We start from the raw sequence: 115,343 nt of genomic DNA, 5'->3' as shown, positions 1-115,343 counted from the left end.
GCGCTTCCAGGCGGTTGGCCGGATCCATCTGATAAGTTTTTCGGTCGCCGAACTGCGGCGTGCTGTCAGCCGCGTCGCGGAACGGACCGTAAAATTCACTTGAATATTTCACTGCATAAGACATGATCGGAATATTTGTGAACCCTTCTTTGTCAAGCGCTTTTCTGATTACTGTGACGAAACCGTCCATCATATTTGAAGGAGCGATGATGTCAGCGCCTGCTTTAGCCTGGCTGACGGCTGTCTGAGCCAGCAGTTCAAGCGACTCGTCATTGAGGATTTCTCCGTCTCTCACGACGCCGCAATGGCCGTGGTCCGTGTATTCACAGAGACATGTATCAGCGATGGTGATCATTTCAGGATAATGCTTTTTAATTTCAGCAATCCCTTTTTGCACAATGCCGTGATCGTGAAAAGCCTGGGTTCCGCAGGCGTCTTTTTCTTCAGGCACGCCGAAAACGATGACCGATTTAATGCCGAGTGATATCAGCTCAGCCATCTCATCCTTCAATAAATCAAGGGATACATGGTAAACCCCCGGCATGGAAGGAACTTCTTTTTTTCCTTCAAGCCCTTCAACGACAAATAGAGGGTAAATAAAATCTGAAGGGTGAAGACGTGTTTCTCTTACTAAATCTCTCATCGCAGCGTTCGCGCGCAAACGGCGGTGTCTGTTAAATGTTTGATTCATCATTATCTATCCTTTCCCGACATGCTGCACATGACGTCCAGCATGCCTTCAATCGTATAAGTGTCCGGCACATGGGATGAGATCCCGTATTCCAATAGCGCTTTCTCTGTTAAAGGGCCGATGCTGATATAGCTCGCACCGCTGTTTTCCCACGCTTTTTCTCCGTTTCCGACTGCATGCATAAACGTATGCACCGCCGATGAACTGGTAAACGTAATAAAATCAAAATGAGAGCGGGATGCAGCCTGTCTCAGCTCGTCCATGCCTTTTTCATCCTGAATGGTATTGTATAACACCCATTCCCTTATTTGATAGCCAAGCGGCTCAAGCTCCGCTTTTATGACATCGCGTGATAAATTGCCCTTTATCACTGAAATGGGTTCGGCAGCTGATGCGTGCCGTTTTAATGTATCAGCCAGACATTCGGCCACATACTCGTCAGGCATCGCATCCGTCCCGGCTCCCCGCTCTTTCAAAGCGCGTGCAGTCTTTTCACCGACAGCTGCGATTTTTTTCCGTCCAGAAAGCGCAAGACCGTGCCGATCAAGGTAGGAAAAAAAGAACCGGACACCGTTTACGCTTGTAAACACAAGCCATCCCGGCTCAGAAAGGTCTTCCCGGAGACTTTCCGCGCATTCATCCGGGAGCGCTTCCTGAAAAGCAATCAGCGAAGCGGAAACAGCCGTTCCGCCGAGCGCCTCCACCTTTTTTCGAAACGGAGCGGCCTGTCTTTTGTTCCGGGTGACAAGCACGGTCTTTCCTTGTAAAGGAAGGTCATTTGCCATCCTGATCGAGCTCCTGTTTCACACTGTCGATTAAGGCTTTGGCTCCTTTTTCAGACATCATCGCCGCACAGCGTTTCCCGATTTCTTCCGGATCATGTCCCGCCGCTGTTTCTTTATAAATCGTCTTTCCGTCCGGAGACGCAACCAGACCGACCAGCTCAACTTCAGCCCTGTCATTGACGGACGCATACCCGGCAATCGGCACCTGGCAGCCGCCTTCCATCGCGTGTAAGAAAGCCCGTTCGGCTGCCACCGTGCGCTGCGTATACTCATCGGTGAATTGCGCAAACAGCTTCAAAAGCTCCTCATCCGACTCTCTGCATTCAATGGCAAGAGCGCCTTGGCCGACCGCAGGCAGACAGCGGTCCGGTTCGAGGAATTCAGATACGACATCATCTTTCCAGCCCATTCTTGAAAGACCCGCAGCAGCTAAAATAATCGCATCGTAATCCTCCGTCTCAAGCTTTTGAAGTCTCGTATCTATGTTTCCTCTGATCCACTTAATAGTAAGATCAGGACGCTCAGCAAGAATCTGGGCGCTTCTTCTTAAACTGCTGGTGCCGATAATGCCGCCTTCTTTTATGTCGTCCAGCTTTTGATGCCCTTTCGAAATCAGCGCATCACGCGGATCCTCACGTTTCGGTATGCAGCCGATGACAAGACCCTCAGGCAAAACAGCGGGCATGTCTTTCATGCTGTGGACCGCCATATCAATCTCCTGATGCAGCAGCGCCTGTTCAATCTCTTTGACAAACAAACCTTTGCCGCCCACTTTTGACAGTGTGACATCGAGGATGCGGTCGCCTTTTGTGACAATCTCCCGGATTTCAAAGTTATAGGAAGGATTCAATTCCTTCAGTTTGTTAATCACCCATTTTGTCTGGGTCATAGCCAGCTTGCTCCGTCTGGAACCTACCTTAATCGTTCTCATTTTCTTTCCTCCCGAATCTGTTTGGGCGCGTGACGTTAACTGAACCAATGGAATTGCGACAGGCTTCCGAGCAGGAAGTAATTAATCATCAGCACGAGAAAACATGCTGAATTCCATAACGCCGCCACTTTTCCCTGCAGTTCCTTAATCATTCTGATATATAAATAGTAGCTGTATAAAAGCAGCACAATAAACGAGCCGAGCACTTTTGAATCAAACCAGTACAGCGTTTCCAGAGACACATACGCCCAGATCACGCCTAATATCAGGCTTAACAGCAGCATCGGGACCCCGATAACATTTAAAACGTAAGCCATATAATCAAGTTTTGACAAATCTTCAATTCTCAACAGCCATTTTCCCCATTTTTTCTTCTTTAATAAAGAATATTGAAACTGATAAAGAAGCGAAAAGACAAAAGAAAGGGAAAATGCGCCGTATGAGAGAATCGCCATTGTAATATGAATGACCAAAAGCTCTGAGACCAGCTGGCCGGAAAAGGCGGCCGAATGCTGATCCGTCGGTGAAAATGTATGGATCGCAATCATCGAGAAACCGATGACATTCGTGAAAAACACGATAAAATCAACCCGCAGGATCTGCGTGACAACAAGTGAGAGCGTGACAAGCACCCACGCATAAAAGTAAAGGGCCTCTGTAATATTTAAGACCGGAAATCTGCCCGTCTGCCACATAAAGTAAGAAAGATAGACGGTTTGCAGAGTCCAGACAATAGAAAGCAACCAGAAGGCCATTTTCCCAGCCTTCCGGTTGTGTTGAAGAAAATCTATAAAGTAAAAAAGGACGCTTATTGCGTAAATCACAATTGTCGCTTCATTAAGCCTTGCCATTGCTGTATCAATCATACAGCGCTCACTCACTTACAAGCGGACGCAAGCCCGTTTTTGTTTCTGCCTTTTGAAGCGAATGAACCGTCTGGCGGTTATCCAGGCTTTTGTCCAGCTGACGGCCGGCTTCATCCTCAATATCGAAAATCTGCATAAACAGCTTCAGTTTTTCCTCAGAATCCGCTTCAGCCGCAAGCTCTTTCGCTTTCAGAATCGGATCGCGCAGCATTTGGTTAATGATGCTCTTCGTATGTTTGCTGAGAAGCTTTTTCTCTCTTACCGTCAGATGAGGCAGCTTGCGCTCAATGCTCTGCATCGTATCGGACTGGATAGACAGCGCCTTTTCACGAAGCGCCGAAATGACCGGCACAACGCCGAGCGTATTAAGCCACTGCTTAAACTCAACAATTGCCGCTTCAATGAACAGCTCGACTTTTTCAGCGGTTTCACGGCGTTCTTGTAAGTTGGCTTCAACGATTCCTTCAAGGTCGTCAATATCGTACAGAAAAACACCTTCAAGATCGTTCAGCGCAGGGTCAAGGTCTCTCGGAACAGCGATATCCACCATAAATAACGGGCGGCCCTTCCGCTGTCTGCCCGCTCTCTCCATCATATCTTTAGACACGACAAAATCACTTGCGCCTGTCGAGCTGATTAAAATATCAGCTTCAGCAAGTGCATGTTCAAGCTGGTTTAAGCTGCGCGCTTCTCCGGAAAAACGGTCAGCAAGTTCTTTTGCCTTTAAAAACGTTCTGTTGATAACCGTTACTTTTCCTATGCCCTGGCCGTGCAGGTTTTCTGCGGCAAGCTCGCCCATTTTTCCCGCACCGAGAATCAAAATGTGCTTATTTGACAGAGAGCCGAAGATTTTTTTCGCGAGTTCAACGGCCGCGTAACTGACGGATACGGCATTGGCGCCGATATCGGTTTCAGCATGCGTGCGTTTACCGACGGTCACCGCCTGTTTAAACAGCTCATTGAAAATGGTGCCGATTGTCTTTTCTGTCTGCGCCGTTTTAAAGCTCGAGCGGACCTGGCCGAGGATTTGCGTTTCTCCGATGACCATGGAATCCAAACCGCAGGCCACTCGGAATAAATGCTCAATCGCCGCGTCGCTCTCATAAAATTTCAGAAACGGAGACAGCTCTTCTTTCGGCAGAGAAAACCATTCGGATAAAAATGTCTTTATATAATAACGGCCGGTATGAAGCTGGTCGACCACCGCATATATTTCAGTGCGGTTGCAGGTTGACACGATAATGTTTTCAAGAACGCTTTTTTCTTCTTTTAAACGGAGCATCGCTTCTGCAAGCTCATCCGGCTGAAAACTTATTTTTTCGCGTATTTCAATAGGGGCGGATTTATAATCTACTCCCACAACAAGAATATGCATAGCCTTTCATGCACCCCCGTATATCACAAATTATTTATAATCATTCTAACATAGAATTTATTATTTATAATAATTATAACATAGTTTCTTCGTGAAAATGTGAACAGATTTCAAACATGTTATGCTATAGTATAAAAAGCTTCGTTTCCTCTGTAATCATCATACTAAAAATCCTTTACTGCGGGTAGGTGACAGGATGAAAAAAACATCAATTTTATTACCAGGACTTCTGCTTGCCGCTTCCTTATTCGCTTGGCTTCAGAGCGGACAGGTTCACCTGTTTGCAAATCAGGGAGAATGGCCGGTGCTCCTTATGCTTTTGGGCGGCGTACTCTTGTATCAGGGCAAAAAGGAAACTGCGGGATCTCACGTCCTAATCGGCATGCTTCTGTTCGGTATAGGTTTGCATTTTTTCGCCAAACCTGAGCTCTCATGGTGGCCGGGAGATTTTGAAATGCTGCTCTTTGTATTCGGGTTCTCCTTATTTGCGGCTGCCAGAAAAGAATATGTATACGAAGCGGCTGTCATGATTGGTTTTTCCCTCTTTTTATACTTCTTTAAACAAATTACGGCGTGGCTGGAGTCCGTCCACATTCCGACCGAACATTTCAAAACATACTGGCCGTATGTTTTCATCGGAATCAGCCTTTTATTATTGTTTATCAAGCGGAACAAAACTATACGATAAAACCCAAAACGCACTGCGTTTTGGGTTTTTCATTACCGGCTGATCATTTTTTTAATGGCTCCCCACGCCTCATCTTTGCCTTTTTTTGTTTCAGAGGAAAATAAAATCAGCTCATCTTCAGGGTCCATATCAAGCGTCTGCTTGACAACCTTTAAGTGCTTGTCCCATTTTCCTTTTGGAATTTTATCCGCTTTTGTTGCAATGACGATGACGGGAATGCCGTAATACTTCAGGAATTCATACATGTTCACGTCTTCAGCAGACGGCGCGTGTCTGAGGTCGACAATCTGCACGCAGGCTTTCAGCTCTTCACGGGTCGTCATATAAGTTTCAATCATTCTCCCCCATGCTTCCCGCTCGCTTTTAGAAACTTTCGCAAACCCGTACCCGGGAACGTCGACAAAATGCAATTCATCATTGATGATGTAAAAGTTTAAGGTTTGTGTTTTCCCCGGTTTTGATGACGTTCTGGCCAGGTTTTTCCGATTGATTAGTGAATTGATAAAAGATGATTTTCCTACATTCGATCTTCCCGCCAGCGCGATTTCCGGAAGCCCCCCATTAGGGTACTGCTCAGGTTTGACCGCACTGATCACGATTTCTGACTTTGTGACTTTCATTTCTTCTCTCCTACTAAGGCATGTTCCAAAACGTCATCGAGATGAGACACAAATATAAATTTCAGCCCTTCTCTGACGCTTTCAGGAATATCCTCTATATCTTTTTCGTTATCTTTAGGCGCAATAATCGTGGTCAGGCCCGCTCTGTGCGCGCCGAGCGCCTTTTCTTTCAGTCCGCCGATCGGAAGCACGCGGCCCCGCAGCGTGATTTCCCCGGTCATACCGACTTCGCGTTTTACCGCACGGTCCGTTAATGCCGATACGAGCGCAGTAGCCATCGTAATTCCCGCAGAAGGGCCGTCTTTAGGCACCGCTCCTTCAGGGACATGGATATGAATGTCATACTTCTCATGGAATTTCGGGTCGATACCGAGCTGCTCCGTTTTCGAGCGGACATAACTGAAAGCGGCCTGCGCGGATTCCCGCATGACATCTCCGAGCTTCCCGGTCAGAATCAGCTTTCCTTTTCCCGGTGACAGTGACACTTCGATTGAAAGCGTATCTCCGCCGACCGTCGTGTACGCCAGACCCGTGACAACTCCGACTTGATCCTCGGTTTCCGCCTGTCCGTATCTGAACATCCGTTTTCCGAGATAGTCGGGCAGATTTTTCTCTGTAACGGTAATGCGTTTTCTCTCTTCAGAAACAATGGCCTTTGCAGCCTTTCGGCAAATGGCGGCAATCTGGCGTTCAAGCGTTCTCACGCCGGCTTCCCTCGTATAGTAGCGGATGATATCGGTAATGGCCTGATCCCGAATCTGCAGGCTGCTCTTTGTGAGCCCGTGCTCTTTAATCTGTTTCGGAAGCAGGTGGTCCTTTACGATCTCCAGCTTTTCATTCTCAGTATAGCCTGACAGGCTGATAATCTCCATTCTGTCTCTGAGAGGGCCCGGTATGGAACCAAGGTTATTCGCAGTCGCGATAAAAAGCACTTTCGATAAATCGAACGTCTCTTCAATATAGTGGTCGCTGAATGTGCTGTTTTGTTCCGGATCCAGCACCTCAAGCATCGCCGAAGACGGATCGCCTCTGAAATCAGATGACATTTTATCAATCTCATCGAGGAGAAAGACCGGATTTTGTTTGCCGGCTTTTTTCATTCCCTGGATAATCCGGCCCGGCATCGCTCCGACGTATGTACGCCGGTGGCCGCGGATTTCAGATTCATCGCGCACTCCGCCCAGTGAAATTCTCACAAAACGGCGTCCCATGCTCGTACTGATTGATTTTGCAAGAGATGTTTTTCCGACTCCCGGTGGTCCGGCCAGACAAAGAATCGGCCCTTTCAGCGTTTTCGTCAGCTGTTTCACGGCCAGATACTCCAGTATCCGTTCTTTCACTTTCTCTAAACCGTGATGCTCTTTGTCTAAGATTTCTCCGGCTTTTTTAATATCCAGTTTATCTTCTGTTTCGTCCGACCACGGCAGGGCGATGAGCCAGTCAATATAGTTGCGGATAACAGAGCTTTCCGCTGAGCTTGACGGCACTTTTTCGTAACGGCTCAATTCCTTAAGCGCCGTTTCTTTGACACGCTCAGGCATGCCCGCTTCTTCTATCTTTTCCGTGAGCGACTGAACTTCGCCGGTTTTGCCTTCTTTGTCGCCAAGTTCCTTTTGGATGGCTTTCATCTGTTCACGCAAGTAGTATTCTTTTTGGGTGCGCTCCATCGAACGTTTGACGCGCTGGCCGATTTTTTTCTCAATCTCCAGCACTTCTTTTTCATTATTAATCGAACGGATGACCTTATTCAGACGTTCTTTAATATCCGCCGTCTCTAAAATGTCCTGCTTGTCCTTTAATTTCAGCGGGAGATGAGAAGCGACGATGTCCGCCATTCTGCCGGGCTCTTCAATATCAGTCACAGCCGCATACGTTTCTGCGGAGATTTTTTTTGAAATTTTTATGTACTGGTCAAAATGGTCCAGCAGCGTCCGCATAAGCGCCTCATCTTCTACGTCTTTCGAATCGTCCTCATGCATCAGCTGTATATCGACCGAAGTATAATCTTCTAGTTCGGTGTATTCAAGGATTTGCGCCCGCTGAATACCTTCTACAAGCACTCTGATCGTACCGTTGGGCAGCTTCAGCATCTGTTTGATTTTTGTATAAGTGCCGACGGTGAAAATGTCGTCTTCACCCGGTTCGTCTATCGAAATATCCTGCTGAGTGGCTAAAAAAATCATATGATCATGCATCATTGCCTGTTCAAGAGCCTGAACCGACTTGTCCCGGCCTACATCTAAATGTAAAACCATCGTCGGGTATACCAATAAACCTCTTAAAGGGAGGAGCGGGATGCTGCGTTTTGTATCTTCTGCCATATGACTGACACCTCCGTGACTTTAGTATGAACCATTATAATACAACTTTTTCATCGTTGTACAATTCCGGGATCGGGCTTTAATCGGCTTACCGCCTGCCCAGTATATAAAACAGTCTCTTCGTAGTATACCCTTTCTTTCTGTTCTGAAAAAGGAAAAGATGTCCTCCATAAAAAAACCCCATTATAAAAATGGGGTTTATACGGATTCTTTATTCATTTGGATATCAAACGGTTTTTGTTCTGAAGGTGGATCAACCAATATGACGTCAAGTACTTCCTGGAACGTTTTTACCGCTTTAATGGTGATTCCGTCTATTCGTTTCAGAATGGACTGCTGATTTTCGTAAGGGATAATGACGGTTTTAGCTCCAGCCTGTTTTGCGGCTTTAATTTTCGGAATGACGCCGCCGATCGGTTTGACAAGGCCCGTCAGGCTGATCTCTCCCGTCATCGCCACCGTATGGTCGATAGGGATGCGGTGAATCGCGGAAAAAATCCCCGCGGCCATCGCGATACCCGCTGACGGTCCGTCAATCGGGCCTCCGCCCGGAAAATTGACATGAATGTCATAGTCCGAAGGTTTGATGCCCATTGTGCGAAGAACCGTCAGAACATTTTCCACCGATCCCTTCGCCATGCTTTTGCGGCGGATCGACTTCGATTGGCTGCCGATGCTCTCTTCCTCTGCAATCCCCGTAATATTCAGGCTTCCTTTGTCCTGTGCAGGCGTGACATTCACTTCGATTTCCAGCAATGCGCCGCTGTTCGGCCCGTATACGGCAAGTCCGTTCACGATGCCGACTTGCGGTTCATCGGCGATTTTCTGCTCATTTTTAGGTGTGAGCTGACTTGAATGAACAACCCATTCTATATCTTCTGTCGTAATTTCGTTTCTGTCTTCGGTTACCGCCATACCGGCAGCAATCTGGATCATATTGACGGCTTCACGGCCGTTTCTCGTATATGCGGTCAGGACACCGAGAGCCTCATCAGAAATCTCTTTCTGAATTTTGTCGGCCGCTTTTTTCGCTACGGTCTTAAGCTCATCCTTTTCCAGCTCACGGAAAAACACTTCAAGACAGCGCGAACGGATGGCGGGCGGAATTTCAGTCGGCATTCTCGTCGTCGCTCCGATCAAGCGGAAATCCGCGGGAAGCCCGTTTTGAAAAATATCATGAATATGATTCGGGATTTGCGTATTTTCCTCACTGTAATACGCACTGTCTAAAAAGACTTTCCGATCTTCAAGCACCTTCAGCATTTTATTCATCTGAATCGGATGAAGCTCACCGATTTCATCAATAAATAGTACACCGCCGTGCGCATGAGTCACAGCCCCCTGCTTCGGCTGCGGAATGCCCGCCTGACCCATCGCTCCCGCTCCCTGATAAATCGGATCATGCACCGAACCGATAAGCGGATCGGCAATACCCCGTTCATCAAATCGCGCAGTCGTCGCATCAAGCTCAACAAAAACGGCCTGATTTTGAAATGGTGACTGTTTATGCTTTTTCGCTTCTTCCAATACCAGACGCGCCGCAGCCGTTTTGCCGACTCCGGGAGGCCCGTAAATGATCACGTGCTGCGGATTCGGACCGCAAAGCGCAGCTTTTAACGCTTTAATCCCATCCTCCTGGCCGACAATATCCTGAAAGCTTTTCGGCCGCACCTTTTCTGATAAAGGTTCTGACAAACTGATGGCGCGCATTTTGCGAAGCTGTTCCATTTCTTTTTTTGATTCTTTATCTATCGTCACTTTTTGTGTACGCTGGTTTTTGAGCAGATTCCAAAAATATAATCCGATGACTATCCCGAAAAACAGCTGTACAAATAATGCGATCCCTGTCCAACTCATGCTGGTCCCTCCTGAAAACGATTTATGTATCCAATTCATTCCTCTGTCCGCTAGTATCTCCCAGCAAAGCCCGGAATAAACATTTTCAGAAGGGTCAGGACAAGAAAAAAAACCTCCTGATCAATTCGAGTCAGGAGGTTTTGTCATGTTATGCTGATGTTTTATCTTGGCCGACAACTGTGCCGTCTTTTAATACAAGACGAGGCGCTTCACCGTCTGCGACTGTCGCTCCGGTAATGACACATTTTTCAATATCATCACGGGACGGCAGATCAAACATAACGTCAAGCATGATACCTTCAATGATAGAACGCAGGCCGCGTGCGCCTGTTTTACGCTCGATCGCTTTTTTCGCAATTTCAGATAATGCCTCGCCTTCAAATTCAAGCTCGACATCATCAAGTTCTAACATTTTCTTGTATTGTTTGACGAGTGCGTTTTTAGGTTTAGTCAGAATTTCAACCAGTGCCGTTTCATCAAGCTGCTCAAGGCTTGCAATAACAGGAAGACGGCCGATGAATTCAGGAATCAGACCGAAACGGAGCAAGTCTTCCGGAAGAACTTTAGAAAGCAGTTCTTCTTTTTCCAGGTCTGCCGCTTTATTATCTGAGCCGAAACCGATGACTTTTTGTCCGAGACGGCGTTTGATGATTTGTTCAATGCCGTCAAATGCACCGCCGCAAATGAACAGAATGTTCGTCGTATCGATCTGAATGAATTCCTGATGAGGATGTTTGCGTCCTCCTTGAGGCGGCACGCTTGCAACCGTTCCTTCAAGAATTTTCAGCAGCGCCTGCTGAACGCCTTCGCCTGATACGTCGCGTGTAATGGACGGGTTTTCAGATTTTCGCGCTACTTTATCGATTTCATCGATATAAATAATGCCTTTTTCTGCTTTTTCCACATCATAGTCTGCAGCCTGAATCAGCTTGAGGAGGATGTTTTCTACGTCCTCACCGACATATCCGGCTTCAGTCAGAGATGTAGCGTCCGCGATCGCAAACGGAACGTTCAGAATACGCGCAAGCGTCTGGGCGAGAAGTGTTTTCCCGCTTCCAGTCGGCCCGATTAATGAAATATTACTTTTAGAAAGCTCGACATCATCCACTTTACTGTTGGAGTTGATGCGTTTGTAATGGTTGTATACCGCAACCGCAAGTGATTTCTTCGCCTGATCCTGTCCGATGACATATTCATTCAGAATCTCACGGATTTCATGCGGCTTCGGAACGTCTTTAAATTCGACTTCTTCTTCTGTACCAAGCTCTTCCTCTACGATTTCTGTACAGAGCTCAATGCATTCGTCGCATATATATACACCCGGTCCTGCAACCAGCTTACGAACCTGATCTTGCGTTTTTCCGCAGAACGAGCATTTTAATTGTCCTTTTTCCTCGTTGAATTTAAACATTCTTTCACCCCTTAATCTTGTCTCACTTTTTCTTTTACCTGAAGGGCAAAAGAAAACGGTTCTTGCTACGATCGAGTATGTATTGCATTTTACCATACTTTCCAGTAAGACGGTAACAATGTGTTTCGCGCTTGCACATTCTATATGTATGACAAAAAACAGCCCGGCAATGACTATCTTGCCCCAAGAAAAAGAGTTATATCATAATTGTACAAAACAAGGCACGAAATAATCGCGCCCTGTTTCATTATGTCTATTATTATGAACCATATTAACGGTTTTCTACAAGAAAATCAATTGCTTTTCGAACTTTTAAATCTTCTTTCATCGCGTCAGTTGAACCGATTGCCTGCTTGATGTTTTCAACCGGCATGTTGTATGCTTCAGCCATTTTAGTGAGCTCAGCTTCAACTTCTTCGTCAGTCACTTCAAGGTTTTCAGCTTGAGCGATCGCTTCAAGAGTCAGGTTTGATTTTACGCGTTTTGCGGCATCTTCTTTCATTTGCTCTTTTAACGCGTTTTCATCTTGACCTGAGAATTGAGTGTAAAGCTCAAGGTTCATGCCTTGCATTTGCAGACGCTGTTCGAATTCTTTCAGCATGCGGTCAAGCTCAGTGTCGATCATCGCTTGAGGAACATCAGCTTCAGCATTTTCAGATGCTTTCAGCACAAGCTCTTCACGCAATTTAGCGTCAGCTTCGTTTTCTTTCGCTTCTTCAAGGCGTTTTTTTGTTTTCTCAGTTAATTCAGCAAGCGTTTCAACTTCTTCGTCAATGTCTTTTGCGAATTCGTCGTTAAGCTCAGGAAGCTCTTTCGCTTTGATTTCATGAATTTTCACTTTGAAGACAGCTGGTTTGCCTGCAAGATCTTCAGCGTGGTACTCTTCAGGGAATGTTACTTCAACATCCTTTTCAGCTCCTGCTTCAAGACCAGTCAGCTGCTCTTCGAAGCCCGGGATGAATGAACCTGATCCTACTTCAAGTGAGTAGTTCTCAGCTTTTCCGCCTTCAAATGCTTCTCCGTCAACAAAACCTTCGAAGTCAAGAACGACTGTATCGCCGTTTTCAACAGCGCCTTCTTCTTTTACGACAAGCTCAGCCTGACGCTCCTGAAGCGCTTTAAGTTCGTTTTGTACGTCTTCGTCAGTAACGGCAGTGTCATCTTTTTCGATTCCTAAGCCTTTGTAGTCGCCAAGTTTCACTTCCGGTTTTACAGTCACTTTTGCAGTGAAAATTAAGCTTTCGCCTTTTTCGATTTTTTCAACATCGATTTCAGGACGGTCTACAGGCTCAATGCCGGCTTCTTCAACCGCTTTAGGGTATTCTACAGGAAGTAAAATATCTAAAGCATCCTGGTAAAGAGCTTCAACGCCGAAACGCTGTTCGAATAAACCGCGTGGAACTTTCCCTTTGCGGAATCCAGGAATAGAAACCTGTTTTACTACTTTTTTAAATGCATCATCAAGAGCTGTTTTGAACGTTTCCGCATCAACTTCAACCGTTAATACGCCTTCGTTGCCTTCTTGTTTTTCCCATTTTACAGACATGTATTTCCCTCCAAAAATCTATTCAGGTTGTGTCGGTCTTCCATTCTAAAGCAATCCGCGGCTTTGTCAAAGAAAAAACCGCTTTGAATCAGAATCATTATGTAATGAACTGGCAGCCTGTCCAACCGTAATTCTCATTTCAGTTAAACCGCTATACATAAATACAACCACTATATTATAACATAACGCCTATCGCTTTCAACTATATGGCGTGATTTACAAATAAGAAATTTCTTCAATATCCTTAATCATCGTGCAGGCTTCTTCGAGTTCGCGGCTGTCAAACTCGTACATCATATGAAGTTCCTCCGGCTCAATGTCAATGCCGTGCATCTCGTAACCGACCTTATGAAGCGCCGCAGCCCATAAATCAGCGTTCAAAAGCTTCGGCATAAAAGGGTGCAGGACGTACAGATGCCTTCTCCACAGTTCCTCAACGGCGGCGTATAATGTAGGGTTTTCATTGCCCAGCGTTTCATCAAGCACCCGGAGAACGCGGTGCAAAATCGGCGCCGCATCAGGCTGAACGGTTTCACTCGGTATCGCGGTCATTGAATCGCCGAATTTTGTAATATGGACCGGTTTGCTGTAATCGTGCTCTGCCATCAGCGTCAAAATCATCGTCTTGATCAGCGGATGTGCGCCCGGATCTTGCAGAATCGTTTTTAACAGACCCGTGTATTTCGCAATATTGCGGTCTTTGAGAGAATGGATCAGGTTCATTTGTTCAGCGGGGCTGTTCAGCACTTTTTCCGCATCAAGAACGTCTTCATATTCCTCCTCCCACACCTCGTCCTGCTGATCGGGATCGGTCATTTTGCGGCTGAATTCGAGCAGCCGATAGAATTGCTCCGCACTTTCTGCGGGGAGCTGGTTTTCTTCCAGCACAGCTTCAATTGTGCTTTTGACTTCTTCATATTGTTTCAGCTGAATCAAAATGGTCATGTACACCTGCAGCACGGTAAAATAATGGCCGTACCCTTCGTTCAGCATTTTCTCACAAACTTGTTTTGCTTCTTCCAATTCCCCGAGCTCCAGAAAACAAATCGCCATGCCTAAATGGACGTCGGACTCGGTATCACCGTGGCTTACCGCCTCTGAAAACAGTTCGAGGGCCTCCTGGTACTGTTTATCCTTCATGGCGGCCATCCCTTTATCAACCAAGCGTTCTTTCAGACGGGGGAAAGGAATGATATCAGCTTTTTTCTTGTCATGCGTCATACTCTATTTCCTTTCAGGCGCTTATTTTGTTCAAGTGTATCAACACGCGTCATGAAACACAAGAAAGGATGACGCACATGGAAAAAAAAGCCGCCGGATAAATCCCGGGCGGCTTTTTTCAGGCTTGAAGCCAAGAACTTCTTTTCGATTCAAACTGCTGAATGTCGTCCTCCAGCAGGAGCGTTAATGAAATTTCGTCATAGCCGTTAATCAGCATTTCCTTCCAGTGCGGATCGACTTCAAATGAAATTTCTCTTCCTTCACTGTCATGGATGAGCTGGTTTTCCAAATCAACCGTCATGTGAAGAGACTGATTTTCATATTGACCGGCAAGTTTTTTCCATTGATCATACGGCATACGGATAGGAAGCATTCCGTTTTTAAAACAGTTTTGATGAAAAATATCGGCAAATGACGGAGCAATGATGATTTTGAATCCGTAATCATCCAGCGCCCAAGGAGCATGCTCACGGGATGATCCGCAGCCGAAATTCTCTCCGGCAATTAATATGGACGCGCCTTCATAGACTTTGCGGTTTAATTCAAATTCAGGATCAGGCTCACCGTTCTCAAGGTATCTCCAATCAAAAAACGCGAATCTGCCGTATCCGGTTCTTTCAATTCTTTTCAGAAACTGTTTCGGAATAATCTGGTCGGTGTCAACATTGATCCGGTTTAAGACGGCCGCTTTTCCGGTATGCGTTTTTAAAGGTTCCATCTTTTCGCACACTCCTTACACAACTGTTTTTTCTTGATAAAACTTTCTTACATCGACGAAATGCCCGTGAATGGCTGCCATTGCCGCCATTGCAGGACTGACAAGGTGTGTTCTCGCGCCTTTTCCCTGTCTGCCTTCGAAGTTGCGGTTGGAAGTGGAAGCGCATCGCTCCCCTTCAGGCACGACATCATTGTTCATACTGAGGCACATGCTGCAGCCTGATTCTCTCCATTCAAAGCCCGCTTCAAGAAACACATGGTGCAGCCCTTCTTCCTCCGCCTGCTGTTTCACGCTTTGAGAGCCCGGCACCACAATGGCTCTGACGCTGTCGGCGACTTTTCGGCCTTTGATCATATCAGCAGCCTGGCGAAGGTCGGTCATCCGCGAATTTGTACAGGAGCCGATAAACACATGCTCGACTTTAATATCTTCAACTTTTTGATTCGGTTCAATCCCCATGTATTCGTAGGCACGGATGGCTTCTTTTTTACCGTCTTCAGAATCAATGGTTTCCGGCGCAGGTATTTGGGCATCGACCGGAAGAACCATGCCTGGGTTGATGCCCCAAGTTACCATTGGAGAAATCTCGCTGCCGTCTAACACGATGGAATGATCGTATACGGCGCCCGGATCGGTTTTTAACGCTTCCCATTCTGCCGCGGCTTTTTCAAATTCCTCGCCTTTTGGCGCGTATTTACGGTTTTTACAGTATTCAATCGTCGTTTCATCAGGAGCGATCAGTCCCGCACGGGCTCCCGCTTCTATTGACATATTGCAGACCGTCATGCGTTCGTCCATAGACATGTTTCTGAATACTTCCCCGGTGTATTCAATGACATATCCGGTACCGAATCTCACCCCGTATTTTCCGATGACCGACAAGATGACATCCTTTGCGGTCACTCCTTTTTGGAGCGTTCCGTCAACGCGGATTTCAAGCGTTTTCGGCCGCTGCTGCCAGAGTGTCTGTGTGGAGAGAACATGCTCCACCTCACTTGTGCCGATACCGAAGGCAAGCGCCCCGAATGCGCCGTGAGTCGATGTATGACTGTCTCCGCAAACGATTGTTTTCCCCGGAAGTGTCAGACCAAGCTCAGGTCCGACTACGTGAACGATCCCCTGGTCTGCGCTGTGAAGATCCGCAAGACGGACGCCGAACTCCTCGCAATTTCTTTCAAGCGCGGTTACTTGGCGCTTTGCGACTTCATCTTTAATGTCAAAACGGTTGACGGTCGGAATATTGTGATCCATCGTCGCGAATGTATTCTGCGGCCGTCTGACTTTTCTTCCCTTCTGCCTTAATCCTTCAAACGCCTGAGGAGACGTCACCTCATGAATTAAGTGCAAATCAATATAGAGAAGGTCGGGTTTTCCTTCACCGCTTTTTACAACATGCCGATCCCAAATCTTTTCGATGATTGTTCGAGGCATCATCTTTGTTTCCTCCCTCTACCTATGAACTAAGACCGCTTTCTTTAAGCGTCATACTATAGATTTTGTATTCGCGCCGGCTATTGCGGCTTTTACTTTTTCAGTAATGTCATGCGTTCCGGCATATTGGCCGTCCCGGGCGATATCACGTGTACGGATGCCGTCTGCAAGCACCTTTGCGACCGCCTTTTCTACCGCCTGCGCTTCGTTTTCAAGCCCGAAAGATGTTCTCAAAAGCATCGCCGCTGATAAAATCGCCGCAAACGGATTGGCCATCCCTTTACCGGCAATGTCAGGCGCAGATCCATGCACCGGTTCAAACAAGTGAAGACCTGAACTTGATAGACTGGCTGACGGCAGCATGCCGAGCGAACCTGTCAGCATGGAGGCTTCATCACTTAAAATATCGCCGAACATGTTTTCAGTTACGATGACGTCAAACTGGTTCGGAGCATAGATGAGCTGCATCGCAGCATTATCGACAAGCATATGTTCAAGCGTCACATCAGGAAATTCTTTTGCGATTTCATCTGCCGTTTCACGCCACAGCCTGCTTGAGGAAAGCACATTCGCCTTATCAACTGACGTCACTTTTCCTTTTCTGCCGGCAGCCATTTTAAAGGCTTCTCTGACAACGCGTTCGATTTCTTCTTTCTTATAAAAGAGGGTATCGACCGCTTCTTTTTCTCCCGCTTCATTGACATACTGTCTGCTCGGCTCTCCGAAGTAAAGGCCGCCCGTCAGTTCCCTGACGATTACAAAGTCAACGCCGCTGATATATTCTTTTTTCAGGGGAGATGCCTCAGACAGGCTTTCAAATACGGTCACCGGACGCAGATTGGCAAACAGGCCGAGTTTTTTTCTGATGCCTAGCAGGCCTTTTTCCGGTCTGAGCTCCGGAGGATTTTGGTCCCATTTCGGTCCGCCGACTGCACCGAGCAGGATGGCGTCAGACCTCTCGCAAAGAGCCACCGTCTCCTCAGGAAGGGGGTTTTGATGGGCGTCAATAGCCGCTCCCCCGATCAGCCCGTTTTCAAATTCAAATTCATGTCCGAATTGTTCGGCAACGCTTTTCAATACAGCTGCCGCTGATTCCGCCACTTCCGGTCCGATTCCGTCACCGGGAAGCAAAGCAATACGTTTTTTCAAATCAAACGTTCTCCTTTCTATTACGAGCCGACCGCAGTCTGTCTCTTTAATCCGTCTATATTGCAATCCAGCACCAATTGCCGGTTCACAGCATTCAAATATGCTTTTGCAGAAGCTTCCAAAACATCATGCGCGATTCCCCGCCCTGATGATTCTTTTCCGTTCACGGTCACTCTGACATAAACTTGAGCCAGCGCGTCTTCACCTTTTCGGTTGGATTGAATGCGGTAATCCATCAGTTCAATATCTTTATTAATACAGCGACCGAGCGTGTTATAAACGGCTTCTATGCTGCCTGCCCCTGTTGCCGCCTCTTGCATCAGCTGTTCGTTTTCCTGATTTTTCAAAGAGACTGTTGCAGTGGGCACCTGAGACGTCCCGTAATGCACTTGCAGAGACAAAAATTCATAGCCGATTTTTTTGTCCGTCACTTTTTCTTCTAAAATAAGAGAAATCAAGTCATCATCGGTGATTTCTTTTTTCTTTTCGGTCAGTTCTTTAAACATCGTAAAATATTTATTGATTTCATCACTATCAAACTGGAATCCAAGCGTATTCAGGCGATCTTTGAACGCGTGGCGTCCGGAATGCTTTCCGAGCACGAGCGCATCCGCTGTCACACCGACAAGTTCCGGTGAAATAATTTCATATGTTGATTTTTCTTTCAGGAAACCGTCTTGGTGAATACCCGACTCATGGGCGAAAGCGTTATCTCCGACGATCGCTTTATTGCGGGGAACGGCCATGCCCGTCAGTTTGCTGACAAGATCACTCGTCCGCTTCAATTCATGAAGAGTGAGAGATGAATCAGCTTGATATGCGTCATTTCTGACATGAAGCGCAACGGCGATTTCTTCAAGCGCGGCGTTACCAGCTCTTTCTCCTATGCCGTTAATGGCGCATTCAATTTGATCAGCGCCGTTCTCAATTGCCGAAAGTGAGTTGGCAACCGCCATTCCGAGATCATCGTGGCAATGAGCTGAGAGCTTTACCCGGCTGATATTCGGAACGTGTTCCTTCATATATTTAAAGATGTTTCCGTATTCCGCCGGCGTCAGGTAGCCTACAGTGTCCGGCAGGTTGATGACGCTCGCGCCGGCATCAATCACTTCTTCTACGATTTCAGCCAAAAAAGGAAGTTCGGTGCGGCATGCGTCTTCTGCTGACCATTGAACGATCGGGAAGCGTTCTTTTGCATACTTCACCATTTCAACCGCTTTTTCCTTAACCTCTTCCCGCGTCATTTTCAGCTTATGCTTCAGATGAATGTCTGAGGTGGCGATAAAGATGTGAATCCGCGGGCTGGCCCCGTCTTTCAGCGCTTCCCAGGCTGCGTCGATGTCACCTTTGACAGAACGGGCAAGCCCTGTTACCGAACAATTTTTAATCGTTCTTGCGATTTCCTGCACGGCTAAAAAATCACCTCGGGATGAAGCGGGAAATCCCGCTTCAATAATGTCCACCCCGAGTCTTTCAAGCTGCTTGGCTATCGCCAGTTTCTCCCGCGCATTAAGGTTGACCCCGGGAGATTGTTCACCGTCACGAAGGGTCGTGTCGAAAACGTTAATTTTGCGCAACGGAGACCACCGCTTCCTTCTTTTTACCTTGTTTGACAAACGGCATCATTTCACGAAGCTGTCTGCCGACCTTTTCAATCTGATGCTCGTTTTCACTTGCATTGATCGCATTGAAGCGAGGACGGTTCACTTGGTTTTCCACGATCCATTCTTTTGCGAATGTACCGTTTTGAATATCCGTTAATACTTGTTTCATAGATTCTTTTACCTTCGCATCGACTACGCGCGGTCCTGATACAAAATCTCCCCATTGAGCCGTATCGGAGATAGAGTATCTCATGCCCGCCAAGCCTTCTTCATACATTAAGTCTACGATCAATTTCAGTTCGTGCAGACACTCGAAGTATGCGAGTTCAGGCTGGTATCCGGCTTCTGTCAGCGTTTCAAAACCTGCTTTGACAAGCGCTGTTAAACCTCCGCAGAGAACAGCCTGCTCACCGAACAGATCCGTTTCCGTTTCTTCCTTAAATGTTGTTTCAAGAACCCCGGCACGCGCCCCGCCGATTCCTTTTGCGTAAGCAAGAGCCGTGTCTTTCGCTTCGCCTGATACATCCTGATAGATGGCAAACAATGCCGGTACGCCTGCGCCTTGCTCATATGTTCTTCTGACAAGGTGTCCCGGTCCTTTAGGGGCGACAAGGAAGACATCTACATCAGCTGGAGGCACGATCTGATGGAAATGGACGTTAAATCCGTGTGCGAATACCAATGATTTGCCCGCCGTCAATTCATCTTTGATTTCAGCTTCATATACTTTTTGCTGCTGTTCATCCGGAAGAAGAACCATAATGATGTCAGCCTGGGCAGCCGCTTCTCTTACAGAAAATACTTGATGTCCGTCTTCTTGGGCCTGTGTAAATGATTTGCCTTGTCTGACGCCGACAATGACATCAATTCCGCTTTCTTTTAAGTTCAGCGCATGTGCGTGACCCTGTGAACCGTAACCGATAATCGCTACTTTTTTACCTGCCAATACGTTCTCTTTGATATCACCGTTATAATATACTTTTACCATTTTAATCTCTCCCTTTTTTGTGTTATACAATAGAAATTGTTTTATTGGATGACGCCTTTTGCTGGGTTCCCCTCGCAAAAGCCGTTGTGCCTGTTCTCGCGATTTCTTTAATGCCGTAAGGTTTGAGAAGCTCTATAAGGGCTTCGATTTTATCAGACTCGCCCGTGACCTGAACGACGATGCTGTCCTTTGAGACATCAACGACGGAAGCTCTGAACGGCTCAATGATTCCATTGATTTCCGTTCTGGTCGGCGGTGCAGAAACAACTTTAATCAGTGCAAGCTCACGCTGTACGATTGATTGGTTTGTAATATCCGTCACTTTCAGGACGTCAATTTGTTTGTTAAGCTGCTTTGTCAGCTGCTCAACGTCGTTTTCGCCTTCCACATGGACGACAAATGTAATCCTTGAAACACCGCTTGTTTCCGTATGGCCTACAGTAATGCTTTCGATATTATAGTGTCTTTTTGTAAACAGGCCGGTGATCCGGTTTAATACCCCCGAGCGGTTGACCACCGTTAATGTGATAATGCGTTTCAAGGTTTCACCCCCACCATTTCATGAAGTCCTTTACCCGGCGCAATCATCGGGAATACTTTTTCGCTTTTGGCGACCCGGACATCAATAACGGCCGGCTCTTTTGATGAAAGCGCCTTTTGCAGCTCTTTTTCCGCCTCTTCTTCTGATGTAATCCGGATGCCTTTAATGCCGTAGGCTTCTGACAATTTGACAAAGTCAGGCTGCGCTGAGAATTTGGATTCAGAGTAGCGTTCTTCATAGAAGATTTCCTGCCACTGTCTGACCATGCCCAGGCATCCATTGTTCAAAATAATCACTTTGACCGGAAGATTCAGCTGCCGGATGACATCTAACTCCTGCAGGGTCATCTGAAAACCGCCGTCTCCGAGGATGGCAACGACCGTGGCGTTACGATCAGCCAGCTGCGCTCCGATAGCCGCCGGAAGGCCGAAGCCCATTGTGCCGAGCCCTCCCGAGGTCACCCACTTATCAGCCTTTCGGAAAGGATAGAACTGAGCCGCCCACATCTGGTGCTGGCCGACATCCGTCGCCACAATCGCCTCTCCGTTTGTGAATTGGTGAATATACTCAATCAGCTTTTGGGGTTTTAAGCCCTCTTCACTGTCGTCTGTATACCAGAGCGGATATTCTTCTTTCCATTCGGAAAGCTGCTGTTTCCATTCATCTGACTGTCCCTGTTTTCCGTTTTGCTTCAATAGTTCCTGAAGGACGATTTTACTGTCGCCGACCACCGGGATCTGCGTTTCGATAATTTTTCCGATTTCAGCCGGATCAATATCGATGTGCGCCACTTTGGCCGATTTTGCAAAATGCTTCAGATTTCCTGTCACACGATCATCGAACCGAGCTCCGATGCTGATCAGCAAGTCACAGTGATAAAGCGCCATATTCGCTGTGTATGTGCCGTGCATTCCCGCCATCCCCAGAAAGAGAGGATGATCTGCCGGGAAACCGCCCAGACCGAGAAGCGTGTGGGCTACCGGTATTTGCTGCTGTTCGGCATAATTTTTTAAATCTTCTGAAGCTTTACCGTGCAAAACACCCGCTCCGGCTAAAATAACCGGCTTTTTCGCACTGCTGACAGCTTCTACGAGCTTTCGGATCTGCAGATAGTTAGGCTCTTTTACCAGCTGATAACCCGGAAGATTGATCTCATGATCATATCTGAATTCCCCTTCAAATGCTGCGACATCCTTCGGAATATCAATTAATACCGGACCCGGTCTTCCCGTCGTGGCGATATGGAAAGCCTCTTTGATCACACGGGGAAGATCTTCCGGACGGCGGACCTGATAGCTGTGTTTCGTAATCGGCATCGTAATTCCTAAAATGTCGGCTTCCTGGAAAGCGTCGCTGCCGATGACCGAAGTGGCCACCTGGCCTGTAAACACTACGAGCGGCAGTGAATCAATCATCGCGTCCGCAAGACCGGTCACTAAGTTTGTCGCTCCGGGTCCTGAAGTAGCGATGACAACCCCCGGCTTCCCTGAGACTCTCGCATACCCTTCGGCCGCATGAATCGCGCCTTGCTCGTGCCGGGGCAGGATGTGAACCAATCCTGATTGATAAAGCTTATCGTAAATCGGAAGAACGGCTCCCCCCGGATATCCGAAGATCATTTCGACTTTTTCTTTCTTTAATGATTCAATCAGCATCAGAGCCCCGTTCATTGTCTTTGTACAATCGGCAGACGTAGTATCCGCCTGTACATTTGTGCCCATTTTCAGTTCCTCCTTTTCAATGTTCCCTTCTAAAATCAAATTCATAAAACGCAGCGCCGGCTGACGCAAATAAAAAAGCCTTCCCACCCACATTCAGCCAAGCATTTCATGCGATAGCCAAAAGGGGCGAAAAGGCTTTGCTTTCCGCGGTACCACCCTTGTTTACGGTCATATGAAGACCGTCTCATGGATAAATTACTATCCGTTTTGATAACGAGTAAACGTTGCGTTCACTCGGCCGAGTCCTACTCTTCACATTTCAGACCGGCACTCTGAGGTGAGTTCACTTTGCTTTGTTTTTGCCGGCTCTCAGCGTTACCGGCTCTCTGTAAAAAACTTCTGCAAAGCTACTTATCCTCTTCTGCGCTTTTTATTATGGCAGCTCTTTTATTTAAAAAAAGAACCCTCATTTGTTTGTTTTTCAGTGTTTTATGATTTTTCTTTTTAGTGTGAATCATTTATTTATTTTTGTTTGAACTCATATTACGCCCGTTTGCAGACAGTGTCAACAGCATTTTTATAATTATTAGACAATTTAGATTAATCAATCTATTTTGTATACGCTTTCATTACTGGTACAAAGGGATCTGTAAATGTTAAAAGTTTTTATCATTTTTTTGTTAATCTCTCAAGATTACATGAAATTTTTCCGTTCTTATACGATTATGTCACATTTTATTACACAATTTTTCATGTTCTTTCCGGTCTGCTTGTCAGATATTCCGTTCAGATTGAACAGGCTCTTTATACAGACATACGCATACACTGTTCTTATCTCGTGAAGAAATGAGTGATGTCATGAATAAGATGTTATCAGGCATGCAAGGCCTGCCACCCGGATTTCCGCCTTTACCGGTTCTGCCGCCGCAGTCTTATTATCCTCCGGCACCGATGCATACAGCTCCGTTTCAGGGCGGCCCTTCTTTTCAGCAGGGATTTCCATCATCCGGATACGGACAGCAGACCCCGCAAAGCTCGCTGTCATTCGCCGGGCAGCAATTCGTCCCATACCCTTATACAAGCGGGTACTACGGTCAAACCTTCAGTGATGTCGGCGGAAGCCTCGGCGCAGGGTCCCATCCCGGCGCGCTCGGGGGCGGTTTCAGCGGCCATGCCGGAGGCTTCAGCGCTCCGAGCGGATTCAGATGATATAAAAACCGGTCTCCCACGGCCGGTTTTTTCTTACTTACAGTGTATAACAGTCATTCCATTGATTTATTTCCTGCTCCGTATCGTAATCAGCCTTTGAAACCTCAACAATGATTAAACCGCATTGAGTCATTAAAAATTGTTTCAGTTCCTCAAACAGCTCGTCTTTTCCGCAAAAGATCGTTTCTATCTTGTCATTTCTATATGCAAATGCGTACTTCAAAAGCTAATTCCTCCCGCTGTCTTTCTATCAAATATTAACAAAATTAAATAATAGAAATCAGATATTTTATCACTCAAGGGCGCCTTAAGTATCTTTATACATATATTTCTTACGGTAAATATTTCATTAAGTTTCATTTATATTAAAATTTCTTTACAATTTTCATTAAATACAGGACTTTTATTTCATAAAATAAAAAACAAATACAAAAAAACCTCAAACCCATTGTCAGGGCTTGAGGTTTTTTATTATACGTCCCAGGAGAGATTCGAACTCCCGACCGACGGCTTAGAAGGCCGTTGCTCTATCCGGCCTTTATCCTTTATATATCGCTATTCGTTTACATTCATGTATAACGGTCACTTTCCGAACTTTGACCGATTGACATAATTTCTATTATATTTGCTTACACTTTATAATTCAAGCATTCATATAGTAAAAAACAATCCTATTGAAAAGGCAATACAGTTGTACTTAAATCTGCTATATTAAAAGGTAAAGGTATTTATTTAAAGGAGTGATTCCATGAGAGATAACAAAGAATGTTGTCCCTATTGCAATGCTGATTTGAAAAGAGAACCTATTCCTAAAGAATCGCAGAAAGTATATGGATCTGCCCATTTCATACGAAAAATTGGTATCAATAGTATCGAAGGTGATCGGATTATTAAATGGAAATGTCCAGACTGTAATAAAGAATGGGATAGAGATTGATTATTTGTCCAACAAAAGCATAAATCAGATAAGGCTGGTTTTGATAATAAATAAAATCGATATTTCATTAATATAAAGGTGAACTTTTCCCCAATAAAAAATCTAAATCAGAACTAGGTTAGATGCAGGTTCAAAAATACATTCAGTTTACAAGTCAAAACAAAAGTAGAATGATAATTCATGAAAAGTCACATTGCGTGGAGAATCGGGTGTATACACCCATTTTTGTTAAAGGGAGTTTACTATCCAACGGCAACTTCTTCATTGTTTGCATCAACATTATTATCTATTTCTCTTCTGATTTTCAATTGAGTTACATGGTACCTTATATTGCGTAAGTGCTTTACAGATTGCATCATATTTAATTTAGAGAAAAATGGTAACCTTTCATGAAGCTCTCTATCACTAGAGTCAATAATTGCATAAACAACTTCAATCTCAGAAGGATCATAATGATCCTCACTAATGTATTCAACATAGCCCTCATTAATTTCTGATATTTTCTCTCTACTTGCTTTTCTAAAATCAACGTCTTGAAACAAACTCTCACTAGATACCCTACCTTGAGAAAACAAATGACTTAATGTTGAAGAGCTTTTCCAAGGTTTCACATGAATAAGATGTTTTTCATTACTCATTAAATCACATATTTCAATTTTACTTCCTTGGTACATAACATTTTTTGTATCGAGGGTAATCATATTTGTGACTTCTTGTCCAACTCTTAGATTATATTCCCCTTCTTTTTCCTCTTGTTTACAAGGAGGTAAGTCAATTGAAGAAGTTGGTATATTCCTAACATATTCTTCTACTGAAGTTGCAAAGTCATGATTTATCTTGAACCAAATTCCTACTGTTAGGACATATATTTCATCTTCATAAACTGTTTCAAATACTACACAGTCATATAGCTTCCATTTTGCTACTCTATTATCATTACTATTATCCCAAGTATAGACAGAGTGACATTTAAACTTTTCTAAATCAAATTCGTCAAATTTAGTGATGTAATCGAAATATTCTTCAATACTCAAGTCATTTATTTTATTACCATGCTCAGTAAATGAAAAACCTCCAATATCGTTCCAGTCAATAATTTCTGGTGGTGCTATATGCAATTTGTTCTCTTCTCGAACATTAATATTATCAATCAACTTCTGATCCAGTTCTCTCTTCAGAACGCTATCATTTACTATTTGTAAATTATCAACCCAGCTAAAATTCTCTCTATAACTATCACTGTTATACTTTTCTTTTAAAATGGTACATATTACTCCAAATTTCCTGAAGTCATCTTCAAAGTCATAACTGAACTGGACGGATTCTCTACCAGTAATTATTGTTCCAAAGTCCTCATTGGTCGGCTCGCCAGTAACCGATTTTAGAAAATCTTTAACAACATCGATTCCAAATGTATTAACATTTGTAGTTCTGCTGGTTTGTGTTCTTGAGTGTATTGTCATTTCACTTATAGTCGCTGTATCTATACTTCTCAATTTTTGAGGATCAACGCTGTTCAATACAACTTTTATTCCAAAATCCTTAACAATTGCCTCATCTTTCAATAAGTATCTTCCAAATCCAAAAGGGAATGCAAAAATACGATCATTACTTCTAACAAATAATATTGCTCTTGACGAGCTATTAAGTAACTCAGGCAAGTCACTATTTGAACCACTTTGCAATAGCTGTAACCATTGAGGGGAATTTTTTGAAGTGTATCCTACAACGATTATACCATTTAGGTTTAATTCTTCATTTAATTGATAATATTCTACTTCTATGTCTTCTCTGATTACATCTCTAAATTCATAGTATTCCTCTTTAATTAAATAACTTGTAATACTTAGCCTAGCCATCCTCTTCCCCTCCACAATACCTCAATATTCCGACTATTCTCATTATACCACAATCAGGAATTTTCCCCCTTAAGTTTCGACAGACAATTACAACTGCTTAAACTTAATACAATCACAAAGTAAGTCCAAAAAAGTAATCCGCCCTTCAAGAATGAAAACTGAAGCTATTTCATATTTAAACTTCCTTATACCTAAAGACGGAATTCCATTATGTCTCGATTTTTTGTGATGTGTGGCTTAAGCGACATAGGGTTCACCGCAAATGATCCACATGAAACTGTGGAAATTACGCCCCCATACCCTTCGAACTAAAAAAGACCCCATGGGAGTCCCTTATCAACAGACTGCATATGCTCTTTTATTAGTTTATCTAGTGTTGGTCTTGATAATCCTAGTTCCTTTGCTAACTGAGTCTTGGACACTTCTCGTTTCATATACCACTGATAATGCTTGCCGAAGTCTGGGATTGATACTTCTTTTCTTCCTTTATATTTCCCTTCGGCTTTGGCTATGGCAATACCTTCCCGCTGTCTCTCAAGCATATTTTCACGTTCAAAATCATTAATAGCACTAATCATCTTGAACATCAATCTACCTGTTGCAGTTGAGGATCAATATTCTCTTTAATCGATACTAATTGAACTCCTTTTGACTCTAATAGTTCGACTAGCTCTAACAAGTCTTTTGTGGATCGTGCTAATCTTGAGAAATCTGCAACATAGATTGTATCACCTTCTCTTGCAAAGTCTAACATCTCTTGTAGCTTTGGCCTGTCTGTATTTTTTGCTGAGACTTTCTCTTGATACTCCTTATCTATTTTGCATTTCTTTATTGCTTCAACTTGTCTTGCTTCGTTCTGTTCAACTGTTGATACTCTGATATACGCTATTGTTCATGTTCATCGTTCTTCCGTGCTTATCTGATGAATCAAAGATAGCATAATGTAAAATTAGGATCAATAACTTTATTTACATTATGTTAATCAATTATTTTATCAACTTCAAATTTACACCTCACTAATGTCCATCCGCTGTAAGCTTAAGGCACGCTCTAAATTTACAAATAGCTTATCGAAAACAACATAATAAAGGCAGCGGTATCTTTTCTTTGATATCACTTATAAGTCTACCCCTCTGCTATCGATATCATTATAGAACTTGAATAAGGTTTCACTGCAATTCTTATTACTTTACCATGCTAAATCATATTGATAATGTGAGTCGTGTCGGAAATTTACCGATTGTCAGTTTGTGAATGAGAGTGGTTTCTGTATCAAACCAAGACACCAACATACCCAATACCACAACTAGGCATGTATGCAACCATAAAAGACATCCAATTAATTTGGATGCCTTCTTATAACTATTTTACTTGTTCTTGTAGCACTTCTTTCAGCAATTCAATAGCACTTTCTTCACCTGGGTCATTTGTTCCCAGTTCACCTCGGAATGCTTTAGAGAGGATAGATTGCTTTAGTGCTTCAATATTCTCTTCTACGAGAATCATTTCTTTTTGTTTGCTTTCTAGTTCTCGATAATTATTAAGCCAGTTTGTAATTTCCATAACTTCTTCCTGCGAAGGTAAAGGAATCGGTAAAGAAGCCAGTTTTTGTGAGTTAATATTAGCTTGTCCAACCTGTTGGGTAACCATTGATAGAAGTATTTTGCGTCCTACATGGCTATTAATATAATGAGAAACGTAACTAGCTAAAAAATCTTTATAAAACAATCGAACTCTGATTAGATAAGATGCAAATGTAAATCTCTCTGAGACATCTTCTGTTATTACAGACGTTTTACCAACTAATTCATAACTATTTGTCCTATTAAATAATAAATCATTAGTTTGTAAATCATATTTTAAAACATCTTCATGATTGTTCGGGAGATACTTCAAGTTATTTAGTTCAAGATAACCATCAACAATATTCCCCATTCTTAATACTGGTGTTCCAGTTACGTCATCATTTGTTTTAGCAGATGTGCCATATGTAGATGCTTCAATTAGGTCATTTAAGCGCACCCACTTCCATTCTTTTGGCAATTTATATAGCTTTTCTAAAATACTTGAGTCTAATTGGTCTTTATACTTTGTTTTTGTTCCTTCTTTTAATAGATTTATTTGTTCAATCCATTCATTAGCCGTAGTTATATCGGCATTTTCCCCTCTCCACTTCCTCGTCAATTCCCCACGAAACGCCTTATCCAAAATAGCCGCTCGACGAAGTTCAAACGTTTCCTTCGCTTCCTCAATCAACTGCTTTGCTTCTTCAATTTTACTTAAAAGACGCTCCACTTTCTCAGCAATGCGTTTTTGTTCATTTAATGGCGGCAAGGGCATTTTAAAATAAGATAAATCATTTTTATTAAAACCCGACTGTGCAGAACGAGATATACCCATTAAAGGAATTTGAAAGTGTTCAGATTTCAATAGCCAAAATAAAAATTTCTTATCAACTTTTCCCTTTGGATAAACGACTTTTGCCAAAGCGACATTATAAGCACCACTTAGTCCTGTTAATATCCTTCCAATTGATGCACCATATCTTGCTATTAGAATATCTTCTTCTTTCATTTTTCTTAGCTTTTGAGTATTCGGGATATATGTCTTATATTTATCAGAAGAAAAGTCCCTAATTTGAACTAACCTAACGTATCCTTCTCTCTCTTCATCAACAAATTGGCTTTTTGGGGGCTGAGTGCCACCTTGTACATCAAATATGGAAGTGAATTTGAAATATACCCAGTTCTCAGGAACTTCATAAGTCTGCTCTTCCTTTGGAACTAAAGCTTCTTCTAACAACTCTTCAATGGTCTTTTTCTTCTTACTCACTTTGCGACCACCTCATCTTCTTCCACTGCTCGAAGTTCTTCTACTACTTCACTTAATAATTCCATCGCCTGCTGAAGTTTCACTATCGCTTCTTCTGCTGATGCAATTGGGTCTGGCAAGTTGTCGTATGAAGATAATGATTCATCTGCAATTAATCCTATATCTAAACTATCATCTTTTTTTGTGATATCTTCTCGTGTAAATACATTCCAACGCTCATCTTCTATTTTAGAACGGTCTTTAGCTACATATGCCTTCATGAAGTTTTCAAAATGAGCCATTGTTAGTTGATTACGTTTGCCAAATGAATTCATATTTGTCCGAAGATCATATACCCAGACATCTTTCGTGTTATCTTGGTCTGTTGTTCCTCTTGTAAAGAACAAGACATTTGTTTTTACACCTTGTGCGTAGAATATACCTGTTGGTAATCGTAAAATCGTGTGTAGATTACATTTGTTCATCAAGTCACGACGAATTTGTGCGCCAATACCGCTTTCGAACAACACGTTGTCGGGCAAGACAACCGCTGCTCTTGCATTTCCATCATCTTTTAAAGCGTTATAAATTAACTGCAAGAAATTCAACTGTTTGTTCGATGTTTCAAACGTTAAATCGTCACGGGATACCCGTTCCCCGCCTTTTTTTGTACCGAACGGCGGGTTTGTTAAAATAACATCAAAGTTCTTCATCCATTTCCCGTTACCCGATAAAGTATCGCCTTGTTCCAACCGTCCTTCGATATTATGAAGCAACGCATTCATGAGTGCCAGACGATGCGTATCTTTAACAAGTTCCATACCTACAAAAGCTTCTTTCTTTTGGAACTCGGCTTCTTGTGGTTCTATATCGAAGTAGTCATCTGTTTGATTCTTTAAATATTGGTCTGCAGCAATCATGAAACCGAATGTTCCAGCTGCAGGGTCAGCACACCGCTCACCAATTTTCGGGTCAATTAATTGAACCATCACATCAATTAATACACGAGGTGTGAAGTATTGCCCCGCTCCCGATTTCTTTTCACTGGCATTCTTCTCTAACAATCCTTCATAAAGATTGCCCAGTCCTTCTTCTTTTGCATTGTACCAATCAAGCGCATCAATCGATTTAATAATTTTCTCTAAGTTTTTCGGCTCAGCAATACTTGTAGAAGCATCACTGTATATTAGACGCAGCCGCTCATTTTCACTGCTTCCTAATTCAAGTAACAATCGCTGATAAAATGTCTTTAATCCCAAACCTTCTTTATCTAACAAATCATCCCAACGATATCCTTCTGGAATCACACCTTCTGTTTCTTGCTCCTTCATCATTTTGAGGAATAATAAGTAGGTTAACTCTGTTACATATTGCTGATAGGTAATCCCATCATCACGTAACACATTACATAAATTCCATAGTTTTTGAACGATTTCTTGGTTGTTCATTTATTTTCCTCCTGCTAACTCCGTGTATATTTTAATTTTGGATTCTCATTCAAACGTCATTAATGTGAAAATCAAAGGTAAAGTAACTTATCTATTATAACTTAAAAAGTGCCCCTATGAAGAGGCACATTGTTAACTAATATAAAGGTTCTCATTTATAGTGGTAACAACCGCATCAATATAGTCACCGAACTCCCGCTTCAGCAATTTATAGCCGCCCGGAGTTTTAAATGGTTCTTCCGAGAATGCCTCTTCTGCAGTTGGTGCTAATACAGGCACTTTAAGTAACTGTTTTTCAATTCTCTCTAACCACTTCTTCTGCCTTGGAGTCCAATCATGCAGTGAATACACTTTTTGCATCGCCTGTTTAATACGTGCTTCATGGGCAACTAGTGCTTCACCTAATGCAGCTTGGCGAATAAAGCTAATAATGTCTGCTGCAATGTCTTCATTTTTTGTCTGCTTCCAAGCTGTCTGCAAATGAGATTGCTTAAAGCCTTTCGTTTCTAGAATGGTAATAAGTTCTCGTAAATTCTGCCTTGTTAAATCTTTCGGTCGTGTGCAAATAAGATGAAGAGCGGGAATTTCATTAATATTTTCTTGGATAAAACGAACGAAACCTTCTAAATAATCTTCTGGTCTCTTGTTTCCTTCACCGTATCCCCGAACCACATCTGTTACTTCATCCTCTTTGTTGGAGATATATCGTTTCTCGCCTTTTACCCGATAGGCTTCCATATATTCAAATAACATGTTGTGCTGTTTTGCTTCTTGTGGCGTATACGTTTGAATTTCTTTCGCCCACTCATCCACATTTTTTCCATTCGACAATTCTTCAAACTTTTGTTTTCCTTCTTCATTCAGCCTTTGCTTGCGACGCTGAATTTTTGCTGCCAATTGGTCACGATAAAACGAAGCTTCATCTTCTACAGTAGCATTGGCAAGTGATTCATATAGTTCACCGATACTGTAATTTTGTTTCTTTACAACAGGTTTCATCTCTGTATAGCTTTGCAATTTATCGTAGATGCCCACTGCATCGTAAATGTTAAAATGTGTTTTTCCAATGTCGGGACAAAGACGGGTTGCACGTCCAAGCATTTGGTCATAAAGAATACGAGACTGTATACGCCGTAAGAATACTAGATTTGTTATTGGAGGAACGTCAATGCCTGTGGTGAGTAAATCAACCGTTACAACGACATTTGGCAGCCGCTCGTTCTTAAACCTTTTAATGGCATCTAATGGCTTATAGATATAGCCAGTAATTTTCATAATAGCATCATCTTCAATTTCATCGCCACGTTCTTTAAAGGCTTCCTTTAATAACCGAACAACTAAATCTGCGTGTTGGTCAGTGGCTGCAAAGATAAGAGTTTTCTCTTTTCCTGTCGGATCAATGTATTCAACCAGTTTGTTTAGAACCGCCCGATTAAAAGGTTCAGTAATTACCCGTTTATTAAACTGCTCAACCTCAAAATGAATGGTATCTTCCATTTTTTCTAGTTGAATCTCGCCTTTATCAACATCATACACTTCAACTTCTTCGTCTTTTTCAAGAGTAATGCCGACTTGTGAAAGTTCTGTCTTAAACAGATATGGTGGTTCATGGTCAACTAAGTAGCCATCCAGAACTGCTTCACTATAAGAATACTTAAAAATAGGCATACCAAAAATCTCTGTTGTATGAAGAGCTGGTGTTGCAGTAAGTCCTAAACATGCCGCATCAAAATAATCAATTACACGTCGATATTGGCTAATATAATCATTTTGGTCACGGAATTCCAATTCTTCCTCTGACATTTCTTTGTCACTTGTATAACCACGATGTGCTTCATCTACAATGATGAAATCATACTGCCCAACACTTGGAAGCTTTTCGTTATCGCTATAGAAAAGTCTTCTGACCATACCCTGCACCGTCGCAATTTGCACCTTCGTTTCAACTTCTGGAGACATGTCTTCTAAAGACTTTACATCGTATATATCAGCAAATGAGTAGCCTTCAATTTTTGTATCCTTAAGTGCATCCTCTGTCTGTTTTCCTAACGAATTACGGTCTACAAGGAAAAGAATACGACGACATTTTTTGGACTTAATTAAGCGATACATGAGGGCGATAGCTGTACGAGTTTTCCCAGTTCCCGTTGCCATCGCAATAAGCATTCTTCGTTGCCCTTCTTTTAATCCCTCTTCAGCGGAAAGTACCGCTCTTTGCTGATAATGACGCAAACCAAACTTCGTAATATCCTCTTCTTCTAACCGTTTATTTGCATCCTTATCATCTTGACTAAGAAGCAGCTGCAAGTCATCAGGTGAATGCCAGCCTTCTAATGGGCGAGCATGTTCTAACGGTTTGCGTGAATCCCAAAACCAGATGCCCGACTCTTCTTGAAGTTGTCTCAAGTATGGTCGGCCGTTCGTTGCGTATAAAAACGGCACTTTATATTCACCTGTTGTAGGTGTGATGACTTCATCTTCGACTTGTGCCACATTTTTTGCATACACTTTTGTTTGACTTTCTAATGCGCCAGGAATCGTTTTCTTTTTTGCCTTAGCTTCAATAAAGCCAACAAGCTTTAAGCCAATAAACAACGCATAGTCAACCCTGCCGCCATTGACCTTCCATTCAGCAATTGCCATGTTTCGATTTTTCTCTGGCAGCGTTCCGTTCTTTTGATGATTGAGTACAGTTGTGTCTACTTCCCACCCAACAGCACGTAGTTTTCCATCAATAATCGTACGTGTTTCAGCTTCAGTTAATTGCTGTCGACACATAAAGTTTTTGGATATCTTTTTACGCTCGATTTTTACCTCTTCTTGTTCCACTTCCGCCTGTCGACGAATTGCCTCTAATTCTTCTTCAAGCTTTTTGACTTTCTCCTCATATTCTCGCTGAAGTGTTTCTGTACTCTGTTCTACTTGTTCTTGAGGTTCTACATACTCTGGTGCTTGAAAATCCCAATCACTATATACCTCCATGAACCAAATGGACAAGCGGAACGCTAATTGCAACAAAGCCTTTGCTTCTTCTACTTTTCCATAATCCGCTTCATGCATCGCTACATTCCCTTTGCGACGAAGAGCCTCTAATATATCAATTAATTCAGGCTCAAGTAACCTTTCCCGACGCAAAGTGTTAATGCGATCCACTTGTATTGTACCATATGCCTCTTTAATATTTTCAGCGGCAAGAATAAATTTAGTTAGTGTTTCAGCGAACAATCGCAGTTTCATTACTGTTGTATGGGGGTCATGATATACATTTCTCTCAGCTGTCTCTCCCAAATTAGCAAGTACATCCCATTTCCCTTGAAAAAATGAAAAGTTGCCACTCATTGTTATCACCGGTTTTCCTAAAAGGTTGTTTGTGTCTATTATACTATAATCATGCAAAAATTAGGAATAATATGTATCGCTTTTTTTCTACTCTGCTCCTTAGTTTAGGTTCATTCTTTAACCAAGTGAATAAAAGACGGGTTTTATTAGTTATTGTTTAAATATCGAGGCTACGACATCAGATTTGATCGATAAAAAGAAGAGCCTCAATTAAGAGACTCCTACAAAGTTTGTGCCTTTTATTGAATAATTGCCGCATCCGCTCCATATATAGATTCTGCAAATGTAACCTCTTAACTCCCAAGTCATAGCCAGCAAAGATATCTTAAAGTTCTTGTTGCAAGTAGAAGAGTCTAATAAATACTTCCTCTCCTCAGTGGCAAATCCAATCTTCTGTTTCTTGTATTCCTGAAGCCTTTGCTTGTGACGTTTCTCAGCCTTTTTCATGATATTTACCTTGCGATTTAACACATAGCAGCTTCATTTTCATTTTCTTTTGGTCACAACAAAAAACCTCCTATATCGAAAGTGATATAAGCCAATAACAGGTGTAATTTCTTACGTGACTGTTATAGTAACCGTTTCACTAAACAATATAGGAGGCTGATTTGACGGCTTTTTCAGCCGGTTTTATTATACGTCCCAGGAGAGATTCGAACTCCCGACCGACGGCTTAGAAGGCCGTTGCTCTATCCGGCTGAGCTACTGGGACATGAAAATCAAATCGTTCTGCTGATCATTTTACCATGATGTCAGCGAATTGACAATATGGTCATCAGATAAAAAAGGCCAGCGTCATCAGTTTTCACTCTGATGTCACCAGCTCTTTTTCTGTACGTCCCAGGAGAGATTCGAACTCCCGACCGACGGCTTAGAAGGCCGTTGCTCTATCCAGCTGAGCTACTGGGACAGGTTTTGCTTTATGTATCAGCGACAAGATTTATTATATACAGGTTCATGTCATAAGTCAATATTTTTTTAGAAACTTTTGATGGGGAAGAAAGAAATCTTCCCCATCAAATGTTAAAAGCTGATTGTATTCCGCAAGTCCTTCAATTCCTGACCCGTTTCGTCGTAAAACGTCACAGTGCCTTCACTTTCTGTAAGAGTAAGAATGGCATAGCTCTTCACATTGCGGACTCTCGGAAGGCGAATGCTGCCAGGGTTAATCAAAAGCTTGCCCCGAAGCACTTCACTCCCGGCAATATGCGAGTGGCCGAAGCAGACGATATCCGCTCCAAGCTCTTCCGCCCGGTAAAAAACAGTTAAAAGTGACTGTTTAATGCCGTGAAGATGTCCGTGTACGGCCAGGATTTTCTTTGAACCGGCGTCCAGCAGGAGCTCCTCCTGAAACCCGCCGCCAAAGTCGCAATTGCCTTTCACCGTGTGATACGGCACAAGCGCCGGGTGTGCGGCATCAAGCTCTGAATCACCGCAATGAATCATCAGATCCGCTTCGGCTTCGTGCCGCTTCGAGATCGTCTCCAATTCGTCTTCGAGGCCGTGACTGTCACTTATTATCAGCACTTTCATTGCATTACGCTCCCCCTTACGCGTCAAGCAGCTTTGACAGTTTCTTGAGCGCTTCCGCCCTGTGGCTGATTTTGTTTTTCTCAGCGCTTGTCAGCTGAGCCATTGTTTTATCTTTATCCTTTACAATAAAAATGGGATCATAGCCGAACCCGTTATCTCCTTCGGGTTCTTCTGCTATATATCCTTCAACATGACCTTCAACCGTTTTTGTTTCCTGCCCCGGCATGCTGACGGCAAGGGCGCAGCGGAAACGGGCCGTACGCTGCTCTTTTTCGATGCCTTTTAATTCTGACAGCACCTTGTCCATATTCGCCTTATCATCTTTTGCTTCGCCGGCATAACGGGCTGAATAAACGCCCGGTCTGCCTCCAAGGTTGTCCACTGATAAACCGGAGTCGTCTGCAATGACCATTTTGTTGACGGCTTTTGCCACGGCTTCCGCTTTTAAGATGGCGTTTTCTTCAAAGGTGTGTCCGGTTTCCTCAATTTCTTCCGTAAATCCGATTTCCGCCAAAGAAGAGACGCTGTAGCCTTTCGGTTCGAGTATTTCCTTAAATTCTTTTACTTTTCCCGGATTGTGTGTCGCAATAATAGCTTCTTTCACGCTGATCAGGCCTCTCTTTCTTTATTTCAGTTCAGGCAATGTTTCTCCCAGCACTTCTTTTTGCTTTTGAATAAGCGTCTGGATTCCTTTTTCGGCAAGGCTTAACAGTCCGTTTAAATCTTCACGGGAGAATGTAGCTTCTTCGCCCGTCCCTTGAAGCTCTACAAAACGTCCGCTTCCCGTCATGATGATATTCATGTCGACTTCAGCCGTTGAATCCTCTTCATAATTCAGATCCAAAAGCAGACCTTCTTCTTTATCCATCCCGACAGAAATGGCCGCAAGATAATCTGTCACGGGAGAAGTTTTGATAACGCCGCTTTTTACGAGTTTTCCGGCCGCAATGGCCATTGCCAAGAAGGCGCCGGTAATGGAAGCCGTTCTTGTTCCGCCGTCCGCCTGAATGACGTCACAGTCGATCCAGATCGTCCGTTCGCCGAGCTTTTCCAAATCAACGACGGCCCGAAGCGCACGCCCGATCAGACGCTGGATTTCCATCGTTCTGCCGGAGACCTTTCCTTTTGAAGATTCTCTTATCGTTCTTTGATTCGTGGCGCGGGGAAGCATGCTGTATTCCGCTGTGATCCAGCCTTTTCCTCCGCCGCGCAAAAATGGCGGCACCCGGTCTTCCACAGATGCATTACAGATAACCTTTGTATTTCCCGCTGTAATTAAAACAGAGCCCTCCGGGTGAGTGATAAAATCCAAATCAAATGTGATAGGGCGCAGCTCATCGTGCTGTCTTCCGTCGTGTCTCATATTTTACCTCCGATTATATGTACATAAACCTTTTGTTCCGGATTGTGAATAAAGAAAGAGGCAGCCCGGAACGCTAACCTCTTTTTTACTAGTATATCAAAAATCACAAATTAAAAACTACCCGTATTCACTTGTGACGGTCTCGAAACGGGTTTTGAAAGGGATTCACCCTTTTCATTCACCAGTTCTGATTTTCCGTTTACTTTTATAGAAACACTTTTTATCGACGGCTGTTCTGTTAATGTGAGAACGATGCTGTCCAGCACGCCCGATGATACCATTTTTGTTTTTTCATCGGCGCTTCCGTAAATAGAGCTGTTAAAGTCAAGTGTAACCCGGCCGTCTTTTACTTCCGGTTTGCTGAGCAGCTTAACATCGTTATTAAAGTCCGTCAAAAGCCCGCTTGCTTTGCCCGGCCCGTCGGCGAGCTGTTCAACGGCAGCGGTGATGTCATTTGTTTCCGAATTGTCAATCCGCTTTGTGACAGGCACGTAATATTCGCTCGTCTCTGTTTCCGCCAGATAGTATACAGTCAGCGGATGGGTGTCTGTCAGATCATTCACTCCGGCGGTTTCAATATTAATTCCGTCTTTTCTGCTTAAGTCGCCCGTAATCGGCGTGCCGCCTACAGGCATTTCTTTCAGTTCATGCCCGTTCATTCTGATTTTGACTTTATCTATGGAGCTGAATTGGGTAAGCGTCCATGTAATCGATTGCAGGATTTTTTGTTCGTCTTCTTTTTTATAGTTTTTAAATTCCTTCGAAAAATCAGCGACGGCGGTACCATCTTTTTTAATGTCAACATTTACCGTCGTATCAACAGGAAGCACCGCTCTGAATCCGTTCGGCAGGATTTCTGAGACAGGCCCCCCCTGAACCAAATACTCAAGGGCCTGCTTTGCGGTTCCCTCACTGTTCGGAAGAGGCAGTGTCTGTGCTGCGACATAGCCGTTTTTATCAATCAGATACAGCTCTCTCATGACTGTATTGGCCGGCTGGTCGGCTTTAGACGTGCCGTTTTTTTCTGATTGCTTTGATTTTGCCTGTATCCCCGCTTCACCCTTTACATATGAAATATCTTGAGGCGGGTCAATTTCCCCGGCTGTTTTATCGGATTGAAACAAACCGCATCCTGATAATACAAAAGCCGAAGTAAGACATGTTGCAGCAATGACTGCAGGTCCTTTTTTCAGCATACTTTTCCCTCCTAAGGCTGTTTGTACTATGATGTATACGAGCCCTGTCCGGGAAATAGACCGGGATGCGCAAAAAAACCCGCCGTAAACAGCGGGTTTTTTGATTTATTTTCTGATCGGCTCTTGAAGGGAGATGCTCTCGACATGGCCGATTTCATGGCCGAACCAGTCTTCGGCAATTTTTGCGAAGCCGTTCCGTTCTCCCGTTGTAAGAAACTGATACTCCGGTGCATGATTCGATTGGTTTAACAAACCTTTATAAGACAAGATGGTACTCACTTCTCTCGCTGTCTCGTCACCGGAGGAAATGATTTTCACATGATCTCCCATATAGTCCTGAATCGGTTCTTTCAAAATCGGATAATGCGTGCATCCTAGAATCAGGGTATCAATTGCTGTACCTTTTAAAGGCTCAAGTGATGCTTCGACTGCTTCCTCCGCCGATTCCTGCAGAAACCGTCCGCTTTCCACAAACGGCACCAGCAGCGGACAAGCCGTGTTCTCGACTTGAAGGTCTGCATTTAAACCGAGCAGCGCCTGCTCATACGCTCTGCTTTTAATGGTATTTATCGTGCCGATGACGCCGATATGCTGGTTTTTCGTCACCTTTATCGCCGTTCTCGCACCCGGCTGAATGACGCCGACAACCGGAATATCCGTTTTGCGCTGAATATCCTCCAAGGCAATGGCCGTGGCCGTGTTACAAGCGATCACGAGCATTTTGATATGGTGGTTTTCCAGCAGGTAATCGGTCATTTCCCACGTGTATTGAAGAACTTCTTCTTCAGGACGCGGGCCGTACGGGCAGCGTTTTGTATCTCCCACATAGATGATATTTTCCTTCGGTAGCTGTCTCATGATTTCCTTAGCAACGGTTAACCCGCCAACCCCGGAATCAATGACTCCTATCGGCTGTTCCAACAAAATCGCCTCATTTTCTTTTCATTTCATGCTGCAGTTTCAATAATGATTTTTCGAAGACGGCTGTTTCTTCTTCGGAAAATGTCTCAAACATATCCCGCAAATATGCCTGCCTTTTTAAAATCACTTCCTGAATAATGCGCTCTCCTTCAGCGAGAAGATGAATTCTGACGACCCGTCTGTCAGCAGGGTCTTTCACCCGTTCGACAAGCTTATTTTTTTCCATGCGGTCTATCAGATCCGTCGTCGTGCTGCAAGCCAAATACATTTTGCCTGATAATTCGCCTATTGTCATATCCCCCAATTCATAAAGCCATTGAAGGCCTACGAATTGCGGCGGTGTAATTGCATATTGGTTAAGGATTTCTCGTCCTTTTTGTTTAATGATCGCAGCGATATGGCGGAGTGATTTTTCGATATCCGCAACATGCTCTACAGATTTTGATGTCATTTGTCCATCCCTCACTCAAGGATCTTTCTGGGCTATTCACGCTCCGTGTCTATTTTCCTTCTTTTTTTAAGAAAATGCAAGACTGACGGAGAAAAAGGAAAAGCCGGGATTTTCATCGCATGCCTATCACCCCGGGCGCCAACACAAATAACCGGCTCCTTCTCGTAAAGAAGGAAAACCGGCAAGAATCAGAGCTCTAGCTCACCCATTCTAAGAAGCTCGACAACAGCTTGCGAACGCCCTTTCACACCTAACTTCTGCATGGCATTTGAAATGTGATTCCGTACAGTTTTTTCACTGATAAATAGCTCGCTTGCAATTTCTTTTGTTGTCTTGTCTTGAACGAGCAATTCGAATACTTCTCTTTCTCTTTTGGTCAGCAGCGGCTTTGATTGAAAATCTTTCTCCTTCAAGTATTGTAACCCTCCTTGCTAAGGTGAGAGCGAATCTGAAACGAATGGGTTTATATAGTCAAGATATCATATGTAAAAGCCGCTTCGGAGGTGACGTCACTTAAAGAAATAGTTATCCGTTCAGGCGAGCAGAATGCCTTTCTCCCGCTCCGTCCAGCTGACCGCTTTGCCGCTTGTCTTTGATACTTGTACCATAACGACGGAACCGGTAAAGCACGGCAGGCCTGACTCGTTTTCTCCAAGGTAATGAAGGGTGACGGACGCATTTCCGACAGAACTTGCTTTGACATAAATCCGCAGATTTTCATACGGCATCACCTGACGCATATAGTCACACTGCTGGCTTGCGACGACTGTCATCGTTTCCGTATTTTGCGCTTCCATGCCGCGCTGCTTAAAGTAGGCGATCCGGGCTTCTTCAAAATAGATGAAAGGGGTTACATTATTCATATGGCCGAACATATCCGTTTCTGAAAAGCGAACCGATACTTCAGTAAAGAAAGAAAACGACTGTCTCCATTCTTCAAACGGGATGTCAATGTATTGCGGTTGTTTCATCACCTTCAGCTCCTTATAAAAAAACCTCTCCCGTGCGGAAGAGGCTCTTTTTCTTTATCTTATACTCTGTCGCTTCCGAAGAAATTGCGGAATGCTTGTAAGTTGGTATCTCTGTTCAAAGCAGCGATTGAAGTCGTGAGCGGAATGCCTTTCGGGCAGGATTGAACACAGTTTTGTGAATTCCCGCAATCTCCGAGACCGCCGTCTGTCATTAAAGCTTCTAAACGTTCTGACTTGTTCATCGCGCCCGTCGGATGGGCATTAAATAGACGCACTTGCGACATCGGGGCAGGCCCCATGAACTTCGATTTGCTGTTGACATTAGGGCAGGCTTCAAGGCAGACGCCGCAGGTCATGCATTTAGACAACTCATATGCCCACTGGCGGCGTTTTTCCGGCATTCTCGGCCCCGGTCCCAAGTCGTAAGTCCCGTCTATCGGCACCCATGCTTTCACTTTTTTCAGTGAATCAAACATTCTGCTGCGGTCAACCTGAAGGTCACGGACAACCGGGAATGTTTTCATCGGCTTCAGACGGATCGGCTGTTCCAGCTTATCAATCAGCGCCGTACATGACTGGCGCGGTCTGCCGTTGATGACCATGGAGCAGGCGCCGCACACTTCCTCAAGACAGTTCATGTCCCATGCGACAGGAGTTGTTTTCTCCCCTTTTGCATTCACGGGATTTCTGCGGATTTCCATCAGGGCGGAAATCACGTTCAGATTCGGGCGGTAATTGATTTCAAATTCTTCATCGTATGGCGCGCTTTCAGGCGTATCCTGACGTGTAATGATAAACCGTATCTTTTTCTCACTCATGATTATTTCGCCACCTTCTTCTTCGAGTAGTCGCGTTTACGGGGCGCAATCAGTGATACATCGACATCCTGATATTCAAATTCCGGAGCTTCAAACGGACCGGCATGTTTAGCCATTGTCGTTTTGAGCCACTCATCGTCATTTCTTTCAGGGAAATCCGGTTTATAGTGCGCTCCCCGGCTTTCATTTCGGTTGTATGCGCCGAGCGTGATGACTCTGGCAAGCTGAAGCATATTGGAGAACTGGCGGGTGAACATCGCCCCTTGGTTGCTCCATTTTGTCGTATCATTAATATTGATTTTCTTAAAGCGTTCCATCAGCTCTTGGATTTTATCATCCGTTTTCAAAAGCTTGTCATTGTGGCGGACCACCGTTACGTTGGCCGTCATCCATTCTCCGAGTTCACGGTGAAGCACGTAGGCATTTTCATCGCCGTCCATCTTCATGATGTCTGCCCATTTTTCTTCTTCTTTTTTCACATAGGAATCAAATAATGAAGAAGACAGATCTTCAGCCGATGTTTCAAGTCCGGAAACATATTTCACCGCATTCGGACCGGCAACCATTCCTCCGTAGATGGCGGAAAGCAAAGAGTTTGCCCCTAAACGGTTTCCTCCGTGCATTGAATAATCACATTCACCCGCCGCGAACAGTCCGCGGATGCTTGTCATCTGATCATAATCAACCCACAGGCCGCCCATTGAATAGTGAACGGCAGGGAAAATTTTCATCGGAAGCTTGCGCGGGTCATCACCCATGAATTTTTCATAGATTTCGATAATGCCGCCGAGCTTAACGTCAAGCTCTTTCGGATCTTTGTGCGAAAGATCGAGATACACCATGTTTTCTCCATTGATGCCGAGCTTCTGGTTCACGCACACGTCAAAGATTTCGCGTGTCGCAATATCCCGCGGCACAAGGTTTCCGTAAGCCGGATATTTTTCCTCAAGGAAGTACCAAGGTTTTCCGTCTTTATACGTCCAGACTCTTCCGCCCTCGCCGCGCGCCGATTCACTCATCAGACGGAGTTTATCGTCTCCGGGAATGGCAGTCGGGTGAATTTGAATAAATTCTCCGTTAGCGTAGTAAGCGCCCTGCTGATAAACGATTGATGCGGCAGATCCCGTGTTGATCATGCTGTTTGTTGATTTGCCGAATACGATTCCGGGTCCTCCCGTCGCCATAATAACGGCGTCAGAACGGAATGACTCGATTTGCATATTGGTCAGATTTTGGGCTACGATACCGCGGCACGTGCGCTCATCGTCAAGAACGGCGCCGAGGAATTCCCAGCCTTCGTATTTTGTGACGAGACCCGCCACTTCATATCTGCGCACCTGCTCGTCCAGTGCGTAAAGAAGCTGCTGACCTGTCGTCGCTCCCGCGTATGCGGTTCTGTGATGCTGTGTACCCCCGAAACGGCGGAAGTCCAAGAGCCCTTCCGGCGTTCTGTTAAACATAACCCCCATGCGGTCCAATAAGTGGATAATGGACGGCGCCGCTTCACACATCGCTTTTACAGGCGGCTGGTTTGCTAAAAAGTCGCCTCCGTAAACCGTGTCATCAAAATGCTCAAACGGAGAGTCTCCTTCCCCTTTTGTGTTGACAGCTCCGTTTATCCCGCCCTGCGCGCAGACCGAGTGAGAGCGTTTGACCGGAACGATGGAAAACAATTTAACGGCCGTGCCTGATTCCGCTGCTTTAATTGTCGCCATGAGGCCGGCAAGACCCCCGCCGACTACGATAATGCTTGATTGACTCATGATAGCCCCTCTCCCTCTAGTAATCTAGTTCTCTTACACAAACGCAAAAATCGCTTTTAGACCCACGTATGAAAGCGCTAAAAATATAATCAGCGTCACGTAAGTCGAAATTCTTTGAGAACGCGGCGTGACCGTGATCCCCCATGTGACCGCAAAAGACCATAAGCCGTTTGAAAAGTGAAAAATGACTGATAAAACGCCTACAATATAAAATCCGAGCATAAACGGCGAGCTCAGAATATTCGCCATCATATCGAAGTTGACTTCAGCGCCCATCTGTGCGGCAATCCGCGTCTGCCACACATGCCAGCTGACGAAAATAAGGGTGAGAATACCGGTGACACGCTGAAGCACAAACATCCAGTTTCTGAAATAGCTGTAGTGGCCAGCGTTGTTTTTCGCAGTAAATGCTATGTACACACCGTAAACCGCATGATAAATTAAAGGTAAGAAAATAATAAAAATTTCTAACGCATACCTGAACGGCAGACTGTCCATAAAGCCGGCCGCCTTGTTAAACGCATCCGCTCCCCTTGCGGCAAATTGGTTGACGACTAAATGCTGGATCAAAAAGATGCCGACCGGAATCACACCGAGCAAGGAATGCAATCTTCGAAAATAAAACTCTCTGTTCCCAGACATTACTTTACCCCCTGTTTGATTTAAGTGCGAAATGTGCTAAAATCTCTGCCCCCACTTCGTTTCAATTGTAAGCACTTTATTAAAATTTATTGACAATTTCATTTTACTCCTCCCTCAAAAGGGCGTCAAGAAAACGTGTACATAAATTATAATTTTCGGAATTGATTATTTGACGTGAAAATTTTATTTTCCTGCAATACCTTTCTCACTTTTTTTCACGTGTTTTATAGGATCATCCTGTAATCCTCCCCCCTGTTTAAGCTATAATAAACGAAGGAGAGAGGGGAATACATAATATGAAGAATAATTATGAAGCAGCTTTAGAACCTTTAACTGAACTCGGCGTCAGCGCATACGGCTACGAATTAATCCGGGAAATCGTGCTTCCGGATATCCTCGGCCCGGAGCATTCATCCATGATGTATTGGGCGGGGAAACGCCTCGCCCGCAAATTTCCTCTTCAATCATGGGAAGAAATCCCCGCCTTTTTTGAAAAAGCCGGCTGGGGAACTTTGACAAACACAGGATCAAAAAAGCAAGAGCTGGAATTTGAACTGGAAGGACCGCTCGTTTCCAGCAGGCTCAAACACCAGAAAGAGCCTTGTTTTCAGCTTGAAGCCGGTTTTATAGCCGAACAGATTCAATTGATGAACGATCAAATTGCAGAATCTTATGAACAGGTCAAAAAGAGAGCGGATAAAGTCGTCCTGACCGTGAAATGGGATATGAAGGACCCTGTATAATTGAAAAAAGGCGGTGACTTAAAAGTCCCGCCTTTTTGCCTGCCCGTTTATACGGCAGACGGCTGTTTAGAAAGCTCAAACGCATCATGAAGCGCTTCGACGGCTTTCACCATATCATTTTCACTGACAACCGCTGATACTTTTATTTCAGATGTGCTGACCATTTTGACTTGTACATTTTTTTCCGCCAGTACGGCAAACATGTCCGCGGCGACGCCGGGATTAGAGACCATGCCTGATCCGACAATGGATACTTTCGCCAGCTTTCTTTCAGTTTCAATTTTTTCATAGTCAAGCGCGTTTTTATATTCTTCAAGCACAGCGACCGTTTGCGCGGAATCTTCCGTTTTCACTGAGAAAGAAATGTCTGCTTCCCCATTGTCCGCTTGTGTCTGAATAATGATGTCAACGTTGATGTTTCGTTTCGCCAGCGCAGTGAAGATTGTTGAAAGTGTTGTCAGCCCGCTTGTCAGGCCAGTAACGGACACCCTTGTAATCTGGTCTTCAAATGCAATTCCTCTGACGATTAAATTCTGCTCCATTGATGATTCCTCCTCAATTAATGTTCCAGCTTCATGTTCCGTGCTTGACCGCACTTCCAAAGGCACTTGGTAGTTTTTCGCGAACTCAACCGCCCGCGGGTGCAGAACACCCGCTCCGAGATTTGCAAGCTCCAGCATTTCATCGTAAGAAATTCCCGCCAGTTTTCTCGCTGACCGGACGTACCGCGGATCTGTCGTAAACACGCCCGGAACATCCGTGTAAATGTCGCATTTATCCGCTTTTAAAGCTGCGGCAAGAGCGACCGCCGTCGTATCGGAACCGCCCCGTCCGAGCGTCGTGATGCCGCCGTTTTCCGTTACTCCCTGAAAACCGGCGACAACTGTAATCCTGCCTTCTGCAAGCTGCGCCTGAATTGCGGTGATATCAATATCCGTAATTCTCGCATTGCCGTGGACAGCCTCCGTGCGGACACCCGCCTGCCAGCCCGTATAAGAGACGGCGTCATATCCTTTTTCCTGAAGCGCCATGGCCAAAAGCGAAATCGTGACCTGCTCTCCCGTAGACAGAAGCATATCCATCTCGCGTCTGCTTGGCTCAGATGTCATTTCCGCCGCCAAATTAACGAGCGCGTCGGTTGATTTTCCCATTGCCGAAACGACGACTACGACGTCATGGCCTTTTTTCTTTTCAGCAATGGCGCGATTTGCGGCATTTTGAATTTTTTCGGCAGAGCCGACGGAAGTGCCTCCGAATTTTTGTACGATAAGACCCATACTAGACCACCCTTTACATTTTGGTTCGTGCGGGTGAGGAGAAAAGAGCGTTGTGTCCACAATAAAAAAAGCAATGAGAGGAATAGCTCTCATTGCTTTTTCATATCATTACGATTGATTATGAACAACGAGATAGCCCTCCAAGAAAATGAATTCTTGACAGCTTTACATTTATTTAATGCAAAGCCAGCAAAGCACACCGATGGGATGTGTTTCACTTCGGCGAACTCCCCTTTCAGCCTTTTTCGCAGAATCCATCATTCTCCAAAGGCATACTATTGAAGTTCGCACCTCTATCTTCACCATATAACACGATCTTATGAAATTAGTTCACATTCTAGCAGACTTTTCAGAAAAGCACAATACTATTTTTTCAATTTTTCAAACAGCAGCTGAGCGGCCGCAGCCGGCACACCGGCTTTTTTGATATCGTCAAGACTTGCTTCCTTCATCTTTTTGACAGAACCGAAATGCTTTAAGAGCATTTTTTTGCGTTTTTCGCCGATCCCCGGGATATCATCCAATACGGATTGAAAGGCGCTTTTTCCCCGGATCTGTCTGTGAAAGCTGATCGCAAAACGGTGAACTTCATCCTGAATGCGCTGGAGCAGGTAAAATTCCTGGCTGTTCCGCTCCAGAAATACCGGTTCAAGCGGGTCGCCGATCAGAAGGTTGGATGTTCGGTGTTTGTCATCTTTCGCCAATCCCGCTACCGGGACATCAAGGCCGAGCTCATTCTCAAGCACGTCGCGCGCCGCGTTAATCTGCCCTTTTCCGCCGTCAATGATGATTAAATCCGGCAGCGGGAGATTTTCGCGGAGCACCCTCGAATATCTTCTTCTGACGACTTCTCTCATTGATCCGTAATCGTCAGGCCCTGTTACGGTTTTGATTTTATATTTGCGGTATTCCTTTTTATTCGGTTTTCCGTCAATAAAGACAATCATGGCCGATACAGGGTTTGTGCCTTGAATATTGGAGTTGTCAAACGCTTCAATCCGGTGCGGCGTGTAAATGTTCAATGCTTCGCCGAGCCGTTCGGCTGCTCCGATTGACCGTTCCTCATCCCGCTCGATTAATGAGAACTTTTCCCGCAGGGCGATTTTCGCGTTTTTGTGCGCAAGCAGAAGCAGTTCTTTTTTCGGGCCTTTTTTCGGCTGATGCACGGCGGTTTCCAAAAGCTCGCTGATCATGTCCCTGTCAACGCTGTCAGGCACCAGAATTTCCTTGGGCAGAAAGTGATTGTTTTTCGAATAGAACTGGCCGATGAAGGTCAGAAATTCTTCATCCGCTTCCTGGTACATCGGAAACATGCTGACATCGCGTTCGATCAGCTTTCCTTGGCGTATGAAAAAGACTTGAACGCACATCCAGCCTTTATCGTACGCATAAGCGAACACATCGCGGTCCAGAAGGTCATTCATGGTCATTTTCTGCTTTTCCATCGTCGATTCGATGTAAGCAAGCTGATCGCGGAATTCTTTAGCCCGTTCAAATTCAAGCTTTTCCGCCGCCTCTGCCATTTTCTCTTCAAGCTCTTTTTTGACCTCGTTATGTCCTCCCTTTAAAAAGCGGGTGATGTCTTCCACAAGCTCGCGGTTTGTCTCCTCAGAAATATCCTTTACACATGGAGCGAGGCATTGTCCGAGATGGTAATAGAGACAGACGCGGTCCGGAAGATTTGAGCACTTCCTGAGCGGATAAAGGCGGTCCAGCAGTTTTTTCGTTTCCCGCGCCGCCTGTACATTCGGGTACGGGCCGAAATAGCGCCCTTTGTCTTTTTTGACATTGCGGGTGACAATAAGCCGCGGATGGCGTTCATGGGTGATTTTAATAAAGGGATAGGTTTTATCATCTTTCAGCATGACATTGTATTTCGGATCGTATTTTTTAATCAGATTCATTTCCAAAATAAGCGCTTCAAGATTGGAGGAAGTCACGATATATTCAAAGTCCTCAATCTCCGTCACAAGCCTTTGGGTTTTTGCATCGTGAGAACCGGTGAAATAGGATCTCACCCTGTTTTTCAGCACTTTCGCTTTCCCCACGTAGATGACTGTTTTTTGACGGTCTTTCATTAAATAACAGCCCGGCTGATCGGGAAGGAGGGCCAGCTTTTCTTTCAGTTGTTTATTCATACGTTACCCTTCCTTACATTCATTTCTTGTGTCCATTCAGTGTATCACGAACATTTGTTTTTCTCCATTCTCAGCTTTTGGAAGATCAAAAAAGGCGATCCCTTTTAAAGGAATCGCCCTGCCGCAGCCGTAACGGAAACTTTCGGCTTACAGATGTTTGTTTACAAGCTCTTCAAGGGCTTCTTTCGGTTTGAAGCCGACAGATGTTTCAACCACTTCTCCGTCTTTTAACACAAGAAGTGTCGGGATGCTCATGACGCCGTATTTACCGGCAGTTTCTTGGTTTTCATCCACGTCGATTTTGACGATTTTCAGTTTGTCTCCCATTTCTTGATCAAGCTCTTCAAGAACGGGCGCGATCATTTTACAAGGTCCGCACCAAGGAGCCCAGAAATCAGCTAATACGACACCTTCACTTGTTTCAGCTGAGAACGATTGATCAGTTGCTTTTACGATAGCCATTTGTTATTCCTCCAATTGTCAAATGATGATTTTTAGTATAGCATCTCCCATTCGTTCATGCTAATTTAATGCTTATATTATTTTCTCCCGAACACGCCGAAAATAATCTTATTTATAGAATGTATGATAACCGGTCAGCAGGCGTTCAAAACTTAAGATGGACCCGCCGGCAGCGTGATTAATACAACCGCCATTGGAGGAAGCTCCGCCTCCAGGTTTCCGCCCTTCTGCGTAAACCCGGAAAACGGCTTCGGTTTGACGTTTTCAGGGCTGCTGAATGTATTGTGGGCATTCATTTTTTCAGCATGCAGAATCGTCGCGGAAGGCTTCCCTGTCTTTTTCATGCCCCGCAGTTCAATCTTCACGTCAGCTTTGTGCAGATGATCGATATTGCACATGCTGATATGGATGTCTCCGTTTTGCTGTTTGGAGGCGGAAATACTGACTTGCGGGAGCCTGCCGTCTTTCCATTCGTATCCGGCCGCTTTTGTTTCTGCGGCCAAAAGAGAAGCGTCCTGGTGAACCTTAAACATATCAAATACATGATATGTCGGCGTCAGCAGCATATTTTTCCCTTCTGTCAGGATCATTGCCTGAAGCACGTTGACGGTTTGCGCGATATTGGCCATCTGCACACGGTCTGCGTGCTGATGAAAAATGTGAAAATGCGTGGCGGCGACAAGTGCGTCGCGGATCGTATTTTGCTGATACAGAAAGCCAGGATTCGTGCCAGGCTCAGGGTCAAGCCACGTCCCCCATTCATCAATGATCAGACCGACTCTTTTTTCCGGATCGTATTGATCCATAATGGCGCTGTGCCTTGTAATCAATTCATTCATATGGGCCGCCTTTTTCATCGTGATGAACCATTCATCTTCCGTAAACTCCGTCGCTGATCCTTTTCCCTTCCAAAAGTCGCCCGGTATTGTGTAATAATGCAGGCTCAGCCCGTCCATGAGATCAGCGGCTTTTTTCATTAATGTTTCTGTCCAGCGGTAATCGTCGACATTCGCACCGCCGGCAATTTTATAGATTTCATTCCCGCTGTAATTGCGGACATAGGTTTGAAAGTTCCGGTAAAGATCGGCATAATACTCAGGATGCATGTTTCCGCCGCAGCCCCAGTTCTCATTTCCTATACCGAAATATTTGAGCTTCCACGGTTTTTCCCGCCCGTTTTCCTTTCTCCAGTCGGACATCGGTGTGCCCGCTTCAAACGTCATGTATTCAATCCAATCAGCCATTCCCTTAACCGTTCCGCTGCCGACGTTTCCGGCGATGTACGGTTCGCAGCCGAGCAGTTCACAAAGCATCATAAATTCGTGCGTGCCGAATTCGTTTGAATCAATCGTTCCGCCCCAATGGGTATTCAGCATGGTTTTGCGTTCTCCTACGCCGTTTGCCCAATGATATTCATCAGCAAAACAGCCGCCGGGCCATCTGAGAACGGGAATCTGGAGCTGTTTGAGGGCGGAGGCGACATCCGTCCTGATTCCGCCGGTATTCGGGATATCGGAGTCTTTTCCGACCCAGATGCCCTCATATATGCCTCTTCCTAAGTGTTCCGCGAAATGTCCGTATATGTTTTTGTTAATGGTTCCCCGTGTGATATCCGTTTGAATGACTGCCGTATTGTGAGACATACTTGATCATTCCTTTCTTAATAAGAATGAAAGCACTACAGCCAATCTATGTATCTGGGATATATGCTGAAAGGATAATTATGTAAGCGCTTTACAGAAAGCTTATTATATTGGTTCGTACATGTCAATCTATTATTTTGATAATAGATAATTTATACGAACCAATCATCACAAACCAAAACCCTCTGACAAATGAAGCCAGAGGGTTTTGGTTATGAATGAATATTGGCCTTTTTAAATTCCTGGGTCAGGAGCGGAACCACTTCGAACAAATCGCCGACAATTCCGTAGTCCGCTATTTTGAATATTTCCGCTTCCGGGTCTTTGTTGATGGCAACGATCACTTTACTGTTTGACATCCCCGCCAAGTGCTGAATCGCTCCGGAAATCCCGCAGGCAATATACAAATCAGGTGTAACGACTTTGCCCGTCTGGCCGATTTGAAGAGAATAGTCGCAATAGTCCGCGTCACACGCGCCACGCGAAGCGCCCACCGCTGCTCCCAGCACTTCGGCAAGTTCTTTTAACGGTTCAAACCCATCTTTGCTTTTTACACCGCGGCCGCCCGCAACGATGATTTTCGCTTCTGATAAATCCACGCCGTCCGCTGTTTTTTTAACTACTTCTTCAATGACCGTCCGCAAATCTGCCGGCGGGGCCGCAAGCTCTTCAATATCACCCGAGCGGCTTGCATCTCTTTCTAATGCCTGAATGTTATTCGGACGGATTGTCGCCAAGATGAAAGGATCGGTTGAAATCACCTGTTCAAAGGCTTTGCCGGAATAGATCGGTCTTGTAAAAACGATGTTGTCTCCGGTAACGCTTACATCCGTGCTGTCTGAAATCAACCCCGTTTCAAACCGGGCCGCAAGCTTCGGTGACAAATCTTTTCCCATAGAAGTATGGCCGAAAATAACCGCATCGGGCTTTTCATTTTCGATCAGATCTCCGAGAACCGCGGCGTATCCGTCCGCCGTATACTGAGAAAGCCCCGGTGCATCGGCCGTAAATACCTTGTCGGCTCCGTACTGAATGAGTTCTGATGCTGCATCAGCCGCGCCTTTTCCCAACAGCACGCCGATGACATCTCCTCCGCCGGAAATGGTTTTGCCTGCGGCTATGGCTTCAAAGGTGACGTTCCGTAAGGCGCCGTCACGAATTTCTCCGAGTACGATCACTTTTTTTCCCATTCTGACATCCCCCAGTTTCTTTAATATCGGTTTATACGACTTTGGCTTCTTTTCTCAGCAGTGAGACAAGCTCCTTCGCCTGCTCAGCGGCTTCTCCTTCGATCAGTTTGCCCGCTTCTTTTTGCGGCGGCAGAAAACGTTCGATCGTTTTGAGCTTCGGTGCAGCATCATCCTCATCAATTCCGAGGTCATCGAGCTCAAGCTCTTCCAGCGGTTTTTTCTTCGCCTTCATAATGCCCGGAAGCGACGGATAGCGCGGCTCGTTTAAGCCTTGCTGTGCCGTGATGACTAAAGGAAGTGAGGTTTTAATGACCTCGGTATCCCCTTCGTTGTCTTTCTCTGCCACAGCTTCATCACCGCTGATTGTCAGTTTTGTAATCGTGGTGACGCAAGGAATGTTCAGCAGCTCGGCAAGTCTTGGCGCCACTTGGCCGGAACCGCCGTCGATCGCGACATTTCCGCCGAGAATCAGATCATATTCCCGGTCCTTGAAATAGTGATATAAGATCGTGGAAATGGAGTATTGGTCGGGATCGCTCAGGTCATCCTCAATATTGATTAACACCGCCTGGTCGCACCCCATCGCAAGAGCAGTGCGGAGTTCTTTCTCCGCATCTTCTCCGCCGACGGTTACGGCGGTAACGGTTCCGCCATGCTCTTCTTTCAGCTGAATCGCTTCTTCAATGGCGTATTCATCATACGGATTAATGATAAACTCGGCTCCGTCCTCCTGAATCTTTCCTGCTTCAATGACGATTTTCTCTTCTGTGTCAAACGTCCGTTTCATCAGTACAAATAGATTCATATTCTTATCCCCTTTATCTTCGCCCACCGAATTGAGGCTTTCTTTTTTCGAGAAATGCCTGAATGCCTTCTTTTGCGTCTTCTGATGCAAATGCTTCCCCAAAGCGCTTTGCTTCGAGCTTTAAGCCGCCGTCATAAGAATAGACTTTGTTTGAATAAAGAAGCTCAAGCAGGGAAGCCATCGACTGCGGGCTTTTTTCCGCAAACTTGCCCGCTAGCGTTTTCGCCTTTTCCAGCAGCTCCTCTTCATTTTCGGCGCCTATTGTGACAAGCCCGAGGCTGAGCGCTTCTTCTCCGGTCACAGGTTCTGAAGTGCCGATCATCTCAAGCGCTTTCGCCGTTCCGACGTACCGGGGCAGACGCTGCGTCCCGGCAAAGCCCGGAATAATGCCGAGATTCAGCTCGGGCAGGCCGAGCTTTGCATCCAATGTGGCGATTCTGATATGGCAGGCCATGGCAAGCTCCAGACCGCCGCCGAGCGCAGCGCCGTGAATCGCCGCGATAACGGGCTTCGGAAACCCTTCAATTCTTTCCATCAGCTGCTGGCCTTTATCCGCCATGGCAGAAGATTGCTCAAGATCATCAAGCGACGTAAATTCCTTTATATCGGCGCCCGCCGAAAAAAATTTCCCCTCACCGCGAATGATGATGCTTCTGACGCTGTCATCTGTTTCACACCGGTCGAACAGACCGGATAATTCAGCTAAAACCGCGCCGGACAGCGCGTTGGCCGGCTGATGATTGATAGTGATCACCGCGACAGATTGTTCAACCGCCACTGAAAGACTGTTCATCCGTCAACCCCCTTTAGTTTTGATGAATCCCTGACACCAACAGTTCCAATACCTTGTCTGACAAATCCGGAAGATCATATTTCTGATCGTTCATCACCCATGTTGTCACTGTTTCATCTATCGTCCCGAATATCATCTGCCGGGCGAGGCGGACGTCGAGATTGTCTTTCCATTCGCCCGACTCGATTCCTTCGGTCAAAATGGTGTCCAGCATGTTTAAATAACCTTTTAAAATATCATTGATTTTCAGGCGCAGCTTGATATTCGACTGTCTGAGCTCAAGCTGGGTCACAATCGCGAGGTGGCGGTCATTGCCGAGCAGTGTGAAGTGCTGCTTAATGACGAGAGCGAGTTTTTCTTTTGCCGTCGTTTTTTCTTTCACTTCTTCTTCCATGCGTTCAATGAACTGGCCCATCTTTTCTTTAAAAAGAGAAATGAGTATATCCTCTTTGTTTTTGAAATATAAATAGATGGTGCCGTCCGCAACGCCGGCCTGCTTGGCGATTTTGGACACCTGTGATTGGTGATAGCCGTTTTCCGCTATGACTTCTACTGCTGCATCAATGATCTGCATATACTTTGGCCGTTTTTGGTTCAATGTCATCGTTCCTTCCTTCAATAAATGAATGACCATTCATTCATAACTTCATGATAAAAAGGATTCCCGGTTTTGTCAAGTTTTTCTTTTAAGGCACCTTGTTTACATGGGAAGCATCTTCCTCTTCGACCAGACGCCTTCTTAATATCTTTCCGACGGCCGTTTTCGGAAGCTCTTTTCTGAATTCGTACAGCTTCGGGACTTTGTACGGCGCAAGCCGCTCTCTGGCAAACGCATCAAGCTCATCGGCATCCGCTTCGGCGCCTTTTTTCAAAACGATAAATGCTTTCACCGTCTCCCCTCTATAGGAATCAGGCACGCCCGCTACGACGATTTCCTGAACGGCTTCATGCTCATACAGCGCCTCTTCCACCTCACGAGGGTAAATGTTGTATCCCCCGGCAATGATGATGTCTTTTTTCCTGTCGGCGATGTAGAAAAATCCTTCCTCATCCATATATCCCATGTCACCGGTAAACAGCCAGCCGTCTCTGATGACCCGGGCCGTCTCCTCCTGCCTGTTCCAATAACCTTTCATAACCTGCGGGCCTTTTACGATCAGCTCGCCGTGTTCATACGGCTCCGCAAGCCCGCCTTTTTCTTCTGAATAGATTCCGGCGTCGGTATTGGGCCAGGGACAGCCGATGCTGCCGGGCTTATTTTTTCCCCAAATGAAATTTGAATGGGTCACCGGTGATGCTTCGGATAATCCGTAGCCTTCCACAAGCTTTCCGCCGGTCACTTTTTCAAATTTCTGTTTGACTTCGACCGGCAGCGCCGCTGAACCGCTCGGACAGCTTTTTATGGAGGACAAATCATATTGATTCAGTTCCGGATGATGCAAAAGCCCAATGTAAATCGTCGGAGCTCCCGGAAAAACTGTCGGCTTTTGCCTGTCGATTGTTTTCAAGGTATCCAAGGGATTGAATTTAGGAAGCAGAATCATTTCACACCCCTGCATGATGGAGAAATTCAGCACGGCGGTTAATCCGTACACATGAAAAAAAGGTACGATGCCGAGCACTTTTTCGGCTCCCTTTTTCATTTTGTACATCCAGGCGGCGCCCATTTCTGTATTGGCCTGAATGTTTTTGTGCGTGAGCATGACGCCTTTCGGATAGCCGGTTGTTCCGCCCGTGTATTGAAGCACGGCGATGTCATGCTCAGGATCAATATCAAATTCCTCCGCCTTCTCCGCTTTTTCATTTTTTAAAATGTCCGCTAAGCTGTGAATCTGTTCATGTCCGTCATAATCGATATGCACCTGTTTTTTTTGCGTGAGTGTATAAAGCATATTTTTCGGAAACGGCAAAAAGTCTTTGATACTGGTTGTAATAATGCGTTCAACGATTGACAACGTTTTCATTTTTATCACCTTCGGAAACAGCATATCGAGGGTGATGATCACGCGCGGCGAACTGTCTTGCAGCTGATACTCAAGCTCGTGTTCCGTGTAGAGAGGATTGGTCTGAACGACTATGCCCCCGGCAAACAATACGCCGTAAAATGCGATGACCGACTGCGGACAATTGGGCAGCATAATGGCGGCTCTGTCGCCTTTTTTCAGGCCTGTTTTACGTAAAAAAGCGGCTAGCTTTAATGAATCTGTGAGAACGTCTTGGAATGTGAGTTTTTTTCCGAGAAAATAAATGGCGGTATGGTTCGGGAATTGAGCTGCGGAGTTTGTCAGATTGGATGGCAGGGTTTGACCGGTAAATTCAAGCTCATGCGGAATCTCTTCGGGATATTGAGAAAGCCATGGCTTTTCAGACTGCATAAAACCTCTCCCTTCTGTTTTCCTATACGCTATTATTATAGCAGAAGGCTGATTGGAATTGGAAAGCGTTTCATGTTATTTTCGGGTTCAGGAGGTGTTGAGTTTGCTGGAAACGATGCATTTTGAAGAGGGAGTTCCTATCCTGCGCCAGCTGCCGAAGCCGTTTACTTCAGCCGCCTTTTTGCTTCATCCCTTTGTCCGAATGCCGGATGGGTGGGAAAAGCAAAAGCGCAAGCGGCCTTTTGAGCATATTTATCCGAGTGATGAAGAAATCCTTGCGATGGGCAGACCCGTTTCCTGGAAAACCGCCATGACCGTCTGCGGACTGCGCTCTGAAAAAGAGACCGCGCTTGCGCTGATGACCGCTGTCATGGCACTTCGGGATGAATGTGCACAGCCTGAATCCGCCGAGCTGTTAAAACGGCTTCATCATCCCGATCTGTACTTGCCGAGCGATGATGTCACTTCGCCATTTTTAATACCGGGACTCTTGGACGTGTTTCGTTCAAAAGGCATTGAGCGCTGCACTTTTTATGAGCCGATCGAAGCGGAAGGCCTATTTTCGCTCAAGCAAACGTCGCCTTCGGATGTATGCGGACTGCTGCAGGCTGACATGATGATTGCCGATGTAAAGCGGCGCGCCGCTTTTATGAGTATGTACGATTCTTTCACAACACTCTTTCTCATGGAAGACCAAAACATGCTGTCTGTTATCCGCGCCATGAATTGGGAAGCCGTCATTTGCTCTGATACGATGTGCATCAATTGGTATTCTCAATAAAAAAGGCTGCCGATCTCAATTCGGCAGCCTTTTTTCCGTATTAAGATGTCATGACCAGATAAATAAGTCCGATGAACAGAAAAATTCCCGCTGCCGACAGCAGCACTTTCGCAAGCTTCTCCATTTTTCCCCGTCCCCTTAAATCCCGGCGGCCACCACAAATGACAGGCCGACTGAGATGACAAATGAAATAAAGCCGACAGCTCTGTTATCTTTTTCGATTTCTTTATCAATTTTAAACCGGGGCGTCAGAAATTCAAAGATAAAATAGCTGATTAAAAGCATAATAAATCCGTATACGCCCCAGCCGATCATTTGCAAAAGCGAATTATGCTGGGCGATGCTGTGCTGAAAGACATTCGCGATACCGAGAATTTTCCCTCCGGTCGCCATCGCCACCGCAAGATTGCCTTTTTGAATTTCCACCCAGTTTTTATAGGATGTCACCAATTCAAACACGGTCAGAAAAATGACGAGACACAAGACGGCCACACTGTAATAAGCCGCGATTTCAACAAGCTCATTTTCCCAAAAAGCATTCATGACGTTTTCTCCCTTTTTATTTTAGTTCGACAATCGTTACGCCTGATCCTCCTTCTCCCGCTTCCCCGAACCGCGAGCTTTTCACGCTGCGGTGGTTTTTCAGAAGATCCTGCACCCCTTTGCGGAGGGCACCCGTGCCTTTTCCGTGAATGATGGACACTCTCGGATAGCCGGCAAGCACCGCGTCATCTAAATATTTTTCGACGCGGCTGAGGGCGTTTTCGTAACGCTCCCCCCTGAGGTCAAGTTCAAGGGATACGTGATAATCCTTCCCTTTTACGGCGGTGATTGCTTTTTCTTTTTTCGGTTCAGGAGCCGATTTGAGAAACTCGAGATCTTTTTCCTTCACCTTCATTTTGAGGATGCCGATTTGGACGTTCCATTCTTTCTCGCCGGTTTTTTCAAGCAGCGCCCCTTTTTGTCCGAATGTGAGCACCTTTACTTCGTCGCCCGGCTTCAGCTCGCGTTTTTTCTCTGTTTTTCTTTCCGGCTGCTTTGATTTTTCAAAAGCCGGCATCGCGTCTCCGAGACGTTTTTTGGCATCAATCAGCTCGTGTTCCTTAAAGGATCTGTGTTCTTGCTTGATGGACCGGAGCTCGCGGATGATCTGTTCGGCTTCATTTGCGGCGGCTTCCAGTTTTTCCGCCGCTTTTTGTTCGGCTTCTTCCATCATTTTATCTTTTTGGGCGTTCAGCTCAATGATTTGCTGCTGAAGCTCTTTGTGCAGTTTTTCTGCTTCTTTTCTGATTGATTCGGTTTCAGAAAGCTCTTCATCCGCTCTTTTTTTGCTTTTTTCAAGCGATGCGATCATCAGATCGACTTCGTTGTGTTCGGCGGTCATTTCTGACTTCGCCTGGCCGATAATATGCTCCGGCAGGCCGAGGCGTCTTGAAATTTCAAATGCGTTGCTTCGGCCCGGTACTCCGATCAGGAGCCTATAGGTAGGCGAAAGCGTTTCAATGTCAAATTCAACGCTGGCATTCATGACGCCTTGCCGGTTATATCCGTATGCTTTCAGTTCCGGATAATGGGTTGTCGCAAGCACTCTGGCGTTTGTCCGGTGGACTTCGTCAAGAATGCTCATGGCAAGCGCCGCCCCTTCCTGCGGGTCTGTTCCGGCACCGAGTTCATCAAACAGCACAAGACTGTTTTCAGACACTTCTTTTAAAATACTGACGATATTGACCATGTGGGATGAAAATGTACTCAGACTTTGTTCGATCGACTGTTCATCTCCGATATCGGCAAACACATTGTCAAATACGGCGGCTTCCGATCCCTCATCAGCCGGTATGTGCAATCCTGCCTGCGCCATTATCGTCAGCAGCCCGAGTGTTTTTAACGTAACGGTTTTACCGCCCGTATTCGGGCCCGTGATGACGATCGTTGAATAATCTCCGCCCAGTTCAATATCGTTGGCGACGACTTGATCTTGGGGCAGCAGCGGATGGCGCGCTTTTTTGAGACGGATAAAGCCGTCTCCGTTCATGAATGGTTTTGTCGCCTTCATCGCTTTTGCGTATCTCGCTTTGGCGAAAATGAAATCCAATGTCTGCAGCACTTCTACATTTTTAGCGATTTCATGTGTGTGTTCAGCCGTATGCTCCGTCAGCATCCGGAGAATCCGTTCGATTTCCTGTTTTTCTTTTACCTTCGCCTGCTGAAGCGAGTTGTTCATATCTACGATCGCCTGAGGTTCAATAAAAAGCGTCGCACCGGATGAAGATGTATCATGCACGATTCCGCCGTAGCTTGATCTGTATTCCTGTTTGACCGGAATGACAAAGCGGTCATTCCGGATCGTAACGATGGTGTCAGACAGCATTTTTGAAGCGGAAGATGAACGCAGCATCGATTCAAGCCGGTCTCTCACTCTTGATTCAAGCGTCCTGAGCTGCGTCCGGATTCCTCTTAGGGCGGGAGATGCATGATCAAGCACTTCGCCGTGATCATCAATGCAGGAGTTAATCTCCCTTTCCAAATCGCCCAATGTAATCAGTTCTTCTGCATGGGCCTGTATCAGCGGAATGCTGACGCCGTCTTCTGTCATTTGGCTGATAAAGTGCTTCATTTGTTTAACGGCATACAGCAGCCCGGACAATTCGGTAAATTCCGCCGGAGTCAGCACACTGCCGATTTCCGCCCGCCGCAAAGCCGATCTTATATCGGTCAGCCCGCCGAACGGAGCATGGCCTCTTAAGCGCATGACCGCGGATGCTTCTTCGACTTCATCCAGCTGTTTTTGGATGTCGGCGAGATCCGTCAAAGGCTTCAGCTGCAGAAGCTTTTCCCGGCCGAGCGATGAGGCGGCATGAGCGGTAATCTGTTCTTTTACTTTATGAAATTCAAGTGATGATAACACTTTTTGCTGCACGGTTTTATGGTCCTCCTTACTTAATCATTGCGTGTCAGAAATGCTTTGACCTCATGTAACGGCCGGGCGTTTAACACATGCTTTGTTTCAGTCCAGCCTTTGCGCGCAGCGGTCACGCCCGTTTTCATGTCATCGAGCATCTCTATATTATGGGCATCCGTATTAATGACCAAAGTCACGCCTTTTTCGTTTGCTTTGATCAGATGCTCAGTCCGTAAATCGAGGCGCGCGGGGTTTGCATTCAGCTCAAGCGCCGTATTTGTTTTGGCTGCGAGCTCAATCAGCATGTCGATGTCGACTTCATAGCCGGCCCGTCTGCCGATCAGGCGGCCCGTCGGGTGGGCGATAATGTCCACGTGCTTATTCGTCAGCGCCTGTTCCAGCCGTTTCATAATGACATGCTCCGGCTGGCTGAAGCTTGAATGAATGGATGCGATGACAAGATCCATTTCAGACAGCACACTGTCATCATAATCAAGCGAACCGTCGGGGAGAATGTCCATTTCTACGCCTTTAAAAATATGAAAGTTTTCAAACTCAGCGTTTAACGCATCAATTTCTTCCGCTTGTTTTCTGAGCCGTTCGGCCGTTAACCCGTTGGCTACCTTTAAATATTGGGAATGGTCGGTGATCGCCATGTACTGATAGCCTTTTGCCATACACGCTTCTGCCATTTCCCTGATGGAAAAAGCGCCGTCACTCCAGGCTGAGTGCATGTGGAGATCGCCTTTTATCGCTTTTTGCTCCACAAGGTCTGTTTCTTCCAGGTACGTGTCGACCTCCTGCCCGCTTTCTCTGAGCTCCGGAGGAATAAACGGCAGACCGAAGTGGGCGTAAAAGGCTTCTTCACTCGGAAAAGTTTTGACTTCTCCCGTTTCTATGGTTTCTACCCCGTATTCGCTGATCCGTTCGCCGCGCTCTTTCGCCAGCTGGCGCATCTTAATGTTGTGATCTTTAGAGCCGGTAAAATGATGCAGTGTGGTCGCAAACTGCTCCTCTGTCACAAGCCGGAAATCCACACTCGTCTCATATTCAAAGGTCAGGATAACTGATACCTTTGTATCCCCGCTCGCTATCACGTCTTTTACGTTCGGCAGGGACAGAAGCTGATCTCTGACAGCCTTCGGATGATCTGTAGCAATAATGTAATCGAGATCTTTTACAGTCTCCCGCGCTCTTCTGAGACTGCCGGCCCGGGAATATTTCTGAATATCCGTCAGCCGGGCCAAATGTTCTTCAATGACTGAAGCAATGCTGAGCGCATAGCCTATTGGAAAACGTTCCGGCTGTTTTCCTGCTTCTCCGAGAGCCTGAAGGATTTTCTCCTCCGTTTTTTTTCCGAAACCGGCGAGCCCTTGCACCTTTTGCTGCTCGCATGCTTCTTTCAGCGATTCCGCATCATGAACGCCAAGCTCCTGATACAGCTTGGCGATTTTTTTGCCGCCGAGGCCCGGAAGCTTCAAAAGAGGAACCAAGCCTTCCGGGACTTCTTTCTGCAATTGGAGAAGCGTGCTGGACACACCTTCCTGCATATATTCACGAATGACGCCGTAGGTGCCTTTTCCGATTCCGGATAAAGACATCATGTCGTCGATTTCCGACAGGCTGCGGTCATCCTGCTCAAGCGCCGCTGCCGCTTTTCGGAAGGCTGATATTTTAAACGGGTTGTCCCCTTTCAGTTCCATATAGACCGCAATCGTTTCAAGCAGCCTGATGATATCTTTTTTATGCATACTGTTAACCCCCAGTCGTTTCCTGCTTTTCATCATACAAATTTTTCTTCTCCGGCACAACTGACGCAGAGCTTGAAAAAAACTTCTCCGGTCAAGAGAAGTTTTTTATGCCCCATACTGGGCCCACAGTTCTTGCAGAAGCCCTGACAGATACGGCGTATGATGCGTGATGATATTTGCAAGCGTCGATTGTGCGAGCATATCCTGAAGCGTGCTTACCGGCAGTACGGATGCGACGTATAACAGGATAAACGCAAATAAATAGACTTCCACAAACCCGAGCACCCCGCCAAGCAGTTTGTTGATCTGTTTTATGACCGGAATGCTTGCGATGATATTAAGCGCCGCTCCGATAATCCGAAGCAGAATCTTTGCAATGATAAACAAAATGACAAACGCGATCGCGTTGTAATAAGCGGTCTCTACGTTTCCTTTAATAAAAGAAAGAGCCGACTGCCCGCCGGAAAAATCAGGCGCGGGTATAAAACTTAAATGCGGGGCCAGATTTTTGTAAAAAAGCGCCGCAAACGCAATCGAGAGGATGAAACTCGTTAAATATATAAATTGGAGGATAAATCCTCTTTTCAATCCAAGCAATGTGCCCATCAAGAGCAAAACTAAGATGATGATATCTATCATATGGTGTTCATTCCTTTTCTTTAAGCTGCCGCTCCAGTAATTCATATTTTTCTTGCAGTTTCATATAATCATGCACGACATTGACCGCAGTCAAAACAGCGAGCTTATTTATATCAAGATATGGATTTTTCTCGTTGATTTCTCTCATTTTATCATCAACCATTCCGGCCACATGACGCATGTGCGCTTTGCTTTCTTCCCCGATAATGGTGAAGTGCTGGCCGTAAATGTTTACTGTCGTTTTGGTTTTTTTGCCGTCAGACAACGTTTCTCCTCCATTCCGCGAGAATCCTAGTTCCTATCATACCACGATTATCGATTGAATGGAAAGACGAGCCTCAGGCTGTTATGATACACTGGTATATACAGTGAAAAGTGCCAAAAAAGGAGATTATATCGTGTCCCATTCTGTTATAAAAGTATCCGCTTCCGCTATAGAACAAATGAAACAATCCTATGCCGGCTCCCTTACTCCGGCCGTTCCGCAGGGCGCCGTCTTCCAGGCTAAGCCGCCGGGCTGTACCATTACAGCCTACCGTTCGGGCAAGGTTCTCTTTCAAGGAAAAAATGCCGGCACAGAAGCGGCCCGCTGGGGAACGGCTGAGGCGCCGAAAGCAAAGAAAACCGTCAAAAAAGCGGCCGACCCGCTCTACGCTCCCCCGGCGGGCATTGCGTCCATGTCGGTAATCGGCTCAGATGAGGTCGGAACAGGCGATTACTTCGGGCCGATAACAGTTGCCTGCGCCTACGCCGACAAAACAAAGCTTTCTTTAATGAAAGAACTGGGCGTGAAGGATTCGAAAGATTTAAAAGATCCGCAGATTATCGAAATCGCCAAACTGTTAATTAAAACCATTCCTTACAGCCTGCTTGTGTTAAAAAACGAAAAATATAATCAGATGCAGGAAAAAGGCATGAGCCAGGGGAAAATGAAGGCGCTCCTTCATAATCAGGCGATTTCCAATCTGCTGAGGAAAATGAACGGCGTCAAACCGGAAGCGATTCTGATTGACCAATTTGCAGAGCCCGGCATTTATTTTAAGCATCTTTCCGGGCGGGATATCGTAAAAGAAAAAACGTTTTTCAGCACGAAGGCGGAAAGCATACATCTTTCCGTCGCCGCAGCCTCTATCATCGCGCGGTATTCTTTCTTAATTGAAATGGATAAGCTTTCCCGGGAAGCCGGGATGACGATTCCGAAAGGCGCGGGGCCGCACGTCGATGAAGCTGCCGCCAAGCTGATCATCAATAAAGGAGAAGATGCGCTCAGAACGTTCACCAAACTTCATTTTGCCAATACGCAAAAGGCGAAGCGCCTTGTTGAAAGGAAACGGCCACAATAAAAAAAGCTTGCAGAGTGATCTGCAAGCTTTTTCTTTATCCTCTTAATACGGCCTGATACGTTTCTTCCAGCGCTTTCAGCACGTTTTCGTGGACTTTTGTCACTTCTTCTTCTGTCAATGTTTGTTCAGGGTTGACATATTGAAGCGAGAAGGCGACGGATTTTTTGCCCTCTTCCATATGCTCACCTTCGTACACATCAAATACAGTGACTTCTTTCAATAGCGCGCCGCCGGCTTCCTTGATCACGGCTTCGAGCTGTCCGCTTGTGACGGTTTTATCTGCAACAAGCGCAATGTCGCGCGTGACGGACGGGTACTTCGGAATCGCCGTGTACACGACAGGTTCTGTTTCCTCGGTCAGAAGCGCGTGCAGATCAAGCTCGAACACATACGTTTCTTTGATATCCAGCTCTTTTTCCATTGCCGGGTGCACCTGTCCGATAAATCCGGCAAGTGAGCCGTTCAATAGAATGTTTGCGGTCCGGCCGGGATGCATGTTTTTGCGTTCTGACTGGACAAATTCAATCCGGTCTGACACATTCAACTGATGCAGCAGGCCTTCAACGATTCCTTTGACGACGAAGAAATCTACCGGCTTTTTCTCACCCTGCCATAGGTTTTTGCGCCATAATCCGGTTACGGCTCCGGCAACCCGTTCTTTTTCAACCGGTTTTGTGTTTTCTTCCTTCGTCAGAAATACAGAACCCGTTTCGTATAAAGCAACGGAATCAGTCTGTCTGGCCAGATTGTATGAAACGGCTTCAAGCAGATTCGGCACGAGGCTGTGTCTGAGAATGCTTCTTTCTTCGCTCATCGGCAGAGCAAGCATCGTATTGAATGATTTTTCGATCGCAAAAGCAGCCGCTTTTTTATCATTCGTCAATGAATATGTGGTCGCTTGTGAAAGACCCGCTCCTTCAAGGAAACGTCTCACTTTCCGGCGTTTTGCCTGATACGGGGTCAAGCCGCCTGTCGTGCCGGCCGTTTCCGGAAGCGTGGACGGAATATTGTCATACCCGTACAATCTCGCCGCTTCTTCAATCAGGTCTTCTTCGATTTTAATATCTCCGCGGCGCGACGGCACCGTTACGACGAGAACGTCTTTTGCTTCACCGACTGCAAAACCGAGGCGCTTGTAAATGCTGATGATTTCTTCTTTAGCGATTGTCATGCCGAGCACGGCGTTCACTTTTTCAACAGATACATGAATGTTGTTCGCTTCGATTTTCAGATGGTTTTCTTCAACCGTGCCTGAGAGCACTTCTCCGCCGGCATATGCCTGAATGAGGCTGCAGGCCCGTTCAGCCGCCAGCAGAACGCGTGCCGGGTCAATGCCTTTTTCATATCTGGCGCTCGCTTCGCTTCTCAGCCCGAGGTCTCTCGACGCTTTGCGGACGGTCTGTCCATCGAAATAAGCGGCTTCCAGTAAAATCGCGGTAGTGTCTTCACGGACTTCAGATTCAGCTCCGCCCATGACTCCCGCAACGGCTTGTGCTTTTTTTCCGTTTGTGATGACCAAATGGCTGCTTGACAGCTTGCGCTCCTGTTCATCCAGCGTCACGATGGTTTCGTTTTCCGCCGCTTTTCTGACGACGACCTCTTTTGAACCGAACCGATCGTAATCGAAAGCGTGAAGCGGCTGACCGTACTCAAGCAGGACGAAGTTTGTAATGTCCACGACGTTATTGTGCGGGCGGATGCCTGCATTCATCAGCTTCGTCTGCATCCACAGCGGAGACGGGCCGATTTTGACGTTTTTAATGATTTTTGCGGCATAATGCGGATTGGCCTGCGTATCTTCAATTTTGACGGAAACAGCGTCCGCCGCTTTTTCTGCCGCTTTTTCATATGAAGTCTCCGGAAGCTTTACCTCGGTGCCGAGAATAGCCGCAACTTCATAAGCCACGCCAAGCATGTTCATCGCGTCGGCGCGGTTCGGCGTTAAGCCCAATTCTAAAATCGCATCATCAAGCTGAAGGGATGCCATTGCGTCAGCTCCCGTTTCAGCATCATTCGGAAACACGAAAATGCCTTCCGCATATTCTTTCGCCACGAGCTTGCTTTCAATGCCGAGCTCCTGGAGAGAACAGATCATGCCGTGAGACGCTTCGCCGCGCAGCTTGGCTTTTTTAATTTTGAAATTGCCGGGAAGCACGGCGCCGACTGTTGCAACGGCAACCTTCTGTCCTTTATCAACATTCGGGGCGCCGCAGATAATCTGAACGGGTTCCTCCGCACCGATATCGACAAGGCATTTGTTGAGTTTGTCGGCATTCGGGTGCTGTTCACGCTCAAGCACGTGTCCGATGACAACGCCTTTTACGCCTTCCCCTTTATACTCGATACCCTCAACTTCAATACCGGCTCTCGTAATTTTTTCTGCAAGCACGGCCGGGTCGATTCCCTGCAAGTCAACGTAATCTTCTAACCATTTATATGAAACAAACATGTGTATCCTCCTCTTACGCCTGTTTAAACTGCGAAATGAATCTGACATCATTGGTATAGAAATGGCGGATATCTTCAATGCCGTATTTCAGCATTGCGATCCGTTCCACACCCATTCCGAAAGCAAAGCCCTGGTATTCCTCAGGATTGAATCCGGCCATTTTCAGCACGTTCGGGTGAATCATGCCGGCGCCGAGAATTTCGATCCAGCCCGTTTTTTTGCAGACGGAACAGCCTTGTCCGCCGCACTTAAAGCAGGTCACATCCACCTCGACAGAAGGTTCAGTGAATGGGAAAAAGCTCGGACGGAGCCTGATTTCACGGTCTTGGCCGAACATTTTTTTGGCGACCAATTCAAGCGTTCCTTTCAGATCGCTCATGCTGATTTTGCGATCTACGACGAGACCCTCAATCTGCATGAACTGGTGGGAATGTGTCGCGTCATCGTTGTCGCGGCGATACACTTTTCCGGGACAAATGATTTTGACGGGGCCTTTGCCTTTATGCTTTTCCATCGTGCGCGTCTGCACCGGTGACGTCTGCGTTCTCATCAGCATTTCTTCTGTAATGTAAAAGCTGTCCTGCATGTCGCGGGCCGGGTGCTCCTTCGGCAGATTCAGCGCCTCAAAGTTGTAATAATCCGTTTCCACTTCAGGACCTTCTTCGATGGTATACCCCATGCCGATAAATAAATCTTCAATTTCTTCAATAACGACCGTCAGCGGATGGCGCCCGCCGATGTTTACCTGACTGCCCGGCAATGTGACGTCAATCGTCTGGCTGCTGAGTTTTTTATTCATCTCTTCTTGTTCAAGCTGTTCATTTTTCGCCGTAATGGCTGCTGCAATGCGCTCTCTCACTTCATTGGCGAGCGCTCCCATTTTCGGGCGTTCTTCAGCGGACAGTTTGCCCATGCCGCGGAGAACTTCTGTAATCGGCCCTTTTTTTCCGAGATATTGCACCCGAATGTCGTTAACTTCTTTTAATGAACCTGCTGCTTCTACTTTTTCTGCAGCTTCCAGTTCGAGCTGTTTAAGCTTCTCTTCCATCATGCATCCTCCTTTTATGTAAACCAAACCGTTCTATGCCTTTTTCAGAAAACAAAAAAACCCGCCCCTTGAGAGAAGGGACGAGTTGTGGCCGCGGTACCACCCTTTTTAAGGCAGACTTCATCTGCCGAAGCTTCATTGACATAACGGAAACGATCGTTCCGGTTCACCTTTACGCGCGTTTAGCGCGGTCCCGGTGACAACTCGAGAGGTGAAAATCAATTTCTGTGCTGCGATAAAAATGCTTTCAGTCGGCGGCATTTTCTCCCTGGAAGGCAGCTTGTGCAAAAATTGACGTCCTCTGTCACGGTTTTTACATTATTGCTATCTATTATAGTGAAATTCGCGGCTTTGCGCAACCTATCCTCTGAGATGATAGACGAGGATGGCGGCCGCCACCGCCACATTCAGCGACTCCGCCTGTCCGTACAGCGGCACGTACAGGTTGAGATCCGTTTTTTGCAGAAGGCCGGCGTCCACTCCCGCCCCCTCGTTCCCGACGATTAACGCGAACGATTCTTCAGGCTTCACGCTTTGATAAGCCGCACCGTTTTCAAGCGCCGTGCCGTAGATCGCGATGCCTTGCGATTTCAGCTCATCGGTAAACTCGTGAAGCGGACGTTTCAAAATGGGAATATGAAAGTGAGATCCTTGGGCTGAACGCAGCGTTTTTCCGTTGTATGGATCTGCCGTTCCCTCACCAAGGACAACGGCGTCGATCCCCGCCGCATCTGCCGTTCTGATCATTGTTCCTAAATTCCCCGGATCCTGCACGGCATCAATCAGAAGCAGCCGCTTCAGCCGGTCAGGCTTTTCGTCCGGCATATGGCAGACTGCGGCGATCTGCTGCGGCGTTTCCGTTTCCGTCACGGCTGAAAACGCATCTTCGCTCAGCACATAGCACGGAATGCTCATGTCCAGATCGGCCGGGATGGCGCTCTCATCTTTTACGAGAATTTCTTTTACCGTTCCCTTTGACTTGAGCGCTTCTTCTGCCAGATGCTCTCCTTCTATCAGAAATGTATTCGTTTTATGTCTCTCTTTTTTTGTGTGAAGTTTTTTCCAGTCCTTCACTTTTTGGTTTTTTGCCGAGTCAATTCGTTTCACTTTATTTCTGCGCTCTCCTTTTTTCATGCATGTTGTTATTATATCTCAAGAACAGCACATAATAAACCGCGTGCGCGGTAAGAATATGCGTATCACATTCAGGAAAAAAGGAGCGGTTGTAATGGATCTTAATTTACGCAACGCCGTTATTGCCAATGTGACCGGCAATAATCAGGATCAGCTGGAGCATACTATCGTAGACGCCATCCAAAGCGGTGAAGAAAAAATGCTTCCGGGTCTCGGCGTCTTATTCGAAGTTCTTTGGCAGCATGCGTCAGACTCAGAAAAAAATGAAATGCTCAAAACACTTGAAGGCGGATTAAAACCTGCACACTAAGCATGAAACCGGGTGATGGCACACCCGGTTTTTTTTGTATAATAATGGCGAGGGGGATCGCCAATGCAGTTACAGCCGGAACTGGCAAAAAAATTGATTGCCGAAGTCAAACATATGTACAGCCGCGAAGTGATTATTGCCGATACAAAAGGAATGATCATCGCGGGCACCAACGAGGCGCGCGCCGGATGTTTTCATGAAGGAGCTCTGATCTGCGCGCGGGAAAAACGGAATGTCATCATTACGAAAGAAGATGAAAAACGGCTTGAGGGCGTAAAAGCAGGATTGAACCTCCCCGTTTTTTCGGGTCATGAGGTGATCGGAGTATTCGGTCTGACAGGAAACCCTGACGATATCCTGCCTTTCGGGGAATTGCTCAGAAAAATGACGGAACTTTTTATAAAAGAAACGCGCCACCTGGAAGAAGTGCAATGGCGTGAGAGAATGCTTGAATCCTTTATGGTGGATTGGCTGCAGTTAAAAGAATGGTCCCCGGGTTTTTTAGAAAAAGCAAAGCTCCTTGCAGCAGACCTTCATTCGCAACGCCGAATCATACTCATTCAAGGCCGTTATGAGCAATATGAAGCAGAAGAGCTCGGGCGCCTCTGGCAAAGTGAATACCCTGAAGACCTGTTTGTCCGCTGGGGAAATGAGCGTATTCTCATTAATCATGAGACAAACTCGGATTCTAGGGAGAGGCTCATCAAAAGAATCAACACTGTTTTTGGGCAGCCTGTCACGGCCGGCATCGGACGGATCGTTCCGGGAGAACGCCTGACGGAATCATACGGACAGGCGGAGAAAGCTCTTTCAGCGGGCGCTATTGACAAGCAGGCCGTCTTTGAAGAAGATTTAAAACTGGATATGTGTCTTGCCGATATTGCGCCCGGCACGCGGTCTGAATTTCCACGGCGGGTTCTCGAGCATGTGCTCGGCCGTGAAGAACTTCTGGATACGCTGCGCGCCTTTTTCGACCGGCAGTTATCGTTAAAGCGCACCGCTGATGACATGCATATTCATATTAATACGCTGCGCTACCGTCTTTCCAAACTGGAATCACTGACAAATATGAAGCTTGACCGCCCTGAAGACATAACGGCTTTTTATTTGGCGCTTCGCTTTTTAGATCAACATACAAAAAACACGTAATACCACCATCATTTTTCATACGTTTCTCCATAGTTTACGAAATCATTTTTCTTTACAATTAAATGAAAACGCTTTTCTATCGGGAGGTTGGGAGAATATGATTTCACGAGAGGCAAAGGAACAGTTCATCCGGGCGGTCGGGAAGGAGAATTATGATGATTCGGCGGCTGGCCGTCTTGTGTATTCGTACGATGCGGCCCCTCAGCTGCAAGCCATGCCGGATGCGGTAATCGCCCCCCACTGTGCGGATGACGTGTCCCGTATATTAACGATTTGCAGCAGGCATGACATTCCGATCGTGCCGAGGGGTTCAGGCACAAACTTATGCGGCGGCACATGTCCGTCTGAGGGCGGTCTTGTTCTTTTATTCAAACATATGAACCGAATTCTTGAAATTGATGAGGAAAATTTGACGGCAACCGTCCAGCCGGGCGTGATCACGCAAGATATGATTCATGCGGTTGAACGGAAAGGGTTATTTTATCCGCCTGATCCGAGCAGCATGAAAATATCGACGATCGGCGGAAATATTAATGAAAATTCCGGCGGACTGCGCGGCCTGAAGTACGGTGTCACCCGGGATTATGTCCTCGGCCTTGAAGCCGTCTTGGCTTCAGGCGATATCATCCGCACAGGGGGAAAGCTGACAAAGGATGTCGCCGGTTATGATCTGACCCGGCTTTTCGTCGGATCAGAAGGGACGCTCGGTGTTGTGACGGAAGCGACTTTAAAGCTTGTTCCGAAGCCGGAAACGAAAAAAACGCTGCTCGCACTCTATGAACATATTGAAGCGGCTGCAGAATCGGTTTCTGCCATCATCGCTGAAAAAATCATTCCGGCGACACTCGAATTTCTGGATCAGCCGACACTGCAGGTCATTGAAGATTACGCCAAGATCGGGCTTCCGACAGACGCAAAAGCCGTACTGCTGATCGAACAGGACGGTGACAGCGACACGGTCAGACGCGATATGGAAAAAATCGAAGCCATCTGTAAAAACGGAGCCGCCGTATCCGTCCAAACGGCTGAAACCGAGGAGGAAGCATTCGCCCTTACAGAGGCCAGACGGTCCGCACTATCAGCTCTCGCCAGACTGAAACCGACGACGATTCTGGAAGATGCAACCGTGCCGAGATCACAAATTGCCAATATGGTCAGAGCCATTAACGAGATTGCAGAAACATACGGCTTGTCCATATGCACATTCGGCCATGCAGGCGACGGCAACCTCCATCCGACGTGCACCACCGATATCCGAAATACAGAGGAGATGGAACGTGTCGAAAAAGCCTTTGCCGCCATTTTTGAGAAAGCGATTGAGCTGGGAGGAACGATAACGGGTGAACATGGGGTCGGCATCGTAAAAGCGCCGTATTTAGAAATGAAGCTGAAAACAGAAGGCATCATCGCCATGAAAGCGATCAAACAAGCGCTCGATCCCCAAAACCTGCTGAATCCGGGAAAGATATTCGCTAATTCGTCAAGGAAACGCGTGGTGGTGATGAAATGACAACGGCTAAAGAGCAGAAACAAATTCAAACAGAATTCAAAAACCGCATGGATGAAGGTGAATTGCTGAACTGTATGCGCTGCGGCTTCTGCCTTCCTTCCTGTCCGACCTATATCGAATCAGGATTTCAAGAATCCCATTCGCCGCGCGGCCGAATCGCCCTGATGAAAGCCGTCACAGACGGACTGATTGAGCCGGATGAAGATGTCGAGCGCTCACTTTCGCTGTGTCTCGGATGCCGGGCATGCGAGCCCGTTTGTCCGGCAGGAGTCAATTACGGACAGCTGCTTGAAGAAGCAAGGGATATCATTCATCAAAATAAAAAACACAAGCCGGGCGTGCGCCTCTTGCGGAAAGCGGCATTTACCGGGCTTTTCCCCCATCAAAACCGCATGCAGACAGCGGCGAATCTTCTTGGGATATACCAAAGATCAGGGCTGCAGACCGCCGTCAGAAAAACCGGTATGCTGCGCGTTTTGCCTGAGCATCTGCGTACAATGGAACAAGTGCTCCCGCCCGTTCCGAAATGGAAAGACATGAAAGAACGGCCGCGTTTTCTTCCCGCCTCGGGTCCCGTTCAAAAACGGGCCGCTTTTTTCTCGGGCTGTTTAATGGATACGATGTTTTTAGCAACAAATCATGCGACAACGGCGCTTTTACAGGCGGCCGGATGTGAGATCGCGGTTCCGGAAGGTCAGGCGTGCTGCGGCGCGCTTCACGGGCACAGCGGAGAAAAAGAGACGGGAAAAGAACTGGCCAAGCGGAATATCGCCGCTTTTGAAGCGCTTGACGCAGATTATATCATTACAAACGCCGGCGGATGCGGCGCCTTTCTTCAGGAATATCCGCATTTGCTGAAGGATGAACCTGAATGGGCGGACCGTGCCGAACAATTCGTCCGGAAGCTCAAAGACTTTTCATCCGTACTGGTTGAACTGAAATTCCATCAAAGGAACCTTCAGGCGCAATCCCCTCATATCGTCACATATCAGGACTCCTGCCATCTCCGCAATGTGATGCATACGTCAGAAGAACCGCGCATGCTTTTGAAAAGCATTAAAGGGGCCGAGTACAGAGAAATGGAAAAGGCCGACAGCTGCTGCGGGTCGGCGGGAATTTATAATATAACAGAGTCAGAGATGTCTATGAAAATATTAGACAGTAAGATGAAAGCCGCCGGAAAAACGGAGGCGGCCGTCATCGTGACAGCCAATCCCGGATGCCTTTTGCAAATGCAGCTCGGCATTTTGCGCGAAGGATTAACAGACCGTGTCCGCGCGGTACATTTGGCGGATTACCTTTTGGAAGCGGCGGATTTGTCATAAGATGAAAGCAGAGAGACCGATCGGCTCTCTGCTTTTTTATGATGCTGCAATGTTCGGACGGCCGCGGATTTATCCGGGTATTGAAGCTTCCAGTCTGGCACTCGGATCACGCCATACATTCGCCCATTTTTTCACAGCCGCCATGATAATCACAAGCCCGAGAATGAGCATGATAATGGATAAAACGCCATTCAGCACGTTGTATCCCGCCGCTTCAGGATTCAAATACACATACCGCACCATCCAATAACCCGCATAGTTGACGGTCACGTACAAATAAGCGAGAGGAATCAGGCACGTCAGCATATAGCGCCGCTTATCGGCTATCTTCAATACGACAGTCGCACCGATGATTAATCCGACAGACGCCATAAGCTGATTGGACACGCCGAACAGCGCCCAAATGGAGCTGATGTCGCCCGAATACAGAAGATAGCCCCACAGCAGGCAGGCGAGCGCGCTTGAGAAAATCGAGCCCGGCAGCCAGTCTGTTTTTTTCAGCGGCTTATACACCTCTCCGAAAAACTCCTGGATCAAGTAGCGGGCGACACGGGTTCCCGCATCAATCGCCGTTAAAATAAACACCGCTTCAAACATAATGACAAATTGAAAAAAGTATGAAGCCAAATGACTGAAAAACGGAATCTCCGTAAAGATATACGTCATTCCGACGGCAAGCGTAACAGCGCCGCCCGTTCTTCCTTCCAGACTGAGCCCGATTTCTTTACTCAATTCAGGCAGATGGACGACATTCATCCCAAGGGCGCGGAAAATTTCCGGCGCGCTGTTAATGGCAAAATAGTCCGCTGGCTCAAGTGCGGCGGCTGCTATGAGCGCCATAATCCCGACGAGACATTCAACAAGCATCGCTCCGAAAGCAACCGGCTTTATATCACTCCATTTATCCAGCATTTTCGGCGTTGTGCCGGAACCGACAAACGCATGAAAGCCTGAAATAGCGCCGCAGGCAATCGTTATTGAAATAAACGGCCAGACAGGTCCCGCGATCACCGGTCCGCCGCCGTGAATAAACTCCGTTACGGCCGGGAATTTAACGGCGGGATTGACGAAAAAGACGCCGGCGATCAAAGCGGCAAATACCCCGATTTTCATAAAACTGCTTAAATAGTCACGCGGGGCAAGCAAAAGCCAAACCGGAAGCGCCGCGGCAAAAAAAGCATAGACGGGAAGCGCCACCGCGAGTGTTTTCGCATCCAACGTCAGCATGTCGCCGACCCCCATCGCGATCGGAATCGTAATCCCTACCGCAAACGTTCCCCACGGGTTTTTCTCAAGTGCGTGCAGCACAACCATGGACAGCCCCGCCATCGTGATCGTAATGATAAACAGCATTGAAAGACCAGTGCAAAAGCCCGCCACCGGGCCGAGCTCATCTTTGGCGACTTCAGAAAGCGTTTTACCGTTTTTCCGCATGGATGCAAACAATACGACAATATCGTGTACGGCTCCTCCGATCACCGCCCCGATTAACAGCCATAAAAGCCCGGGCAGATAGCCGAATTGAGCTGCGAGAATCGGTCCGACAAGCGGGCCGGCAGCGGCGATTGCCGCGAAATGGTGGCCGAATGACACCCATTTATTCGTCGGCACATAATCTTTCCCATCCTCAAGCACATGGGCCGGAGTCGGTGTCTGATCATTGATTTTTAATACTTTGACCATCATAAAGGTACCGTAAAGCCGATAGGCGATCGCCAAAATACATATAGACGCTATGACGATTGTAATCGCATTCATTTAATCCCAGCCCCTTTTCTCTTTTTCTAAATATTATCACAATTATCAGATAACCGGAGGTGATTTTTGCGTAAAAAAAAGCCGGCGGCAAAGCCCGGCTTTTCGGAACATTATTTTCCTGATAAACGGATAACATTCCAGGACAGCGGCGTAAAATGAGCCGTTATCCCTTCAGCGTTTGCGGAAGACGTTCCGTTTGAGTGAGGCATAACTTCTTTTCTGTTTTTTTGATTGGTCGCTTTCATATCCTGATGCTCCAGCACGATATGCTCAATGATGCGGTAATCTTCAAACCCTCTCAGTTTGATCTCCGTTTCCATCGGTTCCTTGCTTTTGTTAACGGCAAAAATGGTCAGGGCTTCATCTTCTTCATGGTAAACAGCCGCGGCATCAACATACGGCACATCCGTAAAATCCGCTGAGTCGTATTTCGGGGAGGTAATCAGCAGCTTCATTGAAGTCCCTCTCCCGTAGACAGAGGCGTGCATGTAAGGATAAAAGATCGGCTGCCTCCATGCTTCTCCGCCCTTTTCAGTCATGATAGGCGCAATCACGTTGACAAGCTGGGCGAGACAGGCGATCTTTAGTCTGTCCGCATGCTGCAGCATCGTAATCAGCAATGAACCGATCAACAGCGCATCTTCAAAATTGTAGATGTCTTCCAGAATCGGCCGGGCCGTAATCCACGGCTCCACTTTTTTATCCGCTTCATTTGAGTGATACCACACATTCCACTCATCTAAAGAAAGGTGAATCGTTTTTTTGCTCCGTTTTTTCGCTTTCATATAATCACATACGGCTGTGACAGATTTGATAAAATGGTCTAAATCCATCGACTTCGCTAAATAGTTTTCAAGATCATTTTCATGGTTGCCGTAATACGTATGCAGTGAGATGTAATCCACATGCTCGTACGTATGCTCAAGCACCTCCGCCTCCCACTCGATGAAGGTCGGCATGCCGCTGTTTGAGCTTCCGCAAGCCACCAATTCGATTGTCGGGTCCGTCCATTTCATCACTTTCGCCGTTTCAGCGGCGAGCCGTCCGTATTCATGCGCCGTTTTGTGCCCGATCTGCCAAGGGCCGTCCATCTCATTTCCTAAGCACCACGTTTTTATGCCGTAAGGTTTTTCATAGCCGTGCGATTTTCGCAAGTCGCTCCAGTATGACCCTCCAGGATGGTTGCAGTACTCGACGAGGTTCCGGGCGGCATCGATGCCTCTCGTCCCTAGATTGACCGCCATATTCACTTCGGCGTTCACTTTTTTTGCCCACGTTAAAAATTCGTTCGTCCCGACTTCGTTCGTTTCTGTCGTCTGCCATGCCAGATCAAGCCTCCGCGGGCGGTCCTTCACCGGTCCGACGCCGTCTTCCCAATTGTAGCCTGAGAGAAAATTCCCTCCCGGATAGCGGATGAACGGCACCTGTAATTCTCTGATCAGCTTCTGCACGTCTGTTCTGAATCCGTCCTTGTCGGCTTTCGGGTGTCCGGGCTCATAAATGCCTTCATACACCGCCCGGCCCATATGTTCTATAAATGATCCGTACATCCGTTTGTCCACTTCACCGATGATGTATTCTTTATCTGCTGTAATTCCCGCTTTTTTCATTATGTTTCCTCCCTCTCTCTATCCCTTCACTCCGCCGACTGTCAGGCCGGAAATAAAGTATTTTTGGAAAAACAAGAATATGATAATCACCGGCAGTATCGCAAAAACGGAACCGGAGATCAGCATGTCATAGTTATTGCCGTACGGACTCAGCAGCCCTGACAGTCCGATTGGAAGCGTAAACATTTCTTTCGACCGAAGCACGATCAGCGGCCATAAAAAGTTATTCCAGCTGTTTAAAGATTGGAGAATGATCATTGCCCCAAATGCCGGTTTCATAAGCGGCGCCATAATTCTGAAGAAAATGCCGAATTCCGTGCAGCCGTCCATTCTCGCTGAATCGAGCAGATCCCTCGGGAGGCCGAGCGCGTATTGCCTGAAAAAGAATACGGCGACAGGCGACACAATAAACGGCAGAATCACTCCCGTATAAGAATCAATCAAATGAAGCCCCACCGTCAGTTTAAATAACGGAAGCATCATCACTTCAAGAGGCACCATCATAATGATCAGCACAAGAACGAAAATAACATTTCGGCCTTTAAACTCATACACACCGAGTCCGTAGCCGATCATTGAGGAAAAAAACAGCGTGAGAACCGTGGTGAGAACGCCGAGCAGCAGGCTGTTAAAAAACCATTTGAAATAAATGCTCCCCCCGTTGAACAAATACGTGTAGTTATCAAGGCTCATCACATCCGGATCAAGACGCAGATTCAGTCCGATGCGCATCAGCTCGGATGACGGCTTTAATGAACCGAGCAATAGGCAGATCATCGGAAAGATATACAGCAGGCTCAACATGATAAAAAACAAGGTAAACGCGACTCTGTACACGGAAAACATGTGATTGTTACGCACCACTTATCCCTCCCCTTTAAACGAACCGGACAGTTTCAGCGACACAAGGCTGACTAGTAAGATGACAAGCAAAAGGACAATTCCGATGGCGGCCCCGTACCCCATTTCGTTGTACGCAAGCCCCTGCTGATATAAATAACCGACAAGCGTGAGGCCGATATTGCCCGGGGAATTATTCTGCCAAAGCACATAGCTTTCCTCAAACATTCTGAAACCGCCGATCATACTGATCGTTAACACATAAACGGATACCGGCTTTAAAAACGGGAGGGTAATATGCCGGAACTTTTTCCACGTACTCGCCCCGTCAATTTCAGCCGCCTCATATAATTCTTTCGGCACGTTTTGCAATCCGGCCAGAAAATAAAGAATGTTAATGCCCATCCATCTCCATGACGCAAGCAGCACCATTAAAAACATGCCGGTTCCTTTGTTATTGAGCCAGTTTTGAGGCGATACGCCAAGCTTCATCATCAGCTCGTTTGCCAGCGACGTATTCATTTCTCCGAACATCAGCCGGAATATAATCCCCGCGACGATCGTCGATGTCAAAGCCGGTACGAACAGTGCCGATTTAAACACATTTCTGAATCTGACGAGCTTCGAATTCAGAATCACCGCCAAAAGAAGCGGCACCGGAATCAGCACGATCAGCGTCCAAAAGGTATATTCCAATGTATTAAACAGGGCGGTGTAAAAGGTTGGATTAAGAAGAGCGGTGTAATTGGAAAACCCGACAAATGCAGCTTCTCCCGGCAGTATCCGCTGAAAGCTCATGATAAACACGCTGATGATCGGATACAAAAAGAAAACGAGAAACGAAATGATAAAAGGCGCCGTAAAAAGATAAGGCGCCGCTTTTTTGGAATACAGCACATTGCGCCGGCGCGGCTTCTTCCGGGCTGCGGAAACGGTTTGCGCTGTCTCTGTCTTTACAGGTCTCATAAAAGCTCCCCCGCTTTCTCTGTTAAAATGGGCGGCTTCTTATTTTTCCAATTGCTGCGCCGCCTCGTCCAAGGCTTCCTTAGGTGTTTTTTCCTGCGTCTTCAGCGCATCGAACAGCACCTGTCTGACGACGAGATCAGCCGCTTTAGAGAAGTCTTCATGCAAATAAATCGGATTGATCTCATCTTTTACTTCAAGGAGCGTGGAAAAAATGGATGTACCGTTCCGGAAGAAATCCGTGTACTTATTTTTCTCCTTCAATTCTTTTGAATCCCACACGTCCCAGCGGAGCGGATCAAAGCCGAGCACCGTCCACAGCTTAATATTTCCTTCCTTTGAACCTTTCGCAAATCCGAGAAATTCTTTCGCGAGCTTCAGATGTTCAGCCTGTTTCGGTACGACGGTGGCTGTTCCGCCCAAGCCCGCTGATCTGTCGCCGCCTTCTTTCCAAGCCGGCATAGGGTAAATCGCCATTTTTCCTTTTAAATCAGGCATATAATCGATAAACCGTCCCATGTACCAGATGGGCATCAGCACTGACGCTGCCCCGCCCTGATTCATAAAACCGTAGTATTCTTCACTGTGATGGCCGCCGCCGGGAGCCGGCAGAAGGGTTTTATCATTTACCATGTCCTTTAAGTCATTTAATGTGTCTATATTCGTTTTATTGTCCAAAATCAACTTTCCGTTTTTGCTGAAGTAGCCTGATCCTTGCTGCGAAATCATGGAAAGAAATGTGGCGGAGTCATTTGTTTCAACCGTTCCCATCGGTTTTCCCGCGATTTCGCGCACTTTTTTCCCCGCCCGCCGGTAGTCCTCCCATGTCTTAATCGATGCGGGATCAACGCCCGCCTTTTTCATAATATCCATGTTGTAAAACATCACGGTCGTCCCTACATGTGTGTCAAGGCCGTACAGTCTGCCGTTTTTGCTGTATAAGGCCAGGCGCGCTTCCACAAACTTATCGCGGTCTTTTTCAATCAGCGGAGTCAGATCGGCAAGCGGGATATCCTTCCCCTTCAGAAAGTTCGAGAATCGGCTTAATTCCACGTCGGCTATATCAGGAAGCCCTTCGCCCGCGATCAGGGAAACGGATAGATTATCATGCATTTGTCCATAAGGATAAACAACGGTATTCAGCTTAATTTTGCGCTCCGGATATTTCTGATTCCAGTCTTTGGCCATTTCCTGATAAAACTGTTCGTGCAGTCCGTTAAACGTCCAAAATGTCAGCTCCGTTTCTCCCGCCCTGCCGGCAGTCCGTTCTTGTGAACAGCCGGCGGTAAACAATAAGATCATCATCAGCGCCAAACATACGGCGATCGTTTTTTTCATGTCATTGCCCCTTCCGCTTCAGGCCGTGCGGCGAATGATGTGCAAAGAGCGCTGCATTTTCATTTATGATGGTTAAGCCGGTATAACGGTCTCGCAGTGTGTGTGCGTGCTTAAGGGCGTCGCTGACAAGGTCCTGTTTTACACCGATTTCATCAAAACTGGCGGGACCTCCGGCAGATGTGAGCCACCCGGCAATTGTTTTGCCGTCAGGAAGCCCTTCATATGCTGATTGAACCGCCTCGCGAAAGTCCGGCGGAAGTTCTGCAAGCTTTTCGTGACAGGCCAGATCTTTGTAAATATCACTCAGCACCGCGCACGCGCAGCCCACCTTCGCACCGTGGAGAATCGGAGGCTGTTTCGTCTTCAGCAGTTCCATCTCAATCCAATGCGAGATGTGATGCTCTCCTCCTGAGGCGGGACGGGAGTGATCAAGGGCAAGCATGACAAGACCCGAAACGATCAGCGCTTCCATCAGGATGCGAATGCCGGCCTCTGTTCCCATGGCAATGTCAGCGCGGTGATCAATGCACTGCCAAAGCGCGTCTTTCACAAGTTTCGCGCCGGCTTCTGAGTACGGCTCATCTGCAAGCTTCCGGGAGATCTCCCAATCTGCCAGCGAAGTTATTTTTCCGAGCATGTCGCCGAAGCCCGCGGCTGTCATTGCGCGCGGCGCTTCTTTTAATAGATTCGTATCCGCAAATAAGGCGATCGGCGCTTTCGTCTGAATCGTCGTTTTGATGCCGTTTAATATGAGCGGCGCTCCAGCCGATGTAAATCCGTCGACTGAAGGAGCGGTGGGGAATGAGATAAACGGCAAACCGCGCTGGCAGGCAGCAAACCGCGTAATGTCGTGAATCGTTCCTGACCCGGCCGCAATGATGACATCCGTCTCTTCCGCGATATTGATCAGCGTATAGATCAGTGTCTTTTCATCAGCCGCCGCGGTTCCTGATTCATGCTCCGGAATGATGATCTTTGCCGCTTTGATTCCGCCGGCCTTCAATTCGTCCGCAAGCATCCCTCCCGCCGCTTCGTCAGTGTTCCGGTCACAGACGATCGCCGGATGTTTCCAGCATTTTTTTTGAAGAAATCTGAAAAGCTCTTCTTTTGCATCCGCTCCGATGATGATGTCTTCTATTTGAATAGGAGAGCGGCTGCCTCCTTCCTTATTAAACTCGGATTGAATGTCCGCCGGAGAAAGTTTCATAAAAGGATTCCCCCCTTCGCTAATTCTGTCAGGTCTTTCATAGAATCGAGCACGATGTCAGGCTCATAGAGACGGGTCTCCCCAAGTTTTGCCGATCCCGTCAGAACCAACACGCTTTTCATCCCGTACAGCCTTCCCATTGCGATATCTGATTCGAGGCTGTCTCCGATTATTGCGCATTCTCCCGGAGAAAGCCCGAGCGCTTCACATGCTGCCTCAGCCATCAGCCAAGACGGTTTGCCGACGACAAGCTCCGTTTTTACTCCGGCAGATGCCTCAATGGCCCCGATCATTCCTGCAACATCCATAGCATGGCCGCCTTCATTCGGAAACGAGCGGTCCCGGTTTGTGGCGATGATGCGCGCGCCGGAGGAAGCTGCCTGAAAAGCGAGATTCAGATCCTCATAGGTGACGGTTTCATGCAGAGAGATAACAAGCCAGTCTGCCGCCTGCGGTTTTGGCGCCATGGTGACACCCGCTAAAGCGAGTTCATCCGTCAGCCCTTTCTCTCCTAACACCCACACCTTTGACAAAGGATAATGCTTCTTTAAAAATGATGCCGTCACACTGGAGGACAGCACGATGCTCCGTTCATCCGTGCGGATACCGGCACCAAGCAGTTTCTTTTGGCACATGGCTCTTGATAGATTGCCGCGGTTGCTTAAAAAGACAACGGCTTTGCCCAGGGACTGAAGGGTATGAATGGCTTCTGTTGCGCCGTCAATCAGCTCCTGCCCCCTGAATACGGTTCCGTCTAAATCAATCAGAAACCCAGCTGCGTCAAGTTTGGCCATAATAAGCATTCGCCCCGTGTTTTCTGTAAAAATGCTTATCATGCAGCACTCTGTCTATCGGGCTGAGCTGTTTGTTCAGCATAAGCGAATGGTAGGCCATTTCCGCCACGGTTTCGAGCACTACAGCGTTATGCAGGGCATTCAGCGCGTCCGTTCCCCAGCAGAACGGACCGTGGCTGTGGACAAGAACACCCGGATTTTGTTCATACGATTCATTTTGAAAGGTTTCCGCTATAACTTTGCCTGTATGATATTCGTAATCTTTCACAATTTCTTCTTCATACATTTCCCTCGTACAGGGTATAGCGCTTTCAAAATAATCCGCGTGAGTCGTGCCGAGCGCGGGAATGTCTCTTCCTGACTGCGCCCAGCTCGTCGCCCAGCGAGAATGCGTATGAACGATTCCGCCGATAGCGGGAAAAGCTTTATACAGATAAAGATGGGTCGGCGTGTCAGAGGACGGCTTCAGCGAGCCTTCCAGAATCTCTCCGTCCTCATTCAGGACGACCAGTTTGTCTGCGGTCAGCTCACTGTAATCGACACCGCTCGGTTTAATGACGATTCTCCCGCTTTCTCTGTCAATGCCGCTGACATTTCCCCATGTAAACGTGACAAGATTATGTTCCTCAAGCTTCAGATTGGCGGCGAGCACTTCTTCTTTTAACGCTTCAAGCATGGCGGCTCTCCCCTTTCGCGAACTCACGGTTTTTAATGGCTTTCAGGCGTTTCATGACATTGTTTTCTTTGCCGAAGTAGTGAACGAGCTCTTTGTATTCCGCATATAAGCTGTCATAAATCTCAGCTCTCCCCCGATTCGGGACGTAAGAACCGTCTTTTAATTTCCCCATATGTGCGCAAGCCTCAGCAATATTGGAAAAACCCCCGTTTTCCCGTCCCGCAGCGAGCGCTCCGAAAATCGCGGAGCCCAGTGCCGGCGCCTGCGGAGACCCGGATAATTTAATATCCATATTTGTGACGTCTGCATAAATCTGCATGACAAACGGATTTTTTTCGGCGATTCCTCCGGCTGCGTAAAGCTCTTCGATCGGAACGCCGTTTTCCCGAAACGTTTCGATAATCATCCTCGTTCCGAACGCCGTCGCTTCAATCAATGCCCTGTAGATTTCTTCCGGTTTCGTGTGCAGCGTCATGCCGAGCATCATGCCCGTCAAATCGGCGTCCACCAAGGTTGACCGGTTTCCGTTCCACCAGTCAAGCGCGAGAAGACCGCTTTCCCCCGGAGCAAGCTCAGCTGCTTTTTCGCTTAAAAGCTCGTGAATATCAATCTGTTTTTCCTCGGCTTCCTTCTCATACTCTTTCGGAACGCATGTTTTAACAAACCATTCAAAATGGTCGCCGACACAGGACTGCCCCGCTTCATATCCCGCATATCCAGGCAAGATGCCGTTATTGACAACTCCGCACATACCGGGGACGATATGTTCTTCCTCGCCGAGCAGCACATGACAGGTGGACGTTCCCATGATCATCAGCATTTTCCCCGGCTCTGTAATGCCGACCGCTGGCACTGACACGTGAGCGTCAACATTGGCGACGGCAACGGCCGTCCCCGGCAAAAGCCCGGTCAGCTCCGCCATTTTTTCGGTCAGTCCTCCTGCCTTTTCTCCGACTGAATAAATGGTTCCGCTTAATTTATCATTTGTAATCGTTTTCATTAACGGGTTGAGCCTTTCGAAAAAATGATCAGACGGATATCCCGTCTCCTCATTCCAAATTGCTTTGTAGCCGGCCGTGCAGTTGCTCCGCTTCAATGAACCGCACAATTGATAGACGATCCAGTCTGCTGCTTCCACAATCCGATCTGCCGCCTCGTATATATGCGGCGCTTCTTCCGCAATTTGCATGATTTTCGGAATCATCCATTCGGAAGAAATTTTACCGCCGTATCTTTTGAGAAATTCTTCTTTTGTGTCTTCGGCAATCGCGTTCAAACGGTCTGCATGCTTTTGAGCCGCATGATGCTTCCACAGCTTCACATAACTGTGAGGCTCCCGTTCAAATTCCGGAAGCATACAAAGCGGCTGTCCCGCGCCGTCTACCGGCAAAATGGTGCAGGCCGTAAAATCAATTCCTATGCCGATCACATCTTTTGGATCAGCGCCCGATTGCTGAAGCAGGCTCGGAATCGCCGTTTCCAAAACTTCAATATAATCGGCGGGATCTTGAAGCGCCCAGTCACGAGGGAGCTTTTCCCCCGTTTTCGGCAGCGTACGGTCGATAACGGCATGAGTGTATTCTTTGACCGCGGATGCAATTTCTTCTCCTGTCCGGACATCGACAAGCACCGCCCTGCCGGACAATGTGCCGAAATCTACACCAATTGTATACGCCATATCAATTCCCTCCCAGCCGGTATAATACGTCATTCCACTTCAGCTCTTTTTTCAGCTCGCGTATTTCGGTATTTCGGGAAATAAAGATGCTTTCAATGCCTGCCATTTCAGCCCAGTCAAGCATCTGTTCAGCCGTAAGCCCAAAGGACATACAGGTATGATGGGCGCCTCCCGCCAAAATCCATGCTTCCGCAGCCGTTTTCAGCGATGGCTCAGGCTTCCACAGCACCCGCGCCACAGGCAGATTCGGCATGTCATGTTCAATTTCCCTGCCTTCCGCTTCATTCAGAATGAGACGGAACCGCCCTCCGATGTCAATGATACTTGCGATGATGGCTGAACCGCCGATTCCGTTAAACACCAATCGGGCGGGGTCTTCCTTTCCCCCGATTGAGAGAGGATGGACTTCGATTTTCGGTCGATCATGGGCAATCGTCGGGCATACTTCAAGCATATGTGATCCGAGAATCATCGCACGCCCCGGCTCAAAATGGTACGTGTAATCTTCCATGAAGGAGGTTTGTTTTCCGTCCGCCATTATTTTCATCATTCGCACCAAGGCAGCCGTTTTCCAATCGCCTTCGCCGGCAAATCCGTACCCTTTTTCCATGAGACGCTGAACGGCAAGCCCCGGAAGCTGCTTCATTCCGTGCAGCACTTCAAAGGAGGTCGAAAACGCTGTATATCCGCCCCTTTCGAGAAAAGCCGTTAACCCGAGCTCAATTTTCGCCTGTTCTTTAATGGAAGAAACTTTTGCTTCATCCTGTTTCGTTTCGTCGCTGATGACATACAATTTGTCGTATTCTTCATAAAGCGCTTCAATTTCTGCATCGGTGACATTGTTCATCACCTCGGTAAGATCGCCGATTCCGTATCCGTCAACCTGCCAGCCGAATTGAATGTGGGCGCCGACTTTGTCTCCGTCAGTCACGGCTACATTCCGCATGTTGTCGCCGAACCGGGCAACTTTAATATGCCTGCTTTCATTCCAAGCGGCAGCAGTATTCATCCATTGTGAAATGTCACGTTTAACTTCTTCGTCATCCCAATAACCTGCAATGACTTTTCTCGTCTGCCCCATTCTTGACTGGATATATCCGTATTCCCGGTCTCCGTGGGCGGATTGGTTGCTGTTCATAAAATCCATATCAATCGTTTCCCACGGAATGTCACGATGATATTGGGTATGCAGATGAAGCATCGGCTTTTGAAAGGCGGAAAGACCTTCAATCCACATTTTCGCCGGAGAAAATGTATGCATCCACGTGATGATCCCGGCGCAGTTTTCTTGATACTGCGCTTCCCGCAAAACCTCTCTGATTGTTTCAGATGACGTAACAACCGCTTTATGCCTGATCTTGTATCTTGATGACACTCCGCCGAGACCGTCACATATCCCTTTTGCGTGTTGATCGACAAGCTGTAGCGTTTCCTCTCCGTATAAGTGCTGGCTTCCCGTCACAAACCAAAATTCATATTCTTTGTTCTGAAGCACATTCATTTCCCCTTCCTGTCAAAATAAAGCGCTTGCATTTAAAAATATACGTATAAATTAAAATATTAAACTTTTAACCTTTTATTTGTACGAACAATTTTATTATAGTTAAGGAGGAATCAAACTGTCAATCTTTTATTGCAAGTAAAAAGCCGGACACACATGCCCGGCTGCTCAATTAATAGGATGGCCACCCTGAACTCCAATCGATATCATTGATGAGCATCTTCGGGATTCCGCTGTTTTCGGCATCATACGCATGGCGCACTAAAATATTTCCGTTCACAATGTCTTGGCCGCCCGGGCCTTTCCAGCGGTCATTGCCGGAATCAAGAATCGTCCCTCCGCCTTCTGACATGCTTTTCCCGCTTTTATCAAGATATGGACCGGTGATGCTTTTGGATCTTCCATAAGCAATTTTGTACGTACTATTCACCCCTGAACAGCATTTATCAAATGACACCATTAAGTAATAGTAGCCGTTCTGATAGGTGATGGCAGGCGCTTCCAAAGCTCCGCCGTTATTCGGTCTTGAGGCGATGGAATAAAGAGATCCGGTTGGTTTCATTGTGTTTTTATCGAGCTTTGTCAGCTTGATGCCGCTCCAAAAAGAACCGAAGGCAAGCCACGGATTTCCGTCTTTATCAATTGTCAGCTCCGGATCAATTGCATTGTAATGATCGGCGCTTGTCGAACGGATGACGAGCCCTTCGTCCTTCCAGTTTCCTGAACTGAGGTTTGCTGATGAAGCGAGACCGATCGCGGAAGTATTTTTGCCGAATGAAGAAACGGCATAGTACAGCCAATACTTTCCGTTATAAAATTGAACATCGGGGGCCCATTGATTCAGCCCGTAATTCGGCACGTAATTGCCCCACCAAGACAGCGGGGAAGTAAAAATTGATTTCTGAACGGTCCACACGCCGCCGCTGCCCGCCTTTAAGACGCGAAGCCCCCGCTCACCTTCCAAACCGGTTCCGAACGCGTACCACGTGTTTCCTTCTTTCGCCATTGTCGGATCGTGCAGCAATTCATTCGACGCACCCCAAAACGCGGCAGATACCGGGGACGAAGACAGCAGCAGCAGCCCGGCTGTGACGGCTGCACACGAAAAGCGGATCATGAGTTTGAATCTGTTTTTCATTTCATAACCCCTCCCTTTTTAAAAGCGCTTACAAAAATGTTCTGTAAGATTTTTCTATGTCTTTTCTTATTGTAGCCATTGTGATTATATTTGTACAGACAAAAAAAGAATCTGCTTTAAAAAAGCAGATTCTTCCGTATCTTTATTGATATGTAATACGGTCAACCGTTTCCCGGTCTAATTTTTTAATTACTTCTGTGATCAATTTTACCGTATTCTCATAATCATCCCGATGCAAAATAGCGGCATGAGTGTGAATGTAGCGTGTTGCGATCGTAATGGACAGCGCCGGCACTCCGTTTGCGGTTAAATGAATGGAACCTGAATCCGTGCCCCCTCCGGCAATGGAATCGAATTGATACGGAATTCCCGCTTCTTCCGCCGTGTTTACGACAAGGTCGCGCAGCCCTTTGTGAGAGACCATAGATGCGTCATACAGAATAATTTGCGGCCCTTCGCCGATTTTACTTTGCGCTTCTTTTTCAGAGATTCCCGGTGTATCTCCGGCAATTCCGACATCCACACCGAACGCGATATCAGGCTGGATGGTATGCGCCGCTGTTTTAGCCCCGCGCAGCCCGACTTCTTCCTGAACCGTTCCCACTCCGTATACTTCATTCGGATGATCACTGTTTTTCAGATTTTTTAATACATCGATGGCAATCGCACAGCCGATACGATTGTCCCATGCTTTCGCCAATAAATGTTTTTCATTGTTCATCACTGTAAATTCAAAATACGGCACAACCTGGTCACCCGGAAGAACGCCCCATTCCATTGCTTCTTCACGGCTGGACGCCCCGATATCGATGAACATCTCTTTGATATCGGCGGCTTTTTTTCTGGCGTCAGGCGGTAAAATATGCGGCGGCTTCGAACCGATGATTCCCGTGATGTCTCCTTTTTTTGTCACGACGGTGACGCGCTGGGCCAGCATCACCTGAGACCACCAGCCGCCGACCGTTTGGAAGCGGAGAAAGCCTTTATCAGTGATTTGCGTCACCATAAAACCGACTTCGTCTAAATGGCCTGAGATCATGATTTTCGGACCGTTTTCTTCACCGGTTTTTTTGGCGATTAAGCTTCCCAGCCGGTCGGTTGTGACCTCATCGGCAAATGGTTCTATGTATGATTTCATCACTTGTCTTACTTCTCTCTCATTTCCCGGTATCCCTTTTGCGTCCGTTAACGCTTTCAGCATGGTAAGCGTTTCATCTAATTTTGTCATCAATAAACCTCCTTTTTTTCACTACCCTTCTTATTATACAGAACCGATGCAGAAGCATACGATTAATTCGCCTGAAAAACGGGTAAATGTTTTTATCTATTTCTTTTAAAAAAATGAAACCTTTTGTTTTGTTTTTCGTATTACATCAGATCATGACAAAGGTGAGGAGGTGCCTTCACACAGATGGCCATTACAGTATTCAGGATTGTCTTGCTTGCACTTCTTATTTATTTTATTTACATGGCGGTCAAATTCTACGCAAACCCGAAGAGAAGGCTCAGACTGGCACAATCAAAAGAAAATTTTTATTTTATTGATGAACAGAAAAACACGCGAAAAAATCTCCAGCTTACTTATAAAGGAGTGCTCTTTGAAGGAGAGAAGCATATCCCTTCCAAAGACCATCCGCTGTTTATTCATACGATATTTGTATGGACTGAGACTCCGGAAAAGCTAAGCAGCTTTTCTGCAGATGATTTCGAAGAAGTTGAGAAAAAGGTATTGGAGCGGTACCCGAATTGCAAGATTGATTGGGACCAGCCCATTAAAAAAGCGAAAAAAGCAGGCGGGCGCTGAGCCCTCCTGCTTTTTATTTATCATTCAAATAGATCAGCACAAGGGCGGCTTCAACGAGAAAAAGCAGCGGCACCCCGTATAAAAAAGCTTTGTGCTTTGTCTTATGCCTGAAGGTGCGCATGCCGATCCATACGCCGAGTGAGCCAAACATGGCGGCTGTGAGCCATATCCGTTTCTCTGATATTCTCCATCTGTGCGCTTTCGCTCTTCTTTTATCAGCGCCCATGATCCAAAAGCCGTATCCGTTTATCAATACGGCATAAATGAAGAGAGCCATTAATTGTCACCCTTTACGTAAAAAAACCGCTCCCGGAAAGAGAGCGGCTTTTTTCAACTTACTTGTCTAACTGAGCTTTAGCAGCATCAGCAAGCTGATTGAAAGCAGTAAGATCGTTTACAGCAAGATCAGCAAGCATTTTGCGGTTTACTTCGATGCCTGAAAGCTTAAGACCGTGCATTAAACGGCTGTAAGAAAGACCGTTCATACGAGCAGCTGCGTTGATACGAGTGATCCAAAGCTTACGGAAGTCACGTTTTTTCTGACGACGGTCACGGAAAGCGTAGTTTCCAGATTTCATGACCTGCTGGTTTGCTACTTTGTATAATCTATGTTTTGAACCGAAATAACCTTTTGCTAATTTAAGAACCTTTTTACGACGCTGACGCGACACAGTTCCGCCTTTTACTCTTGGCATTATATTTCCCTCCTAATTGTTCCTTGTCCGATTACTTGATGTTAGCAAGCTGTTGTTTGATACGTTTGAAGTCTCCTGCGCTTACAATAGCACCCTTGCGAAGCTTACGCTTTTGCTTTTGGGATTTGTTGGCGAATAAGTGACTTGTATATGCATGAGAACGTTTTAACTTCCCAGAACCTGTCTTTTTAAAACGTTTAGCAGATCCGCGGTGAGTTTTCATTTTTGGCATGGGATTTCCTCCTTATTGCTTTTCGTTTTTCGGCGCGAGCATTAAGAACATGCTGCGGCCGTCCATTTTTGGTTTTGTTTCGACTGTCGCAACTTCCGCACATGCTTCAGAGAAACGGTCCAATACGCGCTGGCCGATTTCTTTATGAGTGATTGCGCGCCCTTTAAAGCGGATAGAAGCTTTCACTTTATCGCCTTTTTCAAGGAATTTAATCGCATTGCGCAATTTCGTGTTAAAGTCATGCTCATCGATTGTCGGACTTAATCTAACTTCTTTTAAGTTAATGATTTTTTGATTTTTGCGTGCTTCTTTGTCCTTTTTCTGCTGCTCGAATCGGAACTTACCGTAGTCCATAATGCGGCAGACAGGCGGTTTTGCATTCGCTGCAACTAACACAAGGTCAAGATTTGCGCGGCCGGCGATTTCAAGTGCTTCCTGACGGGACTTGATGCCGAGCTGATCGCCATTTTGTCCGATCAGACGAACTTCACGTGCACGGATACCCTCATTAACCAATTGATCTTTGCTAATAATGAGCCACCTCCATAGTTTCTTCGAATTGATTCACAACGCGTTTTGACTGCATTCTGCAGGCAAACAAAAAGTGCGGGCATGACAACACACCCACACTACGAACATCTGCATAAATAAAAATGTACGGTCAACCTGCCAACTACATGAATGTGTCAATCAGGTGAGAAGCGGGTGCCTCTGCTTGTGATTTATATTCAATTCAATAACTATTCTACACAATACCGGAACGTTAGTCAAGAATGACTTATCCGGATCAACTTTTTCATTTTAACACGGCACCGGGGGGAGCGCAAGGAAAAATGTGAAATTTCGTTCTTTGCCGTCCGCGGATGGGCCGGACAATAAAAAAACCCGGGTAAATGATCCGGGTTTATCCACCAATGAGCTGAACGAATACCGGGATGACCAGCACCGTCACCACTCCTACGACGACAACCGCGATACTTGCCATTGCCGCTTCTACTTCTCCCATCTCAATACCGACCGCAACACCGAGCGCGTGTCCGGATGTGCCGAGAGCCAGTCCTTTAGAGATCGGGTGTTTCACTTTAAACAGTTTTAAGAATAAAGCCCCGAGAGCATAGACAATGACGGCGTTGAAAATGACGGCGAAAGCGGTGATGTCGGTAATGCCGCCGATCCCTTTTGACAGCGGAAGGGCAATTGCCGTTGTCGCCGCCTGCGGAAGCATGCTTTTCATAACGGCCGCGTCAAGATGAATGCCTTTTGCGATCAGATAGACAATCGTGACTGAGCAGATAGAGCCGACAATGATAGAAGACATGATCTGCCACCAGTATTTTTTCAGCTTGTCACGCTGTTTGTATAAAGGAATGGCAAAAGCAATCGTCGCAGGCTCCAGGAAGAACTTAATAATGTCTCCGCCGCTTTTATAATCTTCATATGAAAAACCGCCGAGCTCCAGAAAAAGGATGCCAAGCACCATCGCGACAAACAGCGGGGTGAAGAGGAAAAATCCTTTCGTTTTTTTAAATAAATACGTACCGATGCCAAAGGCCGCAAGTGAAACGACAATACCGAAATATGGACTCATCCGATTTCCCTCCTAATGCTGCACAAGTTCATTTTCTTGATTGGAACGGCGCACCGTTTGTTTATCAGTCGGAGCTGCCTTCTGACGTTTTTGGCTGACTGACAGAATCAGCTGAGAAAAAAGGCCCGTCGCCCCTAACAGAATGATGGTGGCGAGTAAGATGACGAGTGCGATCTGCACGCCGTACTGCTGCATGACGCCAAGTGAATTCATCACGGAGATGCCCGACGGGACAAATAAAAATCCGATCAGTGACGTTAATGATGTTCCCAGCGTTTCTACTTGTTCAAGTTTTATCACTTTCAGGCATAAAAGGACAAATAATAGCACCAAACCTACTACGGAAGCGGGTATAGGAATGGGGACAATCGCTGCAATCCCATTAGATATGAGCATAATGCCGGCAAAAATAAATGCTTGTGTCAGAAATCCGTACACTTTTTTCGCACTCATTTTCTTCACCTCTTTCTCTAAGTTAGGTCCATTATAAAAGAGAAACCGATTTATTAAGCGCTTTCACCACAAACGGCAGAATATTCAATCTGAAATGCAAAAAACGGCTGCTGAAATGCAGAAAGCCGCCTCATATAATATGAAGCAGCTTTTTTAAGTCCTTTGCGTATGTACGGCTGACGGGAATTTTAGAGCCGTCTTTTAAAATCAGATTGTAGGTCGAATTAAACCACGGATGAATTTCCGTAATATGCTCCGTATTCACGATGAACGCGCGGTGCACTCTCAAGAAGCCCGTCTCAGGGAGCTTTTTCTCAATGACAGCCAAGGTTTCATGAACGGAATAAGACGCGGCAAACGTTTTGACGGAAACGTGCCCGTCCTCCATGCCCGCAAAAATAATATCCTTCGTATCTAAAATGACAATGGATTCGCCGGCGGATACCGCAAGCTTATGCGCTCCGGCTGCGGACGGCTGTTCTGAGACGGCTTCTGCCCTGTCCTGCTTCACTCTTTTAAACTTTCTGATTGTCTGGCGGACTCTTTCTTCATCAAAAGGCTTTGTTAAATAGTCGAGCGCATCGACTTCAAAGGCTTTTAATGCATATTGGTCATACGCCGTCGCAAAAACGACAGCCGGCGGATTTTTCATGTTTTTCAGCCGCTTGGCAATGTCAAATCCGTTTTCTCCTGACAAATCAACATCTAAAAACAGCAGATCCGGTTTTTGATCCATCATGCTGTCAAAAGCGGATTCAATATTTTCCGCCTCGTTTATATCATCTACTTCATTCGTCCGTTTCAGCAAATAAGCTAATTCATCCCTTGCCAGCATTTCATCATCAACGATTAACACCTTCAGCATGTTCTTCTCCTTTAGTCATCAGTTTCAAAGGCAGCTCAAATGATACGTCCGTACCTTTTTGGGGTTCACTTTCCAATCGCAGAGCGGCTTCAGGACCGAACAGCCCGATCAGCCGCTGATTTAAATTGTAAAGCGCGGTTCCCGTTCCTTCTTTAGACGGCAGCGGACGGTTTCCGAGAACGGACAGCAATTCCGGATCAATTCCCCGCCCATTGTCCCCCACCCGCATTAAAACCGACGGGCCGGCGGATACCACGCTGACATTGACGGCACAGCTGTCCTGCTTTCTTGAAAATGCATGGCGGAGCGCATTTTCGACGAGGATCTGCAGCACAAAAGGAGGAATTTCGATGTCCTCCAAACCGTTTTCAATTTCAAGGCTGATTTTATATTTCCCGGGAAAACGGGCCTGCTCCAATGACAAATATGCCTGCAGATGGTTCAGTTCTTTAGAAAGCGGGATGAGCAGCTGCCTGGCGCCCTGCAGGTTGGAACGGAAATAGACACTGAGCTGCAGCAGAAGCTTTCGGGTTTTTTCCACATCGGTACGGCAAAGAGCAGAAATCGTATTGATTGCATTAAACAGAAAATGCGGATTGACCTGTGCCTGAAGCGCCTTTATTTCTGCATCTTTCAGCAATTTGCTCTGCAGTTCCGCCTCGCCGAGTTCAAGCTGGGTGGAAAACAGCATGGCGAGCCCCTCTGCGAGTTCTTCTTCAACCCGGCTTAAACCTGACGGGCTTTTAAAGTACATTTTCAGCGTCCCGATTGTTTTGCCGTTTGACGTCAGCGGCAATACGATCGCCGCATGCAGCGGACAGGGATCGTGCGTGCATTCAATTTCTTCCTTTGATGTCGCTTTCATAATATGCCCCGTTTTAATGACGCGTTTTGACAATCCGGTGATCAGGCTTTCAGACGGAATATGATGATCGGCCCCCGCGCCGACGTGAGCTAAAATCTTTTCATTATCCGTAAGCGATACCGCGTCCGTTCCTGTTTGCCTGTGGATGATGGCAGCGACGCTTTTGCATGAGCTTTCATTCAGCCCCTGACGGAAAAACGGAAGCGTCTGGTCGGCAATCATCAGCACCCTGTGGGTTTCAAGAGCTCTTGCCCGTTCTTCCTTCCGGATCATCGATTGAATGATCGAAAGAAAAATAAAAGTCCCTGACCCGTTTACCACTATCATCGGGATGCCAATGATGCTCACTAGCGTCCAAGCGTCAGAAAACGGCTTGGCCATTAACAGAATGAGCAGCATTTGCAATGATTCCATCCCGAGCCCGACCAGCGCGGCCACTCGCGGTGTCGGCATTGCATAGCGCTTTCTGAAATACCGCCCGATCCAGCCGGATAAAACCCCCGCTAAAACGGATGAGACGGCACAGCTGACTGCGGTCGCGCCGCCTAGTGATAAACGATGCAGGCCGGACAGTATGCCGACACCGATCCCTACATACGGGCCGCCCAAGAGTCCGCCGATTTCAACACCCATAATCCGCGTGTTGGCAATTGAACCGGACGGATTAATTTGAAACACCCAGTCATTATTCATAATTGTATTCTGCTGAATTTCTATTCCCGTATAGTTGCTGATAATACTGAACAGCGAGAAAATTGAAATCAGCACCGCTTTGCCTTTATAGCTCTCAGGCTGCTGGAGCGCCTGTCTGAACAATCTGGTATGAGCCAGAACAAAGCCCAATATGACGATTATTCCGACTCTTTCCAGCATCATAATGATCAAATGCAGCATGCTTTTTCACCTGTTCTTTCAAATTTTATTTTATCACGTTTTAACGCTTGAGACAGAATATGACACAAATCTGCCTGTTTTTTTCAAATCATCTGAAAACAAATCTTTCGCAGTCTATGTATCTATTGTAGAATAAACGGGAGCCTTGCGGCAGAGAGTTTAAGAATATACCAAAGAGGAGAAGATCATGAAAGCCGTATTTTTTGATTTGGACGATACACTGTTATGGGATGAAAAGAGCGTCAGAACAACATTCAGGGAAACATGTTTACAAGCGGAAAAAAAATATGGCCTTGACCCGCACACTTTTGAAGAAGCGGTTCGGAAAGCGGCACGGGAATTGTATATGTCATACGAAACCTATCCTTATACGGTCATGATCGGCATTAATCCGTTTGAAGGGTTGTGGGCGAATTTTTCCGAGCCGGTCAGCGAAGGATTTAAACAGCTGAATCAGATTGCGCCGGAATACAGACGAAACGCCTGGACGAACGGCTTAAAAAGTGTCGGCATAGACGATGCGGCTTACGGCGAATATTTGGCGGAGTTTTTCGCGGCGGAACGCAGACAGCGCCCGTATGTGTATGATGAAACATTTGCGGTGCTTGATAAGCTGAAAGGTGTTTATGAACTGCTTCTGCTGACAAACGGCGATCCCAGCCTGCAGAAAGAAAAACTTGCCGGCGTTCCTGAGCTTGCGCCTTATTTTAATGAAATCGTCATCTCAGGCGCTTTCGGAAAAGGGAAACCCGATGCCTCCATATTTGAACATTGCCTCAGCCTCCTGAAGCTGAAAAAAGAAGATGCCATAATGGTCGGAGATAATCTCAACACTGATATTTTGGGAGCGAAACGGGCAGGCATCACGACGGTGTGGGTAAACCGGACGAATAAGAAAAATGAAACAGACATTACGCCTGATTATGTGATCAGCGATCTTCACGAGCTGTTTGCGATTATAGAGAAGCAGAAACAAAAATAAAAAAACCCCCCATTCATTCAGAATGGGGGGTTTTGTGTGTCTGGTTATTTTTTCGCTTCGGCTACAGCCTTTTTCACAAAATCGTCCAATGAAACGGTTTCGGATTTCTGCTCGCCGTATTTCCGGACGTTTACCGCCCCGTTTTCAGCTTCTTGGTCACCGACCACAAGCATGTACGGGATTTTTTGCATTTGCGCTTCACGGATTTTATAGCCGATTTTCTCGTCCCGGCTGTCAAGCTCGACACGCAGGCCTTCGCGCTGCAGGCGCTCCTGCACTTTTTTCGCGTAGTCAAGATGCACAGACGGTGATACAGGAATGACTTGGAATTGTACAGGCGCAAGCCATGTCGGAAGGGCGCCTTTGTGCTCTTCGATTAAGAAAGCAACGAAACGCTCCATCGTTGACACGACGCCGCGGTGAATAACGACTGGACGGTGCTGTTTGCCGTCTTCTCCGACGTAAGTGAGATCAAAGCGTTCCGGAAGAAGGAAGTCAAGCTGCACGGTTGACAATGTCTCTTCTTTGCCGATCGCCGTTTTCACCTGCACGTCAAGCTTAGGGCCGTAAAATGCCGCTTCGCCTTCCGCTTCATAGTAATCATGGCCGATTTCATCCATTGCCGCCTTCAGCATAGATTGCGCTTTATTCCACATCTCATCATCATCAAAATATTTTTCCGTATCTTCAGGATCGCGGTAAGACAGGCGGAATGTGTAATCACTCAGGCCGAAGTCTTCGTATACGTCTTGAATCAAACGGACCGTGCGGATGAATTCTTCTTTAATCTGATCCGGGCGGACGAAAATGTGTGCGTCATTTAACGTCATGCCGCGTACGCGCTGAAGACCTGAAAGCGCTCCTGACATTTCATAACGGTGCATCGTTCCGAGCTCGGCGATGCGGATCGGAAGCTCCCGGTAGCTGTGAATGTCCTGTTTGTAAATCATCATATGGTGAGGACAGTTCATCGGACGGAGCACAAGCGTTTCATTGTCCATTTCCATCGGCGGGAACATGCCGTCCTGATAATGTTCCCAGTGGCCTGATGTTTCGTACAGGTCTTTGCTTCCGAGAACAGGCGTATACACGTGTTCATAGCCGAGGCTCAGCTCTTTATCCACAATGTAGCGCTCGATCACGCGGCGGATGGTCGCGCCTTTCGGCAGCCAGAGCGGCAGGCCTTGTCCGACTTTTTGAGAGTTGGCGAACAATTTTAATTCTTTGCCCAGTTTTCTGTGGTCGCGTTCTTTCGCTTCTTCAAGCATGCGCAAATGCTCTTTCAGGTCATCCTTTTTAAAGAAAGCCGTGCCGTAAATGCGCTGAAGCATTTGGTTTTTGCTGTCGCCGCGCCAGTATGCGCCTGCAAGGCTGAGCAGCTTAAATTCTTTAATTTTTCCTGTAGACGGCACGTGCACGCCGCGGCAGAGGTCAAAAAATTCACCCTGCTCATAAATGGAGACCGTTTCTCCTTCTGGGATGGCATCCAGCAGTTCAAGCTTCAGATTATCGCCGATTTCCGCAAACATGGCTTTTGCTTCCTCACGGCTCACTTCTTTTCGGATGATCGGCAGATTTTCACCGACGATGCGTTTCATTTCTTTTTCAATCTTCGGAAGATCATCCGGCGTCAGCGCCTGCTCCATTTCAACGTCATAATAGAACCCGTTTTCAATAACGGGACCGACTCCGAATTTCACATCTTTATAAATGCGTTTAATCGCCTGAGCCAATAAATGCGCCGTGCTGTGACGCATGATATTCAGGCCTTCTTCTGTGCCTTCTGTAATAATTTCTACGGCACCGTCCTCTTGAATCGGCGTTCTTAAATCAATTTCCTGTCCGTTCAGTTTTCCGGCTAAAGACTTTTTCTTTAATCCCGGACTGATGGATGCCGCGATATCTTCTGTTGTTGTTCCTTTCGGAAATTCCTTTACCGCTCCGTCCGGAAATGTGATGTTGATCATATCTGACATCTTCGTCACTCCTTTTTTTATGCAAATCAAAAACCCCGCCCCCTATGAAAGGGACGAGGTTAAATAAACGGAATCGTGGTTCCACCCTTTTTTCCGCGCGGCCGGTTTTATCGGCACCTGCGGCTCTAAACTCTGTAACGGGAGTTCCCGTCAGCTATTACTGGCGCTTATTCCGGCGTTCACAGCTGAAGTTCAAAGGCGGTAAAGACAATGATCCATAGCTGGAAAGCTTTCAGCCTGGGCTCTCCTCTCTTATAAAGCCGGTATCAATGCTTCATGTCCTTATCAATACGTGTAGCAATCATTAATCTGTTATGTATTATAAAATGTCTGTGAGAAAAATGCAACTCGGTTTTCCGTCTGATTTCGCACAGACAGCCCCGCTGCTGCCGCAAGGCCGTCTGTGCAGCTACCCTTCCGTCTTTTCCGCCGCAAACGCGCCTAACGGAAAAAGACGCACCCGCTCCTGAAACACGTTTTGGATCGTTCTGGACATCATATGCTCCGGTTTGTCCGTATACAGTTCTACCGTCTCAGGCGCGATGGAGATCAGCGGCGCAAGCAGGTGGGAATCTATATACATCGGGTGCTCCCGCACAAACCGTCTGTCTATGTATTTTTTTTGTTCCCGTTCTGACACATAGCGCAGCTCCCACAGTGTAAAAGCCCGGTCATGTACGATATGGACTTTCTTCATCCGCGGCGGATTGGATGTCACGTAATCTCTCAAAGACTGGATAAAGTTTTGATATTCCTGTTCCATCCGATATTCATCTATCGCAGCCTCGGTGTATTCCCTGAGCCGCTCATAATACCTGCCGAGCCGGAACGTCTGAAACGAACGCACGGAAAAAACACCCGCATCAAGTGAAATCGTCCGGAGCGCTTCTGAAATAAACTGTGTGCGCGGCTCTTTCTTCGGCTCAAACGGATGATCATCAAGCTCTCCTTCCATAATGCTGTGTGCAAGCTGAAGGATTTGCTGCTGTTCATCCTGATCGGTGAAGCAGTATTCGTCTTCAATAAGCGAAAGCATATGCTCGTCTTCTTTACATTCTAAAAAAAATCTGACCAGGATCGGCTCAATAAAGCGCTGAACGCAAAAAGCCGATTCAGACCTTGCGATTCCGACTTTTTTTATGCCTTCACGGACAATAAAATGTCTCCGGTCGTCCGATTGCTGAATGAGATGTAAAAAAGCGGCGGTATCGTGGTCATCTTCAAAGATCACTTCAAGCATATTTGTCCCCCCTTACGGCATCTGTTACAAGTATATGGGGGATGTTTTTAAAATAGACGTAAAGGTTAGCTTTCACCGCCGAACAAATGGCGGACCTTCTTCTTAAAGATGAGGGGAAGCGATAAAAACACGATATAGAGACAGATCACTCCGAGCACGGTCAGCACATTTCCGGACATAAAGCTCGCGCCAAGCACATTCAGGACGATCGTCCCCGGAATGATTCCCGCTGCGGTCGCCAAAAAATACGTCATCGGCCTGACTTTCGAAAGGCCCGCGGCATAGCTGATCACATCAAAATTCACAGGCAGAATGCGAAGGATAAAAATATAAAAGAAGCCATTGGTTTTCATCTGCTTTTGAATGGCTTCCATTTTTCCGTGACGGCTTTTTTCTTTAAAGGCAAACAGCCCGGCCGCAAAAAAAGACGCGGCCGCAGCGCCCATTGAGCCCGCCAGCGTATACACGGTGCCGAAAAACGGTCCGAACGCCAATCCTCCGGCGACGGAAACGATTGATACGGGAAACAGCACAAAAGGCCTGACGATGGAAATTCCGATAAACACAAGCGGCGCAAAGACACCGAACGATAACACCCAAAGACGGATCTCCTTAGGCGACAGATTCAGATATTTGCGGTTTGCCCACAGCAAAAGGCCCGCTCCCGCCGCAGCCGCAGCCCATGTGACAGCCTTCTTATTCCTCATTCCCTCAAATCCTTCCCTTTGGACGCCGGCATTATGGACGGCGGCGGTTTTCCCCGTCAAGACGGACAGGCGAAGCCAAATATAAAATCCGCTCCATCAATCTTGCCGCTTTTACCTCTTCCTTTTCTCCCCGCTGTGAATACGTAAAATGATGCTTCAGCTCGTCAGGTGAAAAATTAGACGAGAAAAACGTGGGAAGCTGCTGGCTCATTCTGTGCTGAAGCACGGTGCCGATGACCTCATCCCTGACCCAGCTTGTCATTGACTCCGCTCCGATATCATCAAGCATCAGGACGGGCGTCGTTTTGACCATATTCAGTTTCTCCTCCAGCGACTGATCCTGGAGCGAGTTTTTCAGCTCTCTGACAAATTCGGGAACATATACGATCATTGATGAATACTCTTTTTCCGCCAGCTCATTGGCAATGGCGGCTAGAATAAATGTCTTTCCGATTCCGAATTTTCCGTACAGGTACAGCCCTTTGCCTTTGCCCGTTTCATTATAGCTCTTCAGAAAATCCGTCACATGCTGGAAGATGCCGAGTCTGCTCGGATCTGTAATGTCGATCTGCTGAAACGTCGCGCCGAGAAGATCCTTTTGGATATACATGCTCTTCATCAGGGACTTTTGTCTTTTCTGGCGGTCAAGCTTTCTCTTTTCCGGACATTCGTAATATTCAATATCAATAGAACGTCCGTTGATCACAAGCTTCGGATGATAGCCTTCAAGCAGGCTGTTCGTCTCGTTGTCTTTTGAACAGAAGGCGCACCGCTTGCTTTGCTGAACGTATTCGTACAGTTTATTTAACCCTCTGTCAATCATGCTTTGATTAATTGCATCTTTCTGTTCCTTCAAAAAAGCCTGGACGTCTTTGTCGGCCATGACTTGCTGCTGCATTCGTTCCAGGCGTTTTTGAAAGTCAGGTCTCTTCGTCACGCCTTCTAAGGATCGGCTGATCGGTTCCATTCAGAATCACCCCGCTTCTCTGTCTCAGTAGGCAGAGTATTTTTTCAGTTTTTTCATTTCTTCCATCATTTTTTTCTTCTGTTCTTCGAGATCCTCCTCGGAAAGAGCCGGCTGCTGTTCTGACTTCTTCCCGGTTTCTTCTTCTTTCATCCAATCAGGGCGCTTTTCTTCCCGGACGGTTTTTTTGCCGCGCGCCGCGCCGTTTGTTTTGCCGTCCGCCCAATCAAGATATTGCCTGTGCTCTTCTATTGCGAGCTTCATTGCTTCCCGGACCGTCTTTACTTTCTTTCTGGCCCAGTGAGCGGCGATTTTTTGAATATAGTTTTTGGACAGCTTCATATCCGTTTTCAGCATGACATAATAAATCAGCACATTGGTGACACCGGGCTCAAGCTTCTGTTCGAACATAATATCGGCGATGATCTGCAGGTCTGCTTTGGACGGCTCGGTCCCGTCCGCAATGTCCTGAAGAAGCTTTCTCGGTGATATGGTCTCAAGCTGTGCAATGAGTTCGGCATTCAATGAATCGTCCTTTTCCGTCTTGTTTTCCCGCAGACGGACAGGCTGTGTTTTATCAATCAGTTCCGGAAGCTTCCCGCTTCTTTCAATTTGATACCAGTCGCTGGCCGCTTTCCTCAGCGCTTCGGCCGTTATCGTATCCTGTTCATTAATTGCAGTCATGACGACGTGCTGCATGGAGATAGGATCTATTCCGTATAAATATGAAAGCTTTTTAATGCTCTCCCGCACGTCCTGCGTGATTGATTTGCGCGGTATCATCGTTTCTGACAGTCCCGCCATGAAAAGCTCAAAATCAAACACTTCCTCCGTCACCGTATAGGAAGGCGCTTGTCCGACAGACGCCGTCTCATAGTCCTCGGGGAGCTTCATCGCTTCTTCCATATCCGGCGTCATTTTCCATTCGCTCGGCTGAAAAGAGGCAAAGGCGTGATTAAACGGACGCGTAATTTCCCTTGCATCCGCGCCGACGGAAGGATGCGTGTAAAATTGTCTCAGCTGCTGGTATTTCGTTTTACCGACTCTGTTATAAAGAAAGACATTCAGCATGCCGTCTTCAAAAAAATCATTCGGTCTGAGCGGGGGCAGCAGCTCATAAATAAACATCCGTTCCTTTTGCTCGGACTCCCGGATATACACTTTCAGCAGCCCGATTCCTTCAAGCTTCCCCTGTTCATGATGAATCTTTTTTAAATTTGCCTGCATCATGCCCATCAGCTGTCTGTGCGTGGATTCAGCTCCCCACAAACGGTTCTGCTCAAGCTCACCCCATAAGGTCATATACAGGGAAAATGCAAATGAACCGATCAGCGGCTGGTACAGATGTGTCAAAACCTGTCTGTCGACATCCTGAAGAAGCGAACGGCTTTTGACCGTATAAGGATCTACAGGCAATACGTCATTCCAATAGTCAGCCATGATTCTCAAACCTTCCGATATGTTTCTACTCTCATTTTACACCGTTTCCGCCATCTATCAAATGCCAATTTTGCTCATGAGAAAAGAGCCAGACATCATCTCTTAGCTCTTTAGCGCTCTTTCTTTATTAAATCTTTCAATTCATCAATAAACACATTTATATCTTTAAACTGCCGGTAGACGGAGGCAAAGCGGACATAAGACACCTCATCTATTTTCGCCAGCCGGTCCATCACCATTTCTCCGACAAGTTCGCTTTTGACTTCAGATACGCCTTGGTTTCGCAGCTCTTTTTCAATGTCAAAGCACATGTCTTCAAGTGTTTTTAAAGGAACGGGCCTTTTTTCACAGGCTTTAATTAATCCGCGCAGCATTTTTTCACGGCTGAATTCTTCCCGGACGCCTTCTTTTTTCACGACGATCAGAGGCATCTCTTCAAACTTCTCAAATGTAGTGAAGCGGTAATGGCAGGCTTCGCACTCCCGCCTTCTGCGGATTGATTTCCCTTCGTCCGCAGGCCGTGAATCAAGTACGCGGGAACCGTTATGCTGGCATGAAGGACATTTCAATTGGATCAGCTCCCATCTGTTTCATTGCTGTAATGCGGTTCGCAAGCTTCCGGTAAATGCCCGCCAACGTATCTAGGATGAGCCTATTGTGTTGGGAGAGCCGATAGACCGGCCTTATCTTTCTCTATTTTACAAAAAAATCGCTTAAAGAAAAAGCAATGCTGTTTTTTTACATTAGAAAAGGAGCATCAGCTTCAAAGCGCGTAATGGCTTTTTCAGCTTAGCTCCCTTGTGTTTGCGTTTTGAAAATTACAGTACTTTCGCTTGTGCCTGTTTAATCTGTACAGGCCCCATTCCTCTCGGTATTTCAATGTTTTCTCTTGTATCTGCATGTAATGCGTCCGCAATGTAATCAGCAGCCACATTAGGATCCAGGTCTCCACAAGTATAAACATCAATGCTTGCATATCCGTGTTCAGGAAAACTGTGAATCGTTAAATGTGACTCAGAAATAATAACGACTCCGCTTACGCCTTGCGGTGCAAATTTGTGAAATGCGACCTCGCGCACTTCAGCTCCTGATTTCAAAGCAGCATTTACAAACGTTTTTTCAATAAAATCCATGTCATTGAGCTTATCAAAATCGCATCCCCACAGCTCGGAGATGACGTGACGCCCCATTGTTTCCATAATCATGGACCCCCCTTAACAAGAATTAAAAAAGTGAATTTCCGAGAACTGACCCGGCCATTTACCACGGGGGAAAGTTAGTCCGGAGAGGTCCTAACCCTTTAAGTAATTCCGAAGCAGTCACGAGCAAGAAGTTCACGAAAGATAGTATACTGTGTTTAAGTTTATTTTGCAAGGAGTGTTTTTTTGCAAATATGCCGTTAAGGGTTTTTTCTAACAAATGTCCATGATCTTTATTCTACACAGCTGACGGGTGTTTCATTCGCGCGGCGACGTGGCGGATAAGATCAACGACCCGGCAGGAATATCCCCATTCATTGTCATACCAGGCGAGCACCTTTACTTTTCGGTCTTCCATCACCATTGTCGTCAGCCCGTCAATGATCGCGGAGTGTGAATTCGTATTATAATCCGAAGAAACGAGCGGTTCATCCGAATAATCAAGAATGCCGTACATTGACGTCTTTGCGGCTCGTTGGAAAGCGGCATTCACTTGCTCGGCCGACACATCTGTTTTCAGGTCACAGACAAGGTCCACTAAGGACACGTTGGGGACAGGAACCCGCAGAGCCAGACCGTGAAGCTTTCCTTTCAGATGAGGCAGCACAAGCGACAGCGCTTTAGCCGCGCCTGTAGAAGTCGGAATGATGGATTCTCCGCACGCTCTCGCCCTCCGCAGATCTTTATGCGGATTGTCGATATTTTTTTGGTCATTCGTGTAAGCGTGAACGGTCGTCATCAGGCCGCTCTCAATCCCAAATTCCTGATCAAGCACTTTGACGACCGGTGCAAGACAGTTTGTCGTGCAGGATGCATTTGAAATAATCACATGTTCATCCGGATTGAACTTCTCTTCATTCACTCCCATGACAATGGTAACGTCTTCATTTTTACCCGGAGCCGTTAAAATAACCTTTTTCGCCCCTGCTTCAATATGGCTCATCGCTTTTTCTTTTGAATTAAATTTTCCCGTTGCCTCTATGACGATGTCTATTCCGCACTCTTTCCACGGTAGCTCTCTCGGGTCCCGCCGATTGAACAGCATAATATGTTTTCCGTTGACGATCAGACTGTCTTCGGCGGTCTCGACTTCTTGCTCGTATTTGCCGTGAATTGTGTCATACTTTATCAAATGAGCAAGCGTTTCCGGGGGATAGCTTGCATTAATGGCTGTTATTTGAATTTGATCATCTTCCATCGCTTTTCTGAACACCATTCTTCCGATTCTTCCAAACCCGTTGATTGCTACTTTTACCTTCATGCCCAGGTCACCCCTTTTTAATATGCCACTCTAATTTAATTTTAATTACATATAGTATAACACATTAAAAGAAATCCGCCAGTACAACTTGATAAAAATCCGCCCTTATACCGATCAATATGTTGTTCAATCGGTTTTTTTGCATATAAAATGATCTTTTTTCCATAAAAAAAGCAGGATCAGCATCTCTGGCTGCCTGCTTTTTTCTTATATTTGTTCCGGATCTTTAAATTTGTCATTTAAAATGCTGTCCTCTAATACGGATGACACCTCGCCGTACCGTTTGGAAATATGCATCGCGCCCCAGTCGCACAGCGCGTTTAAAATTCTTTCCAGGCTGTGCCCGTATTCACTCAATTCGTATTCCACTTTCGGCGGCACCTGATTGTACACGATCCGGTTGATGACGCCGTCAGCTTCCAATTCCCGCAATTGCTGTGTCAGCATCTTTTGGGTAATGTCCGGCATAAGCCGCTTCAATTCGCTTGTCCGCTTTTTTCCGCGCATCAGGTGGCAGAGGATCACACACTTCCATTTTCCGCCGATCACTTCAAGCGTCGCCTCTACAGATATATTATATTTTTTCTTCAGCAACGGTAATTCCTCCTCATCTATAGGAACTAAAAAGTGCCTATGGCACTTAAAAGTACGTTCTTTTCAATGACTCATCTATCGATCATAATGACATTTGCCGGCTGAAAAGGAATGTACTCTTATACTTATATCGTTTACCCGGCATCATTTCAACCATACATTTTCGTTCAAGGAGGAAAACAGATGTCTTCACATCGCCAAAGCTATTTACCAGCGCTGCTGGCATTAGCCGTCAGTGCTTTTGCGATCGGCACAACCGAATTTATCAGCGTCGGACTGCTGCCGCTTATATCTCATGATCTGCATATACCTGTGACAACGGCGGGACTTACCGTTTCCATGTATGCTCTGGGTGTGACATTCGGCGCCCCGGTTTTAACTTCTCTTACATCAGGCATGTCGCGGAAAACGCTGCTGCTCTGGGTGATGCTGATTTTTATCGCCGGAAATACACTTGCAGCGAGCGCTTCCTCAATCGGCGTCTTACTGGCAGCGCGGGTCATTTCGGCTTTTTCCCACGGCATTTTCATGTCAATCGGGGCAACAATCGCCGCCAATATCGTGCCGGAGCATAAAAGAGCAAGCGCGATTTCCATCATGTTCACGGGGCTGACGGTGGCTACAGTGACCGGTGTTCCGTTCGGCACCTATCTCGGCCAGCAATTCGGATGGAGAATCGCATTTGCCGTCATCGTCGCGGTAGGAATCATTGCATTCCTTACAAATGCGCTTCTCGTTCCGTCACATTTGCGCAAAGGAACGAAAACCGCATTTTCCGAACAGATCAAACTCGTCAAAAACGGCCGGCTGCTGCTTTTATTTATTATTACAGCGTTAGGCTACGGCGGAACGTTTGTCGTGTTTACGTATTTATCTCCGCTTCTTCAGGAAGTAACCGGTTTTCAGAAAGAAACCGTCGCGGCCATCCTGCTTGTTTACGGAATTGCGATTGCCATCGGAAACATGATCGGCGGCCGGTTATCAAATCGGAATCCGCTGAGAGCATTGTTTTACATGTTCATTGTCCAGGCGGCTGTGCTGTTTGTCCTGACTTTTACCGCGCCGTTTAAAACAGCCGGATTAATCACCATTATTTTTATGGGGCTGTTGGCGTTTATGAATGTGCCTGGGCTTCAGGTATATGTCGTGATGCTGAGTGAACGTTTTGCGCCAAGCGCCGTTGATACAGCATCAGCCTTAAACATCGCGGCATTTAATGCCGGAATCGCAATCGGTTCTTTTGCCGGCGGGATTATAACAGATTCAATCGGGATTATTCATACCGCTTGGATCGGGGCGTTAATGGTGCTCAGCGCGGTCGTGTTAACCGGATGGAGCAGAAAGCTTGAAAAGCGGGATCGCACTGTCCTTGAAAGGAGGTGAGTTTTTCTTCAGCGCATTTTAATTTTTTTAACAAACAATAGGAGGAACATATACATGACAACACATTTACAAGCAAAAGCAACATTGCATAACGGAGTAGAGATGCCTTGGTTCGGCATCGGAGTTTTCAAAGTAGAGGAAGGCGCGGAACTCGTCAACGCGGTGAAAACGGCATTGGTGCACGGCTATCGCAGTGTTGATACCGCCGCGATTTACGGAAATGAAGAGGGTGTCGGCGAAGGCATCCGCCAAGGATTGCAAGAAGCGGGATTAAAGCGTGAAGACATTTTTGTCACGTCAAAAGTGTGGAATGCCGATTTAGGGTATGAAGAAACGTTAAAAGCATTTGACACAAGCTTAGAAAAACTCGGTTTAGACTATTTAGATTTATATTTGATCCATTGGCCTGTCGAAGGAAAGTACATCGATGCGTGGCGGGCGCTCGAAACCCTCTACCGGGATGGACGGATTAAGGCGATCGGGGTCAGCAATTTCCAAATTCACCATCTGAAACATCTCATGAAAGAAACGGAAATCAAGCCGATGATTAACCAGGTGGAGTACCACCCCCGTCTGACACAGAAAGAACTGCACGCTTTCTGCGCCGAACAAAATATTCAGCTTGAAGCATGGTCGCCATTGATGCAAGGCCAGCTGCTTGATCATCCCGTCTTACAGGAAATCGCTGAGAAATACGGCAAATCAGCCGCTCAAGTGATTTTGCGCTGGGATTTGCAAAACGGCGTCATCACCATTCCGAAATCAACTAAAAAACACCGTATTGAAGAAAATGCAAATGTCTTCGATTTCGAACTGTCAGCTGACGATATGAAGCGGATTGATGATCTGAACGAAAATCTCCGTGTCGGCCCGGACCCTGACAATTTTGATTTTTAACCAGAAAAACACCGTTCGGTTTTCCGAACGGTGTTTCTTTATGTCCAGCTGCTCAATATTTCCTCCAGCTGATGCTTCGTATAGTCAAGACTGCCGCTGTTATCAATGACGGCGTCAGCTTTTTTTGTTTTGTCCGCTAAAGGCATTTGCGATGTTATCCGGCTCATCGCTTCTTCTTCTGTAAGTGAATTCCGCTTCATCAGCCGTTTGAGCTGGATGTCTGCCGGTACGGTGACGACGAGCACTTTGCCGACCAGATAGTCAAGCCCGCTTTCATACAAAAGCGGTATATCCAAAACGACGAACCGCTCTTTTCGCGCAACGGCTTCATCCCGCTGTTTCATCATTTCCGCACGCACTGCCGGATGAACGATCTGATTCAGCATCAGACGCTTCTGTTCGTCCGTAAAAACGATAGAACCGAGTTTTTTTCTGTCAATGCCGCCGTTTTCCAGCAGGATGTCTTTTCCGAACGCTTCAACGATCTGTCCGTAAGCCGGCATTCCTTTTTCCACCGCCTGCTTAGCGATGACATCCGCATCAATGACTGTTATTTTTTTGTCGATCAGCATGCGCGCTACCGTGCTTTTGCCGCTGGCGATGCCTCCCGTTAAACCGATGACCAAGCTCAAAAAGCCCACTCCTTCTTACATTTTCCAAATCCCGATGATAATCAGCAGGATCCCCGGCAAAAATGTCATTTTATCTATCCAATTACATCTTGAAAGAAAATGCCCGGCGTTGATGCCGAATGACACAAACAGCGAGCTCATCACCCCGACGGTCACGCTCATCATAACCGGAGAAAAACCAAGAATGGCCGCTCCCATGCCTGCGCCAAAGGCGTCAATAGATAAGGCGATACCGAGCAGAAGCGCTTCGACTCCGTTAATGGTTCCGGATTGATCAATATCTGCGCTGGTCGGCTTTTTCAAAATGTGAATCACGATGCCGAGCGATTTCACTTCAAGGTTTAGCAGTGTTTTTTCGTGTAATAAGTAATCCGGCTCTTTCGCCGGTTTAAAAAATTGATAGATGACCCATGCCCCGATTCCGATTAAGATCAGCCCGCCCAGTTTCTCCGTGACGGATACAGGGAAAATCTTTGTCAGAAAATGGCCGATCAGCATGGATATAAACATCACAGAGGCTGAACAGCAAGCGATCACGGCAATCGCTTTGAACGGGATTTTCATTTTTCTCAATCCATACGTAAACCCGACTGAAAAACTGTCCAAGCTGACAGCAAAAGCCAAAAGCAGCAAAGAAACAATCTCCATATCCGTTTCTCCCTTTCTCTTGATCGGCAATTGTGACATATGCCTATTGGGTGAATCACAATATATATATGGAGAAAGGTCATCAACTGTGTTAGAAAAAAGTCATTCTGCTGCCGCCTGCTTGAACAGCTTCAGTTTATGATTTTTTTTGGCATCGGGCGCAGAAATGCGTACCCCTTCCGCCGACTACGATTTTAGAAATCATCGTGCCGCACGTTTTGCACGGCTCATCCTTTTTGCCGTATACGTAATGTTTGAGCTGAAACATTCCGATTTCCCCTTGAGAATTGATATAAGACCGGACGGTGCTCCCGCCCGCGTCAATCGCTTCCTGAAGGGTGTCTTTAATTTCTGTATGAAGCTTTTTTATCTGTCCGTCAGACAGGCTGTTCGCTTTTGTCTCAGGGTGAATCCGCGCCCGGAATAAAGCTTCATCGACATAAATGTTGCCGAGGCCGACGACCGCTTTTTGATCGAGCAGGGCGGTTTTTACCGCGCGGTTCGTTTTTGCCAGCCGCTCTTTTAAATAGGCGGCGGTAAAGGCTTCATCATCTGGTTCGGGCCCGAGCTGTGAAAGCGGTAATGCATTCAGTTCCTCTCCCGGCGCAAATAAATGCATCGTGCCGAATTTCCGGACATCCCGGTAGCGGAGCTCTGTTCCGTCCGTCATGCGAAACACAACGTGAACATGTTTATCGTCAGGCTCATCGGCCTGATAAAGACCGTATTTCCCCTCCATCCGAAGATGGGACACCATGACATAATGATCCAGATGGAAAAGCAAAAACTTTCCCCTTCTTCCGATGGATCGAATGGTTTCTCCTGCAATCTGCCGCGCGAATTCCTCCGGCTCGGCGGGTTTTTTGATGATATTCGGCCACCTGATGTCCGCCGATTCAATCGTTTTTCCCTTCACAAGACCGGTCAGAGTGCGCCGGACCGTTTCAACTTCTGGTAATTCCGGCACAATCATCACTTCCTTTTTCTCTGTTTATTTATTTTGCATCGTACCAAGACGGTCCTGAAGCATAATCCGCCTTTAACGGCACGTCTAATGCCAAAGCATGCTCCATCACTTCAGGAACCAGCTTCTCTAATATTTCAATTTCTTCCTTAGGCGCTTCAAAAATCAATTCATCGTGCACCTGAAGCAGCAGTCTTGCCTTCAGTTTTTTCTCCTTCAGCTCAGCTGCCATATCAATCATGGCTTTTTTAATAATATCAGCGGCGCTGCCCTGAATCGGCGTATTCATAGCCGTCCGTTCCGCAAAGCTCCGCAGGTTGAAGTTACGGCTTGTCAGCTCAGGGATATAGCGGCGGCGCTGCATAAGAGTCGTCACATATCCTTTTTGTTTCGCTTCCTGCACCGATTCTTCCATATACGCCTTGACGCCCGGAAAGCTTTCTAAGTAGCGGTCAATAAAAGCGCCCGCTTCCTTCCGGGTAATGCCGAGGTTTTGAGACAGCCCGTAATCACTGATGCCGTAAACGATCCCGAAATTGACGGCCTTTGCCTGACGGCGCATCGCCTGTGTCACTTCATCCTCGCTGACATGAAACACATCCATTGCGGTTTTTGTGTGAATGTCCATATCATTCGTAAACGCCTCAATCAGATTTTCATCTTTTGAAATATGCGCAAGCACCCTTAACTCAATTTGTGAATAATCAGCGGCGAAAATAAGCCAGTCCGGTTCTGACGGAACGAAAGCCTGACGGATTTTCCGTCCTTCCTCCAGCCTGATCGGAATATTTTGCAGGTTCGGATCAGTTGAGCTGAGGCGCCCGGTTTGAGTCAATGCCTGATTGAATCGGGTATGCACCTTATGAGAATCCTTGCGTGTGACTTTCAGCAGCCCTTCAATATAAGTCGATTGGAGTTTGCCGATTTGTCTGTATTGCAGGATGTAGGCGACGATATCATGTTTGTCTGCGAGCTTCTCCAGCACATCGGCTGAAGTGGAATAGCCTGTTTTTGTTTTCTTTACTGGCGGCAGGCCGAGCTTTTCAAACAGAATGACGCCGAGCTGTTTTGGTGAATTGATGTTAAACGGTTCACCGGCGATGTCATGGATTTTTTCTTCATATTCTTTCAGCTTCGCGCCGAGCTCTTCGCCCATTCGCTTCAGTCTATCAACATCTACTTTGACGCCCATTGATTCCATTTCTCCGAGAATAAGCGCAAGCGGGAGTTCGAGATCTTCATATAATTCAAGCTGATTATTTTCTTCCAGCGCGTGCAGCAGTTTGTCCCGGAGGCTGTTAACGGCAGACGCTTTTCTCGCAAGATGATCGGCAAGCTCTTTTTCAGCCGGAACGGCGCGCTTTGCGCCTTTTCCGTAAACCGCTTCATCTTTTGAAACGATATTCAGGCCGTATTCTTTCGCTACGCTCGCGACATCGTCGTACGAATTGCCCGGGTTTATAATGTAGGCGGCAAGAAGCGCGTCAAATTCCGTTCCCTTCAGCTCAATTCCCTGCCAGCGCAAAGCGACGACGGAGCGTTTGCTGTCAAACACCCACTTTTTCTTCGATTCATCTTCAGCCCAGGATTTAAACGCTTCGGACTGGATGGCGGTTTCTTTCGGAATATAATAAAGGCCTGCTTCATTCACGATGGAAAAGCCGAGTATCGGTTCTTCGTGATAGTTATCACCGATTTGTTCGACGACTAAAGCGGACGGCGAAACGAGCATAGCTTCGGTGATTTCTTCGGCCGTTTCAACATTGATGTCCTCAAAATCTTCTTCCGCCGTTTCTCCGCTATCTTCACCGAGCCGCTCAAGCAGCGTGTTAAAACCGAGGTCTTTAAAAATGGCAACGACTTGTTCACGGTCGAACCCTTGATAATCTAAATCGTCAAGCTTGACTTCAATCGGCGCATTTGTCATAATCGTCGCCAGCTCTTTGCTCATCAGGGCTTGTTCTTTATATTCTTCGAGCTTTTCTTTTAATTTTTTCCCGCTGACTTCATCGATTGATTCAAGCAATTTCTCAACCGAATGGAACTGCTTCAAGAGCTTAATCGCCGTTTTTTCGCCGACGCCGGGAACACCCGGGATGTTATCGGATGAATCCCCCATTAATCCCTTCATATCAATGATTTGCAAAGGGGTCAGACCGTACTTTTCTTCGACGTGCTCCGGCGTGTAATCTTCCACGTCGGTAATGCCTTTTCTCGTAATGGCAACGGTCGTTTTCCCGGTTGCAAGCTGCGTTAAGTCTTTGTCTCCGGAAAATACCTTTACTTCAAAGCCGTCTTTCTCAGCAGATACGGCAAGCGTGCCGATAATATCATCCGCTTCATATTCAGGAAGCTCATAGCGGCTGATATTGTAAGCATCGAGGAGCTCACGGATGAACGGCATCTGTTCAGAAAGCTCCGGCGGCGTTTTTTGTCTTCCGCCTTTATATTCTTTAAACGTGCTGTGGCGGAAAGTCGTTTTTCCCGCATCAAAAGCCACCAGCATGTGGGTCGGTTTTTCATCCTCCAGCATTTTCATTAAAATCATCGCAAACCCGTATACGGCATTTGTATGAATGCCTTTTTCATTGCTTAGAAGCGGTAATGCAAAAAACGCCCGGTACGCCAGACTGTTTCCGTCGACAAGCACTAATTTTTTTCGTTCCGTCATTCAATATCCTCCTAAGAGCAAAAGCTCGTCATTCCTCTGTTTTTTAATCTCACAGCTTCTCTTATTTTAACAAAGTTCAATTTGAAAGGAAAATGAGCGGACCCCGTGAAAACGCAAAAAAGGACGGGAACAAGAAAACACGTTCCCGCCGTCAAAATTGGCTCCTTGGATGAAGGGGTTCTGTTACATCCTAACAAGATAGGTTTAACAGGTCATGAAGAAATTGTTAATCCTTTGTAAAGCTGATCACGCTGCCGGCGGCCGCTTCAGCGTCACAGTGAACACGGTTCCCTGTCCCGGCTCGCTTGTGACTTCGATTTTGCCTTCATGGGCTTCTATTAAGTGCTTTACGATGGCAAGACCGAGCCCGGTTCCTCCCGAGTTGCGGCTCCTGTCTTTATCCACGCGGTAGAATCTCTCAAATATCCGCGGAATCTCTTCCTTCTGAATGCCGATTCCCGTATCGGACACTTTGATATCGACAGCGGTTTCTTTCACATTTACCGAAATCGCCACCGTCCCTTTTTCAGGCGTGTAGGTTAAAGCGTTGTTCGCCAGATTCAGGAATACCTGCTTCAGCCTGTGCACATCACCCATCACAAAAATCGGCTCCTCCGGAAGGTCAAGCTGAAAACTGATGCCTTTTTCCTCAGCCTTATGCTGTAAAAGGGCTTCGATTTCATGGAGGATTTTTGCGGCGTCAAAGGATTCTACGCGCATCGTAAAGTTCTGCTGCTCCATTTTGGATAAATCCAATAAGTCCTGTACGAGAGATTGGAGCCGCTCACTTTCTTTCAGAATGATAGACAGAAAGTCTGAAAGTGCCTTTTCATCTTTCATCGCCCCGTCTAACAGCGTTTCCGTAAAGCCTTTAATCGAGGTGATCGGCGTTTTCAGTTCATGGGAAACATTGGCGACGAAGTCCTTCCTCATCTGCTCCAATTTTTTAATTTCCGTTATATCGTGAAAAACGAGAACAATGCCCTTCCATTCATCATCAGGACCCATGATCGGAACGCCGTCAACTTCAAAGTAGCGCCGCTCAATGTTGATGGGAAGTCTCAGCAGCTGGCATTTTTTCGTCTCCGTCATAAAAATATCTTCGACGAGCCGAATGATTTCCTCATGCTCAAACGCATCATGGTAAAGGCGGCGAAGCAGACGTTCAGGCTTTGTATGAAACTGCTTCGTGTACGATCGGTTCACGAGATTAATAAAACCTCTTCCGTCTATTAAAATCAAACCTGAACCGATATTTTCAATGACGGTTAACAGACGGTCGCGCTGCATATCCTGCGTTCTCGTCATTTCCATCAAATCGACCGCCAGACTGTTCATCGCACGCCCGAGACGGTCAGACCGCCTTGCATAACCGCTGTAGGAGCGGGCGTCATAATTGCCTTTGGACAGTTCCGTCGCCACCTTCGTCGCGGCGTCGATTGATTTTTTGTAACGGGACGTCATGTTTGTATAAAAGAAAACGATAATGATAAAAGCGGTACAAAGACTTGCTGCCAGCATACCCCACATTTCTCCGGTAATACTTGAACCGCCGCTGATTTCCGAGGAAACGAGCACATATCCCGCCGTTTGGCCGGCGTCATTTTTTACGGCAGCGCCGCGGATCATTTTGCTTCCCGCCTGTATGGCTGCCTCATTTTTATTGTGAGAAATGAACTCCTTTACGGCTGCATCATCAGCATGCCTGCCGGAATGATAAACGGCGTCACCCTTCTCATTGAGAACAGAGACGTTTATACCGAGGGTGCGGCCGGCGTCGCGGATCACCGTTTCATTGCTTTTATTGCCGATTCGGCCGGTATCAAGAAGGCCCGCTATGTATACCGATTCCTTTTTCAGCTGATCCGCCGTTCTGTCTTTAGCAGCTGAAGAAATAAGCTGCTGTAAAAAAAGGCCGAGAACACTGAAAACCAATATGATACATACAACAAGTAAAGCGAACAGACGCACACGGACTTTATTCATTCATTTTTGGCTCCTCCAGTTTATACCCCAAACCTCTGATTGTTTTAATATAGATGGGTTTTTTGGTATTTGATTCGATTTTGTCGCGCAGATGGCTGATATGAACGTCAACAATCCGAGTGTCCCCGGCAAAATCATAGTTCCAGACCGCGCTCAGCAGAAGATCTCTCGTCAGCACTCTTCCCTTGTGTTTTCCCAAATACAGAAGCAGTTCAAATTCTTTAGGCGTCAATTCCAGCTGTTCCGACTTAAAGTACGCTTCGTAATGCTCCGGAAGAATTTTCAGCTCGCCAATAAGGATCTGCCCGTCCTTTTCCTCTTCTCTGCCTTGTGACAGCGAAGAAATGTCAGCCCTTCTTAAAATGGCTTTCACCCGCGCAGTCACTTCCCTCGGACTGAACGGCTTTGTCATGTAATCATCCGCTCCGAGCTCCAGTCCCAGCACCTTATCAAACTCCTCATCTTTTGCTGTCAGCATCAAGATCGGAACCATCATTTTCTGCTGTCTGAGCTGTTTACAGACGTCGATTCCGTCCACTTTCGGCAGCATGACATCCAGTACGATTAAATCCGGATTTTCCTTCTCTGCCTGCTCCAGAGCCTCTTCGCCGTCTGATGCGGTAATGACATCATAGCCGGACCGTTCCAGATTGTACTGTAAAAGAGTAACGATAGATTGTTCATCATCTACAACTAAAATTTTTTTGTTCATGCTGCGCCCTCCGCTGTCTATTTTCCCCGACATCCAATTTTCTCTATTTTATGTGCTGCATATCACTTTATGATTTCATTTTATCTAATACTGCCCGTTCAGACAATTCGCCTTTTTGATCATTTTCAGAGAAAGGATCGTTCAGGGAAAAAGAAAACGCTTTCATTAATTGTAAAAAGAGGAAGGCTTCTGATTCGGAAGCCTTCCCTTTTTTCTTATGACAATACTTTCATCACGTTTTTGACAGATTCAACTGATTTACTCAGCTGTGCTTTTTCATAGTCTGTCAGTTCAAGCTCAATGATTTGCTCTAGGCCGTTTCCTCCGATAATCGTCGGTACGCCTAAGTAAATGCCTTCATGACCGTATTCGCCTTCTAAATAAGCGATGGTCGGAAGCACGCGGCGCTGATCTTTCAAAATGGCTTCTACCATTTCTGTCAGTGATGCAGCAGGCGCGTAGTAGGCGCTTCCGTTTCCGAGAAGGTTGACGATTTCCCCGCCGCCTTTTCTTGTGCGCTCTACAATCGCATCAAGACGGTCTTTCGGGATAAGCGTTTCGAGCGGAATGCCGCCCGCATAGGAATAACGGACGAGAGGAACCATGTCGTCACCGTGTCCTCCGAGAACAAAACCGGTCACGTCTTTTACTGACAGGTTTAATTCTTCAGCGACGAATGTTCTGAACCGCGCAGTGTCAAGCACTCCGGATTGTCCGATAACGCGTTCTTTCGGGAAGCCTGATTCTTTGTACACCGCATATGTCATCGCATCAACAGGGTTTGTTAATACGACGATAATGCAGTCAGGAGAATATTTCACGATCTCACGTGTGACGCTTCTCATGATTTTTTCGTTTGTAGATACGAGATCATCACGGCTCATGCCTGGTTTTCTTGCAATTCCGGCCGTGATGACGACGATATCAGAACCAGCTGTGTCCTCGTAGTTGGACGTGCCTGTGATTTTCGCGTCAAATCCTTGAACCGGACTTGCTTCGAGCATGTCAAGCGCTTTTCCTTTAGTCGGGTTTTCTAATTGAGGAATATCAACGAGCACAACATCCGCAAGCTCTTTTTGAGCTGTAAGGAAGGCTGTTGTCGCTCCCGTAAATCCTGCTCCGATAACAGAAACTTTACTGCGTGTTTTTCCCATGATTCTCTTCTCCTTTTTTGGCTTCATTAGAAGTCTGCTTTAGGTTCAGCCCATGTTTTTGATAAGCTCTTCACCGAACTCTGAACATTTCACTTCAGTTGCACCGTCCATTAATCTTGCAAAATCGTAAGTTACTACTTTTGAAGCAATCGTTTTTTCCATAGCTTTAATGACTAGGTCAGCCGCCTCATTCCAGTTCAGGTGTTCAAGAAGAAGCACTCCTGAAAGGATAACGGATGACGGGTTGACTTTGTCAAGGCCGGCATATTTAGGAGCCGTTCCGTGAGTCGCTTCGAAAATCGCATGCCCTGTTTCATAGTTGATGTTCGCTCCCGGCGCGATTCCGATTCCGCCTACCTGAGCGGCAAGCGCATCAGAGATATAGTCTCCGTTTAAGTTCATCGTCGCCACGACGTCGAATTCACTCGGACGGGTTAAGATCTGCTGAAGGAAAATATCAGCGATGCTGTCTTTGACGATGATTTTTCCTGCTGCTTCTGCTTCGCTCTGCGCTTTATCAGCCGCTTCTTTTCCGTCTTTTTCGACGATGCGGTCATATTCGGCCCAAGTGAATACTTTATCTCCGTATTCTCTTTCGGCAAGCTCATAGCCCCAGTTTTTAAATGCCCCTTCAGTGAACTTCATGATGTTTCCTTTGTGGACAAGCGTGACAGACTTGCGGCCGTTTTCGATCGCATACTCAATGGCAGCTCTGACTAAGCGGCTTGTTCCTTCTTCAGAAACAGGCTTTATGCCGATTCCTGATGTTTCAGGGAAACGGATTTTGTTAACGCCCATTTCATTTTGCAGGAAGCTGATCAGCTTTTCAACTTCTTCAGAACCTTTCGCATACTCAATTCCGGCGTAAATATCTTCCGTATTTTCGCGGAAAATGACCATATCCGTATCTTCAGGACGTTTGACCGGAGAAGGCACTCCAGTGAAATATCTGACAGGGCGCAGGCACGTAAACAAATCAAGCTCCTGTCTCAGCGCCACGTTCAGAGAACGGATACCGCCGCCGACCGGTGTCGTCAGAGGTCCTTTGATAGCGATGAAGTACTCTCTGATGTCTTCCAGCGTTTCGGCAGGAAGCCACTCACCTGTTTTATTATAAGCCTTTTCACCGGCATAAACTTCTTTCCACGTGATTTTTTTCTCGCCTTTATATGCTTTTTCAACAGCGGCTTCCAATACTTTAGAAGCGGCATTCCAAATATCAGGGCCTGTGCCGTCGCCTTCAATAAACGGGATAATCGGATTATTTGGTACGTTTAATACTCCATTAGAGACTGTAATTTTTTCACCTTGTGACACAATATTACCTCCCAGTATGTAATTCATATTTAGAAAACATTTTATTTTTCTTGTATAGAAAATAAAATGATTTTTCTCAAGATTCTATCAAAATTGTAAACCAACTTGGGCTTGATTAACAAGAGGCTAACGACATGAAAATCACCAGCCTCCCGTTTGATCAGGCTCTTTCGTCAATCGGAACAAAAGTCTGCTTATCCGGACCCGTGTATTCAGCGCGCGGGCGGATGAGGCGGTTATTATCGTATTGCTCAAGAATGTGCGCGATCCATCCGGACATTCTGCTGA

General features: G+C 46.5%; 104 protein-coding genes, 2 tRNA genes, 1 pseudogene, 1 riboswitch and 2 other annotated features (2 of these 110 running past the window's edge). Of the genes and pseudogenes, 14 read left to right on the top strand and 93 right to left on the bottom strand.

Going from position 1 to position 115,343, the window contains the following annotated elements:
* The 5 genes in view from hemB to hemA are tightly spaced (at most 35 nt apart) and all read right to left on the bottom strand, a layout consistent with a single transcriptional unit that may run on beyond the window.
* Positions 1–691 carry the 5' portion of a porphobilinogen synthase gene (hemB, locus tag AUL54_RS17210; protein WP_101605408.1) on the bottom strand. 284 nt of this gene lie to the left of the window's left edge, so 691 of the gene's 975 nt are visible here — the first part of the coding sequence; its start codon is at positions 689–691; the stop codon falls past the left edge of the window.
* A 2-nt stretch (positions 692–693) separates the two neighbouring features.
* Positions 694–1,476, bottom strand: coding sequence for a uroporphyrinogen-III synthase (locus tag AUL54_RS17205; RefSeq protein ID WP_060964636.1), 783 nt, complete (start codon positions 1,474–1,476; stop codon positions 694–696).
* Positions 1,466–2,407 (bottom strand): hydroxymethylbilane synthase, encoded by a 942-nt coding sequence (gene hemC, locus AUL54_RS17200; protein WP_060964635.1) that lies wholly within the window; start codon positions 2,405–2,407, stop codon positions 1,466–1,468. Before hemC ends, AUL54_RS17205 begins: the two co-directional genes overlap by 11 nt.
* A 35-nt stretch (positions 2,408–2,442) precedes the next feature.
* Positions 2,443–3,273, bottom strand: a complete 831-nt coding sequence (locus AUL54_RS17195; protein WP_060964634.1) for a cytochrome c biogenesis protein — start codon at positions 3,271–3,273, stop codon at positions 2,443–2,445.
* Positions 3,274–3,280: 7 nt separating this feature from the next.
* Entirely contained in the window at positions 3,281–4,648 is a 1,368-nt protein-coding gene (gene hemA / locus AUL54_RS17190; protein WP_060964633.1) for a glutamyl-tRNA reductase, read from the bottom strand.
* Positions 4,649–4,844: 196 nt separating this feature from the next.
* Between hemA and AUL54_RS17185 the strand changes: the two genes are divergently transcribed.
* Positions 4,845–5,336, top strand: coding sequence for a hypothetical protein (locus AUL54_RS17185; RefSeq protein ID WP_060964632.1), 492 nt, complete (start codon positions 4,845–4,847; stop codon positions 5,334–5,336).
* Between the two features lie 32 nt (positions 5,337–5,368).
* Here the strand turns inward: AUL54_RS17185 and yihA are convergent, their stop codons facing one another.
* The 13 genes from yihA to ilvB form a co-directional block, all read right to left on the bottom strand.
* Positions 5,369–5,956, bottom strand: a complete 588-nt coding sequence (gene yihA / locus AUL54_RS17180; RefSeq protein WP_007612895.1) for a ribosome biogenesis GTP-binding protein YihA/YsxC — start codon at positions 5,954–5,956, stop codon at positions 5,369–5,371.
* Positions 5,953–8,277, bottom strand: a complete 2,325-nt coding sequence (lon, locus tag AUL54_RS17175; RefSeq protein WP_060964631.1) for an endopeptidase La — start codon at positions 8,275–8,277, stop codon at positions 5,953–5,955. Before lon ends, yihA begins: the two co-directional genes overlap by 4 nt.
* A gap of 198 nt (positions 8,278–8,475) precedes the next feature.
* On the bottom strand, positions 8,476–10,134 hold the full coding sequence (gene lonB / locus AUL54_RS17170; RefSeq protein WP_060964630.1) for an ATP-dependent protease LonB: 1,659 nt from the start codon (positions 10,132–10,134) through the stop codon (positions 8,476–8,478).
* A gap of 148 nt (positions 10,135–10,282) precedes the next feature.
* On the bottom strand, positions 10,283–11,545 hold the full coding sequence (gene clpX / locus AUL54_RS17165; protein ID WP_060964629.1) for an ATP-dependent protease ATP-binding subunit ClpX: 1,263 nt from the start codon (positions 11,543–11,545) through the stop codon (positions 10,283–10,285).
* A 271-nt stretch (positions 11,546–11,816) separates the two neighbouring features.
* On the bottom strand, positions 11,817–13,091 hold the full coding sequence (gene tig / locus AUL54_RS17160; protein ID WP_016938760.1) for a trigger factor: 1,275 nt from the start codon (positions 13,089–13,091) through the stop codon (positions 11,817–11,819).
* Between the two features lie 216 nt (positions 13,092–13,307).
* A complete protein-coding gene (ddcA, locus tag AUL54_RS17155) occupies positions 13,308–14,312 on the bottom strand; it encodes a DNA damage checkpoint antagonist DdcA (protein ID WP_060964628.1) in 1,005 nt (334 codons plus the stop codon).
* Positions 14,313–14,430: 118 nt separating this feature from the next.
* The gene (gene leuD, locus AUL54_RS17150) at positions 14,431–15,030 is read right to left on the bottom strand and encodes a 3-isopropylmalate dehydratase small subunit (protein WP_060964627.1); all 600 of its coding nucleotides are present in this window, start codon (positions 15,028–15,030) and stop codon (positions 14,431–14,433) included.
* A 15-nt stretch (positions 15,031–15,045) separates the two neighbouring features.
* Complete coding sequence (gene leuC, locus AUL54_RS17145) at positions 15,046–16,464, bottom strand: 3-isopropylmalate dehydratase large subunit (RefSeq protein ID WP_060964626.1); 1,419 nt, start codon at positions 16,462–16,464, stop codon at positions 15,046–15,048.
* A 48-nt stretch (positions 16,465–16,512) separates the two neighbouring features.
* Positions 16,513–17,610, bottom strand: a complete 1,098-nt coding sequence (gene leuB, locus AUL54_RS17140) for a 3-isopropylmalate dehydrogenase (RefSeq protein ID WP_060964625.1) — start codon at positions 17,608–17,610, stop codon at positions 16,513–16,515.
* A gap of 20 nt (positions 17,611–17,630) precedes the next feature.
* On the bottom strand, positions 17,631–19,187 hold the full coding sequence (locus tag AUL54_RS17135) for a 2-isopropylmalate synthase (protein WP_060964624.1): 1,557 nt from the start codon (positions 19,185–19,187) through the stop codon (positions 17,631–17,633).
* The gene (ilvC, locus tag AUL54_RS17130; RefSeq protein WP_007408142.1) at positions 19,174–20,202 is read right to left on the bottom strand and encodes a ketol-acid reductoisomerase; all 1,029 of its coding nucleotides are present in this window, start codon (positions 20,200–20,202) and stop codon (positions 19,174–19,176) included. The genes AUL54_RS17135 and ilvC overlap by 14 nt, the downstream gene beginning before the upstream one ends.
* Before the next feature lie 22 nt (positions 20,203–20,224).
* Positions 20,225–20,743 carry an acetolactate synthase small subunit gene (ilvN, locus tag AUL54_RS17125; protein WP_016938753.1) on the bottom strand — a complete coding sequence of 173 codons (519 nt, stop codon included), beginning with the start codon at positions 20,741–20,743 and terminating at the stop codon, positions 20,225–20,227.
* Positions 20,740–22,464: an acetolactate synthase large subunit gene (gene ilvB, locus AUL54_RS17120; RefSeq protein WP_060965128.1), complete on the bottom strand. Its 1,725-nt coding sequence runs from the start codon at positions 22,462–22,464 to the stop codon at positions 20,740–20,742. The genes ilvN and ilvB overlap by 4 nt, the downstream gene beginning before the upstream one ends.
* Before the next feature lie 119 nt (positions 22,465–22,583).
* Positions 22,584–22,837 (bottom strand) — a binding site (T-box leader).
* A 425-nt stretch (positions 22,838–23,262) separates the two neighbouring features.
* Here ilvB and AUL54_RS17110 point away from each other — a divergent pair.
* Positions 23,263–23,613 carry a hypothetical protein gene (locus AUL54_RS17110; protein ID WP_060964623.1) on the top strand — a complete coding sequence of 117 codons (351 nt, stop codon included), beginning with the start codon at positions 23,263–23,265 and terminating at the stop codon, positions 23,611–23,613.
* Between the two features lie 37 nt (positions 23,614–23,650).
* On the opposite strand, the gene AUL54_RS17105 is transcribed toward AUL54_RS17110, so the two are convergent.
* Positions 23,651–23,836 carry a hypothetical protein gene (locus tag AUL54_RS17105; RefSeq protein WP_060964622.1) on the bottom strand — a complete coding sequence of 62 codons (186 nt, stop codon included), beginning with the start codon at positions 23,834–23,836 and terminating at the stop codon, positions 23,651–23,653.
* Between the two features lie 525 nt (positions 23,837–24,361).
* Here AUL54_RS17105 and AUL54_RS17100 point away from each other — a divergent pair.
* On the top strand, positions 24,362–24,550 hold the full coding sequence (locus AUL54_RS17100) for a hypothetical protein (RefSeq protein ID WP_060964621.1): 189 nt from the start codon (positions 24,362–24,364) through the stop codon (positions 24,548–24,550).
* 242 nt (positions 24,551–24,792) lie between these two features.
* On the opposite strand, the gene AUL54_RS17095 is transcribed toward AUL54_RS17100, so the two are convergent.
* From AUL54_RS17095 to sdhC, 19 genes and pseudogenes are all read right to left on the bottom strand, one after another.
* A complete protein-coding gene (locus AUL54_RS17095; RefSeq protein WP_060964620.1) occupies positions 24,793–26,409 on the bottom strand; it encodes a DUF6119 family protein in 1,617 nt (538 codons plus the stop codon).
* 308 nt (positions 26,410–26,717) lie between these two features.
* Positions 26,718–26,843: a helix-turn-helix domain-containing protein gene (locus tag AUL54_RS21985; RefSeq protein WP_420913153.1), complete on the bottom strand. Its 126-nt coding sequence runs from the start codon at positions 26,841–26,843 to the stop codon at positions 26,718–26,720.
* Positions 26,844–26,957: 114 nt separating this feature from the next.
* Positions 26,958–27,241, bottom strand: a pseudogene (locus AUL54_RS21980) (recombinase family protein); the annotation flags it as partial.
* Between the two features lie 530 nt (positions 27,242–27,771).
* Positions 27,772–29,241, bottom strand: coding sequence for a restriction endonuclease subunit S (locus AUL54_RS17085; RefSeq protein WP_060964619.1), 1,470 nt, complete (start codon positions 29,239–29,241; stop codon positions 27,772–27,774).
* Complete coding sequence (locus AUL54_RS17080; RefSeq protein WP_060964618.1) at positions 29,238–30,668, bottom strand: class I SAM-dependent DNA methyltransferase; 1,431 nt, start codon at positions 30,666–30,668, stop codon at positions 29,238–29,240. Before AUL54_RS17080 ends, AUL54_RS17085 begins: the two co-directional genes overlap by 4 nt.
* A 132-nt stretch (positions 30,669–30,800) precedes the next feature.
* Positions 30,801–34,007: a type I restriction-modification system endonuclease gene (hsdR, locus tag AUL54_RS17075; RefSeq protein WP_060964617.1), complete on the bottom strand. Its 3,207-nt coding sequence runs from the start codon at positions 34,005–34,007 to the stop codon at positions 30,801–30,803.
* Between the two features lie 638 nt (positions 34,008–34,645).
* Positions 34,646–34,719, bottom strand: a tRNA-Arg gene (locus AUL54_RS17065).
* Positions 34,720–34,843: 124 nt separating this feature from the next.
* Positions 34,844–34,917, bottom strand: a tRNA-Arg gene (locus tag AUL54_RS17060).
* A gap of 113 nt (positions 34,918–35,030) precedes the next feature.
* A complete protein-coding gene (locus AUL54_RS17055; protein WP_060964615.1) occupies positions 35,031–35,540 on the bottom strand; it encodes a YfcE family phosphodiesterase in 510 nt (169 codons plus the stop codon).
* A gap of 16 nt (positions 35,541–35,556) precedes the next feature.
* Positions 35,557–36,153: an XTP/dITP diphosphatase gene (locus tag AUL54_RS17050; RefSeq protein ID WP_088030569.1), complete on the bottom strand. Its 597-nt coding sequence runs from the start codon at positions 36,151–36,153 to the stop codon at positions 35,557–35,559.
* Between the two features lie 12 nt (positions 36,154–36,165).
* Entirely contained in the window at positions 36,166–36,903 is a 738-nt protein-coding gene (rph, locus tag AUL54_RS17045) for a ribonuclease PH (RefSeq protein WP_016938746.1), read from the bottom strand.
* Positions 36,904–37,013: 110 nt separating this feature from the next.
* On the bottom strand, positions 37,014–38,099 hold the full coding sequence (locus tag AUL54_RS17040) for a GerMN domain-containing protein (protein ID WP_045925258.1): 1,086 nt from the start codon (positions 38,097–38,099) through the stop codon (positions 37,014–37,016).
* A 105-nt stretch (positions 38,100–38,204) separates the two neighbouring features.
* Positions 38,205–39,023, bottom strand: coding sequence for a glutamate racemase (racE, locus tag AUL54_RS17035; protein WP_101605407.1), 819 nt, complete (start codon positions 39,021–39,023; stop codon positions 38,205–38,207).
* Between the two features lie 7 nt (positions 39,024–39,030).
* A complete protein-coding gene (locus AUL54_RS17030) occupies positions 39,031–39,471 on the bottom strand; it encodes a MarR family winged helix-turn-helix transcriptional regulator (RefSeq protein ID WP_016938743.1) in 441 nt (146 codons plus the stop codon).
* Between the two features lie 188 nt (positions 39,472–39,659).
* The gene (gene gerE, locus AUL54_RS17025; RefSeq protein WP_003152579.1) at positions 39,660–39,884 is read right to left on the bottom strand and encodes a spore germination transcription factor GerE; all 225 of its coding nucleotides are present in this window, start codon (positions 39,882–39,884) and stop codon (positions 39,660–39,662) included.
* A 120-nt stretch (positions 39,885–40,004) separates the two neighbouring features.
* Entirely contained in the window at positions 40,005–40,442 is a 438-nt protein-coding gene (locus AUL54_RS17020; protein ID WP_060964613.1) for an acyl-CoA thioesterase, read from the bottom strand.
* Positions 40,443–40,501: 59 nt separating this feature from the next.
* Positions 40,502–41,260 (bottom strand): succinate dehydrogenase iron-sulfur subunit, encoded by a 759-nt coding sequence (sdhB, locus tag AUL54_RS17015; protein WP_045925255.1) that lies wholly within the window; start codon positions 41,258–41,260, stop codon positions 40,502–40,504.
* A 2-nt stretch (positions 41,261–41,262) separates the two neighbouring features.
* Positions 41,263–43,023, bottom strand: coding sequence for a succinate dehydrogenase flavoprotein subunit (sdhA, locus tag AUL54_RS17010; RefSeq protein WP_003152573.1), 1,761 nt, complete (start codon positions 43,021–43,023; stop codon positions 41,263–41,265).
* A gap of 33 nt (positions 43,024–43,056) precedes the next feature.
* Positions 43,057–43,665 carry a succinate dehydrogenase cytochrome B558 gene (gene sdhC / locus AUL54_RS17005; RefSeq protein ID WP_003152571.1) on the bottom strand — a complete coding sequence of 203 codons (609 nt, stop codon included), beginning with the start codon at positions 43,663–43,665 and terminating at the stop codon, positions 43,057–43,059.
* 296 nt (positions 43,666–43,961) lie between these two features.
* Between sdhC and AUL54_RS17000 the strand changes: the two genes are divergently transcribed.
* Complete coding sequence (locus AUL54_RS17000; RefSeq protein WP_016938662.1) at positions 43,962–44,408, top strand: YslB family protein; 447 nt, start codon at positions 43,962–43,964, stop codon at positions 44,406–44,408.
* A 47-nt stretch (positions 44,409–44,455) separates the two neighbouring features.
* On the opposite strand, the gene AUL54_RS16995 is transcribed toward AUL54_RS17000, so the two are convergent.
* The 9 genes from AUL54_RS16995 to AUL54_RS16955 form a co-directional block, all read right to left on the bottom strand.
* The gene (locus tag AUL54_RS16995; protein WP_060964612.1) at positions 44,456–45,685 is read right to left on the bottom strand and encodes an aspartate kinase; all 1,230 of its coding nucleotides are present in this window, start codon (positions 45,683–45,685) and stop codon (positions 44,456–44,458) included.
* Positions 45,686–45,810: 125 nt separating this feature from the next.
* Positions 45,811–45,989: riboswitch (Lysine riboswitch) on the bottom strand.
* A 61-nt stretch (positions 45,990–46,050) separates the two neighbouring features.
* The gene (uvrC, locus tag AUL54_RS16990; RefSeq protein ID WP_016938660.1) at positions 46,051–47,823 is read right to left on the bottom strand and encodes an excinuclease ABC subunit UvrC; all 1,773 of its coding nucleotides are present in this window, start codon (positions 47,821–47,823) and stop codon (positions 46,051–46,053) included.
* Between the two features lie 147 nt (positions 47,824–47,970).
* Positions 47,971–48,285 (bottom strand): thioredoxin, encoded by a 315-nt coding sequence (gene trxA, locus AUL54_RS16985; protein ID WP_003152560.1) that lies wholly within the window; start codon positions 48,283–48,285, stop codon positions 47,971–47,973.
* Positions 48,286–48,437: 152 nt separating this feature from the next.
* A complete protein-coding gene (locus AUL54_RS16980) occupies positions 48,438–49,928 on the bottom strand; it encodes an alpha-N-arabinofuranosidase (protein ID WP_060964611.1) in 1,491 nt (496 codons plus the stop codon).
* 212 nt (positions 49,929–50,140) lie between these two features.
* Complete coding sequence (locus AUL54_RS16975; RefSeq protein WP_060964610.1) at positions 50,141–51,118, bottom strand: electron transfer flavoprotein subunit alpha/FixB family protein; 978 nt, start codon at positions 51,116–51,118, stop codon at positions 50,141–50,143.
* A 31-nt stretch (positions 51,119–51,149) separates the two neighbouring features.
* Entirely contained in the window at positions 51,150–51,923 is a 774-nt protein-coding gene (locus AUL54_RS16970) for an electron transfer flavoprotein subunit beta/FixA family protein (RefSeq protein ID WP_060964609.1), read from the bottom strand.
* A gap of 13 nt (positions 51,924–51,936) precedes the next feature.
* A complete protein-coding gene (locus tag AUL54_RS16965; RefSeq protein WP_016938656.1) occupies positions 51,937–52,716 on the bottom strand; it encodes an enoyl-CoA hydratase in 780 nt (259 codons plus the stop codon).
* A gap of 13 nt (positions 52,717–52,729) precedes the next feature.
* Positions 52,730–53,314 carry a fatty acid metabolism transcriptional regulator FadR gene (locus tag AUL54_RS16960; RefSeq protein ID WP_014470798.1) on the bottom strand — a complete coding sequence of 195 codons (585 nt, stop codon included), beginning with the start codon at positions 53,312–53,314 and terminating at the stop codon, positions 52,730–52,732.
* An 88-nt stretch (positions 53,315–53,402) separates the two neighbouring features.
* Positions 53,403–55,091 carry an AMP-binding protein gene (locus AUL54_RS16955; protein ID WP_060964608.1) on the bottom strand — a complete coding sequence of 563 codons (1,689 nt, stop codon included), beginning with the start codon at positions 55,089–55,091 and terminating at the stop codon, positions 53,403–53,405.
* A gap of 103 nt (positions 55,092–55,194) precedes the next feature.
* Between AUL54_RS16955 and AUL54_RS16950 the strand changes: the two genes are divergently transcribed.
* A complete protein-coding gene (locus AUL54_RS16950) occupies positions 55,195–55,872 on the top strand; it encodes a DUF2711 family protein (RefSeq protein WP_060964607.1) in 678 nt (225 codons plus the stop codon).
* A gap of 138 nt (positions 55,873–56,010) precedes the next feature.
* Here the strand turns inward: AUL54_RS16950 and AUL54_RS16945 are convergent, their stop codons facing one another.
* The 5 genes from AUL54_RS16945 to zapA all read right to left on the bottom strand — a co-directional run bounded on the left by AUL54_RS16945 (position 56,011) and on the right by zapA (position 61,426).
* Positions 56,011–56,415, bottom strand: coding sequence for a DUF350 domain-containing protein (locus AUL54_RS16945; RefSeq protein ID WP_003152541.1), 405 nt, complete (start codon positions 56,413–56,415; stop codon positions 56,011–56,013).
* A 16-nt stretch (positions 56,416–56,431) separates the two neighbouring features.
* On the bottom strand, positions 56,432–58,789 hold the full coding sequence (locus AUL54_RS16940; RefSeq protein WP_060964606.1) for an endonuclease MutS2: 2,358 nt from the start codon (positions 58,787–58,789) through the stop codon (positions 56,432–56,434).
* A gap of 20 nt (positions 58,790–58,809) precedes the next feature.
* A complete protein-coding gene (polX, locus tag AUL54_RS16935; RefSeq protein ID WP_060964605.1) occupies positions 58,810–60,522 on the bottom strand; it encodes a DNA polymerase/3'-5' exonuclease PolX in 1,713 nt (570 codons plus the stop codon).
* 105 nt (positions 60,523–60,627) lie between these two features.
* Complete coding sequence (locus tag AUL54_RS16930; protein WP_060964604.1) at positions 60,628–61,161, bottom strand: CvpA family protein; 534 nt, start codon at positions 61,159–61,161, stop codon at positions 60,628–60,630.
* A 7-nt stretch (positions 61,162–61,168) separates the two neighbouring features.
* Positions 61,169–61,426 (bottom strand): cell division protein ZapA, encoded by a 258-nt coding sequence (gene zapA, locus AUL54_RS16925; RefSeq protein WP_016938650.1) that lies wholly within the window; start codon positions 61,424–61,426, stop codon positions 61,169–61,171.
* 133 nt (positions 61,427–61,559) lie between these two features.
* Here zapA and rnhC point away from each other — a divergent pair, with 133 nt between their 5' ends.
* Positions 61,560–62,504, top strand: a complete 945-nt coding sequence (gene rnhC, locus AUL54_RS16920; protein WP_060964603.1) for a ribonuclease HIII — start codon at positions 61,560–61,562, stop codon at positions 62,502–62,504.
* Between the two features lie 34 nt (positions 62,505–62,538).
* Here the strand turns inward: rnhC and pheT are convergent, their stop codons facing one another.
* The 3 genes from pheT to AUL54_RS16905 all read right to left on the bottom strand — a co-directional run bounded on the left by pheT (position 62,539) and on the right by AUL54_RS16905 (position 67,108).
* Positions 62,539–64,953: a phenylalanine--tRNA ligase subunit beta gene (gene pheT, locus AUL54_RS16915; RefSeq protein ID WP_060964602.1), complete on the bottom strand. Its 2,415-nt coding sequence runs from the start codon at positions 64,951–64,953 to the stop codon at positions 62,539–62,541.
* 13 nt (positions 64,954–64,966) lie between these two features.
* On the bottom strand, positions 64,967–66,001 hold the full coding sequence (gene pheS, locus AUL54_RS16910) for a phenylalanine--tRNA ligase subunit alpha (protein WP_016938647.1): 1,035 nt from the start codon (positions 65,999–66,001) through the stop codon (positions 64,967–64,969).
* Positions 66,002–66,361: 360 nt separating this feature from the next.
* Positions 66,362–67,108: a TrmH family RNA methyltransferase gene (locus AUL54_RS16905; protein ID WP_060965127.1), complete on the bottom strand. Its 747-nt coding sequence runs from the start codon at positions 67,106–67,108 to the stop codon at positions 66,362–66,364.
* A gap of 121 nt (positions 67,109–67,229) precedes the next feature.
* On the opposite strand from AUL54_RS16905, the gene sspI reads away from it, so the two are divergent.
* The 4 genes from sspI to AUL54_RS16885 all read left to right on the top strand — a co-directional run bounded on the left by sspI (position 67,230) and on the right by AUL54_RS16885 (position 71,429).
* Positions 67,230–67,445, top strand: a complete 216-nt coding sequence (gene sspI / locus AUL54_RS16900; protein WP_045925240.1) for a small acid-soluble spore protein SspI — start codon at positions 67,230–67,232, stop codon at positions 67,443–67,445.
* 63 nt (positions 67,446–67,508) lie between these two features.
* A complete protein-coding gene (locus AUL54_RS16895; protein WP_060964601.1) occupies positions 67,509–68,594 on the top strand; it encodes a CdaR family transcriptional regulator in 1,086 nt (361 codons plus the stop codon).
* Between the two features lie 97 nt (positions 68,595–68,691).
* Positions 68,692–70,104: a glycolate oxidase subunit GlcD gene (gene glcD / locus AUL54_RS16890; RefSeq protein ID WP_060964600.1), complete on the top strand. Its 1,413-nt coding sequence runs from the start codon at positions 68,692–68,694 to the stop codon at positions 70,102–70,104.
* Entirely contained in the window at positions 70,101–71,429 is a 1,329-nt protein-coding gene (locus AUL54_RS16885; protein ID WP_060964599.1) for a (Fe-S)-binding protein, read from the top strand. The genes glcD and AUL54_RS16885 overlap by 4 nt, the downstream gene beginning before the upstream one ends.
* Positions 71,430–71,498: 69 nt before the next feature.
* Here AUL54_RS16885 and cstA read toward each other — a convergent pair whose 3' ends face one another.
* From cstA to AUL54_RS16825, 12 genes are all read right to left on the bottom strand, one after another.
* Positions 71,499–73,187, bottom strand: a complete 1,689-nt coding sequence (gene cstA / locus AUL54_RS16880) for a carbon starvation protein CstA (protein WP_060964598.1) — start codon at positions 73,185–73,187, stop codon at positions 71,499–71,501.
* A 110-nt stretch (positions 73,188–73,297) separates the two neighbouring features.
* Positions 73,298–74,797 (bottom strand): arabinosylfuranosidase ArfA, encoded by a 1,500-nt coding sequence (gene arfA / locus AUL54_RS16875; protein WP_060964597.1) that lies wholly within the window; start codon positions 74,795–74,797, stop codon positions 73,298–73,300.
* Positions 74,798–74,815: 18 nt separating this feature from the next.
* Positions 74,816–75,643, bottom strand: coding sequence for an arabinooligosaccharides ABC transporter permease AraQ (locus AUL54_RS16870; protein WP_060965126.1), 828 nt, complete (start codon positions 75,641–75,643; stop codon positions 74,816–74,818).
* Between the two features lie 18 nt (positions 75,644–75,661).
* On the bottom strand, positions 75,662–76,603 hold the full coding sequence (locus AUL54_RS16865; protein WP_060964596.1) for an arabinooligosaccharides ABC transporter permease AraP: 942 nt from the start codon (positions 76,601–76,603) through the stop codon (positions 75,662–75,664).
* Between the two features lie 39 nt (positions 76,604–76,642).
* Positions 76,643–77,938: an arabinooligosaccharides ABC transporter substrate-binding protein AraN gene (locus tag AUL54_RS16860; RefSeq protein WP_060964595.1), complete on the bottom strand. Its 1,296-nt coding sequence runs from the start codon at positions 77,936–77,938 to the stop codon at positions 76,643–76,645.
* 1 nt (position 77,939) lies between these two features.
* Positions 77,940–79,145: a sn-glycerol-1-phosphate dehydrogenase gene (locus AUL54_RS16855; protein ID WP_060964594.1), complete on the bottom strand. Its 1,206-nt coding sequence runs from the start codon at positions 79,143–79,145 to the stop codon at positions 77,940–77,942.
* Positions 79,142–79,948 (bottom strand): sugar-phosphatase AraL, encoded by an 807-nt coding sequence (locus AUL54_RS16850; protein WP_420913152.1) that lies wholly within the window; start codon positions 79,946–79,948, stop codon positions 79,142–79,144. Before AUL54_RS16850 ends, AUL54_RS16855 begins: the two co-directional genes overlap by 4 nt.
* Entirely contained in the window at positions 79,926–80,615 is a 690-nt protein-coding gene (araD, locus tag AUL54_RS16845) for an L-ribulose-5-phosphate 4-epimerase (protein WP_060964592.1), read from the bottom strand. The genes AUL54_RS16850 and araD overlap by 23 nt, the downstream gene beginning before the upstream one ends.
* Complete coding sequence (gene araB, locus AUL54_RS16840) at positions 80,608–82,293, bottom strand: ribulokinase (protein WP_060964591.1); 1,686 nt, start codon at positions 82,291–82,293, stop codon at positions 80,608–80,610. Before araB ends, araD begins: the two co-directional genes overlap by 8 nt.
* A gap of 1 nt (position 82,294) precedes the next feature.
* Entirely contained in the window at positions 82,295–83,788 is a 1,494-nt protein-coding gene (araA, locus tag AUL54_RS16835; protein ID WP_060965125.1) for an L-arabinose isomerase, read from the bottom strand.
* A 178-nt stretch (positions 83,789–83,966) separates the two neighbouring features.
* A complete protein-coding gene (locus tag AUL54_RS16830) occupies positions 83,967–84,932 on the bottom strand; it encodes an arabinan endo-1,5-alpha-L-arabinosidase AbnA (protein ID WP_060964590.1) in 966 nt (321 codons plus the stop codon).
* A 142-nt stretch (positions 84,933–85,074) separates the two neighbouring features.
* Complete coding sequence (locus AUL54_RS16825) at positions 85,075–86,160, bottom strand: M42 family metallopeptidase (RefSeq protein ID WP_016938631.1); 1,086 nt, start codon at positions 86,158–86,160, stop codon at positions 85,075–85,077.
* Positions 86,161–86,343: 183 nt separating this feature from the next.
* Between AUL54_RS16825 and AUL54_RS16820 the strand changes: the two genes are divergently transcribed.
* A complete protein-coding gene (locus AUL54_RS16820; protein WP_016938630.1) occupies positions 86,344–86,736 on the top strand; it encodes a hypothetical protein in 393 nt (130 codons plus the stop codon).
* Positions 86,737–86,749: 13 nt separating this feature from the next.
* Here AUL54_RS16820 and AUL54_RS16815 read toward each other — a convergent pair whose 3' ends face one another.
* From AUL54_RS16815 to AUL54_RS16780, 8 genes are all read right to left on the bottom strand, one after another.
* On the bottom strand, positions 86,750–87,013 hold the full coding sequence (locus AUL54_RS16815; RefSeq protein ID WP_060964589.1) for a DUF1294 domain-containing protein: 264 nt from the start codon (positions 87,011–87,013) through the stop codon (positions 86,750–86,752).
* Between the two features lie 58 nt (positions 87,014–87,071).
* Positions 87,072–87,431, bottom strand: a complete 360-nt coding sequence (rplT, locus tag AUL54_RS16810) for a 50S ribosomal protein L20 (protein ID WP_007613019.1) — start codon at positions 87,429–87,431, stop codon at positions 87,072–87,074.
* Positions 87,432–87,462: 31 nt separating this feature from the next.
* The gene (rpmI, locus tag AUL54_RS16805; RefSeq protein ID WP_003152493.1) at positions 87,463–87,663 is read right to left on the bottom strand and encodes a 50S ribosomal protein L35; all 201 of its coding nucleotides are present in this window, start codon (positions 87,661–87,663) and stop codon (positions 87,463–87,465) included.
* 12 nt (positions 87,664–87,675) lie between these two features.
* Positions 87,676–88,197: a translation initiation factor IF-3 gene (infC, locus tag AUL54_RS16800; protein ID WP_071543361.1), complete on the bottom strand. Its 522-nt coding sequence runs from the start codon at positions 88,195–88,197 to the stop codon at positions 87,676–87,678.
* A 58-nt stretch (positions 88,198–88,255) separates the two neighbouring features.
* Positions 88,256–88,386, bottom strand: a sequence feature (ribosomal protein L20 leader region).
* 181 nt (positions 88,387–88,567) lie between these two features.
* Complete coding sequence (gene lrgB, locus AUL54_RS16795) at positions 88,568–89,251, bottom strand: antiholin-like protein LrgB (protein ID WP_060964588.1); 684 nt, start codon at positions 89,249–89,251, stop codon at positions 88,568–88,570.
* 12 nt (positions 89,252–89,263) lie between these two features.
* Entirely contained in the window at positions 89,264–89,704 is a 441-nt protein-coding gene (gene lrgA, locus AUL54_RS16790; protein ID WP_060964587.1) for an antiholin-like murein hydrolase modulator LrgA, read from the bottom strand.
* Positions 89,705–89,834: 130 nt separating this feature from the next.
* The gene (locus AUL54_RS16785) at positions 89,835–90,569 is read right to left on the bottom strand and encodes a LytR/AlgR family response regulator transcription factor (protein WP_060964586.1); all 735 of its coding nucleotides are present in this window, start codon (positions 90,567–90,569) and stop codon (positions 89,835–89,837) included.
* On the bottom strand, positions 90,547–92,328 hold the full coding sequence (locus AUL54_RS16780; RefSeq protein ID WP_060964585.1) for a sensor histidine kinase: 1,782 nt from the start codon (positions 92,326–92,328) through the stop codon (positions 90,547–90,549). The genes AUL54_RS16785 and AUL54_RS16780 overlap by 23 nt, the downstream gene beginning before the upstream one ends.
* A 187-nt stretch (positions 92,329–92,515) precedes the next feature.
* Between AUL54_RS16780 and AUL54_RS16775 the strand changes: the two genes are divergently transcribed.
* Entirely contained in the window at positions 92,516–93,310 is a 795-nt protein-coding gene (locus tag AUL54_RS16775) for an HAD family hydrolase (protein ID WP_060964584.1), read from the top strand.
* A 44-nt stretch (positions 93,311–93,354) separates the two neighbouring features.
* On the opposite strand, the gene thrS is transcribed toward AUL54_RS16775, so the two are convergent.
* The 9 genes from thrS to AUL54_RS16730 form a co-directional block, all read right to left on the bottom strand.
* The gene (gene thrS, locus AUL54_RS16770; RefSeq protein ID WP_029575353.1) at positions 93,355–95,286 is read right to left on the bottom strand and encodes a threonine--tRNA ligase; all 1,932 of its coding nucleotides are present in this window, start codon (positions 95,284–95,286) and stop codon (positions 93,355–93,357) included.
* A gap of 409 nt (positions 95,287–95,695) precedes the next feature.
* The gene (gene ytxC, locus AUL54_RS16765) at positions 95,696–96,526 is read right to left on the bottom strand and encodes a putative sporulation protein YtxC (RefSeq protein WP_016938621.1); all 831 of its coding nucleotides are present in this window, start codon (positions 96,524–96,526) and stop codon (positions 95,696–95,698) included.
* A gap of 65 nt (positions 96,527–96,591) precedes the next feature.
* On the bottom strand, positions 96,592–97,233 hold the full coding sequence (locus AUL54_RS16760; protein ID WP_060965124.1) for a TVP38/TMEM64 family protein: 642 nt from the start codon (positions 97,231–97,233) through the stop codon (positions 96,592–96,594).
* Positions 97,234–97,264: 31 nt separating this feature from the next.
* Positions 97,265–98,200: a primosomal protein DnaI gene (dnaI, locus tag AUL54_RS16755; protein WP_060964583.1), complete on the bottom strand. Its 936-nt coding sequence runs from the start codon at positions 98,198–98,200 to the stop codon at positions 97,265–97,267.
* A 24-nt stretch (positions 98,201–98,224) separates the two neighbouring features.
* On the bottom strand, positions 98,225–99,637 hold the full coding sequence (locus AUL54_RS16750; protein WP_060964582.1) for a replicative helicase loading/DNA remodeling protein DnaB: 1,413 nt from the start codon (positions 99,635–99,637) through the stop codon (positions 98,225–98,227).
* A gap of 110 nt (positions 99,638–99,747) precedes the next feature.
* Positions 99,748–100,206: a transcriptional regulator NrdR gene (nrdR, locus tag AUL54_RS16745; protein ID WP_003152473.1), complete on the bottom strand. Its 459-nt coding sequence runs from the start codon at positions 100,204–100,206 to the stop codon at positions 99,748–99,750.
* Between the two features lie 249 nt (positions 100,207–100,455).
* Positions 100,456–100,836 carry an adenosylmethionine decarboxylase gene (gene speD / locus AUL54_RS16740; RefSeq protein WP_003152471.1) on the bottom strand — a complete coding sequence of 127 codons (381 nt, stop codon included), beginning with the start codon at positions 100,834–100,836 and terminating at the stop codon, positions 100,456–100,458.
* Positions 100,837–101,074: 238 nt separating this feature from the next.
* Complete coding sequence (locus AUL54_RS16735) at positions 101,075–102,097, bottom strand: glyceraldehyde-3-phosphate dehydrogenase (RefSeq protein ID WP_060964581.1); 1,023 nt, start codon at positions 102,095–102,097, stop codon at positions 101,075–101,077.
* 207 nt (positions 102,098–102,304) lie between these two features.
* Positions 102,305–102,691, bottom strand: a complete 387-nt coding sequence (locus AUL54_RS16730) for a winged helix-turn-helix transcriptional regulator (protein ID WP_049627153.1) — start codon at positions 102,689–102,691, stop codon at positions 102,305–102,307.
* Positions 102,692–102,874: 183 nt separating this feature from the next.
* On the opposite strand from AUL54_RS16730, the gene AUL54_RS16725 reads away from it, so the two are divergent.
* Positions 102,875–104,074: an MFS transporter gene (locus AUL54_RS16725; RefSeq protein WP_060964580.1), complete on the top strand. Its 1,200-nt coding sequence runs from the start codon at positions 102,875–102,877 to the stop codon at positions 104,072–104,074.
* Between the two features lie 54 nt (positions 104,075–104,128).
* On the top strand, positions 104,129–104,971 hold the full coding sequence (locus AUL54_RS16720) for an aldo/keto reductase (protein ID WP_060964579.1): 843 nt from the start codon (positions 104,129–104,131) through the stop codon (positions 104,969–104,971).
* Between the two features lie 38 nt (positions 104,972–105,009).
* On the opposite strand, the gene coaE is transcribed toward AUL54_RS16720, so the two are convergent.
* The 9 genes from coaE to citZ form a co-directional block, all read right to left on the bottom strand.
* Positions 105,010–105,603 carry a dephospho-CoA kinase gene (gene coaE / locus AUL54_RS16715; protein ID WP_047476910.1) on the bottom strand — a complete coding sequence of 198 codons (594 nt, stop codon included), beginning with the start codon at positions 105,601–105,603 and terminating at the stop codon, positions 105,010–105,012.
* A gap of 15 nt (positions 105,604–105,618) precedes the next feature.
* Complete coding sequence (gene ytaF, locus AUL54_RS16710) at positions 105,619–106,251, bottom strand: sporulation membrane protein YtaF (RefSeq protein WP_060964578.1); 633 nt, start codon at positions 106,249–106,251, stop codon at positions 105,619–105,621.
* Positions 106,252–106,387: 136 nt separating this feature from the next.
* On the bottom strand, positions 106,388–107,218 hold the full coding sequence (mutM, locus tag AUL54_RS16705; RefSeq protein ID WP_060964577.1) for a DNA-formamidopyrimidine glycosylase: 831 nt from the start codon (positions 107,216–107,218) through the stop codon (positions 106,388–106,390).
* A 28-nt stretch (positions 107,219–107,246) separates the two neighbouring features.
* A complete protein-coding gene (gene polA, locus AUL54_RS16700) occupies positions 107,247–109,886 on the bottom strand; it encodes a DNA polymerase I (RefSeq protein WP_060964576.1) in 2,640 nt (879 codons plus the stop codon).
* Between the two features lie 246 nt (positions 109,887–110,132).
* Complete coding sequence (gene pnpS, locus AUL54_RS16695) at positions 110,133–111,872, bottom strand: two-component system histidine kinase PnpS (protein WP_060964575.1); 1,740 nt, start codon at positions 111,870–111,872, stop codon at positions 110,133–110,135.
* Entirely contained in the window at positions 111,865–112,584 is a 720-nt protein-coding gene (locus AUL54_RS16690) for a response regulator transcription factor (RefSeq protein WP_045509934.1), read from the bottom strand. The genes pnpS and AUL54_RS16690 overlap by 8 nt, the downstream gene beginning before the upstream one ends.
* 215 nt (positions 112,585–112,799) lie before the next feature.
* Positions 112,800–113,738: a malate dehydrogenase gene (gene mdh / locus AUL54_RS16685; protein ID WP_003152455.1), complete on the bottom strand. Its 939-nt coding sequence runs from the start codon at positions 113,736–113,738 to the stop codon at positions 112,800–112,802.
* 45 nt (positions 113,739–113,783) lie between these two features.
* Complete coding sequence (gene icd / locus AUL54_RS16680; protein WP_060964574.1) at positions 113,784–115,055, bottom strand: NADP-dependent isocitrate dehydrogenase; 1,272 nt, start codon at positions 115,053–115,055, stop codon at positions 113,784–113,786.
* Positions 115,056–115,215: 160 nt separating this feature from the next.
* A protein-coding gene (citZ, locus tag AUL54_RS16675; protein WP_016938606.1) for a citrate synthase crosses the window boundary here: on the bottom strand, positions 115,216–115,343 show its final stretch. 991 nt of this gene lie beyond the right edge of the window; the window shows 128 of its 1,119 coding nt (coding positions 992–1,119); the start codon falls outside the window, past its right edge; it ends in the stop codon at positions 115,216–115,218.

Source organism: Bacillus sp. SDLI1, from assembly GCF_001553895.1.
Classification (GTDB): domain Bacteria; phylum Bacillota; class Bacilli; order Bacillales; family Bacillaceae; genus Bacillus; species Bacillus siamensis.
This window is presented reverse-complemented; position numbering and strand designations above follow the sequence as displayed.

Bases quoted from the DNA above. Each gene is read 5' to 3' on its own strand.
- ytaF (WP_060964578.1), bottom strand. From the start codon at position 106,251: ATGGAGATTGTTTCTTTGCTGCTTTTGGCTTTTGCTGTCAGCTTGGAC.
- pheT (WP_060964602.1), bottom strand. From the start codon at position 64,953: ATGTTTGTTTCATATAAATGGTTAGAAGATTACGTTGACTTGCAGGGA.
- sspI (WP_045925240.1), top strand. From the start codon at position 67,230: ATGGATCTTAATTTACGCAACGCCGTTATTGCCAATGTGACCGGCAAT.
- leuD (WP_060964627.1), bottom strand. From the start codon at position 15,030: ATGGAACCTTTAAAAACGCATACCGGAAAAGCGGCCGTCTTAAACCGG.
- AUL54_RS16955 (WP_060964608.1), bottom strand. From the start codon at position 55,091: ATGCAGTCTGAAAAGCCATGGCTTTCTCAATATCCCGAAGAGATTCCG.
- AUL54_RS16860 (WP_060964595.1), bottom strand. From the start codon at position 77,938: ATGAAAAAAACGATCGCCGTATGTTTGGCGCTGATGATGATCTTATTG.
- AUL54_RS17040 (WP_045925258.1), bottom strand. From the start codon at position 38,099: ATGCTGAAAAAAGGACCTGCAGTCATTGCTGCAACATGTCTTACTTCG.
- pnpS (WP_060964575.1), bottom strand. From the start codon at position 111,872: ATGAATAAAGTCCGTGTGCGTCTGTTCGCTTTACTTGTTGTATGTATC.
- AUL54_RS16995 (WP_060964612.1), bottom strand. From the start codon at position 45,685: ATGGGTCTTATCGTACAAAAATTCGGAGGCACTTCCGTCGGCTCTGCC.
- AUL54_RS16750 (WP_060964582.1), bottom strand. From the start codon at position 99,637: ATGGCTGACTATTGGAATGACGTATTGCCTGTAGATCCTTATACGGTC.
- ilvB (WP_060965128.1), bottom strand. From the start codon at position 22,464: ATGGGCACAAATGTACAGGCGGATACTACGTCTGCCGATTGTACAAAG.
- AUL54_RS17020 (WP_060964613.1), bottom strand. From the start codon at position 40,442: ATGAAACAACCGCAATACATTGACATCCCGTTTGAAGAATGGAGACAG.
- AUL54_RS17110 (WP_060964623.1), top strand. From the start codon at position 23,263: ATGAATAAGATGTTATCAGGCATGCAAGGCCTGCCACCCGGATTTCCG.
- AUL54_RS16825 (WP_016938631.1), bottom strand. From the start codon at position 86,160: ATGACAAAATTAGATGAAACGCTTACCATGCTGAAAGCGTTAACGGAC.
- AUL54_RS21985 (WP_420913153.1), bottom strand. From the start codon at position 26,843: ATGAAACGAGAAGTGTCCAAGACTCAGTTAGCAAAGGAACTAGGATTA.
- AUL54_RS16760 (WP_060965124.1), bottom strand. From the start codon at position 97,233: ATGAGGAATAAGAAGGCTGTCACATGGGCTGCGGCTGCGGCGGGAGCG.
- leuC (WP_060964626.1), bottom strand. From the start codon at position 16,464: ATGATGCCTCGAACAATCATCGAAAAGATTTGGGATCGGCATGTTGTA.
- AUL54_RS16775 (WP_060964584.1), top strand. From the start codon at position 92,516: ATGAAAGCCGTATTTTTTGATTTGGACGATACACTGTTATGGGATGAA.
- AUL54_RS16855 (WP_060964594.1), bottom strand. From the start codon at position 79,145: ATGAAACTTTCTCCGGCGGACATTCAATCCGAGTTTAATAAGGAAGGA.
- AUL54_RS16945 (WP_003152541.1), bottom strand. From the start codon at position 56,415: ATGAATGCTTTTTGGGAAAATGAGCTTGTTGAAATCGCGGCTTATTAC.
- AUL54_RS16885 (WP_060964599.1), top strand. From the start codon at position 70,101: ATGACAACGGCTAAAGAGCAGAAACAAATTCAAACAGAATTCAAAAAC.
- AUL54_RS16980 (WP_060964611.1), bottom strand. From the start codon at position 49,928: ATGTCTCACAATACGGCAGTCATTCAAACGGATATCACACGGGGAACC.
- AUL54_RS16815 (WP_060964589.1), bottom strand. From the start codon at position 87,013: ATGGCTCTCTTCATTTATGCCGTATTGATAAACGGATACGGCTTTTGG.
- hemA (WP_060964633.1), bottom strand. From the start codon at position 4,648: ATGCATATTCTTGTTGTGGGAGTAGATTATAAATCCGCCCCTATTGAA.
- speD (WP_003152471.1), bottom strand. From the start codon at position 100,836: ATGGAAACAATGGGGCGTCACGTCATCTCCGAGCTGTGGGGATGCGAT.
- trxA (WP_003152560.1), bottom strand. From the start codon at position 48,285: ATGGCTATCGTAAAAGCAACTGATCAATCGTTCTCAGCTGAAACAAGT.
- AUL54_RS16725 (WP_060964580.1), top strand. From the start codon at position 102,875: ATGTCTTCACATCGCCAAAGCTATTTACCAGCGCTGCTGGCATTAGCC.
- polA (WP_060964576.1), bottom strand. From the start codon at position 109,886: ATGACGGAACGAAAAAAATTAGTGCTTGTCGACGGAAACAGTCTGGCG.
- AUL54_RS16780 (WP_060964585.1), bottom strand. From the start codon at position 92,328: ATGCTGCATTTGATCATTATGATGCTGGAAAGAGTCGGAATAATCGTC.
- AUL54_RS17185 (WP_060964632.1), top strand. From the start codon at position 4,845: ATGAAAAAAACATCAATTTTATTACCAGGACTTCTGCTTGCCGCTTCC.
- AUL54_RS17100 (WP_060964621.1), top strand. From the start codon at position 24,362: ATGAGAGATAACAAAGAATGTTGTCCCTATTGCAATGCTGATTTGAAA.
- pheS (WP_016938647.1), bottom strand. From the start codon at position 66,001: ATGGAAGAGAAGCTTAAACAGCTCGAACTGGAAGCTGCAGAAAAAGTA.
- AUL54_RS17055 (WP_060964615.1), bottom strand. From the start codon at position 35,540: ATGAAAGTGCTGATAATAAGTGACAGTCACGGCCTCGAAGACGAATTG.
- AUL54_RS16870 (WP_060965126.1), bottom strand. From the start codon at position 75,643: ATGTTTTCCGTGTACAGAGTCGCGTTTACCTTGTTTTTTATCATGTTG.
- rph (WP_016938746.1), bottom strand. From the start codon at position 36,903: ATGAGACACGACGGAAGACAGCACGATGAGCTGCGCCCTATCACATTT.
- AUL54_RS16690 (WP_045509934.1), bottom strand. From the start codon at position 112,584: ATGAACAAAAAAATTTTAGTTGTAGATGATGAACAATCTATCGTTACT.
- AUL54_RS16865 (WP_060964596.1), bottom strand. From the start codon at position 76,603: ATGAGACCTGTAAAGACAGAGACAGCGCAAACCGTTTCCGCAGCCCGG.
- uvrC (WP_016938660.1), bottom strand. From the start codon at position 47,823: ATGAATAAACAACTGAAAGAAAAGCTGGCCCTCCTTCCCGATCAGCCG.
- AUL54_RS17080 (WP_060964618.1), bottom strand. From the start codon at position 30,668: ATGAACAACCAAGAAATCGTTCAAAAACTATGGAATTTATGTAATGTG.
- AUL54_RS17030 (WP_016938743.1), bottom strand. From the start codon at position 39,471: ATGACATCAAAATCTGTAGAGCATGTTGCGGATATCGAAAAATCACTC.
- rplT (WP_007613019.1), bottom strand. From the start codon at position 87,431: ATGCCAAGAGTAAAAGGCGGAACTGTGTCGCGTCAGCGTCGTAAAAAG.
- ilvC (WP_007408142.1), bottom strand. From the start codon at position 20,202: ATGGTAAAAGTATATTATAACGGTGATATCAAAGAGAACGTATTGGCA.
- AUL54_RS16735 (WP_060964581.1), bottom strand. From the start codon at position 102,097: ATGAAGGTAAAAGTAGCAATCAACGGGTTTGGAAGAATCGGAAGAATG.
- arfA (WP_060964597.1), bottom strand. From the start codon at position 74,797: ATGAAAAAAGCGGGAATTACAGCAGATAAAGAATACATCATCGGTGAA.
- lrgA (WP_060964587.1), bottom strand. From the start codon at position 89,704: ATGAGTGCGAAAAAAGTGTACGGATTTCTGACACAAGCATTTATTTTT.
- ddcA (WP_060964628.1), bottom strand. From the start codon at position 14,312: ATGACGCATGACAAGAAAAAAGCTGATATCATTCCTTTCCCCCGTCTG.
- mdh (WP_003152455.1), bottom strand. From the start codon at position 113,738: ATGGGAAAAACACGCAGTAAAGTTTCTGTTATCGGAGCAGGATTTACG.
- polX (WP_060964605.1), bottom strand. From the start codon at position 60,522: ATGCATAAAAAAGATATCATCAGGCTGCTTGAAACGATTGCGGTCTAT.
- AUL54_RS17195 (WP_060964634.1), bottom strand. From the start codon at position 3,273: ATGATTGATACAGCAATGGCAAGGCTTAATGAAGCGACAATTGTGATT.
- ytxC (WP_016938621.1), bottom strand. From the start codon at position 96,526: ATGCTTGAAGTGATCTTTGAAGATGACCACGATACCGCCGCTTTTTTA.
- AUL54_RS17000 (WP_016938662.1), top strand. From the start codon at position 43,962: ATGAAGAATAATTATGAAGCAGCTTTAGAACCTTTAACTGAACTCGGC.
- AUL54_RS17205 (WP_060964636.1), bottom strand. From the start codon at position 1,476: ATGGCAAATGACCTTCCTTTACAAGGAAAGACCGTGCTTGTCACCCGG.
- AUL54_RS16785 (WP_060964586.1), bottom strand. From the start codon at position 90,569: ATGCTGAAGGTGTTAATCGTTGATGATGAAATGCTGGCAAGGGATGAA.
- AUL54_RS16820 (WP_016938630.1), top strand. From the start codon at position 86,344: ATGGCCATTACAGTATTCAGGATTGTCTTGCTTGCACTTCTTATTTAT.
- sdhA (WP_003152573.1), bottom strand. From the start codon at position 43,023: ATGAGTCAATCAAGCATTATCGTAGTCGGCGGGGGTCTTGCCGGCCTC.
- rpmI (WP_003152493.1), bottom strand. From the start codon at position 87,663: ATGCCAAAAATGAAAACTCACCGCGGATCTGCTAAACGTTTTAAAAAG.
- sdhC (WP_003152571.1), bottom strand. From the start codon at position 43,665: ATGTCTGGGAACAGAGAGTTTTATTTTCGAAGATTGCATTCCTTGCTC.
- AUL54_RS16965 (WP_016938656.1), bottom strand. From the start codon at position 52,716: ATGAACAGTCTTTCAGTGGCGGTTGAACAATCTGTCGCGGTGATCACT.
- AUL54_RS16975 (WP_060964610.1), bottom strand. From the start codon at position 51,118: ATGGGAAAAAAAGTGATCGTACTCGGAGAAATTCGTGACGGCGCCTTA.
- dnaI (WP_060964583.1), bottom strand. From the start codon at position 98,200: ATGGAACCGATCAGCCGATCCTTAGAAGGCGTGACGAAGAGACCTGAC.
- thrS (WP_029575353.1), bottom strand. From the start codon at position 95,286: ATGTCAGATATGATCAACATCACATTTCCGGACGGAGCGGTAAAGGAA.
- lrgB (WP_060964588.1), bottom strand. From the start codon at position 89,251: ATGAGTCCATATTTCGGTATTGTCGTTTCACTTGCGGCCTTTGGCATC.
- AUL54_RS17095 (WP_060964620.1), bottom strand. From the start codon at position 26,409: ATGGCTAGGCTAAGTATTACAAGTTATTTAATTAAAGAGGAATACTAT.
- glcD (WP_060964600.1), top strand. From the start codon at position 68,692: ATGATTTCACGAGAGGCAAAGGAACAGTTCATCCGGGCGGTCGGGAAG.
- clpX (WP_060964629.1), bottom strand. From the start codon at position 11,545: ATGTTTAAATTCAACGAGGAAAAAGGACAATTAAAATGCTCGTTCTGC.
- araB (WP_060964591.1), bottom strand. From the start codon at position 82,293: ATGGCGTATACAATTGGTGTAGATTTCGGCACATTGTCCGGCAGGGCG.
- AUL54_RS16895 (WP_060964601.1), top strand. From the start codon at position 67,509: ATGCAGTTACAGCCGGAACTGGCAAAAAAATTGATTGCCGAAGTCAAA.
- araD (WP_060964592.1), bottom strand. From the start codon at position 80,615: ATGCTTGAAGCGTTAAAAGAAGAAGTGCTCGCCGCCAATCTGAAGCTT.
- AUL54_RS16970 (WP_060964609.1), bottom strand. From the start codon at position 51,923: ATGAATCTATTTGTACTGATGAAACGGACGTTTGACACAGAAGAGAAA.
- sdhB (WP_045925255.1), bottom strand. From the start codon at position 41,260: ATGAGTGAGAAAAAGATACGGTTTATCATTACACGTCAGGATACGCCT.
- hemC (WP_060964635.1), bottom strand. From the start codon at position 2,407: ATGAGAACGATTAAGGTAGGTTCCAGACGGAGCAAGCTGGCTATGACC.
- AUL54_RS16830 (WP_060964590.1), bottom strand. From the start codon at position 84,932: ATGAAAAACAGATTCAAACTCATGATCCGCTTTTCGTGTGCAGCCGTC.
- lon (WP_060964631.1), bottom strand. From the start codon at position 8,277: ATGGCAGAAGATACAAAACGCAGCATCCCGCTCCTCCCTTTAAGAGGT.
- AUL54_RS16930 (WP_060964604.1), bottom strand. From the start codon at position 61,161: ATGATAGATATCATCATCTTAGTTTTGCTCTTGATGGGCACATTGCTT.
- tig (WP_016938760.1), bottom strand. From the start codon at position 13,091: ATGTCTGTAAAATGGGAAAAACAAGAAGGCAACGAAGGCGTATTAACG.
- yihA (WP_007612895.1), bottom strand. From the start codon at position 5,956: ATGAAAGTCACAAAGTCAGAAATCGTGATCAGTGCGGTCAAACCTGAG.
- hsdR (WP_060964617.1), bottom strand. From the start codon at position 34,007: ATGAGTGGCAACTTTTCATTTTTTCAAGGGAAATGGGATGTACTTGCT.
- lonB (WP_060964630.1), bottom strand. From the start codon at position 10,134: ATGAGTTGGACAGGGATCGCATTATTTGTACAGCTGTTTTTCGGGATA.
- AUL54_RS16850 (WP_420913152.1), bottom strand. From the start codon at position 79,948: ATGCTTATTATGGCCAAACTTGACGCAGCTGGGTTTCTGATTGATTTA.
- cstA (WP_060964598.1), bottom strand. From the start codon at position 73,187: ATGAATGCGATTACAATCGTCATAGCGTCTATATGTATTTTGGCGATC.
- AUL54_RS16720 (WP_060964579.1), top strand. From the start codon at position 104,129: ATGACAACACATTTACAAGCAAAAGCAACATTGCATAACGGAGTAGAG.